This is a genomic window from Aquamicrobium ahrensii (genome assembly GCF_040545755.1).
Classification (GTDB): Bacteria; Pseudomonadota; Alphaproteobacteria; order Rhizobiales; family Rhizobiaceae; genus Mesorhizobium; species Mesorhizobium ahrensii.
Window position 1 is genome coordinate 57672 of the sequence record NZ_JBEPMN010000006.1, and the last position, 112551, is coordinate 170222.

Annotated in this window: 101 protein-coding genes and 3 tRNA genes (1 of these 104 cut by a window edge); 43 read left to right on the forward strand and 61 right to left on the reverse strand. The window is 64.3% G+C overall.

The window, feature by feature from the left end; all coding sequences use genetic code 11:
* The first annotated feature begins 23 nt into the window (after window positions 1-23).
* Window positions 24-1982 (forward strand): acetoacetate--CoA ligase, encoded by a 1959-nt coding sequence (locus ABID44_RS09910; RefSeq protein ID WP_354151551.1) that lies wholly within the window; start codon window positions 24-26, stop codon window positions 1980-1982.
* A 358-nt stretch (window positions 1983-2340) separates the two neighbouring features.
* Here ABID44_RS09910 and ABID44_RS09915 read toward each other — a convergent pair whose 3' ends face one another.
* Window positions 2341-5640: a PAS domain S-box protein gene (locus ABID44_RS09915; RefSeq protein WP_354151552.1), complete on the reverse strand. Its 3300-nt coding sequence runs from the start codon at window positions 5638-5640 to the stop codon at window positions 2341-2343.
* 249 nt (window positions 5641-5889) lie between these two features.
* Between ABID44_RS09915 and ABID44_RS09920 the strand changes: the two genes are divergently transcribed.
* The 3 genes from ABID44_RS09920 to ABID44_RS09930 all read left to right on the forward strand — a co-directional run bounded on the left by ABID44_RS09920 (window position 5890) and on the right by ABID44_RS09930 (window position 7115).
* Complete coding sequence (locus tag ABID44_RS09920) at window positions 5890-6339, forward strand: phasin (protein WP_354151553.1); 450 nt, start codon at window positions 5890-5892, stop codon at window positions 6337-6339.
* Between the two features lie 251 nt (window positions 6340-6590).
* Window positions 6591-6667: transfer RNA gene (locus tag ABID44_RS09925), tRNA-His, on the forward strand.
* Window positions 6668-6830: 163 nt separating this feature from the next.
* A complete protein-coding gene (locus ABID44_RS09930; RefSeq protein ID WP_354151554.1) occupies window positions 6831-7115 on the forward strand; it encodes a hypothetical protein in 285 nt (94 codons plus the stop codon).
* Between the two features lie 56 nt (window positions 7116-7171).
* Here the strand turns inward: ABID44_RS09930 and xseA are convergent, their stop codons facing one another.
* On the reverse strand, window positions 7172-8758 hold the full coding sequence (gene xseA, locus ABID44_RS09935; RefSeq protein WP_354151555.1) for an exodeoxyribonuclease VII large subunit: 1587 nt from the start codon (window positions 8756-8758) through the stop codon (window positions 7172-7174).
* Between the two features lie 63 nt (window positions 8759-8821).
* The gene (locus tag ABID44_RS09940; RefSeq protein ID WP_354151556.1) at window positions 8822-9778 is read right to left on the reverse strand and encodes a LysR substrate-binding domain-containing protein; all 957 of its coding nucleotides are present in this window, start codon (window positions 9776-9778) and stop codon (window positions 8822-8824) included.
* Window positions 9779-9981: 203 nt separating this feature from the next.
* On the opposite strand from ABID44_RS09940, the gene ABID44_RS09945 reads away from it, so the two are divergent.
* Window positions 9982-10260 carry a DUF1127 domain-containing protein gene (locus ABID44_RS09945; protein WP_354151557.1) on the forward strand — a complete coding sequence of 93 codons (279 nt, stop codon included), beginning with the start codon at window positions 9982-9984 and terminating at the stop codon, window positions 10258-10260.
* 140 nt (window positions 10261-10400) lie between these two features.
* On the opposite strand, the gene ABID44_RS09950 is transcribed toward ABID44_RS09945, so the two are convergent.
* Together ABID44_RS09950 and ABID44_RS09955 are read right to left on the reverse strand one after the other, a co-directional pair.
* Entirely contained in the window at window positions 10401-11330 is a 930-nt protein-coding gene (locus ABID44_RS09950; RefSeq protein ID WP_354151558.1) for a DUF937 domain-containing protein, read from the reverse strand.
* Between the two features lie 166 nt (window positions 11331-11496).
* Entirely contained in the window at window positions 11497-12870 is a 1374-nt protein-coding gene (locus ABID44_RS09955) for a glutamate--cysteine ligase (protein WP_354151559.1), read from the reverse strand.
* A 228-nt stretch (window positions 12871-13098) separates the two neighbouring features.
* On the opposite strand from ABID44_RS09955, the gene ABID44_RS09960 reads away from it, so the two are divergent.
* Window positions 13099-15063 (forward strand): AI-2E family transporter, encoded by a 1965-nt coding sequence (locus ABID44_RS09960; protein ID WP_378226861.1) that lies wholly within the window; start codon window positions 13099-13101, stop codon window positions 15061-15063.
* A gap of 2 nt (window positions 15064-15065) precedes the next feature.
* Here the strand turns inward: ABID44_RS09960 and ABID44_RS09965 are convergent, their stop codons facing one another.
* Window positions 15066-15800, reverse strand: coding sequence for a 16S rRNA (uracil(1498)-N(3))-methyltransferase (locus tag ABID44_RS09965; RefSeq protein WP_354151560.1), 735 nt, complete (start codon window positions 15798-15800; stop codon window positions 15066-15068).
* Between the two features lie 31 nt (window positions 15801-15831).
* Window positions 15832-16470, reverse strand: a complete 639-nt coding sequence (locus ABID44_RS09970; protein WP_354151561.1) for a hypothetical protein — start codon at window positions 16468-16470, stop codon at window positions 15832-15834.
* A 96-nt stretch (window positions 16471-16566) separates the two neighbouring features.
* Between ABID44_RS09970 and ABID44_RS09975 the strand changes: the two genes are divergently transcribed.
* Together ABID44_RS09975 and ABID44_RS09980 are read left to right on the forward strand one after the other, a co-directional pair.
* Complete coding sequence (locus tag ABID44_RS09975; protein ID WP_354151562.1) at window positions 16567-17283, forward strand: type 1 glutamine amidotransferase; 717 nt, start codon at window positions 16567-16569, stop codon at window positions 17281-17283.
* A gap of 219 nt (window positions 17284-17502) precedes the next feature.
* Window positions 17503-17634 carry a hypothetical protein gene (locus ABID44_RS09980; protein ID WP_354151680.1) on the forward strand — a complete coding sequence of 44 codons (132 nt, stop codon included), beginning with the start codon at window positions 17503-17505 and terminating at the stop codon, window positions 17632-17634.
* Here the strand turns inward: ABID44_RS09980 and ABID44_RS09985 are convergent.
* The 3 genes from ABID44_RS09985 to ABID44_RS09995 are packed head-to-tail and all read right to left on the reverse strand — an operon-like array spanning window position 17607 to window position 20342.
* Complete coding sequence (locus tag ABID44_RS09985) at window positions 17607-18398, reverse strand: metallophosphoesterase (protein ID WP_354151563.1); 792 nt, start codon at window positions 18396-18398, stop codon at window positions 17607-17609. The two genes, ABID44_RS09980 and ABID44_RS09985, sit on opposite strands and share 28 nt — an antisense overlap.
* Before the next feature lie 4 nt (window positions 18399-18402).
* Window positions 18403-19542 carry an alpha-hydroxy acid oxidase gene (locus tag ABID44_RS09990; RefSeq protein WP_354151564.1) on the reverse strand — a complete coding sequence of 380 codons (1140 nt, stop codon included), beginning with the start codon at window positions 19540-19542 and terminating at the stop codon, window positions 18403-18405.
* Window positions 19543-19559: 17 nt separating this feature from the next.
* Window positions 19560-20342 (reverse strand): FCD domain-containing protein, encoded by a 783-nt coding sequence (locus tag ABID44_RS09995; RefSeq protein WP_354151565.1) that lies wholly within the window; start codon window positions 20340-20342, stop codon window positions 19560-19562.
* A 176-nt stretch (window positions 20343-20518) separates the two neighbouring features.
* Between ABID44_RS09995 and ABID44_RS10000 the strand changes: the two genes are divergently transcribed.
* The 5 genes from ABID44_RS10000 (at window position 20519) to glcF (ending at window position 26479) form a co-directional block, all read left to right on the forward strand.
* Entirely contained in the window at window positions 20519-21859 is a 1341-nt protein-coding gene (locus ABID44_RS10000) for a DUF3422 family protein (RefSeq protein WP_354151566.1), read from the forward strand.
* A gap of 165 nt (window positions 21860-22024) precedes the next feature.
* Entirely contained in the window at window positions 22025-23521 is a 1497-nt protein-coding gene (locus ABID44_RS10005) for an FAD-linked oxidase C-terminal domain-containing protein (RefSeq protein WP_354151567.1), read from the forward strand.
* Between the two features lie 2 nt (window positions 23522-23523).
* Entirely contained in the window at window positions 23524-24759 is a 1236-nt protein-coding gene (locus tag ABID44_RS10010) for an FAD-binding protein (protein WP_354151568.1), read from the forward strand.
* A 2-nt stretch (window positions 24760-24761) separates the two neighbouring features.
* Window positions 24762-25145, forward strand: a complete 384-nt coding sequence (locus ABID44_RS10015) for a DUF4870 family protein (protein ID WP_354151569.1) — start codon at window positions 24762-24764, stop codon at window positions 25143-25145.
* A gap of 17 nt (window positions 25146-25162) precedes the next feature.
* The gene (gene glcF, locus ABID44_RS10020) at window positions 25163-26479 is read left to right on the forward strand and encodes a glycolate oxidase subunit GlcF (protein ID WP_354151570.1); all 1317 of its coding nucleotides are present in this window, start codon (window positions 25163-25165) and stop codon (window positions 26477-26479) included.
* Window positions 26480-26575: 96 nt separating this feature from the next.
* On the opposite strand, the gene ABID44_RS10025 is transcribed toward glcF, so the two are convergent.
* The gene (locus ABID44_RS10025; RefSeq protein WP_354151571.1) at window positions 26576-27361 is read right to left on the reverse strand and encodes a L,D-transpeptidase; all 786 of its coding nucleotides are present in this window, start codon (window positions 27359-27361) and stop codon (window positions 26576-26578) included.
* Window positions 27362-27567: 206 nt separating this feature from the next.
* On the opposite strand from ABID44_RS10025, the gene ABID44_RS10030 reads away from it, so the two are divergent.
* The 4 genes from ABID44_RS10030 (at window position 27568) to hisG (ending at window position 31662) form a co-directional block, all read left to right on the forward strand.
* Complete coding sequence (locus ABID44_RS10030; protein WP_354151572.1) at window positions 27568-28203, forward strand: DNA-3-methyladenine glycosylase I; 636 nt, start codon at window positions 27568-27570, stop codon at window positions 28201-28203.
* Between the two features lie 105 nt (window positions 28204-28308).
* Window positions 28309-29814: a histidine--tRNA ligase gene (gene hisS / locus ABID44_RS10035; protein ID WP_354151573.1), complete on the forward strand. Its 1506-nt coding sequence runs from the start codon at window positions 28309-28311 to the stop codon at window positions 29812-29814.
* Between the two features lie 25 nt (window positions 29815-29839).
* Window positions 29840-30964 carry an ATP phosphoribosyltransferase regulatory subunit gene (locus ABID44_RS10040; RefSeq protein WP_354151574.1) on the forward strand — a complete coding sequence of 375 codons (1125 nt, stop codon included), beginning with the start codon at window positions 29840-29842 and terminating at the stop codon, window positions 30962-30964.
* Complete coding sequence (gene hisG, locus ABID44_RS10045; protein WP_354151575.1) at window positions 30961-31662, forward strand: ATP phosphoribosyltransferase; 702 nt, start codon at window positions 30961-30963, stop codon at window positions 31660-31662. Before ABID44_RS10040 ends, hisG begins: the two co-directional genes overlap by 4 nt.
* Before the next feature lie 4 nt (window positions 31663-31666).
* Here hisG and ABID44_RS10050 read toward each other — a convergent pair whose 3' ends face one another.
* Window positions 31667-32653 carry a sugar-binding transcriptional regulator gene (locus ABID44_RS10050; RefSeq protein WP_354151576.1) on the reverse strand — a complete coding sequence of 329 codons (987 nt, stop codon included), beginning with the start codon at window positions 32651-32653 and terminating at the stop codon, window positions 31667-31669.
* 216 nt (window positions 32654-32869) lie between these two features.
* On the opposite strand from ABID44_RS10050, the gene surE reads away from it, so the two are divergent.
* Entirely contained in the window at window positions 32870-33619 is a 750-nt protein-coding gene (gene surE / locus ABID44_RS10055; protein WP_354151577.1) for a 5'/3'-nucleotidase SurE, read from the forward strand.
* A gap of 60 nt (window positions 33620-33679) precedes the next feature.
* On the opposite strand, the gene ABID44_RS10060 is transcribed toward surE, so the two are convergent.
* Window positions 33680-34525 carry a metallophosphoesterase family protein gene (locus ABID44_RS10060; protein ID WP_354151578.1) on the reverse strand — a complete coding sequence of 282 codons (846 nt, stop codon included), beginning with the start codon at window positions 34523-34525 and terminating at the stop codon, window positions 33680-33682.
* Window positions 34526-34704: 179 nt separating this feature from the next.
* Between ABID44_RS10060 and ABID44_RS10065 the strand changes: the two genes are divergently transcribed.
* From ABID44_RS10065 to ABID44_RS10080, 4 genes are all read left to right on the forward strand, one after another.
* On the forward strand, window positions 34705-35811 hold the full coding sequence (locus ABID44_RS10065; RefSeq protein WP_354151579.1) for an ABC transporter ATP-binding protein: 1107 nt from the start codon (window positions 34705-34707) through the stop codon (window positions 35809-35811).
* 69 nt (window positions 35812-35880) lie between these two features.
* Complete coding sequence (locus ABID44_RS10070) at window positions 35881-37173, forward strand: ABC transporter substrate-binding protein (protein WP_354151580.1); 1293 nt, start codon at window positions 35881-35883, stop codon at window positions 37171-37173.
* Between the two features lie 92 nt (window positions 37174-37265).
* Window positions 37266-38123 (forward strand): carbohydrate ABC transporter permease, encoded by an 858-nt coding sequence (locus tag ABID44_RS10075; RefSeq protein ID WP_354151675.1) that lies wholly within the window; start codon window positions 37266-37268, stop codon window positions 38121-38123.
* Window positions 38120-38962: a carbohydrate ABC transporter permease gene (locus ABID44_RS10080; RefSeq protein ID WP_378226862.1), complete on the forward strand. Its 843-nt coding sequence runs from the start codon at window positions 38120-38122 to the stop codon at window positions 38960-38962. Before ABID44_RS10075 ends, ABID44_RS10080 begins: the two co-directional genes overlap by 4 nt.
* A 161-nt stretch (window positions 38963-39123) precedes the next feature.
* Here ABID44_RS10080 and ABID44_RS10085 read toward each other — a convergent pair whose 3' ends face one another.
* The gene (locus tag ABID44_RS10085; RefSeq protein ID WP_354151581.1) at window positions 39124-39453 is read right to left on the reverse strand and encodes a hypothetical protein; all 330 of its coding nucleotides are present in this window, start codon (window positions 39451-39453) and stop codon (window positions 39124-39126) included.
* 80 nt (window positions 39454-39533) lie between these two features.
* Window positions 39534-40679 carry a GGDEF domain-containing protein gene (locus ABID44_RS10090; RefSeq protein WP_354151582.1) on the reverse strand — a complete coding sequence of 382 codons (1146 nt, stop codon included), beginning with the start codon at window positions 40677-40679 and terminating at the stop codon, window positions 39534-39536.
* A 265-nt stretch (window positions 40680-40944) separates the two neighbouring features.
* Here ABID44_RS10090 and ABID44_RS10095 point away from each other — a divergent pair, with 265 nt between their 5' ends.
* Window positions 40945-43446, forward strand: coding sequence for a DNA translocase FtsK (locus ABID44_RS10095; RefSeq protein WP_435521458.1), 2502 nt, complete (start codon window positions 40945-40947; stop codon window positions 43444-43446).
* A 123-nt stretch (window positions 43447-43569) separates the two neighbouring features.
* Window positions 43570-43761 carry a hypothetical protein gene (locus ABID44_RS10100; RefSeq protein ID WP_354151583.1) on the forward strand — a complete coding sequence of 64 codons (192 nt, stop codon included), beginning with the start codon at window positions 43570-43572 and terminating at the stop codon, window positions 43759-43761.
* A 66-nt stretch (window positions 43762-43827) separates the two neighbouring features.
* On the opposite strand, the gene ABID44_RS10105 is transcribed toward ABID44_RS10100, so the two are convergent.
* The 18 genes from ABID44_RS10105 to ABID44_RS10190 all read right to left on the reverse strand — a co-directional run bounded on the left by ABID44_RS10105 (window position 43828) and on the right by ABID44_RS10190 (window position 59599).
* Entirely contained in the window at window positions 43828-44847 is a 1020-nt protein-coding gene (locus ABID44_RS10105) for a branched-chain amino acid ABC transporter permease (RefSeq protein WP_354151584.1), read from the reverse strand.
* The gene (locus ABID44_RS10110) at window positions 44844-45746 is read right to left on the reverse strand and encodes a branched-chain amino acid ABC transporter permease (protein ID WP_354151585.1); all 903 of its coding nucleotides are present in this window, start codon (window positions 45744-45746) and stop codon (window positions 44844-44846) included. Before ABID44_RS10110 ends, ABID44_RS10105 begins: the two co-directional genes overlap by 4 nt.
* 38 nt (window positions 45747-45784) lie before the next feature.
* Window positions 45785-46501, reverse strand: a complete 717-nt coding sequence (locus tag ABID44_RS10115) for an ABC transporter ATP-binding protein (protein WP_354151678.1) — start codon at window positions 46499-46501, stop codon at window positions 45785-45787.
* A gap of 13 nt (window positions 46502-46514) precedes the next feature.
* A complete protein-coding gene (locus ABID44_RS10120; protein WP_354151586.1) occupies window positions 46515-47699 on the reverse strand; it encodes an ABC transporter substrate-binding protein in 1185 nt (394 codons plus the stop codon).
* Between the two features lie 28 nt (window positions 47700-47727).
* On the reverse strand, window positions 47728-48495 hold the full coding sequence (locus ABID44_RS10125; protein ID WP_354151587.1) for an ABC transporter ATP-binding protein: 768 nt from the start codon (window positions 48493-48495) through the stop codon (window positions 47728-47730).
* The gene (locus ABID44_RS10130) at window positions 48492-49568 is read right to left on the reverse strand and encodes a phosphotransferase enzyme family protein (RefSeq protein ID WP_354151588.1); all 1077 of its coding nucleotides are present in this window, start codon (window positions 49566-49568) and stop codon (window positions 48492-48494) included. The genes ABID44_RS10125 and ABID44_RS10130 overlap by 4 nt, the downstream gene beginning before the upstream one ends.
* A 14-nt stretch (window positions 49569-49582) precedes the next feature.
* Window positions 49583-50362 carry a 3-oxoacyl-ACP reductase FabG gene (gene fabG / locus ABID44_RS10135; RefSeq protein WP_354151589.1) on the reverse strand — a complete coding sequence of 260 codons (780 nt, stop codon included), beginning with the start codon at window positions 50360-50362 and terminating at the stop codon, window positions 49583-49585.
* A gap of 22 nt (window positions 50363-50384) precedes the next feature.
* On the reverse strand, window positions 50385-51179 hold the full coding sequence (locus ABID44_RS10140) for an ABC transporter permease (protein ID WP_354151590.1): 795 nt from the start codon (window positions 51177-51179) through the stop codon (window positions 50385-50387).
* On the reverse strand, window positions 51176-52030 hold the full coding sequence (locus ABID44_RS10145) for an ABC transporter permease (RefSeq protein WP_354151591.1): 855 nt from the start codon (window positions 52028-52030) through the stop codon (window positions 51176-51178). The genes ABID44_RS10140 and ABID44_RS10145 overlap by 4 nt, the downstream gene beginning before the upstream one ends.
* Window positions 52017-53120, reverse strand: a complete 1104-nt coding sequence (locus tag ABID44_RS10150) for an ABC transporter ATP-binding protein (protein ID WP_354151592.1) — start codon at window positions 53118-53120, stop codon at window positions 52017-52019. Before ABID44_RS10150 ends, ABID44_RS10145 begins: the two co-directional genes overlap by 14 nt.
* Window positions 53121-53193: 73 nt before the next feature.
* Window positions 53194-54327 carry an ABC transporter substrate-binding protein gene (locus tag ABID44_RS10155; protein WP_354151593.1) on the reverse strand — a complete coding sequence of 378 codons (1134 nt, stop codon included), beginning with the start codon at window positions 54325-54327 and terminating at the stop codon, window positions 53194-53196.
* Window positions 54328-54419: 92 nt separating this feature from the next.
* On the reverse strand, window positions 54420-55043 hold the full coding sequence (locus ABID44_RS10160) for a microcompartment protein (RefSeq protein WP_354151594.1): 624 nt from the start codon (window positions 55041-55043) through the stop codon (window positions 54420-54422).
* 39 nt (window positions 55044-55082) lie between these two features.
* Complete coding sequence (locus tag ABID44_RS10165; protein WP_354151595.1) at window positions 55083-55364, reverse strand: BMC domain-containing protein; 282 nt, start codon at window positions 55362-55364, stop codon at window positions 55083-55085.
* A gap of 1 nt (window position 55365) precedes the next feature.
* Window positions 55366-55647 (reverse strand): EutN/CcmL family microcompartment protein, encoded by a 282-nt coding sequence (locus tag ABID44_RS10170; RefSeq protein WP_354151596.1) that lies wholly within the window; start codon window positions 55645-55647, stop codon window positions 55366-55368.
* Window positions 55644-56120 (reverse strand): hypothetical protein, encoded by a 477-nt coding sequence (locus tag ABID44_RS10175; protein ID WP_354151597.1) that lies wholly within the window; start codon window positions 56118-56120, stop codon window positions 55644-55646. The genes ABID44_RS10170 and ABID44_RS10175 overlap by 4 nt, the downstream gene beginning before the upstream one ends.
* Window positions 56117-56731, reverse strand: a complete 615-nt coding sequence (locus ABID44_RS10180; protein WP_354151598.1) for a BMC domain-containing protein — start codon at window positions 56729-56731, stop codon at window positions 56117-56119. Before ABID44_RS10180 ends, ABID44_RS10175 begins: the two co-directional genes overlap by 4 nt.
* On the reverse strand, window positions 56728-58299 hold the full coding sequence (locus tag ABID44_RS10185; RefSeq protein ID WP_354151599.1) for an aldehyde dehydrogenase family protein: 1572 nt from the start codon (window positions 58297-58299) through the stop codon (window positions 56728-56730). The genes ABID44_RS10180 and ABID44_RS10185 overlap by 4 nt, the downstream gene beginning before the upstream one ends.
* Window positions 58300-58318: 19 nt before the next feature.
* Window positions 58319-59599 (reverse strand): class-III pyridoxal-phosphate-dependent aminotransferase, encoded by a 1281-nt coding sequence (locus ABID44_RS10190; RefSeq protein ID WP_354151600.1) that lies wholly within the window; start codon window positions 59597-59599, stop codon window positions 58319-58321.
* A gap of 145 nt (window positions 59600-59744) precedes the next feature.
* Between ABID44_RS10190 and ABID44_RS10195 the strand changes: the two genes are divergently transcribed.
* Window positions 59745-60524, forward strand: coding sequence for a DeoR/GlpR family DNA-binding transcription regulator (locus tag ABID44_RS10195; protein ID WP_354151601.1), 780 nt, complete (start codon window positions 59745-59747; stop codon window positions 60522-60524).
* Between the two features lie 517 nt (window positions 60525-61041).
* On the opposite strand, the gene ABID44_RS10200 is transcribed toward ABID44_RS10195, so the two are convergent.
* Together ABID44_RS10200 and ABID44_RS10205 are read right to left on the reverse strand one after the other, a co-directional pair.
* A tRNA-Ala gene (locus ABID44_RS10200) sits at window positions 61042-61117 on the reverse strand.
* Window positions 61118-61280: 163 nt separating this feature from the next.
* Window positions 61281-61670, reverse strand: a complete 390-nt coding sequence (locus ABID44_RS10205) for a TIGR02300 family protein (RefSeq protein ID WP_354151602.1) — start codon at window positions 61668-61670, stop codon at window positions 61281-61283.
* 196 nt (window positions 61671-61866) lie between these two features.
* Between ABID44_RS10205 and aroA the strand changes: the two genes are divergently transcribed.
* The 3 genes from aroA to rpsA all read left to right on the forward strand — a co-directional run bounded on the left by aroA (window position 61867) and on the right by rpsA (window position 65766).
* On the forward strand, window positions 61867-63228 hold the full coding sequence (aroA, locus tag ABID44_RS10210) for a 3-phosphoshikimate 1-carboxyvinyltransferase (RefSeq protein WP_354151603.1): 1362 nt from the start codon (window positions 61867-61869) through the stop codon (window positions 63226-63228).
* Window positions 63225-63878: a (d)CMP kinase gene (cmk, locus tag ABID44_RS10215; RefSeq protein WP_354151604.1), complete on the forward strand. Its 654-nt coding sequence runs from the start codon at window positions 63225-63227 to the stop codon at window positions 63876-63878. The genes aroA and cmk overlap by 4 nt, the downstream gene beginning before the upstream one ends.
* A gap of 190 nt (window positions 63879-64068) precedes the next feature.
* Window positions 64069-65766 carry a 30S ribosomal protein S1 gene (rpsA, locus tag ABID44_RS10220; protein ID WP_354151605.1) on the forward strand — a complete coding sequence of 566 codons (1698 nt, stop codon included), beginning with the start codon at window positions 64069-64071 and terminating at the stop codon, window positions 65764-65766.
* Window positions 65767-65897: 131 nt separating this feature from the next.
* On the opposite strand, the gene ABID44_RS10225 is transcribed toward rpsA, so the two are convergent.
* Window positions 65898-66605, reverse strand: coding sequence for an SDR family NAD(P)-dependent oxidoreductase (locus ABID44_RS10225; protein WP_354151606.1), 708 nt, complete (start codon window positions 66603-66605; stop codon window positions 65898-65900).
* A 223-nt stretch (window positions 66606-66828) separates the two neighbouring features.
* Here ABID44_RS10225 and ABID44_RS10230 point away from each other — a divergent pair, with 223 nt between their 5' ends.
* Entirely contained in the window at window positions 66829-67281 is a 453-nt protein-coding gene (locus ABID44_RS10230) for a DoxX family protein (protein WP_354151607.1), read from the forward strand.
* Window positions 67282-67397: 116 nt separating this feature from the next.
* Window positions 67398-68372, forward strand: coding sequence for a complex I NDUFA9 subunit family protein (locus ABID44_RS10235; protein ID WP_354151608.1), 975 nt, complete (start codon window positions 67398-67400; stop codon window positions 68370-68372).
* Between the two features lie 34 nt (window positions 68373-68406).
* Here the strand turns inward: ABID44_RS10235 and ABID44_RS10240 are convergent, their stop codons facing one another.
* Window positions 68407-69345, reverse strand: coding sequence for an undecaprenyl-diphosphate phosphatase (locus tag ABID44_RS10240; protein WP_354151609.1), 939 nt, complete (start codon window positions 69343-69345; stop codon window positions 68407-68409).
* 142 nt (window positions 69346-69487) lie between these two features.
* On the opposite strand from ABID44_RS10240, the gene ABID44_RS10245 reads away from it, so the two are divergent.
* The 8 genes from ABID44_RS10245 (at window position 69488) to ABID44_RS10280 (ending at window position 78084) form a co-directional block, all read left to right on the forward strand.
* Window positions 69488-70180, forward strand: coding sequence for a glutathione S-transferase family protein (locus ABID44_RS10245; protein WP_354151610.1), 693 nt, complete (start codon window positions 69488-69490; stop codon window positions 70178-70180).
* The gene (queG, locus tag ABID44_RS10250) at window positions 70161-71321 is read left to right on the forward strand and encodes a tRNA epoxyqueuosine(34) reductase QueG (protein ID WP_354151611.1); all 1161 of its coding nucleotides are present in this window, start codon (window positions 70161-70163) and stop codon (window positions 71319-71321) included. The genes ABID44_RS10245 and queG overlap by 20 nt, the downstream gene beginning before the upstream one ends.
* Window positions 71318-72223: an SDR family oxidoreductase gene (locus tag ABID44_RS10255; protein ID WP_354151612.1), complete on the forward strand. Its 906-nt coding sequence runs from the start codon at window positions 71318-71320 to the stop codon at window positions 72221-72223. Before queG ends, ABID44_RS10255 begins: the two co-directional genes overlap by 4 nt.
* A gap of 55 nt (window positions 72224-72278) precedes the next feature.
* Complete coding sequence (mepA, locus tag ABID44_RS10260) at window positions 72279-73340, forward strand: penicillin-insensitive murein endopeptidase (protein WP_354151613.1); 1062 nt, start codon at window positions 72279-72281, stop codon at window positions 73338-73340.
* Window positions 73341-73631: 291 nt separating this feature from the next.
* A complete protein-coding gene (locus ABID44_RS10265) occupies window positions 73632-74657 on the forward strand; it encodes a glucokinase (RefSeq protein ID WP_354151614.1) in 1026 nt (341 codons plus the stop codon).
* Window positions 74658-74775: 118 nt separating this feature from the next.
* Entirely contained in the window at window positions 74776-76617 is a 1842-nt protein-coding gene (locus ABID44_RS10270) for an ABC transporter ATP-binding protein (RefSeq protein ID WP_354151615.1), read from the forward strand.
* Window positions 76614-77423, forward strand: a complete 810-nt coding sequence (dapB, locus tag ABID44_RS10275) for a 4-hydroxy-tetrahydrodipicolinate reductase (protein ID WP_354151616.1) — start codon at window positions 76614-76616, stop codon at window positions 77421-77423. The genes ABID44_RS10270 and dapB overlap by 4 nt, the downstream gene beginning before the upstream one ends.
* 40 nt (window positions 77424-77463) lie before the next feature.
* A complete protein-coding gene (locus ABID44_RS10280) occupies window positions 77464-78084 on the forward strand; it encodes a 2,3-bisphosphoglycerate-dependent phosphoglycerate mutase (protein WP_354151617.1) in 621 nt (206 codons plus the stop codon).
* A 76-nt stretch (window positions 78085-78160) separates the two neighbouring features.
* Here ABID44_RS10280 and ABID44_RS10285 read toward each other — a convergent pair whose 3' ends face one another.
* Window positions 78161-79528, reverse strand: coding sequence for a GGDEF domain-containing protein (locus ABID44_RS10285; RefSeq protein WP_354151618.1), 1368 nt, complete (start codon window positions 79526-79528; stop codon window positions 78161-78163).
* Window positions 79529-79702: 174 nt separating this feature from the next.
* Here ABID44_RS10285 and ABID44_RS10290 point away from each other — a divergent pair, with 174 nt between their 5' ends.
* A complete protein-coding gene (locus ABID44_RS10290) occupies window positions 79703-80152 on the forward strand; it encodes a hypothetical protein (protein ID WP_354151619.1) in 450 nt (149 codons plus the stop codon).
* On the opposite strand, the gene ABID44_RS10295 is transcribed toward ABID44_RS10290, so the two are convergent.
* The 8 genes from ABID44_RS10295 to katA all read right to left on the reverse strand — a co-directional run bounded on the left by ABID44_RS10295 (window position 80104) and on the right by katA (window position 91593).
* Entirely contained in the window at window positions 80104-82731 is a 2628-nt protein-coding gene (locus tag ABID44_RS10295) for an AAA family ATPase (protein ID WP_354151620.1), read from the reverse strand. The two genes, ABID44_RS10290 and ABID44_RS10295, sit on opposite strands and share 49 nt — an antisense overlap.
* Window positions 82728-83852 carry a metallophosphoesterase family protein gene (locus ABID44_RS10300; protein ID WP_354151621.1) on the reverse strand — a complete coding sequence of 375 codons (1125 nt, stop codon included), beginning with the start codon at window positions 83850-83852 and terminating at the stop codon, window positions 82728-82730. Before ABID44_RS10300 ends, ABID44_RS10295 begins: the two co-directional genes overlap by 4 nt.
* A 183-nt stretch (window positions 83853-84035) precedes the next feature.
* A tRNA-Phe gene (locus ABID44_RS10305) sits at window positions 84036-84111 on the reverse strand.
* A gap of 585 nt (window positions 84112-84696) precedes the next feature.
* Window positions 84697-85686, reverse strand: coding sequence for a phosphogluconate dehydrogenase (NAD(+)-dependent, decarboxylating) (gnd, locus tag ABID44_RS10310; RefSeq protein WP_354151622.1), 990 nt, complete (start codon window positions 85684-85686; stop codon window positions 84697-84699).
* 69 nt (window positions 85687-85755) lie between these two features.
* Entirely contained in the window at window positions 85756-88074 is a 2319-nt protein-coding gene (locus tag ABID44_RS10315) for a Tex family protein (RefSeq protein WP_354151623.1), read from the reverse strand.
* Between the two features lie 96 nt (window positions 88075-88170).
* A complete protein-coding gene (locus ABID44_RS10320; protein WP_354151624.1) occupies window positions 88171-88623 on the reverse strand; it encodes a TspO/MBR family protein in 453 nt (150 codons plus the stop codon).
* 59 nt (window positions 88624-88682) lie between these two features.
* Entirely contained in the window at window positions 88683-89963 is a 1281-nt protein-coding gene (locus ABID44_RS10325; protein WP_354151625.1) for an RsmB/NOP family class I SAM-dependent RNA methyltransferase, read from the reverse strand.
* A gap of 148 nt (window positions 89964-90111) precedes the next feature.
* Window positions 90112-91593: a catalase KatA gene (gene katA / locus ABID44_RS10330; RefSeq protein ID WP_354151626.1), complete on the reverse strand. Its 1482-nt coding sequence runs from the start codon at window positions 91591-91593 to the stop codon at window positions 90112-90114.
* Window positions 91594-91796: 203 nt separating this feature from the next.
* Between katA and ABID44_RS10335 the strand changes: the two genes are divergently transcribed.
* Entirely contained in the window at window positions 91797-92708 is a 912-nt protein-coding gene (locus ABID44_RS10335; protein ID WP_354151627.1) for a hydrogen peroxide-inducible genes activator, read from the forward strand.
* 64 nt (window positions 92709-92772) lie between these two features.
* On the opposite strand, the gene ABID44_RS10340 is transcribed toward ABID44_RS10335, so the two are convergent.
* The 3 genes from ABID44_RS10340 to ABID44_RS10350 form a co-directional block, all read right to left on the reverse strand.
* Window positions 92773-93219, reverse strand: coding sequence for a pyridoxamine 5'-phosphate oxidase family protein (locus ABID44_RS10340; protein ID WP_354151628.1), 447 nt, complete (start codon window positions 93217-93219; stop codon window positions 92773-92775).
* A gap of 42 nt (window positions 93220-93261) precedes the next feature.
* Entirely contained in the window at window positions 93262-93711 is a 450-nt protein-coding gene (locus ABID44_RS10345) for a universal stress protein (RefSeq protein WP_354151629.1), read from the reverse strand.
* An 83-nt stretch (window positions 93712-93794) separates the two neighbouring features.
* On the reverse strand, window positions 93795-94244 hold the full coding sequence (locus tag ABID44_RS10350; protein ID WP_354151630.1) for a DUF6314 family protein: 450 nt from the start codon (window positions 94242-94244) through the stop codon (window positions 93795-93797).
* A 151-nt stretch (window positions 94245-94395) separates the two neighbouring features.
* Here ABID44_RS10350 and ABID44_RS10355 point away from each other — a divergent pair, with 151 nt between their 5' ends.
* The gene (locus ABID44_RS10355) at window positions 94396-95463 is read left to right on the forward strand and encodes a YeiH family protein (RefSeq protein ID WP_378226863.1); all 1068 of its coding nucleotides are present in this window, start codon (window positions 94396-94398) and stop codon (window positions 95461-95463) included.
* Between the two features lie 10 nt (window positions 95464-95473).
* On the forward strand, window positions 95474-96349 hold the full coding sequence (locus tag ABID44_RS10360; RefSeq protein WP_354151632.1) for a LysR family transcriptional regulator: 876 nt from the start codon (window positions 95474-95476) through the stop codon (window positions 96347-96349).
* An 18-nt stretch (window positions 96350-96367) separates the two neighbouring features.
* Here ABID44_RS10360 and pmtA read toward each other — a convergent pair whose 3' ends face one another.
* The 3 genes from pmtA to dnaK all read right to left on the reverse strand — a co-directional run bounded on the left by pmtA (window position 96368) and on the right by dnaK (window position 100414).
* The gene (gene pmtA, locus ABID44_RS10365; protein WP_354151633.1) at window positions 96368-96973 is read right to left on the reverse strand and encodes a phospholipid N-methyltransferase PmtA; all 606 of its coding nucleotides are present in this window, start codon (window positions 96971-96973) and stop codon (window positions 96368-96370) included.
* A 112-nt stretch (window positions 96974-97085) separates the two neighbouring features.
* Complete coding sequence (gene dnaJ, locus ABID44_RS10370) at window positions 97086-98216, reverse strand: molecular chaperone DnaJ (RefSeq protein ID WP_354151634.1); 1131 nt, start codon at window positions 98214-98216, stop codon at window positions 97086-97088.
* A 281-nt stretch (window positions 98217-98497) separates the two neighbouring features.
* Window positions 98498-100414, reverse strand: a complete 1917-nt coding sequence (dnaK, locus tag ABID44_RS10375) for a molecular chaperone DnaK (RefSeq protein WP_354151635.1) — start codon at window positions 100412-100414, stop codon at window positions 98498-98500.
* A gap of 348 nt (window positions 100415-100762) precedes the next feature.
* Here dnaK and ABID44_RS10380 point away from each other — a divergent pair, with 348 nt between their 5' ends.
* Complete coding sequence (locus tag ABID44_RS10380; protein ID WP_354151636.1) at window positions 100763-102415, forward strand: lysine--tRNA ligase; 1653 nt, start codon at window positions 100763-100765, stop codon at window positions 102413-102415.
* Here ABID44_RS10380 and ABID44_RS10385 read toward each other — a convergent pair.
* The 9 genes from ABID44_RS10385 to ABID44_RS10425 all read right to left on the reverse strand — a co-directional run.
* Window positions 102378-103250, reverse strand: a complete 873-nt coding sequence (locus tag ABID44_RS10385; protein ID WP_354151637.1) for a thermonuclease family protein — start codon at window positions 103248-103250, stop codon at window positions 102378-102380. The genes ABID44_RS10380 and ABID44_RS10385 overlap by 38 nt on opposite strands.
* A 2-nt stretch (window positions 103251-103252) precedes the next feature.
* A complete protein-coding gene (locus ABID44_RS10390; RefSeq protein WP_354151638.1) occupies window positions 103253-103900 on the reverse strand; it encodes a S24 family peptidase in 648 nt (215 codons plus the stop codon).
* Window positions 103901-103987: 87 nt separating this feature from the next.
* Complete coding sequence (locus tag ABID44_RS10395) at window positions 103988-104533, reverse strand: thioesterase family protein (RefSeq protein ID WP_354151639.1); 546 nt, start codon at window positions 104531-104533, stop codon at window positions 103988-103990.
* Window positions 104534-104633: 100 nt separating this feature from the next.
* Window positions 104634-106853: a 3-hydroxyacyl-CoA dehydrogenase NAD-binding domain-containing protein gene (locus tag ABID44_RS10400; RefSeq protein ID WP_354151640.1), complete on the reverse strand. Its 2220-nt coding sequence runs from the start codon at window positions 106851-106853 to the stop codon at window positions 104634-104636.
* 16 nt (window positions 106854-106869) lie between these two features.
* Window positions 106870-108078: an acetyl-CoA C-acetyltransferase gene (locus ABID44_RS10405; RefSeq protein ID WP_354151641.1), complete on the reverse strand. Its 1209-nt coding sequence runs from the start codon at window positions 108076-108078 to the stop codon at window positions 106870-106872.
* On the reverse strand, window positions 108071-108556 hold the full coding sequence (locus ABID44_RS10410; RefSeq protein ID WP_354151642.1) for an OsmC family protein: 486 nt from the start codon (window positions 108554-108556) through the stop codon (window positions 108071-108073). The genes ABID44_RS10405 and ABID44_RS10410 overlap by 8 nt, the downstream gene beginning before the upstream one ends.
* A gap of 8 nt (window positions 108557-108564) precedes the next feature.
* Window positions 108565-109734 (reverse strand): acyl-CoA dehydrogenase family protein, encoded by a 1170-nt coding sequence (locus ABID44_RS10415; RefSeq protein ID WP_354151643.1) that lies wholly within the window; start codon window positions 109732-109734, stop codon window positions 108565-108567.
* Window positions 109735-109795: 61 nt separating this feature from the next.
* Window positions 109796-111589 (reverse strand): acyl-CoA dehydrogenase C-terminal domain-containing protein, encoded by a 1794-nt coding sequence (locus ABID44_RS10420; RefSeq protein ID WP_354151644.1) that lies wholly within the window; start codon window positions 111587-111589, stop codon window positions 109796-109798.
* Window positions 111590-111849: 260 nt separating this feature from the next.
* Window positions 111850-112551, reverse strand: the 3' portion of a protein-coding gene (locus ABID44_RS10425; RefSeq protein WP_354151645.1) for a putative bifunctional diguanylate cyclase/phosphodiesterase. 648 nt of this gene lie beyond the right edge of the window; only the last 702 of its 1350 coding nucleotides appear in the window; its start codon lies beyond the right edge, outside the window; the stop codon is at window positions 111850-111852.

The window sequence follows — 112551 nt, forward strand, 5'->3', positions numbered from 1 at the left end:
GCAATGCGCACGGGAGGTCGCCGATGAACAGTTCCAACCCGCTTTGGACGCCGTCACCGGCGCGGATTTCGGCTTCGCCGCTGACCGCGTTCCGGGGCGAGGCGGCGCGGCGCGCGGGGCGGGAGCTTGCGTCCTATGGCGAACTGCACGCCTGGTCGGTGGCGGAGCCGGAGGCTTTTTGGAGCCTTGTGTGGGATTTCTGCGGCGTGCTCGGGACCAAGGGCGATGTGGTTCTTGTCGATGGCGACAGGATGCCGGGCGCAGCCTTCTTCCCCGAGGCGAGCCTGAACTACGCCGAGAACCTGCTCGGGCGCGGCGGCAAGGGCGAGGCCATCGTGTTTCGCGGCGAGGACAAGGTGGAGCGGCGGCTGAGCTGGGCCGAACTGGAGGCGCAGGTCTCGCGTCTGCAGCAACTGTTCGCCTCGCTGGGCGTCGGGGCGGGCGACCGCGTGGCGGCGATGATGCCGAACATGCCGGAGACTATCGCCGCCATGCTGGCCACCGCCTCGATCGGCGCAGTGTGGTCGTCCTGCTCTCCCGATTTCGGCGAACAGGGCGTGCTCGACCGCTTTGGCCAGATCGAACCCTCGATCTTCATTGCCCCGGACGGCTACTGGTACAATGGCAAGGCCATCGAGGTGGGCGACAAGGTGGCGGCGGTCGCGGCCAGCCTGCCGGGCGTGAAGAAGGTGCTGGTCGTCGATTATCTGGGCGCCGCTCAGGAGGTCGCCGCGAAGATCCCGTCCGCCATGGCGCTGGACGACGCCATCCGGCCCTTCGCCGCGACGAGGGTGACCTATGAACGTCTGCCCTTCTCGCATCCGCTGTTCATCCTGTTCTCGTCCGGCACCACCGGCGTCCCGAAATGCATTGTCCATTCGGCCGGCGGCACGCTGCTCCAGCACCTGAAGGAGCACCGGCTGCATGCCGGGCTGGAACAAGGCGACCGCTTCTTCTACTTCACCACCTGCGGCTGGATGATGTGGAACTGGCTGGTCACCGGCCTCGCCTCGGGCGCGACGCTGCTGCTTTATGACGGCTCGCCCTTCTATCCAGACGGCAATGCGCTGTTCGACTATGCGGACGCCGAGAAGATGACTTATTTCGGCACCTCCGCGAAATTCATCGATTCGGTGCGCAAGGCGGGCCTGCGCCCCATCGACAGTCACGATCTGGCGAGCGTGCGGACCATTTCGTCCACCGGCTCGCCGCTGTCGCCGCAGGATTTCCGCTTCGTCTATGACGGCATCGGCAAGGACGTGCATCTGGCCTCGATCTCGGGCGGCACCGACATCGTCTCGTGCTTCGTGCTCGGCGTTCCGACCGAACCCGTGTGGGAGGGCGAGATACAGGCCGCCGGCCTCGGCATGGCGATGGATGTGTGGGATGATGATGGCAGGCCGGTCCGTCAGGAAAAGGGCGAACTTGTCTGCACGAAGCCGTTTCCGGCCATGCCGATCGGCTTCTGGAACGATCCCGACGGGGCCAGATACCGCGCCGCCTATTTCGAGCGCTTCGACAACATCTGGTGCCATGGCGACTTCGCCGAATGGACCGCGCATGGCGGCATCGTCATCCATGGCCGCTCGGACACGACGCTCAATCCGGGCGGGGTGCGCATCGGCACGGCCGAAATCTACAACCAGGTCGAACAGATGTCCGAGATCGCCGAGGCTCTGTGCATCGGTCAGGATTTTGACGGCGACGTGCGTGTGGTGCTGTTCGTGCGGCTGACGCCCGGCGTGAAGCTGGACGAGGAACTGGAGAAGAAGATCCGCACCCGCATCCGCACCGGCGCCAGCCCCCGCCATGTGCCGGCCCGCATCGTCGCCGTCGCCGACATCCCGCGCACCAAATCCGGCAAGATCACCGAGCTCGCCGTGCGTGACATCGTGCACGGCCGCGCCGTCAAGAACAGGGAGGCGCTCGCAAACCCCGAAGCGCTCGAACTCTTCAGGGACCTGCCGCAACTGGCAGGTTGAGCGTCCGGCGTTGCGCGAAAGCGGCTTGATACGCAGGAGGGCGACGAAACGGATCGTCAGAATCTCCGTCGCCCTGACGGTTCATGGTCAACAGCGGGTTAATGGTGGAGTTTACCTAAACTTTACATCTGATAGCGATCGGTAAATTTTTTCGGTTGCGGGCAAGGATTTGTTAAGGTCTCCGCCGCGATACTCGCGGGTGAGTTATATGGAGAACTTTCGTTCGACAGGCTCCCGCGTGGAACGCAAAATTCTCCGCCCGTTGTGACAGAATGCAAACTCAGGCGCCTTCGGGCGCCTTTCTTTTTCTGACGGCGGAAGCGGGCTTTTCAATGTGCCCGACAGGACGCACGGCGCTCTATCCGGCGAGCACCCGCACGGACGGGAAGGCGATCTCCACCAGCGTGCCTTCGCCCGGCGTCGAGGTGATGGTGAAGCGGGCCCGGTTGGCCTCGACCATCGCCTTGGTCAGCGGCAGGCCGAGCCCGGTGCCGTCGCTGCGGCCGCGCTTCAGCGCATTGACCTGCTTGAACGGCTTCAGCGCCTGCTCGATTTCCGCCTGCGTCATGCCGATGCCGGTGTCGCGCACCCGCATGACCACGTCGCCAGAGGGTTCGTAGGCGGTGGATACGATCACCTGCCCGCCGGCCTGCGTGTAGCGGATGGCGTTGGAGAGGATATTGAGCGCGATCTGGCGCACGCTGCGCAGATCGGCCACCACGTCGGGAAGCTTCGAGGCGAAACTGGAGCGGATGATGACGCGTTCGCGGTTGGCCTGCGGCTGCATCAGCGCCACGGTTTCGGCCAGCGTGTCGTTGAGCGACACCGCCTCGTAGTCCATCTCCTGCTGTCCGGCCTCGATCTTGGAAATGTCGAGCAGGTCGTTGACCAGATCGAGCACATGGGAGCCGGAGCGGTTGATGTCGCGCAGATAGTCGCGATAGCGGTCGTTGGCGACGGGGCCGAACTTCTCATCCATCATCAGTTCGGAGAAACCGATGATGGCGTTGAGCGGCGTGCGGATCTCATGGCTGATGCGCGCCAGAAAGTCGCTTTTCTGGGAGGAGGCGCGCTCGGCCAGCGCGCGCGCCTGGGTCAGGTCTTCCTCCGCACGCTTCCATTGGGTGATGTCGCGCACCACGGCGCAGAAGCCGCTGTCATTGGGCAGCCGGCCGATGGTCATGAACAGGGGGATGAAGCGCCCCTGCGCCTCGCGGCCAATCACTTCGCGCCCGTCATTGAGCACGCTGGCGACCCCCGGTTCGCTGAGGCCGGCCAGATAGTCGCGCGCCGCGCGTTGGCTTTCGATGGCGAAGAGCGAGGCGAACGGCTTGCCTGTCACATCGTCGCTGTCGAAGCCGAACAGGGCCTCGGCCGGCCGGCTGATGGAGCGGATGGCCCCGTCGCGGCCGATCAGCACGACGCCGTCGGTGGCCGTGTCGATGATGGTGCGCATCTCGCCGATGCGCGCCTTGAGTTCCGCGACATCGGCCTGCGTCGCGCTGCTGGCGGCGGCCGGAATGGCCGGAGCTTCCGGCCTGCCGAGGTCCTCGCCGGAGCGGCGCACCACCAGCAGCAGGGCGGTGCGATCCTGCCAGCGCACCGAGCGCAGGATCGCCTCGACGGGGAATTCGCTGCCGTCGCGCCTGCGCAGGAACAGCGCGTGCCGGGCTTCGTCGGGGCCGCTTTCCCCAGCCTCCGGCTGGTCGGCAAAGGGATCGACGAAGAGAGCGTCGAGCCCGCCGGAAGCGATCAGCTCTTCGAGCGTGTCATAGCCGGTGAGTTCGAGAAACTCGTCATTGGCGTAGTGCAGCACGTCGCCCGAATGAATCAGCAGTGGCACGGGCAGGCGCGCGAGGATGCTGGTGTCGGGCGCGGCCTTCGCGGTCCTGGAAGAGACCGGCGATGCGCCGTCGCCTTGCGCCAGTGATGCGGTTTGCGGCTCGTCTGTTTCGATCGACCCGGCGTGATCGTCCGTATTGAAAGCGACAGTCTCACCGGAGGCAGCCTCGAACTCGTCGCCGTCCAGCCTTGCGTCGCGAAAATCCGCTTCCGCCATGCTGTCGTCATCCGGGTCGGGCGCATAGTCGAGCAGCGAGCCTCGTGCCGGCCGTTCCGGCTCGGTCGCGACGGGTCGGGCAGCGTGCGCGGCCTCGTCCTGCGTTTTCTGAGCGGGCCCGGTCTGCTTGTCCTCACGCTTTTGCGTATCGGTGGAGCTTTCCTTCCTCAGCCGCTCGGCGATCTCGCGGAAGGCGTTGCGCTCGGTCGTGGACAGCCCCCTTTCCCTAGCGGGGGGCTCTGTGACAGGCGGGCGATGCTCGGCAAGCCTTATGATCTTGTCGCTGACGCGGCGTTCCGGTTGCGGCGAGATGCTCAGAGCCGGCACCTCCCCATTGAACGGGTCGGCTGGGGATTGCGCCTGCCGCTGCGGTGTCCCGACGGGCTTTGACCCGTTCGGCGTCAGCGCCAGTCCGATCCGTTCCGGGTCGGGCCGCGCCTCGCCCATGCGGATCACGCCGAAGCCGCGGAACCCCTCGAACTCGCGGTCGCGATTGTAAACAGGCAGCGCGGCCAGATCGACGGGAACGCTCAGCGCGGCGCCGGCCAGGGGCCACATCACGGAGCGTCCGGACCAGGTATCGCGGCGCTCAAGCAGATCGCCGACCTCGCCGGCCGGGTCGAAGGCGAAGGCGGCGGCGACCTCACGGAAGCGGCGGCCGATGACGTCGGCGGCCGGTGCGCCGACAGCCGCGGCGAATTCTTCGGACAGGACGCTGAAGCGGCCCTCCGCATCGGTGCGCCAGACGAAGCGCACCGGCGCCGCTTCCGCCTGCGGGCTGTCTTTCACGCCGGAGGCAGCCGGGGAGGGGGAAACGGGCTCAGCCGGCGCAGGGCCATCGTCATGCGCGAAGTACCAGTGGTCGTGACGGCCGCCGGTTTCGCCGTGATGCGATGCGCCGTGTGGACGGGGCGTCGCGGCGGGTTCGGAAGCCGGTGACCCTTCGTCGATCACCACCAGCAGGTGGCGCACCGGTTCGTCGGTAAGGCGCGCAATGCCGGCCGGGCAGGATCTATTTCCCACCCTGATCAGCCGTTTGACCGTGCGCTCGTTTTCGCCCGCCACGTCCCTGACCAGCGCAGCAAGCGTTTCCCCGGGGATCGCGAGATCCGCAAAGCCGGTCGAGCTTGCCTCCACATTTCCCTCGCCATCTATGAAGGCGAGGAATTGCGCATCTTCGTCAAAACCACCCAGCGCGCGCGGATCGGGCGTCAGCGCCGTTTTATCGCCGGCGGCGACGGGTGCGACGAACAGGATCGCCTTTTCGCGGTCCGGCATGGCCAGCCCGCTGGCGAGAAGGGCGGTGGTCTCGCCGGAAATGCCGGCAGTCAGGCGCACCAGCAACGGGCGGTCGACTCCGATGTCGGGATAGCCGCTCGTCGCGCCGATCTGGCGGCGGGCGACGGGTGGCAGCCGGGCCTCGGCGCCGATCGCCGCATCGACGTCTCCGTAGCCGAACAGCGCCGCCCCCGGACCGTTGGCCCAAAGGACGCGATCGAGATCGGCCGAGAGGATGACCATTGCATCCCCCGCGGCAAAGCGCCGCCGCACCGTGTCGAGCACGGCGACATCGAGGAAGGAATAGGTTTCGGGCGACATGCTCGTAACGAACCCTCAGGGTCGAAAGGTTGCGGTTAACGCTTTGTTAGTAAAAGGCCAGCGCGCCGGCGTCCACAACGTACAGGCTGCAAAGGCCGGAATCCTGCCTGTGTGGTTAATGTCATGCAGCCTGCCATGTTGCATTGCAGCAAAGATATTGCATCGCACAAATTCTGTGCTATATGTTCGGATGATAAATGGGACCCGTTGGCGTTGAGTCAAAGCCCCCCCGTTCCCGAAAGGACCGAAATGACCAAGACCAAGACCGCAGAAACCGTTGAATTCCCGACCTTCGACGCCTCCAGCGCTGCCGATCAGGTGCGTGATTTCGCCGAGAAGGGCATCGAGCAGTCCAAGCAGGCCTATGCCAAGCTGAAGACTGGCGGCGAGGAAGCCCAGAAGGCTTTCGAGTCCACCTATGAGGCCGCCCGCTCGAACGCCAGCGACCTCTCGCTGAAGACGATCGCCGCCATGCGCACCAATGCCGAGGCCGGCTTTGCACACCTTGAAGCGCTGGTCGGCGCCCGCTCGCTGTCGGAAGTGGTGGAACTGCAGACTTCCTTCCTGCGTCAGCGCTTCGAGGACGCCGTGGCCCAGACCAGGGATTTCCAGTCCGTCGCCGCCAAGGCTGCCGAAGAGGTCGCCAAGCCGATCAAGTCGGCGGTCGAAAAGACCTTCAAGGGCCCCAGGGCCGCCTGACTTTACTTCCGGACCTGCGGCTGGCTCCTCCCGCAGGCCGCAGGGATCGTCTCCACAACGGAACAGGCCGGCCCTCCTCCCGCCGGCCTTTTCTGTTTCCGGCGGTCACCATGGGGAAAGAGCCGCTCTCCAGGCATGGCCTGTGATGTTTTCCTGTTCACATGGCTTGAATTAGAGTTCATTAGACCGTATTGACGCATCGCCGGGGCAGACGCCGCTTCGCTGGAAGCATGAGCCTTGGCAGGCCCTGTGCCGTTGTAGCTCAGTTGGTTAGAGCGCCGGATTGTGGATCCGGAGGTCGCTGGTTCGAGCCCAGCCAACGGTACCACCTCCTTTCCCCGTCATTCCTTATGTATCGAGTGGTGGGTATCGGCATGTCCAGCGCTGTCTGACACGCGGCGACGCAGTGTGATGAGCAACCGGCATATTTTTGAGCTACCCAAACCTTTGACTGTAACGGAACCGGATCAGAAGATGCGGGGTACGCAAGAATGAGCGAACAGGCCATCAGGTTTTTGCAGGAATGGATAGGCGAGAAGTGCCAGTCGCCTGTCGTGCCGGCGAAGCTCGACGAGCAGGCCGAAACGCTGGCGCGCGAATGCGCCGAGCAGGCGGCGCGATCCGGCATTCCGCTCGAGGACATTCAGGAGGAGGTCGGCGATATTCAGGAGCTTATCGCGTTCCATCTGGAAGATGCTGCCGAGGCGGAGAAGGACGCCGAAGTGACGCCGGCTGAAAAATCCCGCCGCTCCAACGCCGCCGCAGGAAACGGCTGAGCTTTTCCAGAAGGCCGCAGATGCGGCCATCGACATGACCCCGACACGGGGCTTTGTCAGAAAAGAGAACCCTGTCCGCCGCTGTCTCTGGGTTTCGGCGCAGGGCGGCGGGATGTTTCCGCTGTGGGCTTGCCGTCTCCGGCCACCACCTTTGCGGCCCCGTCTGCGAAACGCAGTTCCAGCCCCTGATTCGGCCTGATATCGGCGGCGCGCCGCACCAGCGCGCCCTGCTCGTCCAGCACCAGCGCATAGCCGCGTTCAAGTATGGCCTGTTCGGAGAGCTTCAGCGTGGCGAGCAGCCGATCGGCCTGCACGAGACGGGCGCGCAGTTTTTCCAGCCGCACGGTCATCGCCTGGTCGCCGCGCCGTGTCAGCACAGCGAGTGTATCGGCCTGCAAGCGCTGACGGCGCAGGATCGGCGCCGGCGTCAGCCGTGCCGCGCTGCGCCGCAGATGTTCGCGCCGCTCCCGCACCACGGCGAAGAACGCGGCCTGCGCGCGGGCCATGTCGCGGCCGATCAGCAGGCGCGCTTCGTTCATGCGCCGGGAAAGGGCTGCCGGCGTCAGCCGGATCGCGACAAGCCGCGCGCGCTTGCGCTCGACGCCCACTTCCAGCGCGCGCTGCAACCGGCTTTCCGCCTCGTCGAAACGGCGGCGCGGCAGCGCCAGCAACTGGTCCGGCGAGGGCAGGGCGCGCGCCGCCGCCCGCACCGCCTGCCGGTCGCGTTCCAGCCGGCGCGACATGCACGCTTGCAGCCGCGAGGCCAGCGCCGCGACCGTCGCTTCCAGTTCAGCCCGCACCGGCACCGCCATTTCGGCGGCTCCGGTCGGCGTCGGAGCCCGCACATCGGCGGCGAGATCGATCAGCGTCCAGTCGGTTTCGTGGCCCACTGCCGAGATCACCGGGATTTTCGATGCGGCCACGGCCCGCGCCAGCGCTTCATCGTTGAAGCCCCACAAATCTTCGAGACTGCCGCCGCCGCGCGCCACGATCAGCACGTCGGGCCGTCTCATCGGCCCGTCGGGAGGCAGTTCGTTGAAGCCGGCCACGGCCGCCGCCGCTTCCGCGCCGGAGGTCTCGCCCTGCACGCGCACCGGCCACACGATCACATGCAGCGGGAAGCGGTCGCGGATGCGGTGGAGAATGTCGCGGATCACCGCGCCGGTCGGCGAGGTGATGACGCCGATGACCGACGGCATGTAGGGCAGGCGGCGCTTGGCGGAGGGATCGAACAGGCCTTCGGCGGCCAGCCTGCGCTTGCGTTCCTCCAAAAGCGCCATCAGCGCGCCGGCTCCGGCCGGTTCCAGATTGTCGATGACGATCTGGTATTTGGACGAGCCCGGATAGGTGGTGAGCTTGCCGCTGGCCACCACTTCCATGCCCTCTTCGGGACGGAATTTGAGGCGCGACATGGTGCCCTTCCAGATCACCGCTTCCAGCCGGGCGCGGTCGTCCTTCAGGGCGAAATAGGCATGGCCGGAGGAATGGGGGCCGCGGTAGCCGGAAATCTCGCCGCGCACCCGCACATTGCCGAACACGTCCTCGACCGTGCGCTTCAGCGCGCCGGAAATCTCGCTGACGGTGAACTCGGCGGCGTTGCTGCGGGAAGCGTCGCCGCGTGATTCGGGGGCGGTCTCGTTCATGGGAAGATAGGGCCGTTTCAGGCGCGTCGGGTCAAGGCATGGCCTGCGTTGTCCGCCGTTTCCTCACCAGCCGGGCAGCATGTTGGCCGCAACGCCGCGCCGCGCGCGGTTGAGCGCCTGCGCGGAAAAGCCGACACCCCCGGCGTCTTCAAGCGCCGGCACGGATATGTTGTCGAGGCTTTCGGCGATGTGGCGGGCGAGCGCGTCGACAATCTCGGGCTGATCGGTCTGGCCGCGCATCAGGCCGATGCGGCAGTCGGGCAGGATCCCGAAACCGTCGGCCTCGCCAAGCACCCGCATGCCGGGCCGAAGCGCGCATTCCGGCAGAACCGATATGGCGAGGCCGGAGAGGACAGCGGCGGCGATGACGGTGGCCGAGAAGCTGGTGAACAGGATGCGATATTCGCGGCTCATGCCGTCGAGCACGTCGCAGGCGGCCCGCCGCCACACGCAGTTGGGCCGGCCGAAGGCCATGGGCAGAATTTCCTGCTCATGGACGGCGTGGTTGGCGGAGCTGACCCACAAAAGAGGCTCGCGCCGCACCACTTCCGACTGGCCGCGCGCATCGTTATGCGTGACCAGCGCGATGTCGAGCTGGCCGCGCTTGATCTGGTCGACCAGGCCCGGCGTCGGCTCGCACACGACCGTCAGTTCGACGCGGGGATTGGACCGCGAAAATCGCGCCATGATCTCGGGCAGGAAGCGGTCGGCATAGTCGTCGGGCGTGCCGATGCGGATCGTGCCCTCCAGCCGCTGGTCATCGAACGCGGCCAGTGTCTCGCGGTTCAGGTAGAGCAGCCGGCGCGCATAGGAAAGCAGCCGCTCGCCCTCTTCGCTCAGGCGGTTGGAGCGTCCTTCCTTCTCGAACAGGGGCTTTCCGATGCGCTCTTCCAGCCGCCGCATCTGCATGGAGACGGCCGATTGCGTACGATGCACCTCCTCTGCGGCGCGCGTGAAGCTGCCGGTGTCGGCAATGGTGATGAAAGTCTGCAACTGGTCGAGATCGAGAGGCGGCTTCATGGTGAATCCATCAGCGATGTTGATCGTAAATATTAAAAACATTCGTTGGATTAATCAATCGCCAGATGGCAGATAAGGGACGCTCTCAGGAAGCCCCAGGATCACCGCGCCCCCAAGGGCGCAGATGAACGTGCATTCGGCTGCCTTCGCGCCGTCTCCCACGGCGCGTCGGGTTGTCGCGTGCAATTGCCGGAGACTGTGAAATGACCGCTTGTGATTGTGCCGCCCCCGTTTCGCGCATTTCCGTACGCCCGTCCGCATTGGCGCGCCTTGGTCTTGACGTTCGTCGTCTCCTGACGCTGTGGAGGAACCGCCGCGCCTTCAATCGCCTTTGCGAGATGACCGAAGCCGAACTGGCCGACATTGGCGTCAGCCGCAGCGACCTTCATGACGCTCTCGAGGTTCGGTTCGCAGGCGATCCGACGGCGCGCCTGCGGGCCATCGCCGACGCCCGCGCCACGATCGTGGCCGGACCGCTCTGAAACCTTTCGGCAGCTCCCAGCAAAAGTGCGATGCGGTTAGCGCAAAGCCGAAATGCTCTTGGCAGGCATAACCCTTCCGGCCCCCTCCGGCTTGCCTGCATTTGCCCGGTCCGATCTGGACCGGGCTTTTTCATGCGGGCTTACCGGTTTCGGTCCATGCCCCGCAGAAACTGGTCGAAAACGGATTCCATGCCCTTCTGGTAGTCATCGCGCTGCCGGCTGCCGGTCTCGAACATCTGGCCAAACAGGTCGTCATAAGGGTTTTTCGCCTTGCCGCCCGGGTTTGCCTGCCGTTGTTGCGGTGGGGTCTGGCTCCGGGGCTGCGGATCGGATTCGGGCGTTCCCTGAGCGCCGCCGCCCAGCATGTCGGTCAGGATTTTTCCCCAGGGCGTGTCGCCCCAGGGATTTCCGGCCGGATTCCGGGCCGGGTTCTGCGTCTGCTGCCGGGTTTGCGGAGACGCCTGCCCGCCGCCGAACATGTCCTGCAAGATCTTGCCGAACGGGTTGTCGCCCAACGGATTTCCGGCTCCGCCATCTTGCGGGGCCTGCCTTTGCCGGGGCGCGGCCTGTCCCGCGCCGGACTGTTTCATCATCTCTTCGATGATTTGTCCCAACGGATTGTCGCCGAAGCCGCCGGCAGCCTGAATCTGCCCGGTCGATTGCTTGAAGAGGCCCCCCATGATCATCGAGGCGATGACCGGCAGCATTTGCTGCAGCAGTTGCTGGCCGAGGCCGGTGGCCTGCGCCGCCTGTGCCGCAACGGCGCGTGACAGGTCCTTGGAGCCGAACAGATGGCCGAGGATGCCATTGCCTTCCTCGACCCCCTGCGGGGAAAAGGCGCGGCTGGCGTCCTCGAAATATTTCGCGTGCTGGCCGCTGGCCAGCGCACTGAGGAAGCCGCCGACGCCGTAGGGATCGGCGGTGTTGCGCTTCAGTCCCTGCGAGAAGGCCGGCAGCAGCGCCTCGACCGCCGCCTGCGCCTGTTGCTGCGACAGGTTGAACTGCTTCGCCAGCGCCTCCATGCCCTGGCCGTTCTGGGCCCTGGCCAGCATTTCGAACAGGTTCTGCATCCTACGTCCTCCGGCAATGCGTGGAGGCGAGACTACAGCATCGGCCCGAAAATCGGAATCGATTTTCGGGAAGCACGATGCGCGCATTCAAGGTGTTGGATCATCCTTTGTGTCCGGAAGGACGCATGGCGATCCGGAAATTTTCGTTCTGCTGGGGAAGGGGGAATCAGTAGGCGTATTCGAGGAACACCGGTTCGATCGAACCTCCCCAGCGGGTGTGGTATGCCGAGATCATTTCCTCGGCGGTGGTGGTGCCGCGGCTGACCACCTCGTCCAGCGTTTGCAGGAAAGAGGTTTCGTCGTAGCCGTCGCGGTTCAGGCGGGCGCGATTCTTCAGCCCCTGCCGGGCGATCGTCAGCACCTCGCGTCCGACTTCGCGCAAGGTTGTGTTGCGGAACGGTGCGCTGATGCCCTGTGCGGGAACGGCGTCGCGCATCGCCACAACCTCTTCATAGGTCCAGTTCGAGGTCAGCGTCTCTGCTGCGGCCAGCGCCTCCTCATCATAGAGCAGGCCCACCCAGAAGGCCGGCAGCGCGCAGATGCGCCGCCAGGGGCCGCCGTCGGCGCCGCGCATTTCGAGGAAGCGCTTCAGGCGCACGTCGGGGAACAGCGTGGACAAATGGTTGGCCCAGTCGCCCATGGTCGGCAGCCCGTCCGGCAGGTCGTTGCGGGCGGCGCCGCCCATGAACTGGCGGAAGGTCATATGCGTCATGTCGTGATACCGGCCTTCGCGAATGACGAAGTACATCGGCACGTCGAGCGCCCATTCGACATAGTCGGCGAAGCCGAAATCGGGCGCGAAGCAGAAGCGCGGCACGCCGGAGCGCTGGTTGTCGGTGTCGCGCCATATCTCGCCGCGCCAGCTTTGCAGCCCGTTGGGCCTGCCGTCGGTAAACGGGGAGTTGGCGAACAGCGCCGTCGCCAGCGGCTGCAGCTTCAGCGAGACCTGCATCTTGCGGCGCATGTCGGGCTCGCTCTCGAAGTCGAGATTCACCTGAATGGTGCAGGTGCGATACATCATGTCGAGGCCCTGCGCGCCGACCTTGGGCATGTAGCGCGTCATGATCTCGTAGCGCGACTTCGGCATCTTCGGCGTCTCGGCCAGCGTCCATTTCGGACTGCCGCCAAGGCCGAGGAAACGGATGCCGAGCGGCTCCGCGATCTCGCGCAGCTGCGCCAGATGCGCATTGCCCTCGCGGCAGGTCTGGTGGATGGTTTCCACCGGCGCGCCCGACAGCTCGAACTGGCCGCCCGGCTCCAGGCTGATCGCCCCCTGTCCGGTCGGCTCGACGAGGCCGATGATGCGGCCCGCATCGATGATCGGATCCCAGCCGAGTTTCTCCTGCATGCCTTCCAGCAGGGTGCGGATGCCGCGCTCGCCGCCATAGGGCACCGGCGCATGGCCGTCCACATAGAAGGGGAACTTCTCGTGCTCGGTGCCTATGCGCCATTTCTCGCGCGGTTTGTTGCCGGCGGCGAGATAGTCCACCAGCTCGTCAAGGCCTTCTACAGGGCTGAAATCGGTCGTGTCGCGCGCCATGAAAACCTCATTGCCGTGGCACCTCGGGAGAGTCGCGCGGCTAGTTGGACGATATGACCGCACCCGATCAAGCGAAAACTGTAGAACCAGCCTTCAACGAAACTTCATGCTGCGTGAAGCCGGTTGCGAAACATGAACGTTTCGCTGGCGTCCGAGGGAACCTTGTGCGGCCCTGCGGCATTTTCCGCTCAAACCGCATTGCGCGCATCAGGAAGGCGAGGGGATGCCATGTCAGCAGCGAATGACGCGCCGAAGCGCCGGGCCGCGGCGGCTGTGGCCGGCGAGGGCGCACATGCGCGCCCGTTCATGCCCACCGCCGTCACCATGGTGGGCGTCACCGCCATCCTGTATCTGGGTCGCGACGTATTCCTGCCGCTCGCCATCGCCTTCCTTCTGACCTTCGCGCTGGCGCCGATGGTGTCCGCGTTGCGCAAGCGCTCCATTCCCAAGGCGCCGGCCGTTATCGTGACCGTGACGGTCGCCTTCATGGCCATCGGCCTGTTCTCCTTCGTCGTCGGCACACAGGTCAGCAATCTGGCGCAGAACATTCCCGCCTACCAGGCCAACATACTGGAGAAAGTCCGCTCATTGCGGGATGTGGGGGCAAATGGCGGCGTCATCGAGCGGCTGAGCAACGCGGTCGAACGTGTCGGGGCCGAGCTTCAGCGCGGAACCAGCATTCCGGAACAGGCCGCGCCACAGGAACCGCAGCGCGAGCCGCTGCCGGTGGAAATCGTCGCGCGCCAGCATCCGATCGAGACGCTGAAGAACGTCATCGTGCCGCTGGCCGCTCCCTTCGCCACCGCCGGCTTGATCATCGTCGTCGTTATCTTCATGCTGCTGGAGCGGGAGGATCTGCGCGACCGCTTCATCCGTCTTGTCGGCTACAGCGACCTGCATCGCACCACCGAAGCATTGCAGGACGCCGGCAAGCGCGTCGGGCGATATCTGCTGATGCAACTGGTGGTGAACACCACCTACGCCATTCCCATCGCCCTCGGCCTGTGGCTGATCGGCATTCCCAACGCCGTGCTGTGGGGGCTTCTGGCGCTGGTGCTGCGCTTCGTGCCCTATATAGGTCCGGCCATCGCCATGCTGATGCCCATACTTCTGGCGCTGGCCGTCGCGCCCGGCTGGTCGATGGTGCTGTGGACGGCGGGGCTTTTCCTCGTCATGGAGCTCATCTCCAACAACATCATGGAACCGTGGCTCTATGGCACGCGCACCGGCCTGTCGTCGCTCGCCATCATCGTGGCGGCGATCTTCTGGACCTGGCTGTGGGGACCGCTCGGGCTGGTGATTTCGACGCCGCTCACCGTGTGCCTCGTGGTGCTCGGACGGCATGTGCCGCAATTCGCCTTTCTGGACGTCATGCTTGGCAACGAGCCGGTCCTGGAGCCCCACGCACGGCTTTACCAGCGGCTTCTGGCCGGCGATCCCGACGAGGCGACCGACAACGCCGAAGAGTTTCTGGAAGAGCAATATCTCGTCGACTATTACGACCACATCGGCATTCCCGCACTGCTGATCGGCGAAAGCGACCGCCAGCGCGGCGTCATGAGCGGGGAGCAGCGCCGTCTTCTGGCTGCAAGCGCGCTCACGCTGGTCGAGAATCTGGAGGACATCGCGCAGGAGGAGGAAGAGGAGGACGACAACGAGGAGGAAACGGACAAGGAGGATACCTCTTCAGAAGATGAAGACGCGATCGAGACGCCGGATCTGCCCGATGGCGAGGGGCGCTCCCTGCTGTGTCTTGGCGGACGCGGCGAACTGGACGATGCCGCCGCCGCCATGCTGGCGCAGGTGCTGGAAGTGCAGGGCGCGGAGGTCGTCACTGGCGCGCATGCCGCGCTGGAGGGTCGCGCCGTCTCGTCCCTGCCATTGGCCGGGGTCGACACCGTTATCGTCGTTTTCCTCAACGCCGGCTCGCAGGCGCATGCCCGCCATGCCGTGCGCCGCCTGAAACGGGCGAAACCCGGCCTGCGCGTCGGCATCTTCCTGCCGCAGGCGCAGGGTGATGAAGCTGCGATCAGGGCGGATGCGATCAGCGCCGATTTCGTCGCCGGCTCCGTCGCGGAAGCGGCGACCCTGGGTCTCGACGACAAGCCCGCCGTGAAGCTGAAGGCTGCGCCGGCGCATCTTTCACGCAAGCGGGTGAGGCCGAAAAAACAGGCGGCGGCAGCGACAGCCTGAAGCTACCAGTCGCCGATCGTGGTCTGAATGACGGCAAGGGCGGCGACCGCCGCCGTGTCGGCGCGCAATATGCGGGGCCCGAGCGGAATGGCGGTGACGAAAGGCAAGGCCCGCAGCATATGTCGTTCCTCGTCGGAGAAGCCACCTTCCGGGCCGACAAGCAGGGCGAGCTTGCGTTCGGCGATGGCGCCCAGCGCAGCCATGGGATTGTTGGTGGCGGCGTCCTCGTCGCAGAAAATCAGCCGCCGGCCGCTTTCCCAGTCGGACAGCAGGCGCTCCAGCCGCACCGTTTCGCGCAGGTCGGGAACGGCCAGGACGCCGCATTGCTCGGCCGCCTCGATCACATTGGCGCGCAGCCGGTCGAGACCGGGCTTCGGCACCTGCGTGTGCTGGGTGACGACTGGCTGCAGAACGCCGGCCCCCATTTCCACCGCCTTCTGCACGAGATAATCGAGCCGTTCCCGCTTCAGGGGGGCGAAGCAATAGATAAGGCCGGCCGCCGCGGGCTGCGGACGCTGGAGGCCGCCGACGCAAAGCCGAACCGCTTTCTTGCGGATCGCGGAGACGGTCGCCGACCATTCGCCGTCGCGGCCATTGAACAGGAGAAGCTCGGCGCCTTCGCCAAGCCGCAGCACATGGGCCAGGTAATGGCTTTGTTGGGGATCGGCCTCGATCTCGCCGCCGGCCGCGAGGTCGCCGGATACGAATAGTCTTTGCAGTCGGTAATTGGCGCGCATGGCAGACTGATGCGGCAGTCGCGCGCATGCGTCAAGCGCTGGCGGAAGCATGCCAGAATGGCTGGTACCCGGCGCGCAGGACAACAAGGGTAGTCGGCGGCGTGATCAGAAAACAGGGCTCGCCGCCTCTGAAACGCACCGGAATATAGCCGGCGAACGACCATTTGAACCAGACGCCCTCGCGGCGCGTGAAACAGTCGCCGCCGACGCCGAGCACGACGCCGTCCGGCAAGGCGTCCATGTCCGCCCCGGAGAGGATTGGAGGGCGGCCGCCGCTGGCCAGCCTCTCGCCGTGCAGGTGCGCATCGAGCTGGAAGGCGCGAGGCGTGGCGATCCGGAACGCCTCGCCGAAGCGACTGAGAAAAGCCTTCGCGCGCTCGCGCCGGCAGAAGAAACAGGGCCGGTGCCCCGCGGCAAGCGCCGTCACCTCGTCAAGGAAGAACAATTCGGTCCAGCCCGCCCTGCCGCCCGGTCCGTTGCAGCCCATGGGCTCACGGCGGCGGTCGGCGAAATCACATTCGCAGATGATCCATGCCTTTGTCGTCCACCGCCGCGAAAGCAGCGTCCGGGTGTCAGGGTCATGGATGATGCCGCGATTGCCGGTGAACAGCCCGCGTTCCGGCGCCGCATGGATGACGCCGAACGGATCGACCCGGTTTTGCAGTGGCATGACGCTTTTCCCAAACTTGGGGCCAGCCCCCCGCTTGGCCGGCTTGCATGCCTCATGGTATCGCTTGCCGCGCCTTTGTCACGGGTGGGAAATTTCATGCGGGTACTTGTTGTCGAAAACTATGAGAACACGGGTCTCGGCCAGATGGGTGTCGCTATCGACGAGGCCGGCGGCGAGGTTGACATGCGCCGCCCCTGGCTGGGCGATGCGTTGCCCGAAAATGCCGATGGACACGATGCGCTCGTGGTTCTGGGCGGCGTTCAGAATGCCCTTGCCGACGACCACAGCCCTTATTTCCCCGCGCTGCTCGATCTGATCCGCGATTTCGAGGGTAAGGATCGGGCCATTGCCGGTATCTGCCTGGGCAGCCAGCTTCTCGCCCGCGCCTTCGGCGGCGAGAACCATATTGGCGGCGCGAAGGAATTCGGCTGGCAGCATGTCGGGCTGACGCCGGCGGCGGCCGGAGATGCGGTGCTGGGCGCAGTCGCGAAAAGCTTCCCCATCTTCCAGTGGCATGACGACACCTTCACCCTGCCGGAGCGCGCGGTTCGTCTGGCAAGCAACGAGGTTGCGGAGAATCAGGCTTTCCGCATCGGCCGCGCTGCCTATGGCTTCCAGTTCCATTTCGAGGCCGATACGGGGATGGTGCGGCGATGGGGCGAATTTTTCGCTCCGACGATCGAAAAGCGTCATCCCGGCTGGTCGCAGGTTCTGGAGCACGAAGCCGCGAGCAAAGGCGCCATCGCCGATGAGGTGGGACTTTCCATCGCCCGCAACTGGGTGGCGACGATCGGGGCGCGCCAACCGGCGTGACAATTTTGGCACGTCGGCGCGAAACCGCTGTGGACGACCGTTTTGCCTCTTGGCCGACGCCCCGCCTGCTTCTAGAACGCCCACTGCAAAGGCGCGGCACCGGCCGGAGAACGGGTTTTTCCGCCGGCTGTTCGAACCCTTCGGGCGCTTGAGCGTTTCAATGCAATGGTAATCAACTTCGTGCAGGATGACCGGCAGATGCATTCCGGGATGACGTCAGTGAAAGCAGCCCTTCTGACCTTTGCCATGCTCTCCGCCATTGCAGTCGGTGGTCTCGGCATCTATGCGGCCGACGCCGCGAGCGGCCACAACGCCGTCGACGGCTACGGCGTCACCGCAGCGATCGACTGAGTCACCCCCTCTCTGGTAACCGTCAGCAGTCTTTTGTCTGCGCCGTCGATCCTGATGGCGCTGAGCCTGCCTGTGCGAAAAGCGCCGGTGTCGAGATTGATCCGGTTCGGCCTGATTTCGGCCGCCGCCACCGGCGTATGGCCGTGCACGATCACCTTCGGGTAGAGCCCGGTGTGATTGTGGAATTCGCGGCGTATCCACACCAGATCGTCCACCGACTGCCGTTCCAGCGCGACGCCCGGCCGTACCCCTGCATGGCAGAAGAAGAAATCGCCGCAGGCAAACGATGTGGACAGCGTTTGCAGCAGATCGATATGCGCCGGCGGCATCGCCGCCATGAGGGCTGCGTGAAACGCGCCCAAGGCCTGCTCATCTTCCACGCAAAAGCCCGGGCCGCTCCACTGGACGCCATAGGACGCGGCGGTTTCGATGCCGCCATTGGTCATGAACAGCCCATAGCGTTCGGGGCGGGCGAGGAATTCCAGCAATCCCAGATCGTGGTTGCCGGCGAGCGTCACATGATGTGAATCGCGCGCCCTCGCTTGCGCGAGCAGCTCGAGCACGTCGCGCGAATCCGGACCACGGTCGGTGTAGTCGCCCAGATGCACGATGCGCCAGTCGCCGGGCGCATCCGACTTCAGCTCCTCCGCAACATGGCGGTGAAAGATTTCGAGCAGGTCGCGGCGGCCATGAATATCGCCGACCGCATAGAGACGCAGGTCCGGCGGCGTGCGGGCATGAATGAAATCGACGCCGCCGGCCATCGCGTCATTTCCGGTAGAGCATGTCCTTGCCGACGTCGCGAATGTCGCGCCTGCCGCACAGGGCCATGGTCGTGTCCAGTTCTTTTGCGATGATGTTCAGCGCCTTCGTCACGCCCTGCCTGCCTCCAGCGCCCAGCCCGTAGAGGAAGGGCCGGCCGATGAACACGCCTTTCGCGCCAAGACAAAGCGCCTTGAGCACATCCTGGCCCGAGCGGATGCCGCCATCCATGAACACCTCGGTGCGGTCGCCCACCGCATCGGCGATCTCTTCCAGAACCGATATGGAGGAAGGCGCGCCGTCGAGCTGGCGTCCGCCATGGTTGGAGACGATGATGGCGTCGGCCCCGGTCTTCGCCGCCAGTTCCGCGTCCTCGCGGTCCAGTATGCCCTTGAGGATCAGCTTGCCGCCCCAGCGCTGCCTGACCCATTCCACGTCGTCCCACGACAGCTGGGGGTCGAACTGGTCGGCTGTCCACGACGACAGCGACGACAGGTCGGCGACGCCTTTGACGTGGCCCGCTATATTGCGGAAGGTGCGGCGCTTCGTGCCCAGCATGCCCATGCACCAGGCTGGGCGGGTCGCCATCTGCCAGATGTGCTTCGGCGTGAATTTCGGCGGCGCGGAAAGGCCGTTGCGCAGATCCTTGTGGCGCTGCCCGAGGACCTGCAAGTCGAGCGTGAGCACGAGGGCGGAACATTTCGCCGCCTTTGCGCGCTCGATCAGGCTTTCCACGAAGCCGCGGTCGCGCATCACGTAGAGCTGGAACCAGAACGGTTTCTTCGTCACGGAAGCCACGTCCTCGATGGAGCAGATGCTCATGGTCGAGAGCGTGAAGGGAACGCCGAATTCCTCTGCCGCCTGCGCCGCCAGCATCTCGCCGTCGGGATGCTGCATGCCGGTCATCCCCGTGGGAGCCAGCGCCACGGGCATCGCCACCTCCTCGCCCAGCATGGTGGATTTCAGCGAACGATTCGTCATGTCCACCAGAACGCGCTGGCGCAGCCTGATCTTCGCGAAATCCTCCTCGTTCGCGCGGTAGGTTCCTTCAGTCCACGACCCGGAATCTGCATAGTCGAAAAACATCTTGGGCACGCGCCGCCGCGCCATGCGCTTGAGGTCGTCGATCGTCAGCGGTTCTGTCATCTTGTCAGTCCGGTCTTTCAGTTGGCGCCCTGATCCGAGCGTTGTTGTCTTCTCAGCCGCGATACGCGCCGCCAGTCGCCTGCGCGCTCCGCCTGCGCGGTGATCTGCTCGACATAGGCGATATGGTCCATGGCGGCCTTGCGCGCGGCTGCGGGGTCCTTGGCCGCGATGGCGGCATGGATTGCGCGGTGCTGTTCGAGCAAGGCCTCGCGCGCGCCCGGCAGGGTGAAGACCAGCAGCCGATTCTGGAACACGTCTTCCGACAGGAGCCGGTAGCAGGAGCGCAACGTGTGCAACAGTATGATGTTGTGGGCGCATTCGCCGATGGCGTGATGAAACTCGACGTCGACTTCCGCCTCCGCCTCGAAATCCGCGTCCCGGTGGGCGGCGTCCATGCGCGCCATGATCGCGTCGAGCACGGCGAGATCATCCGCCGTCGCGCGCCGCGCCGCATATTCGGCCGCCACGCCTTCCATCTCGCGGCGGTATTCCAGATAGTCGGAACCCGCCTTGCGGTGGCTGGAAATCAGCTCGATCACCGGTTTGGAAAAGACCTGCCCGATCACATCGGCGGCGAAGGTGCCGCCGCCATGGCGCGTGACGAGCAGCCCGCGCGCCTCCAGATCCTTCAGCGCATCCCGCAGGATCGGCCGCGAAACCTCGAACCGGCGCGCCAGCTCACGCTCGCCGGGCAGCTTGTCTCCGGTGCGCAGCACACCTTCGAGAATCAGGCTCTCGATCTGCTGCACCACCTCGTCGGCCGTGCGCGAATGTTCGATCCGGGTGAAGATTTCGGTCAATTCAGCGCCTGTCGAAGAAGCAACAACCGCGAAACATAGCGGCAACCGCCGAAACTGGTCAAATAGTTTATCCAGTTAGGCTGCACGCAAGTGCATCATGGCTGCGAACTCGCCATTTGCGCGGGGCGGAGAACGGTTTTAAACCTGCTTGTCTGAACCAGTTTGGGGATATCCGCATGCGGGAAGGTCCGAGCATGCCCGAGGCCGTGCCTGAGTTCGAGCCGCGCCCGACGGGCAGCGTCATGGGCTTTCCTGCGCATGAGGGGCGGCCGGGGGCGCTCGGCGAGGTGCATTCAAGGCCCTATCCGCTTGTCGCCACCCCGCGCGTTCTGGTGCAGCTGTCCTTCATGACCGAGGGCGGCTCCGTCGTCGATCAGGCGGTGCTGTCGGAACTGTCGCGCCGGCTGGGCATCGCCGCGCCCGACCGGCAGGCCCGCCACCATGCGATGAAGTGGGGCAAGGGTACGCTGCGTTGGGAGCGGCACACCGAATTCTCCACCTACCTTTGGGAAGGCCCGCTTTCCGAAAGCGGCCGCCGGCGGGAGGATTCGCCCTTCGGCAACGGATTCTCGCCGCCCGGCGCCGTCATTTCCGGCATCCGACTTGAAATCCGCAATTGGACGCCGGACAGCGAGAAGCTGATCGAGGGCTTCGACCCGACCAGCCTGTGTTATTCGCTGGTGGAGGGGGGCAATGCGGCCGTCATCACCGATTTCCGGCAGGATGGCGATGGATTGACCCGCATCCTGATCCTCGATCGCGGCCTTACCTCCGCCCGCGCCGGCGCGTTGTCGTACCGGCTGATCGACATCGAGACCTATCGCACGCTGGCCATGCTTGGCCTGCCGCTGGCGCTTTCACTTTCGGGGCGGGTGCGCCGCATAGAGGACAAGCTCGCCGTCATCACCGGCGAGATGCGGGTGCCCGAAACGCGCGACAACCAGAAGCTTCTGGCCAACCTCACCGAACTGGCGGCGGAGCTGGAGGCGGACGCCGCGTCCAGCCTCTATCGCTTCGGGGCCAGCCGCGCCTATGACGGCATCGTCACCGAACGCCTTGATGCGCTCGATGAGGCGGTGGTGCCGGGCTATGAGACCTGCGCCAGTTTCCTGCAGCGCCGTATGGCTCCGGCCATGCGCACCTGCCGGTCCGTCGAGGAGCGGCAGGCCAACCTGTCGCGCAAGCTGACCCGCGCCACGACGCTGTTGCGCACCTGGGTGGATGTGGAAGTCGAGAGGCAGAACCGCGATCTGCTTGCCTCGATGAACAACCGCGCCCGGCTCCAGCTTCGTCTGCAACAGACGGTAGAGGGCCTGTCGGTGGCGGCGGTCTCTTACTATGTGGTCGGCCTGATCGGTTATCTGGCGAAGGGCGTTTCCGGCTGGTTCGGCCACGCCATCGCGCCCGAGGTGGTGACGGCCGCTTCCGTGCCCGTGGCGATCCTGCTCGTGTGGTGGGCGGTGCGGCGCGTGCGGAAGCTGCATTCGGAGCCGGCGAAGCACGCCGGCGCCGATTAGGATTGCTTCCGTTTCGGCGACATACGCTGCCGCCAGCCGCATCAGCGTCACATTGACGCTGGCCGCGCCTCGTCAACTCGCCGCTTGCTGGCGGATATTGCCCGATTTACAGGCATGGATGCTAACTGGTAAATGGAGTTTACCAGTTTGGAGGAGATGTGCGGCATGTCCGGCCTTGTCATGCCCGAGCCCGATGGGGCGACGCTTGCCCGCCGCGCCGAAATCGTCGCCGATCTGCGCGCCATCGTGCCGGGCGAGGGCGTGGTCGATACGATCAACGAGATGCGCGCCTTTGAAAGCGACGGTCTGACCGCCTATCGCCAGCTGCCGCTGGTGGTGGTGCTGCCCGAGACGACCGCGCAGGTTTCGCGCGTTCTGACATATTGCAACGACCGCAACATCCGCGTGGTGCCGCGCGGTTCGGGCACTTCGCTGTCGGGCGGGGCGCTTCCGCTGGAGGATGCGGTTCTGCTGGTTCTGAGCCGCTTCAGCCGCATTCTGGAAGTCGACTATCCCAACCGCGCCGTGGTCGCCCAGCCGGGCGTCACCAATCTCGGCATCACCCATGCGGTCGAATCGGAGGGCTTTTATTATGCGCCCGATCCCTCCTCGCAGATCGCCTGTTCCATCGGCGGCAATGTCGCTGAAAATTCCGGCGGCGTGCATTGCCTGAAATACGGCCTCACCGCCAACAACCTGCTTGGGCTGGAAATGGTGCTGATGAACGGCGAGGTGGTGCGGCTCGGCGGCAGGCATCTCGATGCCGAAGGCTATGATCTGCTCGGCGTCATGACCGGATCGGAGGGGTTGCTGGGCGTCGTCACCGAGGTCACGGTGCGTATTTTGCGCAAGCCGGAAACCGCGCGGGCGCTGCTCATCGGCTTCCCCACCAGCGAGCAGGGCGGCCAGTGCGTGGCCGACATCATCGGCGCCGGCGTCATCCCCGGGGGCATGGAGATGATGGACCTGCCGGCGATCCGCGCAGCGGAGGATTTCGTCCACGCCGGCTATCCACTGGATTGCGAAGCGCTGCTGATCGTCGAGCTCGACGGCCCGGCGGTCGAGGTCGACCACCTCATCGGCTTGGTCGAGAAGATCGCCATAGGCAACGGCTCCACCTCCTGCCGCATCTCGCAGAGCGAGGAGGAGCGGCTGACCTTCTGGGCAGGCCGCAAGGCGGCGTTCCCCGCCGTGGGGCGCATCTCGCCCGACTATTACTGCATGGACGGCACCATTCCGCGCAAGGAACTGCCCCGCGTCCTGGCCGGCATGCGCGAGCTTTCCGAACAGTATGGCCTGCGCGTCGCCAATGTTTTCCACGCCGGCGACGGCAATCTGCACCCGCTGATCCTCTACGACGCCAATGTGCCGGGCGAACTGGACAAGGCCGAGGCGTTCGGAGCCGACATATTGCGGCTGTGCGTGAAGGTCGGTGGGGTGCTGACCGGCGAGCATGGGGTGGGCGTGGAAAAGCGCGACCTGATGCCGGAAATGTTCTCGCAAGCGGATCTCGACCAGCAGATGCGGGTCAAATGCGCCTTCGATCCGGGCCACCTGCTCAATCCGGGCAAGGTTTTTCCGCAGCTGCGCCGCTGCGCCGAGCTTGGCCGCATGCATATCCATCGCGGCCAGATGCCGTTCCCGGACATTCCGAGGTTTTGAGGATGACCACTTTCACACCTGACGCGGGCGCGGAAATTCTGGAAATCGTGCAATGGGCGGTGTCTGAAGAGCAACCGCTGGAAATCGTCGGTCATGGTTCCAAGCGCGCCATTGGCGGCGCGGTCGGGGCCGGGCATATGCTCGACCTGTCGGACCTGTCCGGCATCACGCTTTATGAGCCGGAAGAGCTTGTGCTGTCTGCGAAAGCCGGTACGCCGCTGGTCCAGATCGAGGCGGCGGTGGCGGCGCGCGGGCAGGAGCTTGCGTTCGAGCCGCTGGATTATGGTCCGCTGCTGGGACAGGAGCCGGGGCGGGGCACCATCGGGGGCGTGCTTGCGGCCAATCTGAGCGGGCCGAGGCGGCTGAAGGCGGGCGCTGCGCGCGACCACATCCTCGGCGTCCATGCCGTTTCCGGACGTGGCGAAGCGTTCAAATCCGGCGGACGCGTCGTCAAGAACGTCACCGGTTACGATCTTTCCAAGCTGATGGCCAATAGCTGGGGCACGCTGGGCGTGGCAACCGACGTCACCTTCAAGGTGCTGCCGGCGGCGGAAAGTGAAACGACGCTGGTGGTCGGCGGCCTGCTCGACGACAGCGCGGTGGCGGCCATGTCGCTGGCGCTCGGCTCCAGCGCCGAAGTGTCCGGGGCCGCGCATCTGCCCTATCCGGCCGTGACCCGTGTCGCCGGCGGGACGCTCGGCAGCGATCCGGCGACCCTGTTGCGTGTGGAAGGTTTCGGGCCGTCCGTCGCCTATCGCGTCCGGCTGCTGAAGGGGCTTCTGGCGAAAGCCGGGCCAATGCAGGAAATCGAGGCGGAGGCCTCGCGCGCGCTGTGGCGGGAAGTGCGCGATTGCGTTCCTTTCGCGGCCGCGCCGCATATGCCGGTATGGCGTGTGTCCATGCCGCCGGCTGATGGCCACAACATGGTGATGGCCTTGCGCATGCAGGCGGCGGTCGAGGCTTTTTACGACTGGCAGGGCGGGCTGATCTGGCTCGCCATGGCGGCCGGCGATCCGGAAGCCGAACTGGTGCGGTCGCTAGTGAGGAAATGCGGCGGCGGCCATGCCACGCTGGTGCGCGCGACGCCCGAACAGCGCGCCGCGATCCCGGTATTCGAGCCGCAGCCGCCGGCGCTCGCCGCCCTGTCGGCACGGCTGAAGGCCGAGTTCGATCCGAAAAACATTCTCAATCCGGGGCGCATGGCGTCAGCACCGGCACGGACGATGGAGGGAGCATAGATATGAGCGACACCAATACAGGGCCGCAGCCGCGCCAGACCGACCGCTGGCTGGAACCGGGGCCCACCAACGCGCTGGTGATCTATATCCTGTATCTGCTGGGGCTGGTGATCGGCATCAGCGGACTGGCCGGGCTGGTGATCGCCTACATCAACCGCGGCAAGGCGGACGCCTATGTCGAGAGCCATTACACCTTCCTGATCCGCACCTTCTGGATCGGGCTGCTTTATGCGCTGGTGTCGGTCGTCCTGATGATCGTCGGGATCGGCTTCCTGCTGATGCTGGCGGTCGCCGTCTGGTTCATCGCCCGCTGCGTCGTCGGCATGCAGGCCTTGCAGCGCGGCCAGCCGGTCCGGGACCCGCAAAGCTGGCTGCTCGGCAACTGACGAAGGACGGAAAGCCCGTGCAAACCCATTTCACTCCCGAACAGCTCGCCGATCCGCAGGTGGCGGAATCGGAGAAGATCCTGCGCAAATGCGTGCATTGCGGTTTCTGCACGGCCACTTGTCCCACCTATGTGACGCTCGGCAACGAACTCGACAGCCCGCGCGGCCGCATCTACCTGATAAAGGACATGCTGGAGGGGGGCAGGGCCGCCGATCGCGAGATCGTCACCCATATCGATCGCTGTCTCTCCTGCCTGTCGTGCATGACGACCTGCCCGTCCGGCGTGAACTACATGCATCTGGTCGATCATGCGCGCGCCCATATCGAACAGACCTACAGGCGTCCGCTGGCGGACAGGATGATCCGCGCCGTTCTCGCCGCCGTTCTGCCCTATCCGACGCGGTTTCGCGCGGCGCTGAAACTGGCGAAGCTGGGCAAGCCCTTCGCCGGCCTGTTTGAGCGCAGCGCGGCGCTGAAGCCGCTGGCGGCGATGCTGAAACTGGCCCCGGCCAGCGTTCCGCGTGCCTCATCGACCGCCGTGCCGGGCGTGCATCGGGGCACAGGCGTAAAGCGCGGGCGCGTCGCCATCCTCACCGGCTGCGCCCAGCCGGTGCTCGATCCCGGCATCAACGATGCCGCCATCTCGCTTCTCAACCGGCTGGGCGTCGAGGTCGTGGCGCCGCCGGGCGAGGGCTGCTGCGGGGCGCTGGTGCACCATATGGGCCGCGAAAACGAAGCGCTGGATTTCGCGCGCCGCAATGTCGATGCGTGGATGCGCCAGATCGACGAAGGCGGGCTCGACGCCATCGTCATCACCGCCTCCGGCTGCGGCACGACGATCAAGGATTACGGCTACATGCTACGGCTCGACCCGGCTTACGCCGACAAGGCGGCGCGGGTCTCGGCGCTGGCGAAGGACGTGACCGAATATCTCGATATGCTCGACCTGCCGGAACCTGCCGTGAAACCGGGCACGGTGGTCGCCTATCACTCGGCCTGCTCCATGCAGCACGGCCAGAAGATCACGCGCCAGCCGAAGGCGCTGCTGGCGAAGGCGGGTTTCGTGGTGAAGGAGCCGCGCGAGGGACATCTGTGCTGCGGCTCGGCCGGCACCTACAACATTCTCCAGCCGGAGATTTCGACGCAATTGCGCGACCGCAAGGTGAAGAACATCACAGCCACAGGCGCTGCGCTCGTCGCCACCGGCAATATCGGCTGCATCACCCAGATCGCTTCCGCCGCGAAACTGCCGGTGGTGCACACCGTCGAACTGCTCGACTGGGCTTATGGCGGTGCAAGGCCGAAAAGCGTACCTGAAGCTACGCTGCAATGAAAAACAGAAAAGGCAGCGCGGCTTCTCGCCGGCTGCCCTTTCTGCGACTGGCCACGTCCCCCGACACGGCCCGTCCCCCGTTGTTGGGAAATGCTTCTACATGACAACGACCGTCGCGCCAACCGGCACGCGGCCATAAAGGTCGACCACGTCTTCGTTGCGCATCCGGATGCAGCCGGACGAGACGGCCGCCCCGATGGTCCATGGCTGGTTGGTGCCGTGGATGCGATAGAGCGTCGAACCCAGATAGAGCGCGCGCGCGCCGAGCGGATTTTCGACGCCGCCGGCCACGAAACTCGGCAGATGGCGGCCCTTGGCCTTCTCACGCCTGATCATTTCGGCAGGCGGACGCCAGTCCGGCCATTCGGCCTTGCGGGTCACCTTGTGGGTGCCGGCCCATTCGAAGCCCGGCTTGCCGGTGCCGACGCCATAGCGGCGCGCCTTGCCGTTCTTTTCCACCAGATAGAGGAAGTTGTCGCGCGTATCGATGATGACGGTGCCCGGCTTGTGCTTGCCGTCATAGTTGACGACCTGCGGCAGGTAGATCGGATTGATCTGCGGGCGCACGGTGCGCTTCTGCACGGTTCTCGGCGCGGACGCCCGCTGCACCCGCGCAGGCTGCGTTTGCACGCCGCGCTGGCGCTGCTGAGTCTGGCCCGTCGCGCGCGGGGCGGGCTGCGTGCGTTGGACGCGCCGCTGCTCCGGCGCTGCGCGCCTTGCGCTGCCGGGGGCCTGACCGAGTTGCAGAAGCCATGGCGCGGCAAGGTCCGGGCTGACCCGCACCGGCGGGCGCTCGATATAGCGATCGTTGGCCAGCGCCGGCGAGAAGCTCATGGAGAGCGCGCCGGCGATGCAGGCAAACAGAAGAAGGGATCGTTTCATGTGACGCACTCTCGCAACACGTTCGGCGGCCGGAAACACCTTCCGGTCATGGCGCGATCCTGCTCGCCAAGGACAACCGAAAGGTGAATCGCCGATGCGTCGGACGCGGTTTTGTCAGTAAAGCTTCCGGTATGGTTATCCGGCGGTTCAGGAATCTGGTAAAGGGCCGGTAAAGCACCCGAACCCCGCATCAACGGACGTGTCGCATGAGTGAAAGAGACGGCATCATCACCGGTCCCGACGGCGTGAATCGCTGCTTCTGGCATGGCAACCTGCCGGACTACATCCATTATCACGACCATGAATGGGGCCGCCCGGTGGCGGACGACCGCCGCCTGTTCGAGAAGATCTGCCTGGAGGGCTTCCAGTCCGGCCTGTCCTGGCTGACCATTCTGCGCAAGCGCGAGAATTTTCGCGAGGCCTTCGCCGGCTTCGATTTCGGGCGGGTGGCCGAGTTCACCGAGGCCGATGTCGAGCGCCTGCTGGGCAATACGGGCATCGTGCGCCATCGCGGCAAGATCGTCTCCACCATCAACAACGCCCGCCGCGCCCGCGAACTGGCGGATGAGACGGGATCGCTGGCGGCCTTCTTCTGGAAGTTCGAGCCCGCCCCGCAAGAGCGGCCGGCGGTGGTGGATCTTGCCCATCTGCGTGCCAACCCGACGACCGCCGTTTCGACCCGCCTTTCAAAGGAGATGAAAAAGCGCGGCTGGAGTTTCGTCGGTCCCACCACGGTCTATGCCTTCATGCAGGCCATGGGCATGGTCAACGATCATATAGAAGGCTGCGCCTGCCGCGCCGAGGTCGAGGCCGAGCGCGCCCGCTTCCGGAGACCCGGCTGAAAGCAACCCGCCCTTGCCGCTGGATGCGGCATCGGTTAGGACAGCGCGCGGCGCGGCGAAAGCCCGCCGCACGATTTTTCATGCCCGAACCGCAGAGTACCCATCATGGCCGAACGACCGGAAAAGATGAAAGCGCGCCTGCCGCGCGGCCTTGTCGACCGCAGCCCCGAGGACATCAGGGCCGTCGACAGGATGGTGGCGAAGATTCGCGAGGTCTACGAACTCTACGGCTTCGAGCCCGCCGACCAGCCGCTGATTGAATACACCGATGCGCTGGGAAAATTCCTGCCGGATCAGGACCGGCCGAACGAGGGCGTCTTCTCCTTCCAGGACGATGACGAGCAATGGCTGTCGCTGCGTTATGACCTGACCGCGCCGATGGCCCGGTTCGTGGCCGAGAACTACGAGCGGCTGCCGAAGCCCTTCCGCTCCTATCGTTCGGGCTGGGTGTTCCGCAACGAGAAGCCGGGTCCGGGGCGCTTCCGCCAGTTCATGCAGTTCGACGCCGATACGGTCGGTACGCCGGGCGTAGCTGCGGACGCCGAAATGGCGATGATGATGGCCGATGTGATGGAGGCGCTGGGTATAGTGCGTGGCGACTACGTCATCCGCGTCAACAACCGCAAGGTGCTGGACGGCGTGCTGGAGGCCATCGGCCTCGGCGGCGAGGCTAACGCCGGCCGCCGCCTGACCGTGCTGCGCGCCGTCGACAAGCTCGACAAGGTGGGCGAGGACGGCGTGCGCGATCTGCTCGGCAAGGGTCGCCTCGATGAGAGCGGCGATTTCACCAAGGGTGCGGGGCTGGATGAAGCGCAGGCGGATCGCGTGCTGCTTCTGACCTCCTCCACCGGCGACGATCTTGCCGGCGCGCTGGCCGCTATGGGTGACGCCGTCGCCGGCTCGGCGCGCGGCGAGGAAGGCGTGCGGGAACTGGCCGACATAGGCGCCATGGTTGCCGCAGCCGGCTATGATGACGGCCGCGTCAAGATCGATCCGTCCGTGGTGCGCGGGCTCGAATATTACACCGGCCCCGTTTACGAGGCCGAGCTGCTGGCCGAAATTCCCAACGAGGACGGCAAGATCGTGCGCTTCGGCTCGGTCGGCGGCGGCGGCCGCTATGATGGGCTGGTGTCGCGCTTCCGTGGCGAGCCGGTGCCGGCCACGGGCTTCTCCATCGGCGTTTCGCGCCTGATGACGGCGCTGAAGAACCTCGGCAAGCTCGACATGTCGGATGTCGTCCAGCCGGTGGTGGTGCTGGTCATGGACAAGGACATGGAAAGCCTTGGCCGCTACCAGAAGATGGTGGCGGACCTGCGCAAGGCCGGTATCCGCGCAGAGATGTATCTCGGCGGCGCGGGCATGAAGGCGCAGCTCAAATATGCCGACCGGCGCGGTTGCCCGGTGGCGGTCATCCAGGGCGGCGACGAGCGCGCCAATGGCGAGGTCCAGATCAAGGATCTGATCGAAGGCGCGCGCATGTCGGCTGAAATCTCCGACAATGCCGAATGGCGCGCCGCGCGGCCCGCGCAGGTCACCGTCGCGGAAACCGATCTGGTCGCCGAGGTGGAGAAGATTCTCCACGCACAGGCAGCCGACAGGGCCGGGCGATGAGCGTGGCCATTATTGAGGAACGGCGATGACTTCGCGCTCCCCCTCCGTCGCGGGTGATGTGAAGGCGCTGTTTGCGGCCAAGAACGTCGATCTGGTCGAGGTCGGCGTGTTGCAGCCGGCGGACCCGTTTCTCGACATTGCCGGCGAGGATCTGCGCCGGCGCATCTTTCTCACCGAGAGCGAGACCGGGCAGGCGCTTTGCCTGCGGCCGGAATTCACCATTCCCGTCTGCCTCGACCACATCGCCAGCCAGTCCGGCACGCCGCGCCGCTACGGCTATCTGGGCGAGGTGTTCCGCCAGCGCCGCGACGGGTCGAACGAATTCTTCCAGGCCGGCATCGAGGATCTCGGCGAAACCGATACGGCTGCGGCCGATGCGCGGCTGGTGGCCGATGCGCATGAACTGCTGGCGCAGGCCGTTCCTGGCGCTTCGCTCAAGGTGACGGTCGGCGACCAGTCTGTGTTCGAGGCGGTGCTGGCCGCGCTTGGCCTGCCGCGCGGCTGGCGTATGCGGCTGGCCCGCGCCTTCGGTTCGCACGCCATGCTGGAGGCGGCCCTTGCCGACCTCGCAAACCCGCCGCGCAACGGCCAGCTTGCCGGGCCTGTGGCGTTACTGGCCGTCGATGGCGACGCCGAAGGGCTGGCCGACCAGATCGCCAGGGGCATGCAGCAGGCAGGCCTGCCGCTTTCCGCTGGCCGCACGCCGGCCGAGATCGCCCGCCGGCTGATCGAGAAGGTGCAATTGCGCAGCGTGCGCCTGTCGGACGACGCCTTCGCCGCGCTCAAGGATTTTCTCGCCATCGACACGCCGCTCGCCGGGGCGACGGCTGCGTTGCGCGAATTTTCCGCCGATGCCGGGCTGGAGCTTGGCGCGGCGCTGGACCTTTTCGCGGCGCGCGCCGAGGCCATCGCCGGTCGCGGTCTGGCCTCCGAAGCGGTGCGCTACGACGCGGCTTTCGGCCGCCCGCTCGATTATTATACCGGGCTGGTGTTCGAGATCGGCGTGGAAAACGGTGATGATCGCCCGCTCGCCGGCGGCGGCCGCTACGACCGGCTGCTGACGCTGCTCGGCGCGCGCCAGCCTATCCCCGGCGTCGGCTTCTCCGTGTGGCTCGACCGGGTGGAATCGCTGAGGGAGGTGCTGGCATGAGCGTAACCTTGGCCATTCCCTCCAAGGGGCGGTTGAAGGAAAAGACGCTGGAAGTGCTGGCGCGGGCCGGGCTCGCCGTCAGCCTGCCGGAGGACGACCGCCGCTATCATGCCCATGTCGAAGGGCGTGAGGACATTGAGGTCGTGTTCATGTCGGCCTCCGAGATTTCGGGCGAGATCGGCAGCGGTGGCATCGACCTGGGCGTCACCGGCGAGGATCTGGTGCGCGAGAATCTGGCGGACTGGGAGAGCCGCGCCGAGATCGTCGCCCGCCTCGGCTTCGGTCACGCCGATGTGGTCGTGGCCGTGCCGGACATGTGGCTCGATGTCGACACCATGGCCGATCTCGACGATGTGGCCGCCGATTTCCGTCAGCGCCATGGCAGGCGGCTGCGCATCGCCACCAAATACTGGCGGCTGACGCAGCAGTTCTTTTCCGGCAAACATGGCATTCAGGTCTATCGCATCGTCGAAAGCCTCGGCGCCACCGAGGGCGCTCCGGCGGCGGGATCGGCCGATGTCATCGTCGACATCACCTCGACTGGCTCCACCTTGCGCGCCAATCATCTCAAGGTTCTGGGCGACGGGGTGATCCTGCGCTCGCAGGCCTGTCTGGTGGCGTCGCGCAAGGAGCGCCCGGCGGAGGACGATAAGCTCATCCGCCAGATCGCCGATGCTGTGGCGGCGGCCCTGAGCTAAACAGCTAGCCGAGCGGGGGTAGCTCAAGAAGGGCTTGCGCCGCCACTTCGTCGGTGATGAGCACCTTGGCGTTGGTGGCGGCGATGCCGGCGCGGATCGCGTGGATCTTGCGCGCGCCGCCCGAGGAGATGATGACCTTCGGCACCTTGCGGATGTCAGCCGGATTGATGGACATGGCGCGCCGATTGACCGGATGATCGATCACCTCGCCTTCGGCGTCGACGAAGCGGCCGAGCACGTCGCCGACGCCGCCCGCGTCCTTGAGGCTCTGACCCTCTTCCCATGACAGGATGCCGCGCCGGAAGATCGAGGCCTGCTTGCTGATGTCGCTGACGGAAAGCAGCGCCATGTCCACCTCGCACGCCCGCTGCCGGAGTTGCCTGAGGTCCTGAAGCTCCCACAGCGCGGCAGCGAGTTCCTCATGCGGCACGAAGATCGGGGCGGTGATCTGGAACAGCTCGGTCTTGTAGAATTCCGCCAGCCGCCACGCCACGGCCGAGGGATTGTGGGCGGCCGCGTGGGTGAGGCCACCCAGAAGCGACACCACCGTCATGTTGTCGACCTCGCGCCAGCTCAGCGAGTTCATGCAGGCCGCCAGCGTCGCGCCCCAGCCGACCCCGATCGTCAGCCCGTCGCTGACGCGCTCGGAGATGTAACGTCCGGTGGCGTGGCCGACCACGGCGGCGATGCTCGTCTCCGACTGATCCTGGGCCGGCGCGACGATCGCCTCGAACAGCCCGAAATGCCGCTCCAGCGCCCGCTGCAGCTTGAGCAGGGGCTCGGCCTGCGCGTTGATGGAAATCTGCACCGTGCCGTCCTCGCGCGTGGCGGCGAGCAGCCGCAGCGCCTTGATGCGGCTTATGCCCAGATGCTGGGCCACCTGCTCCTGCGTCAGTCCCTCGATGAAATAGAGCCATGCCGCGCGCAGCTTCAGCTCGTCCTGATCGGACTGAAACTTCGTCTTCTTCTGGCGAGTGGCGGTGCGGGCCATGGTCTTCTCCTCCTCGGAGGGCAGATAGCCGAATTCAACGCAAAGTGGAATCCGCTCGTAACACATAGGTGCACGATTTATGTGGTCTCGTTCGTTCCAATATTGAACAATTATTCCCAGTTTGCAATAAATGTTCTATTGCAGTGCGGAAAGCGCTGCGGATGCGGTGGGTATTGCGGCCGTGCACGGCCGTGGCTGGAACAGGGACAGGATTTCATGCGCATTTTGATTTCGAACGACGATGGGATCGAGGCTCCCGGCATCAGGGCTCTGGAAGAGGCCGCTCTGCGCCTGAGCGATGATGTCTGGGTCATTGCGCCGGACGGCAACCGCAGCGGTTTCGGCCATTGCATCAGCCTGCGCAGCGGCTTTTCCGTCAGCCGCGTGGCCGACCGGCGCTTTGCGTGCAGCGGCACGCCGGCCGACTGCGTGCTGGCCGGCCTGAACTGGGTGTTCCGTGACGGCGGCCGGCCCGATCTGGTGCTTTCCGGCATCAACGAGGGGCGCAACGTGGCTGAGGATGTGTCCTATTCGGGCACCATGGCGGTGGCGCGCGAGGCGGCGCTGAACGGCATTCCCGGCATCGCCTTCTCCGCGCCGCGTGACAGCGAAACTTTTTCCAACGCCGGTTTCGACTGGCTGTCGGCGCGCATCCGCGCCTTCTGGGAAACGCGCGGTGAATGGGCCAGTGAAGGTCACTGGCTGAACGTGAACCTGCCGCGCCGGGTGCCCGCCCCCATGCGCGCCGCCCGCATCGGTCGCGACAAGGTGGCGACGCGCGTCATCATCCACGAGGAAGATGCGGTTTCGGCGCGCATCGAGCCGCTGGCCGACCGCAACTACTTCACCACCGGGGAAGACGAGAACGGCCTGATCGACAGCGGTTACGCCGCCGTCACCTGCCTCAACTGGTTCGGCAACGCGCAAGTGCCCGCAGGCGCGCTGCACGAACTGGAAACCGCCTGAAAGGGGTTTTGAAGAAAAGCCTCCGCTCCTGCCCGGGTCGGGAACGGAGGCCTCCTGACGTCAGTATTTCGGGTAGACCGTCTCGATCACGTCGTCGAGATAGTTGTTGGTGAAGCTGTCCAGCGTGCGCACCGTGGTTTCGACACGGCCGTCGGGGTGGAAGCTGTGCTCCAGATAGCCGACGAGACGCGTGCCGCCCATTTCCGGCACCAGCTCCTCGCGGGTGGTGAAGGCGATCGAGGAGCACCATTCCAGCCGGATCTGGCCATAGGCGCGCGAGCGTTGCTGATGCAGATGGCCGCTGCCGATGAACTTGAGCGAGGGGTGGTTGATGAGCCTGCGCAGCCGCTCCGTGCCGCTCGGGTCCACGGTCCAGTAGGTGAGTTCGGTCACCTCCGGCGCGTCGATGAACAGAGGCTGGTGGCTGAACACCGCCAGATGAAGGTCGCCAAGAGTGTCGAGCTGCTCTTCCAGCCAGGCGAATTGCTCCTGCTCTTCCGGCAGGCCGGAGCCGATCAGCATGGAGTTGACGCCGATGATGCGCCAGCCGTCGCGATCGAAGGACCAGCGATCCCTCTCGTAGTAGCGCTTGTAGCGGGCGAGGCGGCCGGCATTGATCCGGCTGCCCTTCTCCTCTTCCGGCCTGGACAGGTTCGGATTGTCGCCGATGTCGTGGTTGCCGGGAATATAGAGGATGTCCTTTCCCGCGCGGGCGAGGAAGTCGCGGCAGAAGGTGTAGTCCTCCTCGAAACGGATGCCGTCCAGCGTGATGTCGCCGGTGTGCACGATGTAGTCGTGATCGGAAGCCTTGAGCGGCGCGATCATCTCCTCGTTGTTCTGGCGAAAATGCTCGGTGCGCGGCGACAGGTGGGTGTCGGATATGTGCAGGATGCGGAACGGACTCATCGGGTTCTCCATGGAAGGCATTGCGCCGCTGCGCTTTTTGCATATTTTGCAGATTTGTACAAATGTATTGACCTTGATAGAATAGTTCAATATTTTCGATTTCAGAGATTGCGACGCAGGCACGCTTTGTGCGCCAGACCGTCAGCGTCCGTTGCCGCATCCCACGGAGGAGAACCGGAATGTCGGGGATCGAAATCGCCAGCCTCAACAAGAGCTGGGCCACCTTCAATGCGGTGCAGGATGTTTCCTTCACGGTCGAGGCGGGCACGCTGACGGTGCTTCTGGGGCCCTCCGGCTGCGGCAAGTCGACGACGCTGCGCCTCATCGCCGGTCTTGAAAGCGCCAGTTCCGGCGCGATCCGCATCGGTGGCCGCGACGTCACCAACGAGCCGCCGGCGCGGCGCGACCTCGCTATGGTTTTCCAGTCCTATGCGCTGTTCCCGCATCTGAGCGTTGCGGAGAACATCGTTTTCGGTCTGAAGGTGCGCAAGGTGCCCGCGGCCGAACGTTCCCGCCGCTTGCAGCGCGCCGTGGATATTCTCGGCCTTTCCCATCTTCTCGATCGCAAGCCTTCGCAATTGTCGGGTGGCCAGCAGCAGCGCGTGGCCCTCGGTCGCGCCATCGTCGCCGAGGCCCCGGTCTGCCTGATGGACGAGCCGCTTTCCAATCTCGACGCCCAGCTTCGCCACGAGATGCGTAAGGAAATCCGCTCCATCCAGAAGTCGCTCGGCATGACCATGGTCTATGTCACCCATGACCAGATTGAGGCGATGAGCCTTGCCGATCAGGTTATCCTCATGCGCAATGGCAGGATCGAGCAGAAGGCGACGCCTGCCGAGCTCTACCTGCGTCCGGCGACCGCCTTCGCCGCCCGCTTCATCGGCACGCCGCCAATGAATCTGGTCGAACTGGCGGACGGACCGGACGGTGCTGTCGTCAAGGGAGCGAACGGTCCGGCTTTGGTCGAGGGCGAAGGTTCGGGCCTGCTGCTTGGCCTGCGCCCAGAGGAAATCCGCATCGAATCGACCGGCATCATGTCGGCCATCGTGCAGTCGATCGACTATCATGGCGCTGACAGCATCCTGGAATGTCTGGTCGGCGACCAGCTCCTGCAGGTGCGTGTCGATGGTGTGCGCCGGTACGCGGTCGGCGATTCCGTCGGCCTAGACTGGAAGTCCGAGGCCATGCACGTCTTCGACAAGGAAACGAGTGAGCGTGTCGAACGCAAGGCGCTGGTGTCCGCCTCTGGTGCGGGCGAGGCGTTGGCTCTGCGGGCCGTCAAGTAACCCGGCGAAGCCGTCTGTTCCTGGCGGCCCGCCGTATCGAAACTCGATTTTTTCACGGGAGGAAATACAATGAAATCATGGACTTCATGGATCAAGGGCGCGCTGGCCAGCGTGGCCATGTTAAGCGCCGGCGCTGCGCAGGCGGCGCCTGTCGAAATCAGTTTCTACTATCCCGTCGCCATCGGCGGGCCGGTGGCGAGCATCGTCGAGGACCTGATCGCCCGCTTCGAGGCGCAATATCCCGACATCAAGGTGAAGCCGGTCTATTCGGGCACCTATCCCGAGACGATCAGCAAGGCGCTCACCGCCTACCGCGCCGGCCAGCCGCCGGAAGTCGCGGTCATGCTGTCGACCGACATGTACACGCTGATCGACGAGGACGCGATCGTCGCCTTCGACGACTTCGTCAAGACCGACGAGGACAAGGCGTGGCTGGACGGATTCTTTCCGGTGTTCATGGTCAACAGCGAGCATGACGGCAAGACGTGGGGCGTTCCGTTCCAGCGCGGCACCACGCTGTTTTTCTGGAACAAGGACGCGTTCAGCGAAGTTGGTCTCGACCCGGAAAAAGGGCCGCAGAACTGGGAAGAGGTGGTCGAATTCGCCACGAAGCTGACCAAACGCGAAGCCGACGGCAATGTCAGCCGCTGGGGCATGCAGGTGCCGTCCTCGCTGACCTCATACTGGCTGCTGCAGGGCTATGTCGCCCAGAACGACGGCAAGATCGCCGACGAAACCGGCGCGCAGACCTATTTCGACTCGCCTGAAGTCGTGGAGTCGCTGCAATACTGGGTCGATCTCGCCTACAAGCACAAGGTGATGAAGCCGGGCGTCATCGAATGGGCGACCAACCCGAAGGACTTCTTCGAGGGCCGCGCCGCAATGATCACCACCACCAGCGGCAATCTCACCAACATCAAGACCAACGCGCCATTCCCCTTCGGCGTGCAGATCCTGCCCGAGCACAAGAAGCGCGGCGCGCCGACCAGCGGCGGCAACGCCTATATCTTCAACGGCGTGTCGCAAGATAAGCAGGAGGCCGCCTTCCAGTTCGTCAAGTGGCTGTCCTCGCCCGAGCAGGCCGCCGAATGGAGCATCAAGACCGGCTACATCGCCGCGCGCGAGGATGCCTGGGCAACCGACGCCATGAAGGCCTATGTCGCCGAGTTCCCCGGCGCGCTCGTGCCGCATGAACAGATCCCGTACATGGTGCCGGAGCTGTCCACGCATGAGAACCAGCGCATCTCGCGCGTCATCGATGACGCCATCGAGGCGTCCCTGACGGCCAGGAAGGAGCCCGGACAGGCGCTTTCCGACGCCCAGAAGGAAGCGGACCGCATCCTGGAAGACTATCGCGACTGATTTTCTGTCGGGCCACGGGGCGCGATGTGTCCCGTGGCCTGCGCCTGTCGAAATAAGCCGAGAAAGGTTGGCCGGTGAAGAAGACGAACAACATGGTGGCGCCCTGGCTGCTGCTTCTGCCGGCCACGGTGCTGCTTGCCGCCTTTACGCACATTCCGGCGGTGATGACCTTCATCAACAGCTTCTATCGCACGCCGCGCGGCAACCGGCCGGCGCGGTTCGTCGGCCTGGACCAATACAGCAACATGCTGAGCGATCCGGTTTTCATGGCGGCGCTGAAGAACAATGCGATCTATGCGCTGGGCACGGTGCCAGCGGCGATCGCGCTGTCGATGCTGATGGCGGTGATCGTCAATTCCGCCATTCGCGGCCGTGCGCTGCTGCGCATGTCCTTTTTCCTGCCGACCGTTCTGCCGATGATCGCCGTCGCCAACATCTGGCTGTTCTTCTACACGCCGGGCTATGGCCTCATCGACCAGTTCCTCGGCCTGTTCGGCTTTCATGAGCGCAACTGGCTGGGCGATCCCGACACGGTGCTCGGCAGCCTGATGGTGCTGGCGATCTGGAAGGAAGCCGGCTTCTTCATGATCTTCTATCTGGCCGCCCTGCAGCAGATCAGCCCGACGCTGTCGGAGGCGGCGGCCCTTGAAGGCGCGAGCCGCTGGTATTTCTTCCGGCGCGTGACCTTCCCCCTTCTGATGCCGACCACGCTGTTCGTGATGATCAACGCCATCATCAACTCGTTCCGGCTGATCGACCATGTCATCGTCATGACCCGGGGCGGACCGGACAACGCCAGCACGCTGTTGCTCTACTACGTCTACAACGTCGCGTTCCGCTTCTGGGATGCGGCCTACGCCTCGGCGCTGACTGTCGTCCTGCTCGCCGCGCTTGCCCTGCTGGCCTTCGTCCAGTTCGGTGTCCTCGATCGCAAGGTGCACTACAAATGAGCGCCATGACCCTGTCCCACCACACCCGTGAAGCCTCGTTCTGGAGGGTTCTGGAAATCGGGGCCTGCTACCTGCTGGGGCTCCTGTGGATCCTGCCGCTGTTCTACGCCGTGTGGATGGCGGTGCATCCGCCGGCCTACGAGGTGCGCTTCGAGCTGTTCGCGCCGGTAACGTTGCAGAACTTCGTCGACGCCTGGAACGCAGCGCCCTTCGCGCGCTACTTCCTGAACACCTTCGCGCTGATCACCACCATCCTGGTGTGCCAGTTCGTGGTCTGCACCCTGGCCGCCTATGCCTTCGCCCGCTACGAATTCCGAGGCAAGACGGTTGTGTTCATGCTGGTGCTGATCCAGCTCATGATCATGCCGGAAGTGCTGATGGTGGAGAACTACCGCACCATCTCCAAGCTCGGGCTAGTCGATACGGTGGTGGCCATGGGCCTGCCCTACATGGCGTCCGCCTTCGGCATTTTCCTGTTGCGCCAGACCTTTCTCACCGTGCCGAAGGAACTGGACGACGCCGCGCGCGTGGAGGGCGCGGGGCCGCTGGCGGTCCTGCTCAAGGTCTATGTGCCGCTCGCCCGTCCGATCTATGTCGCCTATGGTCTGGTCTCGGTCAGCTACCACTGGAACAATCTCCTGTGGCCGCTGGTGATCACCAATTCGGTGACCACGCGCCCGCTCACCGTCGGCCTTCAGGTGTTCGCCTCGCCGGATCAAGGCGTGCAGTGGAGCGTGATCTCGGCCGCGACGCTGATGACCTCCGCGCCGCTGCTGATCGGCTTCCTGCTGTTCCAGCGCCAGTTCGTGCAGAGCTTCATGCGCGCCGGCATCAAGTAGAGCATGTCGCCCGAAAGTGGGAACCGGTTTCGGGCCAACGACATGCGTAAAAACAAGAGCTTAAAGCGTAGGGAGCGAATCTGAAAGATCGCGGCGCGCTTCAAGCCGGAACGCTTCCGGCTGTCCCGGCAAATGCAGCCGGGCAGCCTTTCCCGTCGCTGTCATCTGCCTTGGATCACGCGGATGAAGCGGGGGCTCTTGGTGCGGAAATCCTCATAGGTGATGCGGCCGCTGGCGATGCCGTTGAAGGCGCGCGTGCAATAGGTGCGCGCGACATTGCTGCGCGGGCTGACATTCATGATCTTCGCCATCTGCGCCTTGCGGGCAGGCGTGGCGCGCGATGCCCCGCGATAGCATTCGTTGATTGCGTCCCGCTTCATCGCCGGGCTGCCGCGCACGATCTCCTGCGCCTGCCTGTAGCTGGATTCCGTTACGCAGCCGCTGAGTAGGGCGGCGGCGGCGATTGCCATGAGCACTCCCGAAATGCGCATATGCTTCTCCCTGTGTGGTCAACGCCCGGAAAACTGAGGCATGCAGTCCGAACTGTCAAAGGCCGCCGTCCGGCAACGTTTCAGGCGACGACCTGCAATTCGGTCATCACCCGGTCGCGGCCGTTGTTCTTGGCGCGGTAGAGAGCGGCGTCGGCGCGCAGGAACACGCTCTCGAAACCCTCGTCCGAGGCGAGTGTGATGGCGATTCCCGCGCTGGCGGTGCAGATGACCGGGCCGGCTCCGGTCTGCACCGGCTGCGCCTTGAAAGAGGACCTGATGCGCTCCGCCATGGAGATGGAGGCCGGAACGCTGGCCTGCCGGATCACCATGACAAATTCCTCGCCGCCCATGCGCGCCGCCAGATCCGCCTGGCGCAGGTTGTTGCGCAGCTCAAGCGCGAACTGGCACAGGATGCGGTCGCCGGTATGGTGGCCGTATCGGTCGTTGATGGATTTGAAGCTGTCCAGATCGAAGACGATCACGGCGTCGGTGGGCTGAAGCTTGTCGAGCGCCAGGCTGTCGAGCAATGCGCGCCTGTTCAGGATGCCGGTCAACGGGTCGGTTCGGGCTTCGATGCGATGGCGGCGCGCGACTCTCGACTGGTTGAGCCCGATAGACAGCGCGCCGATGCCGGTTATGCCGGCAATCGCCATGATCGCGTTGAGATTCTCCGCCCAGTTGTCGGGCCGGGCTTCCAGTGTCCAGCTATGCGCATGGAGCAACACGAAACCGCAAAGCAGGAAGGAGACCGCCGTCAGCAGATAGAGGATCGTGATGGCGACAATCGACACCGGCGCTTCCCGCCGTGCGTTCCAGTAAAGCCGCGCCGTCATCACGATGAGAGCCGCCGCCACAAGATTGTAGACGGCGATGCCGACGCCGTTCAGTCCCGTCGCGATGAGGATGACGATGGGAAGCGAAAGACCCGTGGCCAGCATGATGGTCGGTCGCCATTGGACCGGCTTGCCGACGAACAGCCGGGCGGCGATGTACACCGCCACGAAACCCGCCGTCTGCAACAGGAACCCGAAGGCGGTGATCGACTCGATATGGAGAGGTATGGTCGAATAGATCACAACGCCGCCGCCAAGCAGCATCATGCCCAGCATCCAGCCGATCAGGAACCGATCCATCCGGTTCTGCAGCCATACGCTCAGCATCGTCAGGGCCAGAGCGGTCGCGCAGATGCCGGCCGCGAAGAAAAGCGTGTCCGAATCCATCCCCATTCTGGTCACGCCCCTTGTCGTGATTCCGATTCCTTGCCCTAGCATATAGGCGGCATGGGATACGAAAGCGACTACGAGCAAGGTGAACGGAACGTTACGCATGCTTTCGGCGTCGGCTGGAGATAGTGGCCGATGGGGATATTCGTCGCATTCGATCCAATCTGGAAGGACCTGTTAACCGTCGCTTCCTATTGCTTGGGGAGCAGTCAATCGGCGAGTCTTGAGTATGTCATCCATGCGTCTTTCCCGGGCCAATTTTTCGGACATGGTTTCGCAGGGCGAGAGCCCGCAGCCGGGTCTGGAGGGGCCGCGCATGGTCGGCCTGCAAAGCACTGGCGCGAGCTACGTCCAGCCGAAAGCCAATGGCGACGTGTTCCCGACCTTCGGCGCTCCGGAAGGCGAGTTCGCCCGCCCCACCTACCAGAACTATTTCTTCCTCGCTCCCAATGTGCGTTTCACCCGCACGCCGGATCGCGAGATCAGGAAGCTGCGCGATGATGACGAGCGCGAAGAATCGGCTGACGAAACCGCCGCTGCCGATGACGGGTCGACCAATTCCATTCCTGTTGCGACGGTCCCCGCCACAGTCAGCAAGCCCGCACCCGCCGAAACGCCCCGTGCTTCGGCGCGGCAGGCCGTCGCGGCCGGACGCTGCATCGAGCCCATCCGCACCATCGAGCCGAAGCCGGTCGCCCCGGCGGTTCGGCCGGTGGCGACCTCCGGAGGGCATGCCGGGGTAGCCGGACGCTGGGCCTATATTTCGGATCATGCCTTCTTCGAGTTCGCGGCTGAAAACACCGTCGATATGCCCACGGCAGCTACTCCCATGGCTCCTGTCGCTGCTCCCGCGCCGGCGTCGTCGGCGCCTTTCACGCCCGTTGTCCGCACCCGGCCCGCGCCCATGGCCAAGGCGCACATCGCCCCTTCCGCGCTTCAGAACGCCGACATCACCACGCTTTATCGCGTTATCGAATGCGCGGTGACCGGCAAGGCGTTTGACGTGCAGCCACAGGAAGCCGAACCGACGCCGGTACGGCAGACGCCCGCCGCTGTCGTTGAAGCTGCCGCCGTTCCGGCCAAAGTAAAGGTTGAGCAACCGCGAGAAGAGGACGGGGCCGTTCAGGTGGAGGCGGAAGCGACGCCCGCCCGCGCTGCGCGCTCGGTCGAGATCACCATGCCTGCGCCGCGTGCGCCAGCGCTGCCGCGAGCGGGACGCGTGGCGCAGGTTGCGGCCGGCGGCGCCTATGAATTCCCGTCCGAGGAACTGCTTCAGGAAGCGCCTGAGGGGCAGGGCTATTACATGTCGCAGGAGCGGCTGGAGCAAAATGCGGATCTGCTGGAAAGCGTTCTGGAGGATTTCGGCGTCAAGGGCGAGATCATCCATGTTCGCCCCGGTCCGGTCGTCACCCTCTACGAGTTCGAGCCCGCGCCAGGTGTGAAGTCATCGCGCGTCATCAATCTGGCGGAGGATATCGCGCGCTCCATGTCGGCCATCTCGGCGCGTGTGGCCGTGGTGCCCGGCCGCAACGTCATCGGCGTCGAACTGCCCAACGAAACGCGCGAGACGGTCTATTTCCGCGAGATGATCGAATCGCAGGACTTCCGCAAGAGCAGCGCCAAACTGGCGGTATGCCTCGGCAAGACGATCGGCGGCGAACCCGTCATCGCCGAGCTTGCCAAGATGCCGCATCTGCTGGTGGCCGGCACCACCGGCTCGGGCAAGTCGGTCGCCATCAACACCATGATCCTGTCGCTTCTGTACCGGCTGAAGCCGGAGGAGTGCCGCCTGATCATGGTCGACCCCAAGATGCTCGAACTGTCGGTCTATGACGGCATCCCGCATCTGCTGACCCCTGTCGTGACTGACCCGAAGAAGGCGGTGACCGCGCTGAAATGGGCGGTGCGCGAGATGGAGGATCGCTATCGCAAGATGGCGAAGCTCGGCGTGCGCAATATCGACGGCTACAACCAGCGCGCCGCCGCAGCCCGCGACAAGGGCGAGGTCGTGGTCATGCAGGTGCAGACCGGCTTCGAGAAGGGCACCGGCGAGCCGGTCTTCGAGGAGCAGGAGATCGATCTTGCGCCGATGCCCTATATCGTCGTCATCGTCGACGAGATGGCCGACCTGATGATGGTCGCCGGCAAGGAAATCGAAGGGGCCATCCAGCGCCTCGCCCAGATGGCGCGCGCCGCCGGCATCCATCTGATCATGGCCACGCAGCGGCCTTCGGTGGACGTCATCACCGGCACCATCAAGGCCAATTTCCCGACCCGCATCTCCTTCCAGGTCACCTCGAAAATCGACAGCCGCACCATCCTGGGCGAGCAGGGCGCGGAACAGCTTCTCGGGCAGGGCGACATGCTGCACATGGCCGGCGGCGGTCGCATCGCCCGCGTGCATGGCCCGTTCGTCTCGGATGACGAGGTCGAGCAGGTTGTCGCGCATCTCAAGACGCAAGGTCGCCCCGAATATCTGGAGACGGTCACCGCTGACGAGGATGAGGAAGAGCCGGAGGTCGATGACGGCGCAGTCTTCGACAAGGGCGCCATCGCGTCCGAGGATGGTGACAGCCTCTACGACGAGGCGGTGAAGGTGGTGATGCGCGACAAGAAGTGCTCGACCTCCTACATCCAGCGCCGCCTCGGCGTCGGCTACAACCGCGCCGCCTCGCTGGTCGAGCGCATGGAGAAGGAAGGGCTGGTCGGCGCGCCGAACCATGTCGGCAAGCGCGAGATCCTGATGGGCCGGGCGGACCGCGCCGAATAGCGACGGTCGCCGCGCCGTGTGGCGGCGGCCGTTTTCCTCGTATTTGACTCAAACTCGCATGCTGCTTTTTGCTCTCTGTTCGCATGCCCGTGCGATGAAGGGCCTGGCGGGCATTGATGGAGAATGAGTTTGATACGAGACCTGTCGGCGGCCCGCGTGCATCTTGAACGCGCCTATTACTATCTCGGGGGAAATGAGGAGGCGTGCTGCAAGGCGCGTGAAGCGCTCGACCTGCTGATCGAAATGGTGGCGACGGCCGAACATGCCCGGCCCGTCGGCGACGTCATCCAATTTCCCCGGCAGTCGCGAAACTGAGAGGAGGCCGCCGCCGCTGTGCGATCTCCCGAGTCGCCCGGAGGGCGGATGGCTGGGACCTGTCGATTAACCCGATTTTCTCTGCAGGGTTTCGTCAATCTCGTCGCTCCCCACCATGCCCTTGGGGCGCAAGGCCATCGACAAGACAATGATAAGCCCCAGGAAAAAACCGGTCAGCCCGAGGAACTCGGGCAGCTTGACGCCGAAGATTACCGGGCTGCTCTCAAAATACCGCATGATCTCAAATCCGGCGGTTACGATAATGACGCCGATCACGGCTCCGGAAATGCTGTTCATTCCTCCCAGAATCAACATGGCGAGCGTTAGCAGCGTCGTGTCGAAATAGAAGCTTTTCGGACTTATGGAACCGATCAGATAGACGTACAGCACCCCGCCCGCCGCAACGACCCCGGCGCTCAACACCCATGCCACCAGACGCAGCAGGCGAACATTGACGCCCATGCTTTCAGCGGCGACGAGGCTTTCACCGCTCGCCCGCAATTGCAATCCGGGCGGAGAATCGCGAAACCAGCGGCCGAAGAAGATCACCGCGATCGCCACGATCAGCACCAGCCATGTGTTGAGCGTCATGGGCACGCCATAGAGCGCACGCATGCCGCGCGTAAGCTCCACCCAGTTGGCGAGTATGGTGTGGACGATGACGAGAAGCGCGAGCGTGAGAATCGTGGCCGAGATTCCCGATTCGCGCACGATGACGAAACCGACGATCAAAGCGACCAGCATGGCCAGCAGAATGGCCAGAATCGCCCCTTCCACGGGTCCGAGCTGGAAAGTCGCCAGGCCGAATGGTGCGTTGGGGATAATCGTCTTCTTGATGGCGACAGGGATGGTGAGGATGGCCGCTGCATATCCGGCTATACCCATGAAGCTGATATGTCCGAGGTTCACGATATTCGAATTGCCCATGAATATCTGAAGGCCCACGACCAGAATCAGGTTTATGAGGAACAGGTTGAGGATGCGCTCCTGCGCGCCGCTGCCGAATGTGACGACCAGGATGGCGATGATGATGGGGAGAAGCGCGGTAAGCGCGGCGCCCTTGATGAAACCCGGTATCCTGATCATTCGTCCTTGTCCCCGAACTGATGTTTGACGCCAAGCAATCCCTGTGGTCGCCACACGAGGATGACGGAGACCAGCGCGAATACGAAGGCGTCCCTGTAGCCGGCGATGCTGCTGGGCAGTGCGATCTGGAAGAAGACTTCAAGCGCGCCGAGTATGAACCCGCCCAGCACCGCCCCGCCAAGAGAACCGAAGCCGCCCAGAACGGCTGCGACGAACGCTTTCAGAACGGGGCCGAAGCCCATGAACGGATCGACCACGCCACGCCTTGCGATGATGAAGATGGCCGCCAGGCCGGCGAGGAAGCCGGAAATCGCGAAAGCCGCCATGATCACCTTGTTGGCGTTGATGCCGACCATGCGAACCATGTCGAAATCCCGCGCGGCGGCCCGCATGGCGAGGCCGATATTGGTGCGGCGCAGGATAAAGACCAGCAGCAGCAACGCCAGCGCCGTCAGGGTTGTCTCGACGATCTGGATAAGCTGGATGCGCGCAATGCCGATGTCGACATGCTGGCCCAGCCATTGCGGCGTCGGCACCGCCTTGGAGCGGGTGGCGACCAGGGTGATGAAGAAGTTGCGGATCACGATGCTGACGCCGAACGCCGTCAACAGGCCGGTCGCCGCCGGTGCATAGCGGACCGGCCGGAACGCCACCCGCTCCAGTGCGATCGAGATGCCGATCGCGGCGAGGATGCCGACAGGCACGAGCACCAGCCCGTGATCGACGCCGGTGAGCGAAAAGAACGCGAACATGGCGTAGCCGGCGACCGCGATCACTTCACCATAAGCGAAGTTCACCAGCCTCATCACACTGAAGACGATCGCGAGGCCCAGGGCCAGAAGCGCATAATTGCCGCCGATGCTGAACGCATTCAGCACTTGTTGCGCAAGATACTCCATACTCGGTTTCCTTCAGCGGGCTTTTCGCGACAGGGTTTTCATTGCGCCTCTGCAAGGCCCATATAGTGGCTCATGAGATCTTCCGATTCCCGGAGCCTGCTGGCCTCCCCCTCGAAGCGAAGCCGTCCCGAATGCATCAGATAGGCGCGGTCGGCCACGGCCAGCGCCTCGTTGGCGTTCTGTTCAACCAGCAGGATGGTCAGCCGCGCGGCCTTCAATTCCGCGATCAGGTCGAATATCCGCTCCACGATCACCGGAGCCAGCCCAAGCGAGGGCTCGTCCAGCATGACGATCTTCGGCCCGGCCATCAGGCAGCGTGAAATCGCGAGCTGCTGCTGTTCTCCTCCCGATAGCGTTCCCGCTTTCTGGTGGAACCGTTCCTTGAGGATCGGGAACATCTCCAGATACCGGTGCTGGTTCCGCTCCCGGATCGCCTTGTCCGGCTGGGAGCTTGCGCCCAGCCGGAGATTCTCGGCCACTGTCAGGTTTGCAAAGATTCGCCGGCCCTCCGGCGAAATCCCGATCCCCATTCGCACCTTTTCCTCCGGCGAGGCCAAGGTGACGTCCCTGCCCAGGAAGCGAACGGTCCCCGACGTGATGGGAACGACGCCCATGATGGCGGAGATGAGCGAGGTCTTGCCTGCGCCGTTGGGGCCAAGGAGGGCGACCACCTCGCCCTCCCTGACATCTAGGCTGACAGACTGGACCGCCTTGACTGCGCCATACTCGACACGGACGGAATCCAATTCCAGCATGGCTTCTGGTTCGTCATTCGGCCGCATTCTCTGGCTTCCAGTCGGAGTCGGCTTCCGGGACCCAGTTCGGCATGATTCTGTCGACAAGCTCGAACTGGCCGTTGTTGCCCTTGACGATGACGACATCCTTCAACGGCACGCCGCCACGATCCTTGAAGGTGATGGAGTCGGCCGTGACGCCTTTCATGTTCTCGATATTGCCGATGGCTTCGTTGATCGCGGCCGGATCGTCGCTGCCGGCGGTCTCGATGGCGTGGCGCACGATTTCCACCGCTTCACCGCCCAGCCCGAAGAACACGTTCTCGATCTTGAAGCCGCGCGCGGCGCAGTCGTCATAGAACGCCTTCAGCGCGCTGCCTTCGGAAGGGAAGCCGTGCGAGCCGAGATTCATCAGCGAACCGCCGGGACCGGCCGCCGACAGCATTGCGGGATCGTCGAACGTGTCGGTGCCGAAAACGGGAATATCGAGCCCTGCCGCCATGGCCTGCCGCATGAAGGTGCCGCCGTCGGGCATCACGAAGGCCGAGAAGATCATGTCCGGTCGCGGGTTCATCGCTGCGATCTGGGTGATCTGCGGGGAATAGTCGCTGGTCCCGAGGTTCCAGTTCAATTCGCCGACCACCTTGCCTCCCAGATGCTCGAAAGTTTCGCCGAAATAGCGCGGGGTGGCGATGGAGTAACTGCCTACATCATGGGAGATCATGAGGAGGGCGGTCTTGTAACCCTGCTTGACGGCGAATTCCGCAGCCGAGGCCGCTGAAGCGTTGTCGCCATAGGCGGTGAGATAGGCGACGCCCGGAACCGCGGCGGGCCACTGCACCTGGGTCGAGCCGACCGAGATGACGGGGATGGAAAGCGGCATGGCGATAACGCCCATGGGAATCAGGCCATCGTCGGTGGGCGGACCGAGCAATACCCTGGCGCCGGCGTCGATCAGTTCCTGCGCCGCGGTTCCGGCGAGCGCGGCGTCGCTTTTCATGTCTCTCGTCAGAAGCTTGAGCTTACGTCCGCCCAGAACGCCGCCTTTCTCGTTGACGATGTCGACCATGCATTGGACGCCGGTCACGCTGTCATAAGGCGCGAGCTCGCCTGTCGCGGCGGCGACGTGGCCGATGACCACCTCATCGTCGGCCATGGCCGCGGCGGGCAGAACGCAGGCCAGAGCCATGCTGAAGAGCAGATGTCGGTTTGATTTCATGTCTCGGTCCTTCTCTAACGGTTACGGGTCACGCCGGGGATGGAGGGCCGTTCACGGCCTGTATCGCCTGCCGCCGGGCTTTTCGCCCCAGATAGATTTCCGCCACTCTGGGATCGTCGCGCAGCACGCTGGGAGGGCCGGAAGCGACCAGCCGTCCCATGTCGAGCACATAGATTCGTTCGCAAACGGTGGTGATGAAGGAGAGGTCGTGATCGATGACGACCACGCCGCAGCCCATCCAGTCGCGGATTTCCATGATCGCGGCGATGAGTTCCTTCGTCTCGCTCTCGATCATGCCGGCCGTGGGCTCGTCCAGCAAAAGGAACTCGGGGGCGAGCGCCAGCGCTCGCGCAATCTCGACCCGGCGTTGCGTTCCGTAGGCGAGCTCGCTGGCCTTGTGCTCGGCGAAATGTGCGATGCCGAGCTGGTGCATGAGCCGCTCGATCGTCAGCTGTCCCAGTCGCTGCCGCCTGTGCCGCCGGGCAGTCGTATAGGCGACCTCGATGTTTTGCCGAACTGTCAGGTTCGGGCACAGGCGGATGTTCTGGAAGGTGCGCGCTACGCCGGACCGCGCGATCTGGCGGGGACCGATATTGTGGACTGCCTGATCGCCAAGCGTGATCGTGCCCGCATCGACCGTGAGCAAGGACGAGATCATGTTGAGCAGCGTGGTCTTTCCGGCGCCGTTCGGTCCGATCAGGCCGACGATCTCGCCAGAGGCGCACTCCAGCGTGACGTCGTTCACCGCGGTCACGCCCTGGAAGTGCTTTGAAACGCCGGAAACGGCCAGCTTCATCGCTTGTCTCCTGCGGTCGCATCGACCGTTGCGCGTATTTCGCCCGCAGCTTTCGGGCTCGCTGCGCCTGCCGAAAAATGGGCGAGATAATTCTTCGCCAGTTTTGCGGTGTTCGCGGCGAAATGAGGCGCCAGGGCCTGCGGCTCGGGAGCGTCGATATGGCTGCCGATCCATGCCAGCAGCGCCATGCGGCGAAGCATTACGAACGTGTCGATTTCGTGCTCTTCCTCCGCAGACAGGGCGCGCACGCTGCGGTATCCCCGCACCCAGGCTTCGCGCAGGGCCGGCACCTGGGGGTGGTCCTCGATGAAGCTGACGCCGGTGGCGAAGTCGTAGAGGAACCAGCCGAGCCCGCAATCGTCGAAGTCGATCAGCGTTGTGGAATCGCCGTCGATCAGCAGGTTGGCCAGCCGCATGTCGGCATGGATCAGGCCGTAGCGGTCCGGCCTCTTGCCGAAGGCGGCCAGCCGGCGGCAGATCAGCGTCTCCGCTTTTTCCAGGATTTCACGGATCTCCGGCGTCACATTCGGCGCGTCCCGCCAGTCCCCCCAGTTTGCCTTCGGGCCGAACACCGCCTCGGCATCCCAGACAAGACGTTCCAGCGGTTCCGGTTTTCGCCAGCCTTGGGAATGCAGATGCGTATGCGCCGCGATGGCGCCGAGCTGTTCGAACGGCGCGGTGAGGTCCTCGTTTTCGTCGGGCTGACGCCCGGGGGAAAAAGTGAACATCACCATGAAGCGTGTTTCGGGAAGGCCCTCGACATGCCCCTCCTGAACCAGCTCGCCATTCACCCCCGGGATAGGGGGTGGGGTCTGCACCATCTGGTCCGCGGCCAGGGCCTGCGACCATGCAAGCTCCTGTCCGATGCCGCGACGGCTATGATAGTCCGGCCGGTGAATGCGCAGCACCGAACAGAAGCCGTCCGCTTCAACCAGATAGGTCGCGTTCTCTGACACGTTGATCAGGCGCGCCTTCGCTCCTTCCGGCACTCCCCAAAGCGGCAGGGATTCATTCGCAAGCCGCTCGAGGTGCTCCAGCAGTTCCTGAAACGGCATGGCCGCCGCATCATTCATGTCTTTCCTCCCGCTCAGATGGATTCCAGCGCTTCCAGCGATTCCGGCAGGATTTGCCCGCCATCCACGATGATCTGCTGGCCGGTGATGTAGGCGGCCTCGTCCGAAGCGAAGAACAGCGCGGCGTTGCCGATATCCTCGACGTCGCCAAGACGCTTGAGCGGGATCGAATTGGCCATGGTTTGCAGATAATCCTCGCCCAGACCCTCCAGCCCTTCCGTGCGGATATTGCCCGGCATCACTGCATTGATGGTCGTGTTGTAACGGGCGAGCTCCATCGCAGCGGTCTTGATGAAGCCAAGCTGGCCGGCCTTCGAGGCGCCGTAATGCGACCAGCCCGGATAGCCCGTCACCGGACCGGTGATCGAGGAGGTGACGATAACGCGTCCCTTGCCCCGCTTCTCGAAGTGCGGGATCGCGGCCTTCACGCAAAAGAAGGTGGAGCGCAGGTTGGTCGCCATGACATGGTCCCAGTCATCGGCGGACATGTCGACCATTTTCACCTGCGGAAAAATGCCGGCATTGGCGCACATGACGTCCAGACCGCCCTGGGCCTCGGCCGCCTCGTCCACCATGCGCTGCACGGCGTTCATGTCAGTCACGTCGCATGCCGCGCCACGGGCGGTCGCGCCCGCCGCATTCATTTCGGCCACCACCCCGTCGATTTCCGCCTGGTTGCGCGCGACAATGGTGAGCTTGACGCCGGCGCGGGCGAAGACACGGGCGATGCCGCGACCGATTCCCTTCGAGCCGCCGGTAACGATGACGCTGCGGCCTTTCAATGAATTCAGCATTTATTGTTCCTCCCTTTATTCTTTATGTTCGGCGGCGCAGCCACCACATCACCGCCAGTCCCATCAGGACCAGAACCATTGAACTCGCCACCGACAGCATCCCGAGCGCGGGGATCTGCGGCGTGAAACCTGACACCATTCGCGAGTAGAGCCATTTCGGCAGGGTCGCATCGACGCCGGAAGTGAACAGCGACAGCGGGAAATTGCCCCAGGACAGGAGGAAGGCGAACAGCCCGGCCGACACGATCCCCGGCATCAGCAGGGGCAGCGTTATCTCGCGCATGATGGTGAATGTCGTGGCTCCCATGTCGCGCGCCGCATCCTCCAGCGAAGGGTCGAAGCCGTAGGCGCGGATGGCGATGATCAAGGTGGTGATCGGCGTGATCCACACCAGATGCGCGACGACCGCCGTTTTCCAGCTCGGCGTGATGCCGAGCGCCGAGAACCAGATCAGAAGCGCCAGCCCCAGAACCGTCTGCGGAAAGAAGATCGGGAGCAGGATGAGCTTCTGGTAGAGCCCGCGGTATTTCCACTGGAAGCGGGCGAAGGCCAATGCGCCGAAGAAGCCGATCACCACCGAGATGAGAGCGACCAGCACCGCGATCTTCAGCGAGGTCAGCACCAGGTTATGCACGTTCGGGCTGGTGATCGAAGAGGTCAGCCATTCGCTTGTATAGCGCTTGACCGGAAAGCTCAGGTAGCGTGCCCTGGACACCGACGCGAAGGCGACTGCGATAAGCGGCAGATAGAGCACGATGAGGATCAACAGCCCATAGACGTAGAGCGCGATCCGGTTGGGGCGGGAAACGGTCGTCATTTGCGCCGCCCCATCATCGTGTCCAGATCGATGCGGCTCAGCGGAACCAGCGCGATCACGGCCGAAATGACGATCAGCATCAGCGAGAGCGCCGAGCCCAGCGGCCAGTTCTGCGCATAGGTGAACGCGCTTTCCACGTCGTCGGTCAGCACCACCACCGACCGCCCGCCCAGCAGCTTCGCCTCCGCCACGGCTCCTGCCGAAAGGACGAAGGTCAACAGGCTGCCGACCAGGATTCCGGGCGCGGCGAGCGGCATCTCGATCTCGAACATGATTCGCGTCGGGCTTGCGCCAAGGTCCAGCGCCGCCAGGCGCGCGTCCTCGGGCACCAGCGCAATTCCCTGGGCGAGCGGAAACAGCATGAAGGGAAAATACACATAGGCCATGCCGAACACGATCACCGGCCAGTTATAGAGCGGGCTTTCGAATGTGACGCCGAACCAGTGGCGCAGATAGCCTTCCAGCAAGCCTCCCTTCATCAGGGAGAGGAACCAGCCAAACAGCCGGATATTCTCGGAAACGAACAGCAGCAGCACCACGAGAACGGTGATCACCAGCGTGAATCGCCCGAAAACCTTGGCCATGCCGTAGGCCAGCGGCCAGCAGACGATGAACAGGATGGCCGTGGTCAGGAAAGCCAGCCCCAGCGAGCGCAACAGCGATTTGTAGTATCCCTGCTCCCAGATCACCGCGAAGGACGAGAAGTCGGGCAGGTGAGCCAGCTCGAACACCTTCTGCGGCATGATGGAGAAACCGGCCACGACGATAAGAGGCATGATGAAACTGAGAAGCAGCAACACCACGATCGGAAGCCCGGTCAGGAAGCCGAGCCTTTGCTCAAGCTTTTCCATGCCCCGCCTCCTGTGAATTCGGCTCCGGGATAGGGTGGATCGCATCGCGGTCCCAGCCCAGCGTGACAGGGACGCCGATCGATACGTCGTGACGAATCTCGAACGGGCGCTCCACGGTGAGTTGCACGCCGTTCGCAACTTCGACCGAATACTGGATGCGCGATCCAAGCGCATATTCGGCGACGAGCGTGCCCGTGATGCGAAAGTCAGCCGTTTCCTCCGCCTGAAGAAAACGAATAAGCTCCGGACGCACCATCAGCGCCCCATGCCAGCCCGGCGCCAGCGCAAGGGAGCCGGGCACGGCCTCGATCTCCGCTTCGTTCCAGATGGCTTGGCCGGCGTCGTCGATGGTCACGCCGAACAGGTTCACTTCGCCCATGAAGTTGGCGACGAACCGGCTGATCGGGCGGGAGTAGATCTCTTCGGCGCTGGCGATCTGCTCGAAACGGCCCTCGCGCATGATGGCGATGCGGTCGGACATCACCATGGCTTCTTCAAGTGAATGGGTGATGTAGACGAAGGTCTTGCCCGTTCGCGCGTGCAAGTCCTTCAGTTCCTTTTCCAGCGTCTTGCGTAGCCGGTAGTCGAGCGCGGAGAGGGGCTCGTCGAAGACGATGATCTGCGGATCGAAGGCCAGCGCACGGGCAAGCGCGACTCGCTGGCGCTCGCCGCCGGACAACTGGCCGATCATCTTGCCGTAGTAATTTTCCGGAAGCCGCAGCAGCCGCAGCAGTTCGAGAGCCCGCGTGCGGCGCGCTTCAGGCGCGACTTTGCGCAGCTTCAGCGGGAACTCGATATTCCTTCCGACGCTCATGTGCGGGAACAGGGCCAGAGACTGGAAGACCATGCAGGTCGGGCGCTTGTTGGCAGGCATCTGGTCGATGCGTTCGCCATTGAGTCTGATCGTTCCCTCCGTCACGTCGTCGATGCCGACGAGAAGTCGGATCAAGGTGGACTTTCCGCTTCCCGAAGGACCGACGATGGTGAAGAACTCTCCCTCCGCGATGTCGAGACTGATCCGATCCAGCGCAGTGAACCGCCCGAAACGTTTGGTGACGTCCTCAATCTGCAGGAAAGCCCGGCCCGTCATATTTCCATTTCCGTAGGTTATGCAGATGGCCGGCGGGAACATGGTTCCCACCGGGTCATTGCGTTCGGCGTCTTCAGCCGCGACGGGCCTTGATATAGACCGCCAGAAGTTCGTCGTAGGAAGGCACTTCGTCGAACTCCATGCAGCGCGACAACTCCTCCGACAGCGTGTCGACCTGCATCGCGCTCAGCTGGTCTTCGTCGAACAGCGCCATCACTTCCGGATTACCCATCTGGGTGATCGGATTGAGCGTCCCGCCACCCGAGGCGACCAGGGCTGCGATCTCCGGCTCCTGGATAAATTCCAGGAAGTCCTCGGCGAGATCGGACAGTTCGGGATTGTTCACCGCCGAGGTGATCTCCACCCAGACGATGCCTCCCTTGCCGTCAACCGGGCCGGTTCGTGGCGTGATGGCCCGAACCTGCGACTGCCCGTCATAACGGGCGCCCGAGCAACTGAAGACGCCACCGGTGAAGTAACAGTCGATCTCACCGTTGATCAGTGCGGTGTTCATGGCCACCAGATCATCGGTCATCATCTTGGCGTTGCCCATGATCTGTTGCGAAACCTCGGTATATTTGGCGAGATTTTCTTCGCTTGCCGGCTTGAACGGGTCGAAGCCGGCGGTCAGGCACAGATGCATGACGTTCCAATTGTCCCAGGTAAGAACGCCGTAGCGCCCTTTCATCGCCTCATCGAGGAACAGGTTCCAACCCTGATCCTCGGCGAGGTCCTGACTGATCTTGTCGGTGTTGACGACAAAGCAGAATGAGCCGTAGCGCTGGGGCATGCCCATCAACTCGCCGGAATCGGAGAAGGACATCGGATAGGGCGGATTGGCGAACCCCGGAGTCATCTTCTCGAAATAGGGAAGAAAGCGTTCCTTGTTCAGCGGCTTGATGAGGTTTTCCTTGTGGAGCACACCGCGCGCCCATGCCTGATTGACGTTGATCAGGTCCCACTGGGCGAGTCCCCCTGCACGCAGGCGGTTGATCATCTCTGGGTCGGAGGTTCCGCTTTCCGCGCGTATGGTCGCCCCGGAGTGACGTTCCCGGAACGGGTTAAGCACATCATCCGAGTTATAGCCTTCCCAGCACAGGATATTGAGCTGGTTGTTACGGGCGGCAAAGCTCCGGCCCGATCCCATGAGGGTCGTGGCGCCAGCGAAACTGGCGGCGCCGACCGAGAATTGGCGTCTGGTGATCATGTCTTCCTCCCTGTGGTGTTTGCGTGGGCGATTGGTTCGCCTCTTCCGCTTGTTGGGATGTCCCGGACGAGCTTCCAGGACCTCCGGTACTCCTAGCGACCTTTAATCTCCCCCAGCATGGCGGTGATTGTATCGCGTGCCAGTTGCATGTCCTTCAGGCTTCCGGAGATGAAGAGCCGGCCGGTCGCCCCCATCATCTGCACATCGTTGATGACACAGTTCGGAGCCACCTTTTCGGCTTCGTTGGCGGCCACGCAGGCGAAAAGTGCGGGCGCCATCTCATAGATCAGCAGCGCCACTCCCGGCACCAGAATGGAGGCGTCTCGCGACCGGTTGAGTATGATCGCATGCTGGTCGGAAAGGTCTTCGATGATGTCGTGGTACAAGATCTGGGGCTTGAGCTGAGCCTCAGGTTTGGCGTCGATCCCCTTGAGGATCGCTTCGCCTGCGGCCTTCAGGTCTTCCATCCGGTCCGAATGCAGTTCGAGCAAACCGAACTGCCGTTCGGTGTAGAGAATGCCCGGCTCCATGTCAGGCGCGGACTTCAGCGCGAGGTCGGTTATGCGGTGGATGGCCAGCGCCGGAGCGACCTCGATGATCAGCGAGTGCTGACCCGCGAAAGGCGGATACCCCCTCGCCCGAGTGGGCGAGGAAAGATACGCCGCGAACTGGGGCTGAAGATCCTCGATGGGAAGATAGACGCGAAGCTCTGTCATGCCTCAGTCCTTGTGTGTCGGATATGCCGGCGGGCCGGATCAGCCCTTGAGCGCCTCGAAATGCTTGGCCAGATCGGCGTGCGGGCGCGGTATCACATGAACAGCCGTGACCTCGCCCACCTGTGCGGCGGCCTCCGCGCCGGCCTCGGTCGCCGCCTTCACGGCCCCGACATCGCCGCGCACCACAACCGAGACCAGGCCGCCGCCAACTTCGTTGCGGGCGACGATCTCGACATTGGCGGCCTTGACCATGGCGTCGGCAGCAGAGAGTGCCGGCACATAGCCTTTTGTTTCGATCATTCCGATTGCAAGATTAGCCATTTCAGGAACTCCTTTCCTTGCGTTTCTCCACCGGCGCGCCGGCAGTTGCTTCGTCGATGGAACCAATGATGAGCGCGTCGATCGGCGCCTGCTTGTCCTCGAACCAGGTGGCCGCGGTCGAGCCCTGGACGATCAGTACGGCCTCGCCTTCGGCACAGCCCAAAGGGTCGAAGGCGATGAGCTTTGCGCCGGTGTCCGTTTCAACCTCAAGCAGGGCGCCGGTTGGCAATGAGCCGATGTGGCGCGTGGACCAAAGTCTGCCGCTGACGCGTCCCCTAATCATACCAGTGTCCTTTCGATCCTGAGGCGGCGACGGCGTACTTCATCGCTTGCAAGCGGGGTAAGCCGCGCTGTTTTCATGATGCGTAGTCTTGTCTCGCCTTGGGCAATGGTCGCGATGTCACGTTCGGTGACGAGGCCCTTGCGCAGTTCGGGCGTCGGGGCGGGCATGGTGGCGACGAGAGTCGTCGACTGGGCCGAAGGCGGAACATGCGTGACCTCGGGCGAGGCGCCGCGTGAACCCGATATAGGAGTGGCTGCCGGCGCAACCGGCGCAAACCGGATCCGCCCGGCCTCCAGGGCGGCAAGAAAGCCCGGCTCCTGCGCGCGTCCGGCAACCTTCAGCGCAAAGTCGGTCAGTTCGGCCTCGCTGCTTACAAGGACGCGCTCGACCTGCGGCTGCGCCAGCGCCTCCGCGCGCAGCAGGCCGATCTCCTCGGAGAGGAGTTCGCGGATGAGGGCGCGAAGATCGCTCATCCCGTCGCCCCCGCTTCGCGCAGCGCGCGCTCGGCCGCATCGCGGGCGTTGCGGACATCGGCCTCGGTTCCGGCCAGATAGAGCCGCCCGTTCGCGCCGATCATTCGCATGTCGATGACTTTTATGTCGGCCTCCTTTTCCGCCTCGTTGCAGGCGAGGATGGCATAGGCCGCAGGCTGGCATTCGAGCAGGTAAACGCTCTCGCCGCCCAGAACCATGGAGCCGGTCTTGTTGCGGTTCATCAGGAATGCATGCTGGTCGTCGACCCGTGTGACCATTTTCGAAGCCATGATCTTCGGCTTCTCGGCGTCGTCACGACTCTTGCCCATAGCGGCCAGCGCGGCGTCGGCGCCGGCATGGACCTCGGCGGCGGAATAGGCGTGGAATTGCAATGTGCCGAACTGGCGTTCCACAACCAGAAAGCCGGCGCGGACCTCGGCGCTTTTCACCACCGTATCTGTGAGGGCCTCGACATCGAGGCCGGGCGCGATCTCGATGATCTGGGCCGCCATCCGGGCGCGGGGCAGCGTGCCACGCATCCAGGTCGAGGTGTAAGCCAGGGTCTGCGGTTGCAACTGATCGATGAAGATGAAGGCGCGAAGATCGGTCACGGCTGGCCCCTGGTCAGTTCACGGAGTTCCTGGAGGATGAGCTGACGCAGCATGTCGCGATCCATCCCTCCGGGCTCGCTTGCGCCGGACGGAGGAACTGCGGCGAGCACGGGCCGCGATGACGCGGGCGCGCGTGGGGCGCTGTCCGGGCCTTCGAAAGTCATCTGCACATTGGTGAAGTCGCCCATGGGGACCGCGCTGTCCGAATTCCATGCCAGCCGCGTCCAGTGCACGAGGTGCTGCGGCCCGATGTTCTCGCCTACCGAGGAGCGGCCGAAATAGCCGGTGCCAATGGTGAAAGAGGGCGCCAGATGGGTGGAGAAACCGGCTGCGCCCTGGGAACAGGGTGCGTTCACCACCACGCGATAGACCGGAAGGGCGGCGGCGTAATCCATCGCCTTTTGCGGGTCTTCGCCATGGAAGGAGGCGGAATGACCCGCTCCATGCATCCTTAGCAGCATCCGCGCCACGGCGGTCGCGCGTTCGAAGCTGGCGACCATTGTCCAGGAGAGGACGGGGGCGAGCTTTTCCTTGCTCAACGGCTCGTCTATGCCGACCGTCTCGATCGGCGCAACAAGAACCCGGCTCGATGATGCAACACGGAAGCCTGCCTGGGTCGCGATCCATACGGCGGATTTGCCTACCGACGCGGTGTTGAGGCGGCCCTCTGGAAACAGCCATTCACGCAGTTTCACAACTTCGCCTTCGCTGCATATATGCGCCCCGTTGGCGCGCAGCGCCCGCTCAAGCCGGCTGCGGTCCCGTTCCAGTGAGATCAGAACGCTTTCGTTGGTGCAAAGCACGGAGTTGTCGAAAGACTTGCTGTCGATGATGCGCCGCGCTGCGGCGGTCTGGTCGGTGTCGGGATCGACATAGACCGGGATGTTGGACGGGCCAACCCCGATGGCGGGATTGCCCGAGGAATAGGCTGCGCGCACCATCGGATTGCCGCCGGTGGCCAGGATGACCTGTATCTTCGGAGAAGACATCAGCGCCTGAACGAGCGGCACCGAAGGGGCTTCGATGCACTGGATCAGCCCGGCCGGCGCGCCGGCCTGCTCGGCAGCCGCCGCAAGTCTTGCAGCGGCGTCGCAGCAGCATTCACGCGCCAACGGGTGAGGGCTGAACAGGATGGCGTTGCGCGACAACACGGCAAGGATCGTCTTGTAGAAGATGGTCGAAACCGGATTGGTAGCCGGCGTCAGGGCCAGGATCATGCCCGCCGGGCGGGGAAGCTCGACTATCTTGCGCCCTGTATCCACGCGCGGGTTCACGAGATCCATGTCTTCGTAGAAATCCACCAGCGCGTGCGAGGAAAGTTCGTTCTTCAGCCGCTTGTGTTCAACCACGCCCATGCCCGTCTCGCGCACCGCCCATTCGGCATAGTGCTGCGCCGACTGGTAGGCGGCCTCGGCCACCGCGCGAACGATCCGCATCACTGCGGCGCGGTCATATTTTGCATAGGCGCGGCCGGCCCAGGTGCCGCGGTCGATCTTCATCTGCGCCGTGGATTCCGCCCGATCCGGCATGACCAGACGCGGGGCGTCATCATGATTGAGCGTCGGCATTCCTCAAGCCCTCCAGCGTTCAGGCGGCGCGGCGCATGGTGCGCAACAGCGCCCGCGCGCGCGGCATGGCCGCTTCCATCCGGTCGATGATTTCCTGGCAGGTCGCCGCATCGAGCAATACGCCAGGTTTGAACTGCAACACCCGCTTGTCGAGCGAGGAGAAAATCGCCCAGACTCCGTGCTCGTAAAGTGCGCGGGATATGGCGACCGCCCCTTCGGGATGATCGAACTCCAGGCCGAGGATCACGCCCCGTTGCCGCACGCCGACAAAAATGTCGGAATGAGCGGCCATCATTTCCGCAAGGCTGCGCTGGAAGAACTCCGCGACGAACTGGACGTTGGAGACCACCTCGGGCCGTTGCAGAATATCGATCACTTGATGGCCGACGACGCAGCCCAGCTCCGACCCGCCGGACGTCGAGATATGCGCGGCGCCGTCCTCATGCAGCCAACCGCCGCATTTTTCGGTGACGACACAGGCTGAAATCGGGTAGATGCCCCCGCCCAGCCCCTTTCCGGTCACGAACATGTCGGGCTCCAGATCGTAGGATTGCCAACCCCACATGGCGCCCGTGCGCAGCAGGCCCGTCTGGACCTCGTCGGCGATGTAAAGCGTGCCGTAGCGGCGGCACAGATCCAGACAGGCCTTCAGATAACCGTCGTGCGGCATCGGAAAGCCATAGGTCGCCGGAATGGTCTCGATGATGAAGGCGGCCACATCCCGTCCGCGCAACGCCCGGTCGAGCGCGTCGATGTCGTTGAACGGAACCTGGATGAATTCCTCGGGCCGGTCGGCCAGGAAGATCTTCGAGAAGCGATCGTCGCCCGTCGCCACCGACAAGCCGGAATGGCCGTGATAGCCCTTGACGATCGAGACGATCTTCTTGCGCTGCGTGACGTAGCGGGCGGTTTTCAGCGCAATCTCCACCGCTTCGGCCCCGCCCGACCCGAAAATGGCGTATTTCATACCGGGCGCTGTCTTCACCAGCTTCTCGGCGAAGGCCGCGCGGGCCACGGAAGGGAACCAGTGGTTTCCCATGTCGAAATAGTCGAGAGCGGACTTCAGCACCGAAACCAGTTCGGGATTGCGATGTCCGAAATTATAGGTTCCGCCGTTGAGATGCAGGTCGATCAGGCGTCGGCCCGACATATCGTAGAGGAAATAGCCCTCGCGGCGGTCGATCACCAGATCGATCCCGGCGTCCTGCCAGAACCTGGTCTTTCCGGGATTCCAGTACTCGATGGCCTTCTCCAGAAGGTCGGCCTTCGAATCAAAGCTGAAGTATCCGTAATTGAACACCAGCGCTCCTCCATTTGTTGGAATGCTCGCACGGGTTTGTCCGTTTGGCAACATTAAATGTTGTTACTCGCAGATATGGAAACCTTGTTTCGCGCGTCGCTTTCTGCAAATGCTGACGCGATGAAGCCGGCCGTGGGAAATTATCGTGAAGATTCGTAAGGACGATCGCCAGGCTCACATTCTTTCGGCGCTGGAAAACAATCCTGCGTTGCGTGTGAATCAATTAGCGAAGGAATTCGGCGTCACGACCGAGACGATCCGGCGGGACCTTGCTGCGCTGGCTCAGCTTGGGAGCATCAACCGGACCTATGGCGGAGCGGTCAGGACCGGAAACCAGTTCGAGCCCGCCCTGACCGATCGGCTCAAGCTGCTGGTCCGGGAGCGTCGCATGATCGCCCGTCACGCGGTTGATCTCCATGCGAATGGCGATGCGTTGCTGCTGGGGGGCGGCGCGACCATGTTGCAGTTCGCACGTGTTCTGTGTGGCATCCAACATCGCATGGTCGTAATCACCCCGGCTCTGTCGATCGCCCAGGAGCTTGCCGTCAATCCGCGAATAGAAGTCATGCTGCTTCCCGGCGTTCTCGACGCGCAGGAGCATATGGTCACAGGCCCCGAGACGCTGCGCGCGATCGAAAAGTTTCATGCCCCGATCGCGATCATCGGCGCGTCCGGCATGAATGCCGAGGGCGTGAGTGAAGCGATGCCGAGCGTGGGCGAAATCTACATGGCCATGCTGGCCAATGCCGACCGGGGCGTGATTCTCGCCGACCACAGCAAATTCGACAAGCGCGCCCTGATCCTGCTGTCCGAGTGGAACCGGAAACTGTCGCTGATCACCGATCGCGCTCCGGGCGGCGCTCTGTCGGCGGCCATGGAAAGGGGAGGAGCCGAGATCGTGCTGGCGCCTCCCGGCCGGGAGTGACTGCGGCTGCGTTCCGGAAAATCGGTGAACAGCCGGTTCCGGTCTATATCGGTTGCAGGAAGACCGGGGAAGTCGAACGCTTGTCCGTATGACGAAGCACGGCAAGATCCATGGTGAGACCATACGTCCTTGCGGACGCAAAACGATGCTCCAAAACGTTCATTTGGTATAGGGATCCGGAAGCCGATTCCACGTTCCGGCCGCTGCGCCGGAGTGTTGCCAGAGTGTTTTCGCTGCCGGATAGGATCGTCTGGTGTCGCCGCGCATATCGAGGCGATCCTCACCGGCCGCGCGCCTGCTGATTTGAGCGTGCGCCGCCATGTGCGGAATCCGCGCCGCCAGGCGTTTGAAAACACGACGCCAAATCCACGCGAGTGAAAAAATGCAGAAAACAGGGAAGTAATTGGTGGAGGTGAGCGGAGCATCCGCGAACCGGAACAAGGCCGCGACCGCGGCCCGGGCTTTCGCCCGCCCCATCGGAGCGTGAGCGAAGCAAACTGCCGTGAGATATGGAAAATGGTGGAGCCAAGCGGGATCGAACCGCTGACCTCCTGCATGCCATGCAGGCGCTCTCCCAGCTGAGCTATGGCCCCATACCCGACTCGTCGGGCACCGTTTCCGGCTAGGTCATCAGGGCGAGGTATCCTCACCCGATGTGGGCGGCTTCTAGCGCCGCCCGTCGTCAATAGCAAGCCTCTTTAGCCTGCTTTTTTCATGCCGCGCATAAAAAATCGCGGCATGTGGACAGGGCCCTGATCAGAGCTCGTCGTCTTCGTCGTCGCCGACGCCGATCATGTCGGAAACGTCGTCGTCACCCTCTTCCTCGTCGGCAAGGAAGGTGTCGTCGTCATCATCGCCCAGATCGACGTCATCATCGTCGTCGCCGAGGTCGGGGAGATCGTCATCCTTCGATTCGCCGTCCGCTTCTTCCAGCGGAACGAGCTCCGGGCCTTCCTCGTCGGCCTCGAGCTCCTTCTCGGCCACTTCATCCTCTTCCTCGAGGATCGAGGTCTTGCCGTCCTCAAAATAGGAACGCGGATAAGTCTTGCCCGTATAGGGCGAGACAATCGGATCCTTGTTCAGATCATAGAATTTCTGGCCCGTTTCCGGGTCGATTCGTTTGGTGCCAAGTTCGGGTTTTGCCACGACAAGCCTCGTCGAAAAAAGTTTGGTCCCCTTAACGGCTCATTGTAAGCCTGTCAAAGCCAAATGCCGCCAAGAGAAAACCGGAGTTTCCCGCAACTTGCCGAAGGGGATGACCATCGCCCCGGCTCGTGATACGAGACCGCCGCGCTCCCTTTGAAATTGCCCGCTAACCGGGATCTTCGCAAGAGGAATAGTCATGTCGCACTCCGCCGCTCCGCAACCGGCCACCGCACGCAGCTCTTCCGCCCTCCGTGGCGAGGCGCGGGTGCCCGGCGACAAGTCGATTTCGCACCGTTCCTTCATGTTTGGCGGACTGGCCTCCGGCGAGACCCGCATCACCGGCCTGCTGGAAGGCGAGGACGTGCTGCGCACCGGCGAGGCGATGAAGGCGATGGGCGCCCATATCGAGAAGAAGGGCGACGAATGGATCATTCGCGGCGTCGGCAACGGCGCGCTGCTGCAGCCGCAGGCGCCGCTCGACTTCGGCAACGCCGGCACCGGCTCGCGCCTCACCATGGGTCTTGTCGGCAGCTACGACATGGAGACCACCTTCATCGGCGACGCCTCCCTGCAATCGCGCCCCATGGGACGCGTGCTCGATCCGTTGCGCCAGATGGGTGTGCAGGTTCTGTCCGCATCCCCCGGCGACCGCATGCCGCTGACCCTGCGCGGGCCCAAACATGCGGCTCCGATCACCTATCGCGTGCCGATGGCCTCGGCGCAGGTGAAATCCGCCGTGCTGCTGGCGGCGCTCAACACGCCTGGCGTCACCACCGTCATCGAGCCGGTGATGACCCGTGACCACACCGAAAGGATGCTCAAGGGCTTTGGCGCGAACATTAACGTCGAAACCGACGAGCGCGGCGTGCGTCACATCTTCATCGAAGGGCAGGGCAAGCTGACCGGCCAGACGATTCGTGTGCCCGGCGATCCGTCTTCGGCGGCCTTCCCGCTTGTCGCGGCGCTGATCGTTCCGGGCTCCGACATCGTTATCCGCAACGTGCTGATGAACCCGACCCGCACCGGCCTCATTCTTACGCTTCAGGAAATGGGCGCGGATATCGAGGTGCAGAACCCTCGCACCGAAGGCGGCGAGGATGTCGCGGATCTGCGCGTACGTCATTCGCATCTGAAGGGAGTGACGGTGCCTGCCGGGCGCGCGCCGTCGATGATCGATGAATATCCGGTGCTTGCCGTCGCCGCCGCTTTCGCCGAGGGCGAGACGCTGATGCTGGGGCTGGAAGAACTGCGCGTAAAGGAAAGCGACCGGCTGGCCGCCGTCGCGGCCGGTCTGCGCCAGAATAACGTGGACTGCACCGAAGGGGAGACCACGCTCGCCGTGCGCGGCGTTCCGGACGGCAAGGGCCTGGGCGGTGGTGCAGCGGTGGAGACCCATCTCGATCACCGCATCGCCATGAGCTTCCTGGTCATGGGGCTTGCTGCGGAAAAGCCGGTCACCATCGACGACAAGGCGATGATCGCCACCAGCTTCCCCGAATTCATGGACCTGATGACGGGTCTTGGCGCACGCATCGAAACAGTGGAGCCGGCGGCATGACAGCCGGCGCGCTGACCATCGCAATTGATGGGCCCGCCGCCTCCGGCAAGGGCACGCTGGCGCGGCGGCTGGCCGATTATTACCATCTGCCTCACCTCGACACCGGCCTCACCTACCGGGCGGTCGCGCACATGCTGCTGGCCAAGGGCTGGCCGCTGGGCGACGCGCCGCACGCCATCGAGGCCGCGCGCCTTGTCGATCTCGGCGCGCTCGACCGTTCGGTGCTTTCCGCCCATGCCGTGGGGGAGGCCGCCTCCAGGGTGGCCGTCATCCCGCAGGTGCGGCGCATTCTGGTCGACAAGCAGCGCGCCTTCGCCGCGCAGGCCGGCGGAGCGGTTCTGGACGGCCGCGACATCGGCACGGTCGTGTGCCCCGATGCGGCGGTGAAGCTCTATGTCACGGCAAGCGCCGAGGTGCGGGCGCGTCGCCGGCTGGCCGAGATCGAGGCCAAAGACGGCGCTGGTGATTTCGCCACCATTCTTGCCGATATCGTGCGCCGCGACGAGCGCGACATGGGCCGCGCCGACTCGCCCTTGCGGCCTGCTGCCGATGCGCACTTGCTCGACACCAGCGAAATGGATATAGAAACCGCGTTTATTGCCGCCAGAACCATCGTTGATGGTATAGTGGCGGCGGAAAGCGAAGCCTGACCGGAACTTCATCGGCGTTGTCGCCTGCGAAATTCCGTTCGGCGTCAGACCAAACCGCCTGCCGGCGCTCCATGCGCCGTAATTCGACCGCCCCAGGCGGTCCGGGACCCGAGGGTCCGGAATGTCGGTCAGGCAACCGCAACGCGAACCCACGGCGCTGCCTCTTAAAAGAGGCGTTTCAGGAGAACATATGTCAGTTTCAAACCCTACTCGCGACGATTTCGCGAGCCTGCTCGAAGAATCCTTTGCCGATGGTCATGCCGGTGAAGGCCAGGTCGTTCGCGGCACCGTTACCGCCATCGAAAAGGACATGGCCATCATCGACGTCGGCCTGAAGGTCGAGGGCCGCGTTCCGCTGAAGGAATTCGGCGCGAAATCCAAGGACGGCACGCTGAAGGTTGGCGACACCGTCGAGGTCTATGTCGAGCGCATCGAGAACGCGCTGGGCGAGGCCATGCTGTCGCGCGAGAAGGCTCGCCGCGAGGAAAGCTGGGTCCGCCTCGAGGAGAAGTTCTCGAAGGGCGAGCGCGTCGAAGGCGTCATCTTCAACCAGGTCAAGGGCGGCTTCACTGTCGATCTCGACGGCGCCGTGGCCTTCCTGCCGCGTTCGCAGGTCGACATCCGTCCGATCCGCGACGTCACCCCGCTCATGCACAACCCGCAGCCCTTCGAAATCCTCAAGATGGACAAGCGCCGCGGCAACATCGTCGTTTCGCGCCGCACCGTGCTTGAAGAGAGCCGTGCCGAGCAGCGCTCCGAGATCGTCCAGAATCTCGAAGAGGGCCAGGTGGTCGAGGGCGTGGTCAAGAACATCACCGACTACGGTGCGTTCGTCGACCTCGGCGGCATCGACGGCCTGCTGCACGTCACCGACATGGCGTGGCGCCGCGTGAACCATCCGACCGAGATCCTCAACATCGGCCAGACGGTCAAGGTGCAGATCATCCGCATCAACCAGGAGACGCACCGCATCTCGCTGGGCATGAAGCAGCTCGAGAGCGATCCGTGGTCCGACATCGGCACCAAGTTCCCGATCGGCAAGAAGATCACCGGCACCGTCACCAACATCACCGACTACGGCGCGTTCGTCGAGCTGGAGCCCGGCATCGAGGGCCTCATCCACGTGTCGGAAATGTCGTGGACGAAGAAGAACGTGCACCCCGGCAAGATCCTGTCGACCTCGCAGCAGGTGGACGTGGTGGTGCTCGAGGTCGATCCGGCCAAGCGCCGCATCTCGCTCGGCCTCAAGCAGACGCTTGAAAACCCGTGGGAGGCCTTCGCCCGCAGCCATCCGGTTGGCTCCGAAGTCGAGGGCGAGGTCAAGAACAAGACCGAGTTCGGCCTGTTCATCGGCCTCGAAGGCGATGTCGACGGCATGGTTCACCTCTCCGACCTCGACTGGAGCCGTCCGGGCGAGCAGGTCATCGAGGAGTACAACCGTGGCGACATGGTCAAGGCTCAGGTGCTCGACGTCGACATCGACAAGGAGCGCATCTCGCTCGGCATCAAGCAGCTTTCGCGTGACGCGGCCGGCGACGCCGCCGCCAGCGGAGAGCTGCGCAAGAATGCCGTCGTGACCTGCGAGGTCACCGGCGTGAAGGATGGCGGTCTGGACGTTCGCCTGGTCGAAAGCGGGCTCGAGAGCTTCATCAAGCGCAACGACCTGTCGCGCGACCGTGACGAGCAGCGCCCCGAGCGCTTCACCGTCGGCCAGAAGGTCGATGCCCGCGTCATCGTCTACGACAAGAAGAACCGCAAGGTTCAGGTGTCGATCAAGGCGCTGGAAATCGCCGAGGAGAAGGAAGCCGTCGCACAGTACGGTTCGACCGACGCCGGCGCTTCGCTGGGCGACATTCTCGGCGCCGCGCTGAAGAAGCAGGGCAGCTGATCAGCCTCTGCCGTTCGGTCGCGCTGTTATCCACGGCGTGACCGAAAGGAACAAAAAACCCGCCGGAGCGATCCGGCGGGTTTTTCTTTGGTGGTGTCTGGCCGAATGCCGACGGTCCGGTCAGGGCCCGATCAGGACTGACCGTACAGCGGGATGAGCGCGCCGCTCATGGCTTCGTTGGCCGGCGCGACGAGATAGGAAATGGTGGCCGCAACAGTGGCGAGGCTGACCCATTTTCCGAAATCCGCATCGGGCATCGCCGCCCTGTTGGCGGGCGTGTCGAGGATCGACGGGGCGATGGCGTTGACGAGAATGTTGCGCGCCTTGACCTCCTCGGCCAGCGACACCGTCATGGCGGCCACGGCCGCCTTGCTGGTGGTGTAGGCGACCATGCCCGAACCCCGCCGGGGGTTGAGGCCCGGCTTGGCGGCGACGTTGACGATGCGGCCGCCCCTTCCGCCGGCCATCATGCTGCGCACCGCCGCCCGGCAGCAGAAGAAGCTGGTATGGACATTGGTTTCCAGAAGCTCTTCGAACGACGCGGGTTCGGTCTTTTCGATCGGCGCGGCGCCAAAGCCTCCGGCAAGATGGATGGAGGCCCACAATTCCGGAACCTCGGCATAGAAGGCGTCGGCGGTCTTGGCGTCAGCCAGGTAAATATTGTGGCTTAGCCTGACATTGGGATTTTCGGCGTGCGGAAAGTTCGCAGGCGGTTCCGCATGGGTGTTGGGCACATGGCAGATCGCGCCCTGCGCTGTCAGCATGCCAACGACGACGCTGCCCAGAGCGCCGGTTCCGCCGGTTACGACGATATGCCTGCCGTTTATCGATTCGTTCATCTGCGTCCGATCTCTCCTCACCCCGAGTATATGCTTGAAGCCTGGACTTTTTTGCAGTTGCGCTCAAATGCTATTTCGATGAAGCAGCCTTGCCTTTTCGCATGGCGGATATGGAAACGCACTGTCACCATCATGAACCTTGCGTTTTGGCTCAACTTTATTTCATTTGACCGTGAAGATGGCTTTGGGGCGTTAGGAGCGCTCCGCAACAGGAAGAAGATTGATGTCCACAACCACCCAAACCGCGCGTCAGCGCCTCATCATACCGGCCCTCGGCGGCGTCTATGCAGCGCTGCACGGAGGTTCGGAAACCTTGCTCCGTGTCGTCACCGGCGGCATCCTTGCGATCCACGGTTCATCCAAGATCGTCAACCCCTTCGGCGCGGCCGAAATGGTCGAAGGCCTTGGCTTCTATCCGGGGGGCCTTTGGTCGCTGCTTCTGTCCTGCACCGAATTTTTCGGCGGTATTTTCCTCGCCCTCGGCTTCCTCACCCGTCCCGCGGCCTTCGCCGGCCTGATCGTGCTTCTGGTGACGGTCTGGTTCCACTGGATCACGCTGGGCCAGGGCTTCTCGGGCGCGGAGAAGTCGATCCTTTGGTCGGCGATGCTGTTCTTCTTCGTCATCCGCGGCGCAAACAGCCATTCGGTCGACGCCCGCATCGGCAAGGCGTTCTGATTTGGCGCGATCGGTGGGAGCGACCACCGATCGCACTTTGCCTCGGCCAAGAAACGGACTATGAAGCGGCTTCAGCCAAGCCCCGGTCCGGCCGGGGCGCATAGCCGGAGCCCGTCATGACAGAAATCCTGCAAACTCCCAAGCTCGTGGTCGTCTTCGGCGGGTCCGGTTTCGTGGGACGCTACGTTGTGCGCGCGCTGGCCACGCGCGGCTATCTGATCCGCGTCGCCTGCCGTCGCCCGGCCCTCGCGGGACATCTCCAGCCGCTCGGCAATGTCGGGCAGATTCAGGCTGTGCAGGCCAATCTGCGTTTTCGAAAGTCTATCGATCGGGCGGTGATCGGCGCCGATCACGTCATCAACCTCGTCGGTATTCTGTCCGAGGGCGGCCGCCAGAAGTTCGGCTCGGTGCATGAGTTCGGCGCTCGCGCCGTCGCCGAAGCCGCCCGCGCGGTGGGAGCCCGTCTCACCCATGTCTCGGCGCTTGGCGCGGATATGCAGTCGCCTTCCGCTTACGCCCGCACCAAGGCGCGTGGCGAGAAGGCGGTTCTGGAAACGGTTCCGGAGGCGACGATCTTCCGCCCGTCGATCATTTTCGGCCCCGAGGACAGCTTCTTCAACCGCTTCGCCGGCATGTCGCGCTATGCGCCGGCCCTGCCGCTGATCGGCGGCGGCGAAACGAAGTTCCAGCCCGTCTATGTGGGCGATGTGGCCGAGGTTGTGGCGCGTTCGGTTGACGGCGCGGTCGCTGGCGGGCGGGCCTACGAGCTCGGCGGGCCGGTCGTGGCCAGCTTCCGCCAGTGCCTTGAGGAGATGCTGGCGGTAATCCAGCGCAAGCGGCTTCTGCTGCCGCTACCGTGGTGGGTGTCGAAGCTTGCAGCGACGTTCCTCGGCCTTTTGCCCAAGCCGCTGCTGACCACGGATCAGGTGGCGCAGTTGCGCTCGGACAATGTGGTCTCAAAGGAAGCGGAAGCCGAGGGGCGCACTCTGGCTGGCCTTGGCGTCGAGGCGCAGTCGATGGCCACCATTCTGCCAAGCTATCTCTGGCGCTTCCGCGCCGCCGGCCAGTTCCAGCGTCGCCAGACTGCCTGAACTCCGGCCTGATGAACGGGCTGGCGGGATGCCGTCAGCCTGCGATGTAGAGCGCGGCGAGGCCGACCGTTCCCACCACCAGCCGCCACCAGCCGAACAGCTTGTAGCCGTGACGGCTTACATAGCCGAGCAGGCCGCGGACGACCACGACAGCGGCCACGAAGGCGGCGACGAAGCCGACGCCGATAATGTGAAGGTCGGAGGCTGAAAGCGCGCTCCAGTTCTTCAACAGGTCGAGTGTGAAGGCGCCGAGCATCGTCGGCATGGCGAGGAAGAAGGAAAATTCGGCCGCCGCCCGCTTGTCCGCGCCCATGAGAAGTCCGCCAACGATCGTCGCGCCGGAGCGCGAGGTGCCGGGGATCATGGCCAGGCACTGGAAGAATCCGATCTTGAGGTAAAGCGACAGGGGGAACTGGCCCACCTCATGGTACTTCGGCTTGAGGTCGAGCCTGTCGATCCACAACAGAACGATCCCGCCGAGGATCAGCATGATGCAGATCAGCTTCGGCGTCTCGAACAGCACGGACTTGATGAAGCCGTGCGCCAGGACGCCGATGACGGCGGCGGGCAGGAAGCCGATCGCAAGACCCACCAGCATGCGCACCGCCGGATCGTCGGATAGCTGCGGCGGCAGGAACAGGTTCGGACGTCGCCGACGCACGATGGCGGCCACGAATTCGAAGGCGCAACCGCCCATCCAGATCAGGCAGGCGATCACCCCCACGATCACCTCGCCAATGACATGCAGCCTGTCCGAGCGTTTCATGAAATCCCAGAAGCGGCTGGCGTAGACCGACAGGATGGCGAGAATCGCGCCGAGCTGGATCAGCACCTCGAAGGCCTTGCCGGTTGATTCGAAGCCCAGAAAATGGCCGGCCAGGAGGATGTGGCCGGTGGAGGAAACCGGGATGAATTCGGTCAGCCCTTCCAGCAACCCCAGCAGCAGGGCCTCGATGATCGTCTGGTTTTCCATATTTTCCTGGATATTCCCGGTTGCTTGTCAGGACGGTGTTCTGATCCTATAGGACGCAATGCTTGACAGTTCGTTGGTGGGCTGCCGAGGCTGATTGGCGCGGCCGGAAACGTGCTGGCGCGCTTTTTTGATCCAAGGGACCATGCTGACGCTTTTTCATCATCCGATGTCCGCTGCCTGTCGTTTCGTCCGAATCGCTTTCGGCGAATATGGAGAGGAATTGGCGTTAATTGAGGAGAACCCTTGGTCGCGCCGCAAGGAGTTCCTGGCGCTCAATCCGGCCGGCACGCTGCCGATCCTGCTCGCCGAAGGCGATGTGCCGATCGTGGGCGCCACCGTTATCGCCGAATATCTCGACGAGACGCGCGGCGTGCTCAAGCGCGACCGGCGTCTGTTTGCGGAAAATCCCATGGACCGCGCCGAGATAAGGCGTCTGGTCGACTGGTATCTGGGAAAGACCGAGAGCGAGGTCACGCGCCATCTGGTGCGCGAGCGCGCGCTGAAGCCGCTGATGCCGGATGCGGCTGGCGGCGGTTCACCCGATTCCACCGCCATTCGGGCTGCGCGCGCCAACATCAGGCAACATCTGAAATACACCAACTGGCTGGCCGGCACCCGCCACTGGCTGGCCGGATCGCGCCTCACCTATGCCGACCTTGCCGCCGCCGCCGCCTTCTCGGTGCTCGATTATCTGGGCGAGATCGACTGGCGCGACAACGCCGCGGCGCGCGACTGGTATATGCGGGTGAAGTCGCGCCCCTCCTTCCGCCCGCTGCTGGCCGACAGGGTGCGCGGCCTGGCGCCGGTGTCGCATTATGCGGACCTCGACTTCTGATCCCGGCAAACTTCGCGCGCTGATCGACAGGGAAGCCCTGCGCGCCGGTTTCGACCTGTGCGCGGTGACGTCTCCCGATTCGATCCCGAAAGCGCCGGAGCGGCTTGCGCAATTCGTGGACGACGGTTTCCATGGCTCCATGGAGTGGATCGCCGAGACGCTGGAACGGCGCGCCAGCCCAAGCGTCCTGTGGCCGGATGTGCGTTCCATCGTCGTGCTGGCGATGAATTACGGCCCGGACCACGATCCGCGCAGCATCCTTTCCCTGCGTGACCGCGCCGCCATCTCCGTCTACGCGCGCAACCGTGATTATCACGACGTCATGAAGGGGCGGCTCAAGGAGATCGCCGGCAAGATCGTCGCGCGCGCCGGCGGCGACGTGAAGGTGTTCGTCGATACGGCTCCGGTGATGGAAAAGCCGCTGGCCGAGGCGGCCGGGCTCGGCTGGCAGGGCAAGCACACCAATCTCGTCAGCCGCTCGCACGGTTCGTGGCTGTTCCTCGGCTCGATCTTCACCACGGCCGAACTGGAGCCGGATACGCGTGACATCGACCGTTGCGGCTCCTGCCGCGCCTGTCTGGATGCGTGTCCCACGCAAGCCTTTCCGGCACCCTACAGGCTCGACGCGCGCCGTTGCATCTCCTATCTGACCATCGAGAACAAGGGCCCCATCCCGCCGGAGTTCCGTGCGGCGATGGGCAACCGCATCTATGGTTGCGACGACTGTCTTGCCGCCTGCCCGTGGAACAAGTTCGCCCGCACGGCCTCCGAGGCGAAGCTTGCCGCGCGCGCCGATCTGCGCGAACCAAGGCTGGCCGATCTGCTGAAGCTTGACGATCCCGCATTCCGGATCCTGTTTTCCGGTTCGCCGGTCAAGCGCATCGGCCGCGACCGCTTCATGCGCAATGTGCTGATCGCAGCAGGCAATTCCGGGGAGATGGGTCTGGTCGGTGCGGTGCGTGAGCTGACGCGCGACCCTTCGCCTCTGGTGCGGGGCGCAGCCGTCTGGGCCTTGTCGCGTCTTGTGCCGCAGTATGAGTTTTCACTGCTTGCGCAACCCGCCTTGCGTGATGAAACCGACGCGGACGTGCGGGCGGAATGGATGCATGGAATGGGCTTGGCTGAAAAGGTTCGGGCATGAGCACGCAGGAAATCTTCGTCTTCGGCGCGGGCTATTCGGCCCGTGCCTTCGCCGGCCTGCGTTCGAAAGACGCGCCAATATCCGGCACCACGCGGTCGGTCGAAAAATTCGACCTGTTGCGCAAGGCCGGCGTTGCGCCGCTTCTGTTCGACGGCGTGCTGACGGCGGAAATCAGGGAGGCGCTCGCCGGCGTCACCCATCTCGTCGTCTCGGTGGCCCCCGGCGAGGCCGGCGATCCGGTGCTGAACGCCGCGCGCGCGGTCATCGCAGATGAAATGCCGGCCTTGCGCTGGATCGGCTATCTCTCCACGGTCGGTGTCTATGGCGATCACGGCGGCGCGTGGGTGGACGAGGTGACGCCCTGCCGCCCCGTGTCGCGCCGCTCCGTGCTTCGGGTCGAGGCCGAGCGGCGATGGCTGGAGCTTGGTCGCGCCCTGGATTGTCCGGTGGCTGTTTTGCGCCTTGCCGGCATCTACGGACCCGGCCGCAACGCCTTCGTCAATCTGCGGGACGGAACGGCCAGACGGCTGGTCAAGCCGGGGCAGGTGTTCAATCGCGTCCATGTCGCCGACATCGCCGGTGCGCTGGCGCATCTGGCCGAACGGGAAAAGGGCGGCATCTTCAACGTCACCGACGATGAGCCCGCACCGCCGCAGGATGTGGTTGCCTGCGCAGCCGAACTGATGGGGGTGGAGCCGCCGCCGGAAATCCCGTTTGAAGAAGCGCAGCTGACGCCGATGGCCCGCTCCTTCTATGGCGAGAACAAGCGCGTTTCCAACGCTGCGCTGAAGGCTGCCGGCTACCACTTGCGGCTTTCGGACTACCGCGCCGCGCTTCGCGCCCTGTGGGATGACGGCGACTGGGCCGAGGGAGAGCCCAGAGCCAGGATGGGCCTGCCTTGATCGTGGCGCAGTTGGCGACATTATGTGATTCGGGTTTTCCCGACTGGAGGCTGGAATGCGAGCATTGTGGGCGAAGATGACGAAAGGCGCGGTCGCGGTCGCCGCGCTCTCCATTCTCGCAACGGCGGCTCCGCAGCAGGCGGACGCGCAGGAATTGGCCAAGACGCTGTTCGGCTCTCACAAGCTGCCTGCCGCCACCCAGCCGCAATCGATCGGCTTCTATTCCAAGGGCTGCTTTTCGGGCGGCGTCGCCATCGCCACCGATGGCCCGACATGGCAGGCGATGCGCCTGTCGCGCAATCGCCGCTGGGGTCATCCGGCCATGATTTCGCTGATCGGGAAGTTGTCCCATGACGCGGTGCAGGACGGCTGGCCGGGCCTGCTGCTGGGCGACATCTCGCAGCCGCGCGGCGGACCCATGCTTACCGGACATGCCTCGCACCAGATCGGGCTCGACGCCGACATCTGGTTCACGCCCATGCCCGACCGCCGGCTGACGCCTCAGGAGCGCGAGAACATGTCGGCGGTCTCGCTCATCGACCCCAAGACCCGCAGGGTGGTCGAGAAGCGCTGGACGCCGGCTCACGCGCGCCTGCTCAAGCGCGCCGCCAGTTACAGCGAGGTGGAACGAATCCTCGTCCACCCCGGCATCAAGAAGAAGCTGTGCGACACGGTGACGGGCGACCGCTCATGGCTGCGCAAGGTCCGCCCGTTCTGGGGGCATGACTATCATTTCCACGTCCGCATCGGCTGCCAGCCCGGCTCGCCGGATTGCAAGCGTCAGGAAGCCGTGCCGGCAGGCGAAGGCTGCGACAAGTCGCTGGCATGGTGGTTCACCGAGGAGCCGTGGCGGCCGAATCCCAACCCCGATGCGCCGAAAGCGCGCGACGTGATGAAAATGTCGTCGCTGCCGAAGGCCTGCCGGGCCGTGCTCGAAGCGCCCGATCCGGTGTCGATCGCCGCTGTCACCTATCCGTCCGGCAATGCGGCGATGATCACCCGCGCCGATCCGATCGCGGCAATCGCCGCATCGGGCGGTTTGCCGGCCGGCGCGAGCGCTTTTGCGTCCACCCCCGAGTTCGGCGCGCCGTTGCCTTTCCCCCGTCCTGGCGATTGACCCGCGGGATGCCGGGGCGTCGATCCGCTTTCAATCGTTTTAATCGCGGGTGAAAATTCATTTTCCTTTTGCCCGCCATGCGCTAGAGCAATTCCAGCAAAAGTGTGAAGCGGCTTTGCGTTTGGAATTGCGTAAAAATAAAAAGTTGGAGCGTTTTCGCGATTCGCAAAGGAGCGGAAATGCGCTGGGGCATTTTGCGGCTGGGCGGAATCGTCCCGCACCGCATAATGGCGGCAGGAACAAACAGATCGGGCGTCGGACCGAAAAGACGATTGCTTGTCGGGGACCAGAATGACGGGTTCGGATGGTGGAGAGGTACGGTTCAGGTTTCCGGTTCTGATCGGCGACATTGGCGGCACCAACGCCCGTTTTTCGATCATCCGGGATGAGGCCTCCGAAGCGGGTGAGCCGCGTATCGTCCGGACGGCCGATTTCGCCAGTGTCGACGAGGCGATCCGCTCCGCCGTGCTCGATGGCGCAGCGCAACCGCCGCGCTCGGCCATTCTGGCGGTTGCCGCCCCTGTGGAAGGCGACGAGATACCGCTTACCAATTGTCCGTGGATCATCAGGCCGAAGCGGATGCTTGCCGATCTTGGTCTCGGCGACGTGCTTCTGCTCAACGATTTCGAGGCGCAGGCTCTGGCTGTCGCCGCGCTGGGCATGGAGCATATGGAACAGATCGGCGGCGGGAGGCCGGCGCCTGACGCCGCCCGGGTGGTGCTCGGTCCGGGAACAGGATTGGGCGTGGCGGGACTGGTCCACGCCTTTGGCGGATGGGTTCCCGTGCCCGGCGAGGGCGGACATATCGACCTCGGGGCGCGTACGCCGCGCGACCATGATGTGTTCCCGCATCTGGTGACGCTCGACGGGCGCGTTTCCGGCGAGGATATCCTGTGCGGGCGGGGCCTCACCAATCTCTATCGCGCGATCGCTCTTGCCGATGGTCGGGAGCCGGCCCTGACCGAACCCTCCGACATCACCGCCGCCGGGCTGGCCGGAAGCGATGCGACCGCCGTCGAGACTCTCGGGACCTTCACCACCCTGCTTGGCCGGGTCGCGGGCGACGTGGCGCTGATCTTCAAGGCGCGCGGTGGCGTCTATCTGAGCGGCGGCATCGCCCAGAAGATCGTGCCGGCGCTGAAGGCCGGCAATTTCCGTGCGGCCTTTGAGGACAAGGCCCCCCACCATGCGCTGATGGGCTCCATTCCCGTCTATGTGGTGGGCCATCCGCTGGCCGCGCTTGCGGGGCTCGCCGCCTATGCACGAACCCCATCCGGCTTCGGCGTGGGGACGTCCGGGCGGCGCTGGCAGGCGTGAGCTTTCCGGCCGGCAATTTCAGCGACGGCCATAGGCAAACGTGCGCAAAGGCTCTAAGAGGGTGCCCGACGCACCCCGGCGTCTTCAACATCAGGTCAATGCAGCGACGGATCGAGTTTTGAGCGTCGGCACAAAAAGCAGCAAGCCAGAGCCCGGTGAAATCATCGCCGTGCTGAAGCGCATCTTCGCCGAGAATGGCCGCGAATATATCGGCTATTACGCCTTCACCATAGCCTGCCTGCTCATCTCGGCCGCCACCGCCGGGCTCGCCGCGTGGATCATGCAGCCGCTGGTCGACGACATTTTCGTTGGCCAGCGCTACGACCGCGCCCCGCTGATCTGCGGCGGCATCATCGCCATCTTCCTGATCCGCGGCATGGCCACCTACGGCTATTCGGTCACGCTGGCGAAGATCGGCAACAATGTCGTGGCGCGCTACCAGAAGCGCGTTTTCCAGCATCTGATGCGGCTCGGCATGGACTTCTTCAGCGACACGCGCTCCGGCAGGCTGGCGGCGCGGATCAACGAGAACGTCGCCGGCGTCCGCGATCTGATGGGCATGACGCTGCGCTCCGTCGCCGGCGATCTGGTCGCCCTTGTCGGCCTGATCGGCGTCATGGTCTGGCAGCAGCCCTTCCTCGCCGCCTCGATCATTATCGTCGGCCCGCCGCTGGTGTGGGCGGTCAATTACATCATGCGCCGGGTACGCTCGGTGACGCGCGAATCCGTCACCGTCAATTCGCATCTGATCGGGGCCATGCAGGAGGCGGTCCAGGGCATCGCCGTGGTTAAGGCCTTCACCATGGAGGATCAGCTTTCGGCGCGCATCGGCGAGTTGGTCGACCATGCCGAAGGCCGCTACAACAAGATCGCGCGGGTGTCGGAGCGTCTGGGTCCGATCACCGAAAGCCTCGCCGGCTTCGCCGTAGCCGGCGTTATCGGTTACGCCTCCTACAAGGCGGCGACGACCAACCACCCGCCCGGCGACGTGATGGCCTTTATCACCGCCTTGCTGCTGGCCTACGACCCGGCCCGCCGGCTGGCGCGCACGCAGGTCAATGTCGAGCGCGCGCTGGTCAATGCGCGCATGATCTACGAAATCCTCGATCTGGAACCGCGGCAGGGCGATGTGCCGGATGCGCAAGCGCTTGCCGTGTCGCAGGGCGAAGTGCGTTTCGAGAACGTGTCCTTCGCCTATGCGCCCGGCCAACCGGTTCTGAACGAGGTGAGCTTCGTCGCCGCGCCCGGCAAGACCACGGCCATCGTCGGCGCCTCGGGCGCTGGCAAGTCCACGCTGGTGGCGTTGTTGCAGCGTTTCCACGATGTGGATGGAGGCGCCATCACGATTGACGGGCAGGACGTGTCGAAGGTGACCAAGCGTTCGCTGCGCCAGTCGATCGCCTATGTCTCGCAACAGCCCTATCTGTTCGAGGGCTCGATCCGCGACAACATCCGCTATGGCCGCCCCGAGGCGAGCGACCGGGAAATCGAGCTGGCTGCAAGGCTGGCGGCGGCGGACGAGTTCATCCGCCAGCAACCCGGGGGCTACGACACGCAGGTCGGCGAGAACGGCGCATCGCTGTCGGGCGGGCAGCGCCAGCGCGTTTCGATCGCGCGCGCCATGGTGCGCGATGCGCCGGTCCTGCTGCTCGACGAGGCGACCTCGGCGCTCGACAACGAGTCGGAAGCGCGCGTGCAACAGGCGCTGAACGAAGCGATGCGCGGCCGCACCACCATCGTCATCGCGCACAGGCTTTCCACCGTCGTTAATGCCGACAACATCGTCGTGCTGGAACAGGGCAGGGTGGTCGAACAGGGCACCCATGCGCAACTGATGGCCGATCCGAACAGCGTCTATGCGCGCTTTTATCGCTTCCAGGGCGACAATGGTCTGGGGCTGACGGCGGACGCGGCGGCGGACAGCGCCGATATATCCGAAGTTTCCGGGAGAAACACATGAGCGATATGGGTCTTGTCGTCGTCGGCGCAGGCGGGCGCATGGGGCTGGAGCTGGTGCGCGCCGTTCACGAGACTTCTGGCGCGCGTTTTGTCGGGGCGGTTGAACGAAAGGGCTCGCCCGCAATCGGCAGGGACATAGGCGAATTGGCGGGCCTCGGGCCATCGGGCGTGATCGTCAGCGATGATCCGCTGGCCGCCTTCGCCCGGGCCGACGGCGTGCTCGATTTCACCGCCCCCGCCGCAAGCGTGGAATTTGCCGGTTACGCCGCTCAGGCGCGCATCGTCCATGTGCTTGGCACTACCGGCCTGGCGGCGGACGACAACGCCCGCATCGAGGCGGCGGCGCGCCATGCCACCGTCGTCAGGTCCGGCAATATGAGCCTTGGCATCAATCTGCTGGCGCTGCTGGTCGAGCAGGCGGCGCGCGCGCTTGGCCCCGGGGATTTCGATATCGAGGTGCTTGAAATGCATCACCGCAACAAGGTCGACGCGCCCTCCGGCACGGCCCTGCTTCTGGGCGAAGCGGCGGCGGCCGGGCGCGGCGTTCCCCTTTCCGGCAACGATGTGCGGGTGCGTGACGGCCACACCGGCGCGCGCGAGGCGGGCAGCATCGGCTTCGCCACGCTGCGCGGCGGTTCGGTTCCCGGCGATCATTCCGTGATCCTCGCCGGCAATGGCGAGGTAATCACCTTGTCCCATCACGCCCAGGACCGGGCGATCTTCGCGCGCGGCGCGGTCAAGGCGGCCCTGTGGGCGCGCGGCCGCAAGCCCGGCCTCTATTCGATGCGCGACGTGCTCGGCCTCTGAGCCGGGCCGTTTCACTGGAACGTAACTGTAAGGAGCAAACATGTCCGGAACCCTCGTGCTCGTGCGCCACGGCCAGAGCGAATGGAACCTGAAGAACCTGTTCACCGGCTGGCGTGACGTGGACCTGACCGAACAGGGCCATGACGAGGCGCGCGCGGCCGGACAGAAGCTGAAGGAGCGCGGCCTGAAGTTCGACGTCGCCTTCACCTCCGATCTCCAGCGCGCGCAGAAAACCTGCAAGCACATCCTCGACGCGGTCGGCCAGAGCGATCTGGAGACCATCCGCGATCAGGCGCTCAACGAACGCGACTATGGCGACCTCGCTGGCCTGAACAAGGACGACGCCCGGCAGAAATGGGGTGAGGATCAGGTGCATGTCTGGCGACGGTCCTATGACGTGCCGCCGCCCGGCGGCGAAAGCCTGAGGGACACCGGCGCGCGCGTCTGGCCTTACTACATGCACGACATGCAGCCGCATGTGCTGCGCGGCGAGACGGTGCTGGTGGCGGCCCACGGCAATTCGCTGCGCGCCCTGATCATGGCGCTGGACGGCCTGTCGGGCGAGGAAGTGGTGAAGGTGGAGCTGGGCACCGGCGTGCCGGTCATCTACCGTCTCAACGCCGATTCCACCGTCGCTTCCAAGGAAATTCTCGAAGGCTGATTTTCAGGCGTCGATGGAGGCATCTTCCTGCGCGATCCTGATGGGCGGATCGCGCAGCGGTTTATTATCGGGGTTGTCACCCGTAATTGTTGACGAGCGCTTCCGGAGCCGCTGCTCCGGAACTCCCGTCCGGCGCCATGCATACGCGGTTCCGGCCCTCCTGCTTCGCCCGGTAAAGAGCCTTGTCGGCGGCGTTGATCATGTATTGATAATCGGGATGCCCCTCGAAACTCGCCACGCCGATCGAGGCGGTGATGTCAACCCTGCGGGTTTCCGAGACCACCGGTCTCTGTGCGGCGATCCCCTGACGAATGCGCTCGGCGATGATGTGCGCTTCCGTCCGGTCCGTTTCGACGAGAGCGATAAGGAATTCCTCGCCGCCATAGCGGAAGACATAGTCGCTGCTGCCGACGGCGCCGAGCAGGTGTTCGGCGACACAGCCCAGCACCGCATCTCCGGCCGAATGGCCGTAGGTGTCGTTGATCGTCTTGAAGTGATCGACATCCACCATGAGAAGCGCGAATGGGGAACCGGCGCTTTTCGCCAGCGATATCTCCCGGCCGAGAATGGACGGAAGGAAGCGCCGGTTGAGCGTGCGGGTGAGCGGGTCTCGACCGTTTTCGAGGTTCGCCGCCGTCTGGAACAGGTCGTTGAGCAGATATTTGATCTCATCGACCCGCCGCTGGAGATCGGATATCGCCGCAGGCCCCCTGTCGGAGATCGCCGGAATCGTCTGCTGGTCGATCTGTCGGATCAGATCCTCGATGCCGCCGAGGATCGTGGAGCCCTGAAACAGAACGGCTGCGCGGTGCCTCACCCAAAGACCGAAAGGCGATGAAGAGAGCATATTGCCCGGCTTTTCCGACTTTTCGCCGAGCAGGCTGAACAGCACCGACTGGCTCCATTCCATCAGGGCCGCGCGCTGGGTTTCCCGTTCCAGATTGATGTCCTGTCCGAGCGAGAAAAGCCGGAACGCCTCGTCGGTCTGGGCGCGGCTTCTGGTGTCGGAGACATAGGCCTCCGTCATGTAGCGCATGGCGAAGTCTATGCTCTCGCCCAGCAGGATGATCGTCTCGGCCGTTGTGGCGGCGTCCAGCCCCAGCGCGGAAACCCGCCGAGCGATCTCGGTCTTGAGAAGGGTCATGCCCTCCATCACGATATCGTTCGGCACCCTCAGTCGGGCATGCACCTCGCCGATCTTGATCTGGCGTTGCTCGAACCCGGAGGTGTCCGACCGCATATCCTTGCCGACCAGATCGAGCAGCCATTGGCGAAGCGAATAGCGCAGACGCTGATTGACGACCGAATGGCTGAGATAGGCCGAGGCTTCCTCATGGACGAGAAAAGTCGAATAGAATGCGTCGACGAGCTGGTCGACATTCTCGCTGACGATGGCGGCAAGGCGCTCGAGGGCCGCCGAGATCGTCTGGTCCGACGACGCCATCCAAAAGGACAAGCCCGGCCTTTCGATGCTTGGCAATTTTATGCTCCATGGGTTGGTGAGATGATCCCGTAGCCGCCGCACGCGAATCCATCAAGCCTTCTTGCCGGGTTCTCTGGCCCCGCTGAACCATATGTGAATGTTTCGGCGTGCGGCTCGTGTCCGGACGGGGAGCGCATGCAAACACGCCTTTCCGCAAAAAGGACAGGCCAACGCCTGATTCCGATCCGCCAGCAAAAAAAGCCCACGCCGGAGCGTGGGCCTTATTTGGTGCTGTTCCAGCTTGTTAACGACTGGACCGCGTTTTCTGAACAACCGAATGTTGCAGATGTCGGGCGCATTGGCAACATTCGGTGGAGGGGGAAGGCTATGCGGACATTGGCATTGATCTTGGCGCAACGGCGGACAGCCGGTTGTCTTCTTTCCGACCAGCTTAGCAGTTCAGGAAACGCGGTCCAGCCGCAACCGATCCGCCTGATGATCGATAACCGTCCAAAGCTTGGAGGGTCGGGTTGCGCGGGCCTGTTCTCGACGCTTCTTTCGTCGCAGGGCGAGCAGCATAGGGTGTCCGCCGCATTTCAGGGTTGCCAGTCCGTCATCAGAAGGATGTTCCCGCCAAGCTTCTGAAATGCGCGCTGGCGACAGGAAAAGACGATGATCTGCTGGTCGCGGGCCTGTCGGTGGAGCGCGTCGAACATCTTTTCGATGCGGTCGTCGTCCGAATAGACCAGAGCGTCGTCAAGGATCACCGGGGCCGGTCGCCCGTCACGGGCGAGCAGCCGCGCGAAGGCCAGCCGCGTCAGCACGGAAAGCTGCTCGCGCATGCCGCCGCTCAGACGATCGACCTCTTCCTCCTGACCGTTTCGGAGGATCGTCTGCGGCAGGAGCGTCCTGTCGTCAAAGGTGATGGAGACATCGTCGAAGAGCAGGCCGATCAGAGGCCGCAACTCGCTCATAACCGGCTTGAGATAGAGATCGCTCGCCTGTGATCGTGCGGTTTCAAGCGCGGATGAAAGCCGCTGCAGGGTTCTGACCTCCCTTTCGAAGGCAGCGGCACGCCTGCTCGCCGCTGAAAGGGAATCAACAGTTTCGCGCCATTTTTCCTCGACGGCCTCGTCGGCATAGGCGCGGATGCGGCCATTCAGTTCGGCGAGCGTCTCGCGCAGCGTGCCGGCCTCCTTCTCAGCGGCTGCCTCCACAGAACGGGCGCGTTTCAGCGCGGCCTCGACCGATTCCAGATCGGCGGTTGCATCGCGCAGGTTCTGCAGCGCCGTCTCTTCCGTTTGAACTTTCTGCTCAAGCTGGTCCAGTTGCTCCGACAATTCCCGCTGGCGGTCCGCACGGTCATCTTCAGGTCCCAGAATCGCCTCGACCTGGGCCATTTCGGCGCGCAGCGTCGCGAGGTCCGTCCCGGCGGTCATGAATGCTTCGTCTGCGGCGCGCTGGAGCGGTTCCGTTTCCCGCAAAGCCTGACGCGCGGCCTTGCGGCGATCGTCGGCGCTGGCATAGGCGGCTTTGAACTGTTCCGGTTCACCCTTGATTTCGCTGGCTTCCGAAACGGGCGGCGGCTCCTGTGCGGTCACCTCTTCGCGCAGCCTGGCCAGCCCGTCCGGCGCGAGAGCGGACAAGCGGCTGCGCAGCCCTTGCATCTCGATGGCGATTTTCTGCCCCTGCGCCTGCCGTTCTCTTGCCGCCGCGATGCCGCTGACGCCCAGCATCTCGAGCAGCGCCCGACGCTTCTGCCCGGCCTGTTGCAGCCGGCCGTCGTTGCGGACGGGGCGGTTCGACCGCAGCGTTATGACGCCGACGCCGGGAACGGCAAGTTGCGCCTGCTCGTCATAGCGGCGTTCCTCCGCGTGGCTGAGCGGCGTGCCGTCCATCTTCACGGGGTAGACGCTTCCGGGCTCATAGACAACCGTGATGGAAGGGCGGGCTGCGTCTTCGAGCGCGTGCAATCTTGCAATCTCGATTTCAAGAGCCTGAAGATCGTCGACGCCCTTGGGATCGATCTTCAGCGCGGCATATCTGGCCTCCTCCTGCTCCAGCGCAAGACGGGCGTTCTCGGCTTCCTTCAACCGTCCTGTCAGCGCTGCATGGCGCTCCGACGCGTCCCGTGCCTTCAGCGCCGCATCCATCCGGGCGAGCAGGTCGCGGGCTTCCTGCTCTTGCTGGTCGGCGACATCGGCGTCCGCCCGGGCCTGAGCCACTGCATCTGCGGTCACCCGCCGCTTTTCCGAAGCCTCGGCATGCCGACGTTCCGCTTCCCCCAGTGTGGTGCGCAGAAGCTCCGCCTTCTGCAGCGCCTCCCGCATCGCCTTGAAGTCGCGCGCGATCGCATCGCGGCGCTCGCGGGTGAATTTCAAACCGGCTTCCGCGGCTTTCAGCGTCTCGGTCTGCGCTCTGGCCTGGTCGAACGCGGCCTGCGCTTTCTCGACCGCCTGCTGGCGTTCCTGCCGGTCTTCCGGGCGGTCCAACTCAGCCAGACGCCGCGCGGTGGATGCGCGCGTGTCGAGCGCTTCCCGCAGGGCCGCAACCTCCGCCGCAAGCCTCCGCTCTTCGGTCGCCAGCCTGTCGCGGGTTTCGATTGCGGCGGCATAGCGACCGCCTGTTCTGGGCCGGCCGGTGGCGGTGACCAGTTCGGAAAGCGCTTGCGCAGCGGCGGACATGATATCGGCCATGCGCCGCCCGCCGGTGACGGCTTCCACCTCGCCCTGAACGGACTCCAGCAGGGTCTTGCGAACCTCCTTTTCGCTGTCCTCTTCCGAGCGGCTGCGCTTTTCGATACCGGTGACGCCCTGCCGCACCCACAAAAGCCCGGCCGGGCCTGCGCTGCCGCCCCGGATGAGGTTGGCGATGAAATTCTCAGCCTCGTCCGCCTGCGCCACCAGACGCCCGCTCGGCAGGTCGGATACGCGCGCGCAGCGGCCGCCATAATATTGCTTGGTGATGCGGAAGGAGCCTTCCGCGGTCGCGATGTCGGCCTCCACCAGCGGATTGCCGCCGCTGTAGGGGCGCAGGCTCCTGACGTCGCCGGATGTGCTGGAATGCGGCTGGAAGAACAGCGCGTGAAGCGCTTCAAAGCTCGTGGACTTGCCGAATTCGTTGGCCGCGCAAAGCACGTTGACGCCGTCGCCGATTCCTTCGATCGCAACGCCGCGCCCGGCGAAACGCTTCACATTGAACAGTCGCAGCGCCGAAATCTTCATGCCGACACCGTCTGCGCAAGGGAATAAAGGCGCGTCAGCGCAGCCTGCGCGATGTCGCGCTCGGCGGAAGGGCGGTTTTCGTCCGCGGCCTCCGCCAGCAGGGCGTTCGCGGCTTCACGCAGCGCGCCCGCCCGGTCGATCCGGTCGAGGTCCTCGACTTCGCACTCCGTTTCCAGACCGGTGTCGTCCAGGTCCATGAAGGCAAAATCCGGCGCGGCGCTTTCGATCGCATGGCTCAGCGCCGTGCGGCCGGAAAGGCGGCTGCGCCCGGAAGCCGCCACGCGCAGGAGCGATTGCCGTCGCTTTCTCATCTCCGGCAGCAAGGCTTCCAGCGCGCGGGCCGGATCGTCGCCCTCCAGCAGATGCAGCTCCAGCGTGCGCCAGGAAAAGCTTGCTGTGGGAAGCGGCGTCACGTCGGGCAGGGCGCCAGGGCCGGCAATATGCACCAGCAGCGCTTCACCCGGCCGGTCGTGCTTGAAACGGTCGGGTTCGGGCGTGCCGCTGTAACGAGTGCGCGCATCGATCCCGACCGCGCCGTGCCAGTCGCCAAGGGCGAGATAGTCGAGACCGGCCCGCCGCGCCCGGTCGGGCGCGATCACCTCGGAAGCCGCCGCCTCTTCGGAAAAACTCTGGATCGCGCCGTGGGCAAGCCCGACGCGGATTGTCCCTTCAGGCGAAGCTTCCCCGTCCATCCATTCGGTCAGATCCCGGCCAGGGCGGCGCGTGGTGCATGGCCCCGGCAGCAGAACGGCGTTGGACGACAGTTCGAGGGAGCGGGCCTCGAGAACCAGCACGACATTTTCAGGTGCTTCGGCTTTCAGCGTCGCCCAGAGCTGGGAGGCCTGCAACGAGTCGTGATTGCCGGGCAGGATCACCCAGCGGATGGGCGCATGATGCGCCATTTCGGCAAGCGCCTGCCGGCGGATGTCCGGCGCCGGCGTCTCGGTGTCGAAAGTGTCGCCCGCGAGCAGGATGGTGGACGCGCCGTGCTCGCGCGCATGTTCGCCGAGCCGCGCCAGCACGGCATGGCGCGCTTCGCGCAGCCTGCCCGGCAGGTCGCCGGAGAAATTGCCGAAACGCTTTCCCAGATGCAGGTCGCTCGAATGAATGAAACGCAGCATGTTGAACCGGCTTTATTCCCATATTCCCGACTGCCCGGTCGATCGACGCAGGCTTTGGTGCGGCGACCGGAAAAGTCGCCATTCCCGATGTCAGCCAGAGTCGCGCCAAAAAGGCAACGAAAGCGCCTCGCACGGCGAGAAGCCCTGGGGAAAGGTCAGGCAAATTCAACGAAAAAAAGGAAGTGGTGCCCAGGGGCGGAATCGAACCACCGACACTGCGATTTTCAGTCGCATGCTCTACCAACTGAGCTACCTGGGCCTGTCTCGAAGAGGCCGGACGATTCCCCGACCACAACAGGACGCCGGAACGCCTGCGAGAGCGCGTGGGTTATAGCACGAGATTTTCGCCTGTCCAGCCGCCTTGAGCTGTTTGTCGTCGCTTTTCTGCGCACATCAGGCCCGGTTTGCACCTTGCAGATGCGCGATAACGGCAAATTACTGAAATAAAAGAGAAAATAGCTGCGGCCTGAGGGCGCGCGCCCTTGAAAAGCCGCGATCGCACCCTAGCTTTAAACCATGTGCATGGAAACTTTCACACGAATGTCGAGGCTCGCCGGCAAAGCACGGCATGCGGCCCGGGGCGAAGCGACTGAATCCTGACGGCCGCGCCCTTTTTCGCTCCGGGACAAGCCTGAAGGCGGCTCATTTCCTGCGATGCCGCGGCGTCGCTCAGAAGGAGCGTTTCCATGATCGCCAATCCACATGACAATGCCTGCCGGGGCTGCAAGCGCGACCTGCCGCGCGCGGCTTCGCGCTGCCCATGGTGTTTTACGCCGGTGCTGCCCTTTGCCGCGCCGCGGCCGCCCGTTCATGTGCCGCCGATGAGGTGGTGAGGCGTTCGCGCCTATTCCTTTTTCTCGAAATGGCCGCCGAACGCCAGCCGCATGGCTGAAAGAAGCCTGTCTGCATAGCTCGCATGGCCTTGCGAGGAAAAGCGGCTGTAGAGGGCCGACGACAGCACCGGCGTCGGCACACCGGTGTCGATGGCCGCTTTCACCGTCCAGCGGCCTTCGCCGGAATCCGAGACGCGTCCGCCGAACTGCGACAGGGCGGGATCGTCGGCGAGTGCGTCGGCCGTGAGATCGAGCAGCCAGGAACTGATGACGCTGCCGTGCCGCCAAACCTCCGCGACCTGCCCGACGTCGATGTCGAACTGGTAGTATTGCGGCTCGGAAAGCGGGCTGGTCTCGGCGTCGGCGCTGCGTTCCTGCTTGCCGGCATTGGCCGCCTTCAGGATGTTGAAGCCTTCCGCATAGGCCGCCATCATGCCGTATTCGATGCCGTTATGAACCATCTTGACGAAATGGCCGGCTCCGCTCGGGCCGCAATGCAGATAGCCGCGCGCGGCGGTTCCGGGGGCGTTCTCGTCCCCGCCGGGTGCCAGCGTCGCGAAGATGGAATCGAGCTGGCGCACGGCCTCGTCCGGCCCGCCGATCATCAGGCAGTAGCCCCGCTCCAGTCCGTGCACGCCGCCGCTGGTGCCGACATCGACGAAATTGACGCCCCGGGCCGACAGCCGCGCGCCGAGATCCACCGCGTCGCGATAGTTGGAATTGCCGCCGTCGATGATGGTGTCGCCGGGTTCCATCAGTGCGGCAAGCTGCTCGACCACGCCGCCGGTTATGGCCGCCGGCAGCATGAGCCAGATGTGCCGGGGTGTGGCGAGTTTGGCGACCAGCTCTTCCATGGATGAAGCGCCGGTCGCGCCTTCGCCTGCAAGGGTCGCGACGCTTTTCGGGTCGATATCGTGCACGACGCACTCATGGCCGGCGCGCATGAGCCTGCGCACCATGTTGCCGCCCATCCTGCCCAGGCCCATCATTCCGATCTGCATGACCAACGTCCTTCGGTGATGCCGCCGGCGAAACCGTGCCGGGGCCAGATTTGACTCCCGAACCCTTGCTTATTTGCGTCGCAGCGCCTCGGCAAGGGCCGCGCCCAATGCGCCCTGTTGGGGCGCGCTTTGCGGAGGCCGGTTCTCCTGCGGCTTTTTGACGGGGCGCGAGTAGCGCTGGCCCGCGTCGTCGGGCTGACGCCGCTCCTGCTGCTGCCCGCCACCATCCTTGCGCATGGAAAGCCCGATGCGCTTGCGCTTCACGTCCACCTCGACCACGCGCACCTTGACCACGTCGCCGGCCTTCACCACCTCATGCGCATCCTTCACGAAGCGGTCGGCAAGCTGCGAGACATGCACCAGCCCGTCCTGATGCACGCCGATGTCGACAAACGCGCCGAAGGCCGCGACATTGGTGACCGTGCCTTCCAGAAGCATGCCGGGCTTGAGGTCCTTGATGTCGTCCACGCCCTCTGCGAAGGTCGCGGTGCGGAAGCTCGGGCGCGGGTCGCGACCGGGCTTTTCAAGTTCGGAAATGATGTCGCGCACGGTCGGCAGGCCAAACCGCTCGTCGGTGAAGACACGCGGATCGAGCGCCTTCAGCGCCGCGCTGTCGCCCATCAAGGCGCGCACGTCGCGGCCGCAGGCGGATACGATCTTCTTGGCGACGTCGTAGGCCTCCGGATGAACGGCCGAGGCGTCGAGCGGTTCGACCCCATCCGGGATGCGCAGGAAGCCGGCGCATTGCTCGAAGGCGCGCGGGCCGAGGCGTGAAACCTTGAGCAGTTCCCGCCGCCTGGCGAAAGGACCGTTGACGTTGCGGTGAAGCACGATGGCTTCCGCCAGGGACGCGCCAAGGCCCGACACCCGCGCCAGCAGCGGAGCGGAAGCTGTGTTGAGATCGACGCCGACGGCGTTCACGGCATCCTCCACCACAGCGTCCAGAGCCCTCGCCAGCCGGAACTGGTCGACATCGTGCTGATACTGGCCCACGCCGATGGATTTCGGCTCGATCTTGACCAGTTCCGCCAGCGGATCCTGCAACCGGCGGGCGATGGAGACAGCGCCGCGCAGCGACACGTCGAGATCCGGGAATTCGGCCGCCGCCGCGGACGAAGCCGAGTAGACGGACGCGCCGGCCTCCGAGACGATGACCTTGGTGGGCCTGGGCGCGGGTATGTCGGCCAGCATGTCGGCCACCATCTTTTCCGTTTCGCGGCTTGCCGTGCCGTTGCCGATGGCGATCAGCTCCACGCCATGCATGCGGACCAGCGCCGACAGCTCGGCCTGCGCGCCGCGCAGGTCGTTGCGCGGCTGGAACGGATAGACCGTGCTGGTGGCGATGAGCTTGCCGGTGCCATCGACAACCGCGACCTTGACCCCGGTGCGGATGCCGGGGTCGAGGCCCATGGTCGGGCGAGAGCCGGCAGGGGCGGCAAGCAGCAGGTCCTTCATGTTGCGGCCGAAGACGTGGATCGCCGCCTCCTCGGCGCGCTCGCGCAGATCGCGCATCAGGTCGAGCGACAGATGCAGCGACAGTTTCACCCGCCATGTCCAGCCGGCCACTTCGGCAAGCCAGACATCGCCCGGAAGGGTGCGGCCGATGGCGTAGGCGTCGCAGATCATGCGCACGGTCGGGCGCACCGGCGAGGTGTCGTCGACGTCGACCTCGATGTCGAGGGCGAGCACTTCCTCGTTGCGGCCGCGCAGCATGGCCAGCGCCCGGTGGCTGGGCACGCCTGCCCAGCGCTCGGCATGGTCGAAATAGTCGGAGAACTTCGCGCCTTCCTCCTGTTTGCCGTCCACCACGCGCGCGCGAAGCACCGCGCGTTCGTGCATGTAGCCACGCAGCCGGCCGACGAGATCGGCGTTCTCCGAGAATTGCTCGGCGATGATGTCGCGCGCGCCTTCGAGCGCCGCCTTCACGTCCGGCACGTCGTCGGTGACGTATGCCGCCGCCAGATCGGCAGGCACGGCGGCGCGGTCGGAAAGGATCGCTTCCGCCAGCGGCCCGAGCCCCCGCTCGCGGGCGATCTCCGCCTTTGTGCGGCGCTTGGGCTTGTAGGGCAGGTAAATGTCCTCAAGCTCGGCCTTGGTGGCGGCCGAGCTGATCTTGCCTTCCAGATCGGGCGTCAGCTTTCCCTGCTCGCGGATGGAGGACAGGATGGTGTCGCGGCGCGCATCCATCTCACGCAGATAGGTGAGCCGTTCGGAAAGCGTGCGCAACTGCGTGTCGTCCAGCCCGCCGGTGGCTTCCTTGCGGTAGCGGGCGACGAAAGGCACCGTGGCCCCGTCGTCCAGCAGCGTGATCGCGGCGGCCGCCTGATCGGGCCGTGCGTTGATCTCGGCGGAAATGATCGCTGCGATGCGCTTGATGTCGGTCTTCATGCCTGTCCCGGAATCGTTGATGGGCCGCGAACATAGAGCATGTGCGGCAAAAGTGGGAACCGCTTTCGGGACAAAGGCATCCGTATAAACGACGGGTCAGTTGAGATAGAGGATGGAGGCGTTGAGCAACGTGGCGAAACCGGTCCACAGCGCGTAGGGCGCGAACATCAGGGCCGATATCCTGTCATTGGCGCGGACGATCTCGATGAACCACACGATCACGGCCACAAGCAGGATGATGACAATCAGCGCCGCCGCCGTGGCGTGTGCGGCGAAGAACAGGGGCGACCATGCGAAATTGAGCGCCATCTGGATGAACCAGAGCTTCATCTCCGCGCCGGACGGATTGCGCCGCCATGTGCGCCAGCCGACGATGGCGATCAGGATATAAAGGAGCGTCCATACGGGGGCGAACAGCCAGTTCGGAGGATTGAAAGGCGGTTTGGCGAGCCCCGCATACCAGTCGCCGGGCGGCGTCGCGACGCCGATCGCCATGCCCACGCCCACAACGATCAGCAGAAAGACGCCAAGCGATACGTATCTGTTCAAGATCGGCCTCCGTCATGCCGTCGATGCCTGCGCTTCAACTGGGGCGCGAACCGGGCAGGTCAAGTACGGCGAAGCGCGCAGAAGTAAAATCCGTCGGTTCCGGTGCGTCCCGGCGACAAGGAAACGCCCATGCCGATGCCGGCCCGCCCTTCCTGGCCGGGAAAATGATGTTTCCACAGCGCCGCGTGGTCTTGCGGGGTGAAACCCGGCACACGTTCCAGGAAGGCTTCCGCCTGTTCGCCATTCTCCTCAGCGAAGACCGAGCAGGTGACATAGGCGAGCAATCCGCCGGGCTTCACGTAGCGAGCGGCCATGTCGAGGATTTCGGCCTGCTCGGCGATGCGGGCGTCGAGCTGCTGGCGGGTGAGCCGCCATTTGGTGTCGGGACGCCGCCGCCATGTGCCCGAGCCGGTGCACGGCGCATCGACCAGCACGATGTCCATACGGTCTTCCAGCGGGCCAAGTTCGCTCGCCCCGGCGGCAATTTGTATGTTGCGGCTGCCCGCGCGCTTTATGCGCTCCACGATCGGCGCGAGGCGCGGTTTCAGCGCATCATGCGCGAAGATCTGGCCCTGGTTGCGCATGGCTGCCGACAGCGCCAGCGACTTGCCGCCCGCGCCGGCGCAATAATCCAGCACCTGCATGCCGGGGCGCGCGCCGGCAAGTTCGGACACGATCTGCGAACCCTCGTCCTGCACCTCGAAGCGGCCTTCGGCGAAGGCCTCGCCGGCCTGCACATTTGGATGGCGTCCGCTGCCCTCGATGGGCGCGATGCGAACGCCGTGCGGCGCGATGCCGGTCGCGTCGGCGCCGGTGGCCGAAAGCGCCGCCAGAAGCGTGTCGCGTTCGCATTTCAGGAGATTTGCGCGCAGGTCCAGCGGCGGACGGCGGGCGAGCGCCGCCGCCTCATCCGCCCAGTTCTCCCCGAAGGCGGATCGCAGAAGCGGCGCGCTCCAGTCGGGGCAGTCGGCGCGCACCTCGTCGGGCATGTCGGCCGCGAGCCTTTCGCGCAGGATCCGCAGTTCGTCCTCTTCCAGCGGCGGGGGAGCGAACTTGTCGCCATCGAGCATGGCGTTGATGGCGTCCGGCGTCTCGCCCCATTCCAGCAACAGCGCGCCGAAGGCGAGCGCCCTGGGGCTGTCGCCGTCGAACAGCCATCCAGCCGAGCGCCTGCGCCGCAGCGCGTCATAGACGATGTTGCCGATGGCCGCGCGGTCGCCGCCGCCGGCGAAACGGTGGGCGCCGCCCCAGTCGCGCAGAGCCTCGGCGGCCGGCCTTTGCCGTCCGTCGATATCCGCCAGCACCTCCATGGCTGCGGCCAGCCTTCCGCCCATGCGCATGTATTTTATCCGGTTTCAGGTTCAGGTCGGGTCTAAGCCTCCGGTTGCGGCTAGACAACCCCGGCAGTTCAAAAGAACATGGCCGCAAAGGAAAAGAGCCGCAGGGAAGGGCTCCCCGCGGCTCTTGAATGGGCTTGGGTTGCGGCCTTTACTCCGCGGCGCTCAGCGTGTCGGCCTCGTAGCCATGAGCGTCCTTCAGCGCCTTGCGCACCCCGGCCGCATAGTCCGGGTGCACCTTGTGGAAATGGGCGAGCTGGCGCTCCACGATATGGCCGGGAACTCCGCCCATGGCGGCCGCGATGTTCCTGAACAGACGGCCTTTCTGACCTTCGTCGAACAGGTTGAACAGCGCGGTGACCTGCACATAGTCGTCATTGCCGACGCGGTGATCGTAGCGCGACATGTCGCCCTCGATCTTCAGCGGCGGCTCGCTGGCCGATTTGTCCTCGAACGGGCCGCCGAAGGAGTTCGGCTCATAATAGGCGTCGGGATTGCCGGTGCGCAGACCGCCATACGTGTTCATCTGGCCGTCGCGATGGTAGTGATGCACCGGGCATTTCGGCTGGTTGACCGGAATGTTCTCGTAATGCGTGCCCAGCCGGTAGCGGTGGGCGTCCGCATAGGAGAAGATGCGGGCCTGCAGCATCTTGTCCGGCGAATAGGAAATGCCGGGCACGATGTTGGAGGGCGAGAAGGCCGCCTGCTCGATCTCCGCGAAATAGTTGTCCGGGTTGCGGTTCAGCTCCATCACGCCGACGTCGATCGGTGGGAACTCGCCGTGAGGCCAGACCTTGGTGATGTCGAACGGATTGTATGAGGTCTTTTCGGCCTGCTCTTCCGTCATGATCTGCACCTGCAGCTTCCAGCGCGGATACTCGCCCTTCTCGATCTTGCCGAACAGCGCTTCCTGATAGCCCTCGCGGGTGCGGCCGATGATCTGCTCGGCTTCGTCGTTGGTGTGGTGCCTGTGGCCCTGCTGGGTCTTGAAGTGGAACTTCACCCAGAAGCGCTCGCCGGCCGCGTTGATGAGCGAGTAGGTGTGCGAGCCGTAGCCATTCATGAAAGTGGGGTCCACGGGCAGGCCACGGTCCGACATCAGGATCGTCACCTGATGCAGGCTTTCCGGCGACAGCGACCAGAAGTCCCACATGGCGGTGGCGGAACGCAGGTTGGTGCGCGGGTGGCGCTTCTGCGTGTGGATGAAATCCGGGAACTTGTAAGCGTCGCGTACGAAGAACACCGGCGTGTTGTTGCCGACCAGATCCCAGTTGCCTTCGGACGTGTAGAACTTCAGCGCGAAACCGCGCACGTCGCGCTCATGATCGGCCGCGCCCATCTCGCCGGCCACGGTGGAGAAGCGCGCCAGCATTGGCGTCACCGCGCCCGGCTGAAGGGCGCTGGCCTTGGTGTATCTGGAGATGTCGCCGGTGATGGTGAGCGTGCCGAAGGCGCCCCAGCCCTTGGCGTGCACGGCGCGCTCGGGGATGCGTTCGCGATTCTGGTGGGCCAGCTTCTCGATAAGCTGGTAGTCCTGGAGCATGACGCCGCCACGCTCGCCGGCGGTCATCGAATTCTGGTTGTCCGGCACCGGTGCGCCGGCGGTGGTGGTCAGCGTGGGTCGATCAGACATGGAGCCTCCTGTTTCGATCTGGCCTGCAAGAAGGATTGGCGGAGACGCCGGCTGTCGCCGGAATTCCTCCGCTGAAGCTGCGGCGCATCTTTGGGAAGACAGGGCCTGCAAGCATTTTAGAATTCTTCTAGAAACAGTTATCCCATGTGATGACGATAGTTTCCAATTGTATTTCCAACTTTTGACGATAAGATTTCCTTATCATGCTAACTCTTCGCCAGATGCGTTATTTCGAGGCGCTCGCCACGGCCCTCCATTTCGGCCGCGCGGCCGAACTGGTCCATGTCAGCCAGCCCGCCCTGTCCGCGCAGATCAGGGAGATGGAGGCTCATCTGGGCGTCACGCTGGTCGAGCGGAATCGCGGCAACATCCTCCTCACCCGCAAGGGCGAGGAGGTGCTGGAGCACGTGCGGGAGGTGCTGGCCGGCGTGGAGCGGCTGGAACATGCGGCGCGACGCGGCGACGGCCTTCTGGAAGGCCCGGTGCGCTTCGGCATCATCCCCACGGTCGCGCCCTATCTGGTGCCGGGGCTTGTGCCATACCTGCGCGCCACCTATCCCGCCATTGAGGTGGAACTGAAGGAGGCCGTCACCGACAGGCTGATCGCCGATCTCTCCGAAGGCAGGCTGGACGTGGTGATCGCCGCCCTGCCGATCGATCAGGAAGGCATCGCCACGCGGCCGGTGTTCCGCGACCGCTTTTTCATGGCTACTGCGACCAACGACCAGCATGTGCTGATGTCGCCGCTGAGCGAAACGCAGGTGGACGCCGGGCGGCTGCTGTTGCTGGAGGAGGGGCATTGCCTGCGCGATCAGGCGCTGGCCGTTTGCGGCATGGCTGGCAAGCGCAGCCTCGTCAATTTCGGCGCCACCTCCATGGCGACGCTGTTGCAGATGGTGTCGCACGGCATGGGCATGACGCTGATCCCGGAGATCGCCGTGCCGGCCGAGACATCCCGCAACGACATCCGTATCGTGCCGTTCGCCGAGCCGCAGCCTTCACGCCAGATCGGCCTCGCCTGGCGGCGCAACGGCGCGGGTGAGGACGAGATCGAGGCGCTCGCGCAGGCGGTCGCGGCGACCGCGCCGCTGGGCCGGGAACGGCAGGCGTCCTGACGAAAAAGGCTTGCCTTGCCATATAGTCGTCCCGAAACCGGTCTCGCCTTCGGGGCGACGGGCTCTACTCCTGCCCGGCCACGCAGCGCCGGCCGGTCATGGTCTCGATCATGATGCGATAGAAAACATGTTGTGTCGGGCTCTCGTCCGCCGGCTTGAGCCCGCCGGGCTCCCACCAGTTGGCGTGCTGGCTGAGCAGCGACCAGGCACGGTCGCGCGCATGTTTCCAGCCGATCCGGTCGGGCAACTCCTCGAAGCGCCCGTTCACGACGACGCTGCGCCATGTGCCGTGCTCGCCAAGCACGTCGGTTTGCAGGCTGACGAGCGGATTGGTTCGCATCCACTCGATTTTCTGTCCGGTCAGCGAGAAACTGTAGAGATAGTTTCCTTCGATCGCGAAGGTGACCGGAACGACGTAAGGCTGTCCATCCCGGCAGCAGGCGAGATGCCCGAGGCGCTGAGACGCAAGCAGTTCGAGGCATTCGGACCGCGTCATTTCGGTGATGATCATGCCGTCTTCTCCATCGTCCCCGTCATAGTCCGCCCTTGCGCGTCAGCGCACAACCAGAACCGGCGCCTTCGCCTTCGCCACCACTTCCGCCGTCTGGCTGCCGAGCATGACCCGGTTCATGCCTGTGCGCCCATGCGAAGACATGACGATGAGGCTGCAACCATATTCGCTGGCGGCCTCGCAGATTGCGCCCGCCACCAGGCGCCACGGAATATGGACGATTTCGATCGGGATGCCGAGCGCTTCCGCCTTGCGGCGAATGGGTTCGAGGATGCGCTGGGCGATGCGCGCCTGCGCTTCGTCGAACGCCCTGATCTCCGTCTCGCTCGGCGACCACAGATCTGAGGCGAAGGCGAACTGGCCGCCAAGCGGCTCTGTCACCGTTATCGCGGTGACCCTGCTGCCATGTTTCTTCGCCAGTTCCAGACCATGATCGACGCCGGCCTGCGCTGCTTCCGAACCGTCGCTGGAAACGAGAATATGGTCGTACATCGCCATCCGCCCCCGGGACATTTCCCTATTGCCGGCAGCGAACCACCGCAGCCGGCCGCCTGCAAGCCGCATCTTGTCGCGGGTCAGGCAGCGCCTGGAATCCGCTCGTACCGGGTGAGGCTGGCGTAGCGCTTGCGTGGTCCCGACACCCGCCAGAATTCGATCCAGCAGTCGCGGCTGCGGAAGAGAAACCGGCCGTTATAGAGATCGTCGCCGCAATGATGGAGCACCCGCTGGTCGGGCGCAAGGCCGAGCCGCACGAAGTCCGAGCCGCCGGCGAACCGCACGTCGACGCCTGCGTCGTCCATCGCCAGCAGGTAAAGGCGTTTCGCCTCCATCGCTTCGCGGCTGCTGCGCATCTCGCCGGTTTCCGTGATCGACTTGGCCTCGATCAGAGCCTGTCCGACAAAGCCGATTTTCTCCTGGCCGCGATGGTCCACCAGTCGCCGCCGCACGTGCCATAGCCCGATGAAATCGGCTGGCCGCATGGAGCCATGCATGACCGTTGTTGCGCTGTGATCGTCTGTCGTCATTGTTTGCGGAAGCATGATCCCCACACAATGAATGTCCGTGGACCTCCCCGCAAGAGCCGAATATGGCGCGCAAGCGCGGATGGAGGCCGCAATCGTTCGGAGAAATCGAACGTTACGACATAAATAATGCGTTGGATTGCACAGATCGGAAATGGCATTCCCGATCCGACCTGAATTGGAGAATGCCGTGTCTGCGAGTGAAAGCTTTTTGTCCGCGCCTGTCGCCACCAAGGCGGGCGTCAGTCGCGCCGGTGGCGTCTGGCCCGGACTGGTGCTTGTCGGCGTCATCACCGGCGCAGGCTATTCGCTGCGTGAAATGCCGGGCCTCGTGATCTTCAGCCCGATGATTCTGGCGGTGATCATCGGCATGTTGTTCGCCAACACGGTCGGTGTCGCCGCCAGCGCCAAGGACGGCATCCGCTTCAGCCAGAAGACGCTGCTGCGACTGGCGATCGTCCTGCTGGGTTTCCAGTTGACCGTCGATCAGACCGCATCGATCGGCATCAGCGGCTTCGGCCTCGTCGCCCTGACGCTCGCCGCGACTTTCCTTTTCACCATTGGCGTCGCGCGCCTGCTCGGCGTCGAGCGGCGGCTTGCTCAGCTGATCGCCGCGGGTACCTCGATCTGCGGCGCATCGGCGATCGTGGCGGCCAACACCGTCACCAATGCGCGCGACGAGGACGTGGCCTATGCGGTGGCGTCGATCACCCTGTTCGGCACCGTGGCCATGCTGGCTTATCCGCTGCTTGGCGCGTTTGCCGGCCTCGACCAGAACGCCTTTGGCCTGTGGGCCGGCGCTTCGATCCATGAGGTGGCGCAGGTCATCGGCGCGGCCTTCCAGTACGGCCCGCAGGCGGGGGAGGCAGGCACCGTGGCCAAGCTCACCCGCGTCGCGCTTCTGGCGCCGATGGTGTTCGCCATGGGCTTCGCCGCCCGCCGCGGCGGTGGCGAGGCGGGCGCTCGTGCGCCGATGCCCTGGTTCGTGCTGGGCTTCATCGCGGTGGTGCTGTGGAACAGCTTTGTCGGCATCCCCGACGCGCTGCGCCCGCATGTCGCCTTCATCACCACCCTGATGCTGACCATGGGCCTTGCCGCCATGGGCCTGAACGCCAATGTGTCGGAGATCAGGTCGCGGGGCCTGCGGCCGCTTCTGCTTGCGCTTTCCGCTTTTGTGTTTATCGCTGTCTTCAGTCTGGTGTTGGTGAAGTTTCTGGTCTGAGAACAGGGCGATGACGCTTGAGCAGTTGCGCATCTTCGTTGCCGTCGCCGAGCGCGAGCACGTCACGCGGGCCGCCGCCGATCTCAACCTCACCCAGTCTGCGACGAGCGCGGCGGTGTCCGCGCTCGAAGCGCGTTATGCGACAAGGCTTTTCGACCGGGTCGGGCGACGCATTGCGCTCACCGATGCCGGTCGCACCTTTCTTGCCGAGGCGAAAGCTGTGCTGGCGCGGGCCGCCAGCGCCGAACTGGTGCTGGCCGATCTGGCGGGACTGAAGGTCGGTTCGCTCAGGCTCGCCGCCAGCCAGACTGTCGGCAACTACTGGCTGCCGGGCGTCATCCACAAATTCCGTTCCGCCTATCCCGGTCTTGCGGTGGAACTCACCATGGGCAACACCGAGACGGTGGCGGCGATGGTGCGCAAGGGGGAGGCCAATCTGGGCTTCGTCGAAGGCGAAGTCGATGTCCATGCTCTGAACGTCATGCCCGTGGCCGACGACGACATGGCGCTGATCGTGGCGCCTTCGCATCCGTGGGCCGCCGCAAAAGATGGCGATTCCCTGGATCTGAGGGCCTCGCCATGGGTCATGCGCGAGCATGGTTCCGGCACGCGCTCCATACTGGAGGCGATGCTGACGGCGCGCGGCCACAGCCTGTCCGATGTCGGGATCAGCCTGGTGCTGCCGACGAACGAGGCTGTGCGGGTCGCCGTCGAGGCAGGTGCAGGGGCCACGGTCGTGTCGAGGCTGGTGGTCGCCAACGCCCTCAAGGCGGGCCGTCTTGCGGCCGTGGACTATCCGGTTCCGCGCCGCAAGTTCTTCATGCTCCGCCACAGCGAGCATCACGAGACGGCGGCCGAACGTGAGTTCGTCCGGCTGGTCACCTGAGGCTGAAACGCTGAAAAGTCAGTGCGTGCGGCGGCGGTAGATCCACAGCCTCGCCGGCGGGATATTGCGCAGGATGAAGTCGAAATGCTCGACCGTGTAGTCGCCGCGGCCCGGCGGGATCGGTGACATCGGGCCATAGGTGATCTGCACCACGGGGCGGCCTTCCGGCATGCGCGACAAAAGGCCGTCGAGATATTCGACGCGGCGGGGAACCGGGAAATTGAGCAGCGGAACGCCCGAGATGACCGAATCGAAGGTGAGGTCCGCCGCCTTGTCGAGCGTTATGTCGAGGTTGAAGGCGTCGCCTTCGATGACGTTCACGCCCGGAAAATTGCTGCGCAGATGGCGGGCGAAATCGGACGAATACTCGACCGCATAGAGATTTTCCGGCTTCACGCCGTGGCGCAGGATCGCCTTCGTGATGACGCCGGTGCCGGGGCCGAGTTCGAGGACCGGCAGTCCGGAGCTGAGATCGATGACCGAAGCCATGCGCCGCGCGGTGACCGAGCTGGTCGGCACGATGGCGCCCACGGCCTTCGGCTTGTCTATCCAGCCCTTGAAGAATTTGAGTTCGTCGTCGAATTTGGCCGCCAGCGTCCTGCGCAGTCCGGTTCCCTTAGCCATGCAAATCTCCTGCGCTCCCCTCGGAGGTACTTAGCATCTGACTGGCCCGGTTCAAGAAAAATCCGGGCCAATGTGCTGATAGCGCCAGGAAAAGGCGGCGACGGGAAAGCCTCTATTTTTCGGCGAAGGAATCGAAGAAGTCTTTCATGCGGCTGAAGAAACCGCTCGATTGCGGCGAGTTTTCCTTCGACGAGATCTGCTCGAACTCTTCCAGCAGCTCGCGCTGACGTTTTGTCAGGCTCTGGGGCGTTTCGACGGCCGTCTGGATATAGAGATCGCCCACCTGCGGCTGGCGCAAAACCGGCATGCCCTTGCCCTTGAGGCGGAACTGGCGACCGTTCTGGGTGCCCTCCGGCACCTTCACGCGGGTCTGGCTGCCGTCAAGCGTCGTCACCTCGAAGGAGCCGCCAAGAGCCGCCGTCGTCATGGAGATCGGAGCCTTGCAATAAAGGTCGGCCCCGTCGCGCTGGAAGAACTCGTGCGGCTTCACCGACAGGAAGATGTAGAGGTCGCCGGACGGACCGCCGCGCAACCCGGCCTCGCCCTCGCCGGCCAGCCGGATGCGGGTTCCGTCCTCAATGCCCGCGGGGATGTTGACCGACAGCGAGCGCTCTTCGGTGGTACGGCCCTGGCCTGCGCACTTGCCGCAAGGATCCTTGATGGTCTGGCCGCGACCCTGACACTGCGGACAGGTGCGTTCGATGGAGAAGAAGCCCTGAGAAGCGCGCACCTTGCCGTGACCGCCGCACATGGTGCAGGTGACCGGCTGGGTGCCCGGCTTTGCGCCCGTGCCGGAGCATTCGTCACAGGACACCGAGGCAGGCACATGGATTTGCGCGGTCCTGCCGGTAAAGGCTTCCTCCAACGAAATCTCCATGTTGTAGCGCAGGTCCGCGCCGCGTTCGCGCCCGCCGGAAGAGCGACGGCGGCCGCTGCCCATCATCTCGCCGAAGATGTCGTCGAAAATGTCGGCGAAACCGCCCGCCGCAAAGCCGTGGGCGGCGCCGTTCATGCCGCCATTCTCGAAGGCGGCATGGCCGAAGCGGTCGTAGGCCGCCCGCTTCTGCGGGTCCTTGAGGCATTCATAGGCCTCGTTGATTTCCTTGAACTTGTGCTCGCAGGCGTCGTCGCCCGGATTGCGATCCGGATGGAACTGCATGGCGAGCTTGCGGAACGCGCTCTTGAGTTCCTTTTCGTCCGCACCGCGGCTCACGCCGAGCGTTTCGTAGAAATCAACCTTCATTTAAAGCCTGTCCTGGTTCTTCTGCCCGATGGCTCCAAATCGGCCGAAATGGCCATTCCCGTCGGTCGATGCGCCTGAACGGGCGCTATTCCCCGGCATGTTCTGCGCATCGCCCTGCGCCCGTTGCGCATGGTTCCTGCGTTCTGCCCTTCTTGTGCGGCCTTCGATTTAAGCACTGCACGGACCGGATGCCAGAGCTGGCAAGGGTCAGGCCGCATTTTTCAGGCCGAAGGTTGCAGAAAAGCCCGGCTGGACCGGGCTTTCCCTTGCTGCAACAGGGATCAGGCCGACTTTTTCTTGTCGTCGTCCTCGTCGATCTCCTCGAAGTCGGCGTCGACCACATCGCCGTCCTTGGCTGCGTCCGCCTTGGCGTCGGCTTCGGCTGCTTCCTGCTGCGAGGCCTCATACATGGCCTGGCCGAGCTTCATGGAAACCTCGGCGAGCGTCTGGGTCTTGGCCTCGATGTCGGCAGGGTCGTCGCCCTCGGCGGCTGTCTTCAACGCCGCGATGGCGTCGGAGATGGCCGTGCGGTCGGCTTCCGAAACCTTGTCGCCATAATCCTTCAGCGACTTCTCGCTGGAATGGACCAGCGATTCGGCCTGGTTGCGGGCCTCGACCAGCGCCTTGCGCTGCTTGTCGGCCTCGGCATTGGCCTCGGCGTCCTTCACCATCTTCTCGATGTCGGCGTCGGAGAGACCGCCCGAAGCCTGGATGCGGATCTGGTGCTCCTTGCCGGTGCCCTTGTCCTTGGCCGAGACGTTGACGATGCCGTTGGCGTCGATGTCGAAGGTGACCTCGATCTGTGGCACGCCGCGCGGTGCGGGCGGAATGCCGACCAGATCGAACTGGCCGAGCATCTTGTTGTCCGCGGCCATCTCGCGCTCGCCCTGGAAGACCCGGATCGTCACCGCGTTCTGGTTGTCTTCCGCCGTCGAGAAGGTCTGGCTCTTCTTGGTCGGGATGGTGGTGTTGCGCTCGATGAGGCGCGTGAACACGCCGCCCAGCGTCTCGATGCCCAGCGACAGCGGGGTCACGTCGAGCAGCAGCACGTCCTTGACGTCGCCCTGCAGCACGCCGGCCTGAATGGCCGCACCCATGGCGACCACCTCGTCGGGGTTGACGCCCTTGTGCGGTTCCTTGCCGAAGAACTGCTTCACCACTTCCTGAATCTTGGGCATGCGGGTCATGCCGCCGACCAGAACCACCTCGTCGATCTCGCCGGCCTTGAGCCCGGCATCCTTGAGCGCGGCCTTGCACGGCTCGATCGTGCGCTGGACGAAATCGTCCACCAGCGATTCGAACTTGGCGCGGGTCAGCTTCAGCGTCAGGTGCTTGGGGCCGGTCGCGTCGGCGGTGATGAAGGGCAGGTTGATCTCGGTCTGCGTGGTGGACGACAGCTCGATCTTGGCCTTCTCGGCAGCTTCCTTCAGGCGCTGAAGAGCCAGCTTGTCGTTGCGCAGGTCGATGCCCTGCTCTTTCTTGAATTCGTCGGCCAGGTACTCGACCAGGCGCATGTCGAAGTCCTCGCCGCCGAGGAAGGTGTCGCCGTTGGTCGACTTCACCTCGAACACGCCGTCGCCGATTTCCAGAACGGAAATGTCGAAGGTGCCGCCGCCAAGGTCATAGACGGCGATGGTCTTGCCGTCGCGCTTGTCGAGGCCATAGGCGAGGGCGGCGGCGGTCGGCTCGTTGATGATGCGCAGAACCTCCAGGCCGGCGATGCGGCCGGCGTCCTTGGTGGCCTGACGCTGGGCGTCGTTGAAGTAGGCCGGCACGGTGATGACCGCCTTCTCGACCTTCTCGCCGAGATAGGCTTCCGCCGTTTCCTTCATCTTCTGCAGGATCATGGCCGAGATCTGCGAAGGCGACTGCTTCTTGTCGCTGGCTTCGACCCAGGCGTCGCCATTGTCGCCCTTGACGATCTTGTAGGGGACGAGCCCCTTGTCCTTTTCGGTGACCGGATCGTCATAGCGGCGGCCGATCAGGCGCTTGACCGCGAAGACGGTGTTCTCGGGATTGGTGACCGCCTGACGCTTGGCCGGCTGGCCGACGAGGCGCTCGCCGTCTGCCGTAAAGGCGACGATCGAGGGCGTGGTGCGCGCGCCTTCCGCGTTTTCGATCACCCTTGCGTCCTTGCCGTCCATCACGGCGACGCAGGAATTGGTGGTTCCAAGGTCGATGCCGATTACTTTAGCCATTGATTCAGTCTCTCCATCAAGCAGGCTTTCAAGGACCCTGTCAGGCGTTCCGGCGAAAGCCCCTGTTCACAAGAATTTCCGAACGCGCCAGCTTGCGATCAAAGGCCCGTCCGGATCTGCGGCGTATATAAGAACAGGCTTCGCAGGGTGCAAGCGTTCCCGCACGTTCGCGGGCGTGTCTTTGGCGCTGCGTGGGGAAACTGCGCAAAATGCGCGGCGAATCGTCCATTCGGGCCTCATATGCCGTCAAAAAGCGGCGTTCGGCTCGAAAAATTTGACCTCGGGGCTGAGCGCGCATAGAGCATCCCGGCCGGCACCGAGGCCGGCTTCACCAACGGGACCAACAACATGGCCGGAAACGACATCCTCGACTTCAACCCGGAACTTCTCGCCGCTGCGGCGCAGAACAAGGCCTGGCCGTTCGAGGAAGCCAAAAAAATCGTCGCCCGCTATGCGAAAACCGGATTCCCGGAAACGATCCTGTTCGAGACCGGATACGGCCCCTCGGGCCTGCCGCACATCGGCACGTTTGGCGAGGTGGCCCGCACCACCATGGTGCGCCACGCCTTCCGCATCCTCACCGGGGACAAGGTGAAGACGCGGCTTCTGGTGTTCTCCGACGACATGGACGGCATGCGCAAGATTCCGGACAACGTGCCGGACCGCGCCTTCCTCGAGCCCTATCTGCACAAGCCGCTGACCTCGGTGCCCAATCCGTTTGGCGGCGACTATGAGAGCTTTGGCCATCACAACAATGCGATGCTGCGCCGTTTCCTCGACACCTTCGGTTTCGACTACGAATTCGCCAGCGCGACCGACTATTACAGGGAAGGCCGCTTCGATGCGGTTCTCCTGCGCGCCGCCGAGCGCTTCGACGACATCATGGCGGTGATGCTGCCGACGCTTGGCGAGGAGCGCCAGGCCACCTACAGCCCCTTCCTGCCGATCTCGCCGAAAACCGGGCGCGTCCTCTACGTGCCGATGAAGCATGTCGACGCCAGGGCCGGGACCGTGACCTTCGACGACGAGGACGGCGCGGAGACCACGCTGCCGGTCACCGGCGGGGCGGTGAAGCTGCAATGGAAGCCGGATTTCGGCATGCGCTGGGCGGCGCTGAACGTCGATTTCGAAATGTTCGGCAAGGATCATCAGACCAATGCCGTGATCTACGACCGCATCTGCGAAATCCTCGGCGGGCGCGCACCGGAACATTTCGTCTACGAATTGTTCCTCGACGAAACCGGCCAGAAAATCTCCAAGTCCAAGGGCAACGGGCTGACCATTGACGAATGGCTGACTTATGCCCCGACCGAGAGCCTGGCGCTCTACATGTTCCAGAAGCCGCGCGTGGCCAAGAAGCTCTATTTCGACGTGATTCCGCGCGCCGTGGACGAGTATTACCAGTTCCTCTCGGCCTATCCGAAGCAGGACTGGAAGAACCGTCTCGGCAATCCGGTCTGGCACATCCACAGCGGCAATCCGCCGGCGATCGACCTGCCGGTGCCGTTTGCGCTGCTGCTCAATCTGGTCAGCGTTTCCAATGCGCAAAACAAGGACGTGCTGTGGGGCTTCATCTCGCGCTATGCGCCGGGCGCGACGCCGCAGACGCATCCCGAGCTGGACAGGCTGACCGGCTATGCGATCCGCTATTTCGACGATTTCGTGAAGCCGTCGAAGGTCTATCGCGCGCCGGACGAGGTGGAGCGCGATGCGCTGGCGAAGCTGTCGCAGGCGCTGGGCGATCTGCCGGAAGGAGCCGGCGGCGAGGCGATTCAGAATGCGGCGCTCAATGTGGCGCGCGCCATCGAGCGTTATCAGGACCATGCGAAAAAGAGCCCGGAGGGCGGCCCCGGCGTGTCCGTCGCCTTCTTCCAGATGATCTATCAGGTGCTGATCGGTCAGGAGCGCGGGCCGCGTTTCGGCTCTTTCGCCGCCCTTTATGGCGTCGCTGAGACGCGCGAGCTTATCGGGAAGGCTCTGGAAGGCCGTCTGGCGGCGTAAGCGGCGCGGATTCGGAAGGGTCGGTCAGCTCGATGATGCTGTCCGGCGCCGCCGGGCTTTGCACGCCGCCCGAAGGCGGTGGCGGCGGCAGGCCGGAAAGATCCGGCGCGTGGCCATATACGCCTTTTCTGCCTTTCTCTGCTTTTTCGCCGGCCTGCGCATAGGGACTGTCGGCCGGCGCGCGCGCCCAGCCATTCGCCACCAGCCACTCGCCGATATCCTGCTTGCCCAGCCGGCAGCGGGCGGTGAAATCGCCGCTGTCCGCCTCGCCTGGTATGTCGCAGATCACCGCGCGGCCCCGCAGGAAGGCCCGGAAGGCGGTCATCGCACGGGCGCCGCACGGCCATTGCCTGCCCTGATCGGCGCAGCTTTCCTCCGGTCCCACGAGTTCGACGCCGGCGATGGTCACGGTTCGCCCCTGCGCCCTGATGCGCCCCGCGCCGGTGGCGAGCGGGCGAAACAGCGTCGTGCCTTTCCATTCGACATCGGGCCTGGGCGGAGGTGGGACGGCGAGCGAAAGATCGCTCAACGGTTCGCGCGCCGGCAGGCGCTCCAGCTCGGTGGGGTCCAGTTGCGGCGGGGCGATCACCTCCGGTTCGATCGGCCGCGAGGAGGGGAGGGAAGGCTGCCGCTCCGGCGGCGTTTCGGCCGCATCGGGTGCGATCTCCGGCTCCGGTTCGGGCACGTCTTCTATGTCCATATCGAAGACGATGCCGCTTTCGGACTGCGGCTTCATGCTGTCATTTCGTGGATTGAGCGCCTTGCCGCCCGCAACGACCAGCGCGCCCATCGCCAGCAGGCAGAACACGGCGAACCCCGCATGCAGCGGCCTCATCCCTACTGACTCGCCCATACGATGCGCGCCATCCACTCCAGCTCCTGGACCGGGAATTCGCGATCCGGGTGCTCTGGATTGAGCGAGACGAGCGAGATCGTTCTGGCTGTCCGGCGGCTGAGCACCTTGGCCATGACCTCGCCGGAGGTGGTCCTGACAACCACGCGGTCGCCCTTGCGCAGGCTGGCTCCCGGCTCGACGATCAGCACGTCGCCGTCGCGATAGAGCGGCAGCATGGAATCGCCCTGCACCTTGAGCGCATAGGCGGGACCGCCGGCGGGCGCTGGCAGTTCGATCAGATCCCAGCCATGGCCAACCGGAAAGCCGGAATCGTCGAAGAAGCCGCCTGCGCCGGCCTGCGCGAAACCCACCAGCGGCACTGTGGACCTCTGCATCGGCAGGGCGTCGGAAATGGCTTTCCTGCCGTCGATCAGCGATATGAATTCGTCCAGCGACGAGCCGGTCGCCTCGATGATCTTGGCCAGTGATTCGGTCGAAGGCCAGCGTGGCCGCCCGTCGGAGGACAGGCGCTTGGACTTGTTGAAGGCGGTCGAATCGAGACCGGCGCGCCGGGCAAGGCCCGACACCGAAAGGGAATGGCGCTCGGCAAGCGCGTCTATGGCGGCCCATACGCGTTCATGCGAGAGCATGCGCCCTGAAACTCCTGAACAGGAAAAAATACCTGTCGATTTTTATCCTCAGGTCCCCGGCTTGTCCACCCGCGAGGGTGCGTCCCGTCAGCTTCGCCCCCGCGCGGCGGAGCGCATTGCGACATGCGACGCCAGGAAGGCCTTCTCGTCCTCATCGAGAGGGCGGGGCCGGGCGTCGCCGCCAAGGGCGCAAACCACCTCGTCCATTTGGAGGAAACGCCGTCCCGGCCTGTCGTAGACGCCGGCGGTGGTCATGACTGTCGCCGCAGTCTCGCCGCTTTCCAGCACGAAACGGTGACGCCCCAGCGCCTGCGTGCCCTGCCATGTCTCGATGGCGGAATAGACATGGAACCGCTGCCAGAGGCGGATCTCGCGCACAAAAACGGTTTGCAGGCCGCCGAGCATTGGCGCCCATTTGCGCTGGCGTATCATTTTGCCGAGACCGGAGCGCATGAACAGGTCGATACGGCCGACATCGGCCAGCATCATGTAGCGTGCGTTGTTGAGATGCAGGTTGAGGTCGATGTCCGTCGGCAGGCAGCGGAAGACAAGCCGGCTTTCCGTGCCGACCTGATAGTCGCCACGGCTTTTCGCTGTGGCCATCGTCCGCGCCAGACGCGCCCAGACATACATTGCGTTTCACCTTCCCGTATGTTTCCGCGCTCGCATGATATCGGGCGAAGCGCCTCTCGCTCCGCCCGGAACCGGCTTCAATGGAAGTCGTCCAGCGACGTCAGGCCGCCTTCTTCGCTTCGGAATCCTGATAAGGGTTGAAGCGCCGGTAGAAAGTTTCGCCCTTGTCGGCCATGTCGAGAAGCAGCTTCGGCGGCTTGAACTCGGCCCCGTATTTCTTTTGCAGCTTTTTGGCATTTTTGACGAAATTCGCCACGCCGACGCCGTCGATATAGGAAAGCACGCCGCCCGTGTAGGGCGCGAAACCGAAGGCGAGGATCGAGCCGACATCCGCCTCGCGCGGGTCGGTGACGATCTTTTCCTCCATCACCCGCGCCGCTTCGAGCGCAATGACGACGAGGAAGCGCTGTTTCAGCTCTTCATAGTCGATGTCGTCGGGATTCCGCTGCGGGTAGAGGTCCTTCAGCCCCGGCCACAGATGCTTCTTCGCCGGTTTTTCCGGATAATCGTAGAAGCCCTTGCCGTTCTTGCGGCCGAGCCGGCCATGCTTGTCGACCATGGTGTCGATCAGCGCCATCTGCCGGGGGTCGACTGCTTTCTCGCCCAGATCGCGCATGGTCTGCTTCATGATCTTCTGGGCGAGGTCGATGGCCGTCTCGTCGTTCAGCGACAGCGGCCCGACCGGCATGCCGGCGGCCTTGGCGGCGTTCTCGATCATCGCGACGGGAACGCCCTCGATCAGCATCTTGTAGGCCTCGGCGATATAGCGCAGCACGCAGCGGTTGACGAAGAAGCCGCGCGTGTCGTTGACCACGATCGGCGTCTTCTTGATCGCCCGCACATAGTCGATGGCCACGGCCAGCGCCTTGTCGCCTGTCTTCTTGCCGAGAATGATCTCGACCAGCATCATCCTGTCCACGGGCGAGAAGAAGTGGATGCCGACGAAGTTCTTCGGGCGCGCCGAGTTCTTCGCAAGCGCGGTTATGGGAATGGTCGAGGTGTTGGAGGCGAAGATGGCCGCCGACTTCAGCACCGCTTCCGCCTGTTCGGTCGCGGCCTTCTTGACGCCCGAATCCTCGAACACGGCTTCGACCACAAGATCGCAACCGTTGAGGTCGGCATAGTCGGCGCTCGGCGTGATCAGCGCGAGAAGCTTCTCCTTGTCGGCCTGTGTCGCGCGGCCCTTTTTGATCGCGCCGTCCAGCAGGCTCTCCGAATGAGCCTTGCCCTTTTCGGCGGCAGCCTGATCGCGGTCGAGCAGCACCACGGGGATGCCGGCCTTGGCCGTGACATAGGCGATACCCGCGCCCATGAAGCCCGCGCCGATGACGCCGATCTTCTTGAACTTCGTTTCCGGCACGCCTTCAGGACGACGCGCACCCTTGTTCAACTCCTGAAGCGAGATGAACAGCGAGCGGATCATGGCCGCCGCTTCCGGGCTTTGCATGATCTGCGTGAAATAGCGCTGTTCGATGCGAAGCGCTGTATCGAACGGGACCAGCAGGCCCTCATAGACGCATTTGAGGATCGCGGCGGCGGCCGGATAGTTGCCATAGGTCTCGCGGCGCAGGATGGCGATGGCTGGCGGCCACAGATTGGCTCCCGCCGCAGAATAGATCGGCCCGCCGGGCAGCTTGAAGCCCTTCTGGTCCCATGGCTGAACGGCGGAAAGGCCGTTCTTTATAAGACCCTTGGCGGTCTCGACCAGCTTGGCCGGTTCGGCGACCTCGGTGATCAGGCCCATCGACTTTGCCTTCTTCGGGGTCAGCGTCTGGCCGCTGGTCAGCATCTGCAAGGCCTGCTGCTGGTCGGTCAGGCGCGGCACGCGCTGGGTGCCGCCCGCGCCGGGAAAGATGCCGATCTTCACTTCGGGCAGGGCCATTTTCACCTTGTCGCTGTCGGCTGCGACGCGGGCATGGCACGCAAGCGAAAGCTCGAAAGCGCCGCCCATGCAGGTGCCGTTGATGGCCGACACCCACGGCTTTCCGCAGGTTTCCAGCTTGCGGAACAGGCCGGTCATATAGCCGGCGGTCTCGAACAGCTTCTGCGTGGCCTTCTGCGGATCGGTGGCCTTTTCCTCGGCGAAGACCGAGAGCATCTTTTGCAGCATGGTGATGTCCGCGCCGCCCGAGAATGTGTCCTTGCCGGAGGTTATGACCGCACCCTTGATCGCGGCGTCGCCGGTCACGCGGTCCACGATGCTGTCCAGCTCGCGCATCGCCTCTTCGGTGAAGACGTTCATCGAGCGCTCGGGCATGTCCCAAGTGACGAGCGCAATGCCGTCCGCGTCGGTTTCGACGGTGAAATTCTTGTAGGTCATTTGTCCTGCCCTCCGATCAGACGCGTTCGATGATGGTGGCGGTGCCCATGCCTGCACCGATGCACAGCGTCACCAGCGCGGTGTTGAGGTCGCGCCGCTCCAGTTCGTCCAGCACCGTGCCGAGGATCATCGCGCCGGTGGCCCCCAACGGATGGCCCATGGCGATGGCCCCGCCGGCGACGTTGATCTTGTCGTGCGGAATGTCGAAGGCCTGGCAATAGCGCAGCACCACGCTGGCGAAGGCCTCGTTGAGCTCGAACAGATCGATGTCCGAGATTTTCATCTTCGCGCGCTTGAGCAGCTTTTCGGTCACGTCGACCGGGCCGGTCAGCATCAGCACCGGCTCGGAGCCGATATTGGCGAAGGCGCGGATGCGGGCGCGGGGCTTCAGGCCCATCGCCTTGCCGGCCTTTTTCGAGCCTAGCAGCACGGCTGCCGCGCCGTCCACGATGCCGGAGGAATTGCCGGCATGGTGGACGTGGTTGACCGCCTCGATCTCCGGGTGCTTCTGCACGGCCACGGCGTCGAAGCCGCCCATTTCGCCCGGCATGACGAAGGACGGGTTGAGGGAAGCCAGCGCCTGCATGTCGGTGTCGGGGCGCATATGCTCGTCGCGGTCGAGGATGGTCAGGCCGTTCTGGTCCGTGACCGGAATGACCGAGTTTTTGAACCAGCCCTTTTCCCACGAATGGGCGGCGCGCTTCTGGCTTTCCACCGCATAGGCGTCCACGTCGTCGCGGGAGAAGCCGTATTTGGTGGCGATGAGGTCGGCCGAAATGCCCTGCGGCACGAACCAGCCGGGGAAGCCGACCGACGGGTCCATGAACCATGCGCCGCCGGCCGCGCCCATGCCGATGCGGCTCATCGATTCGACCCCGCCGGCGATGACGAGGTCGTCCGCGCCCTGGGCGATCTTGGCCGCACCGAGATTGATGGCGTCGAGGCCGGAGGCGCAAAAGCGCGAAATCTGCATGCCGGGGGCTCGTGTGTCATAGCCGGCCTCGAAGGCGGCGGCGCGCGGGATCACCGCGCCGGCTTCTCCGACCGGATCGACGCAGCCGAAGATGATGTCGTCGACAAGGCCGGTGTCCAGCTCGTTGCGGTCGCGGATCGCTTCCAGCGTCCTTGCGGCGAGGCGAACCGCGGGCACCTCGTGCAGCGAACCGTCCTTCTTGCCGCGCCCGCGCGGTGTGCGCACCGCGTCATAGACATAGGCTTCAGCCATGATGTGCTTCCTTCCCTGAATGTTCGAAAACCGGCTCGACGTGAACGTCGGTCCTGACGGAATTGGCGATGAAGCAGACCTCATGCGCCTTGTGATGCAGGTCGTCGAGCGTGGCGCGGTCGGCGTCGCAGTCGATGCGGGGCCGCAGCGTGACCGTCGTCAGCGCGACACGCCCGTCCTCGCGCTTTTCCAGAACGCCTTCCGCCGCATCGTGATAGGCGAGCACGGTGACGCCGGCGCGACGCGCCAGGTCGAGGAAGGACATCATGTGGCAGGAGGAAAGCGCCGCCACCATCAGCTCTTCCGGATCGACCGCCGTGGGATCGGCATAGGGGCGGGGCACGACGCTGGGCGAAGCCGACGCCCGCACTGCAAGGCCGTTGTCGAAGCGGATTTCATGCACCCGCGAATAGCGTCCGGCCCGGAAGTTTTCCTCCGGATTGGCCGTCCACTCGATTTCCGCGACATAGGTCGACATGGGATTCCTCACAGGCTTCGTGCGATCAGCAGTTTCATGATCTCGTTGGCGCCGCCATAGATGCGCTGCACCCGGGCGTCGCGCCACATGCGCGCGATCGGATATTCGTTCATGTAGCCATAGCCGCCATGCAGTTGCAGGCATTCGTCCATGACCCTGCCCTGAAGCTCGGAAAGCCAGTATTTGGCCATGGAGGCCGTGGCCGGATCGAGCCCGCCTGCCAGATGGCGCGTCACGCAGTCATTGTAGAAGACGCGGCCGATGGTGATTTCGGTCTTCAGTTCGGCCAGTTTGAACTGGGTGTTCTGGAAGGAAAGGATCGGCTGGCCGAACGCCTTGCGCTCCCTGACATAGTCGATGGTCAGCGCCAGCGCCCGCTCGGCCATGGCGATCGCCGTGGTGCCGATCATCAGCCGCTCCTGCGGCAGTTGCTGCATGAGCTGAATGAATCCCTGGCCCTCTTCCCCGCCCAGCAGATTGGAGGTCGGAACGCGCAGGTCGTTGAAGAACAGCTCCGAGGTGTCGTTGGCCTTGAGCCCGATCTTGTCGAGGTTGCGGCCGCGCTCGAAGCCTTCCGCGCCATCGGTCTCGACAACGATCAGCGAGGTGCCCTTCGCGCCCTTTTCCGGGTCGGTCTTGACGACGACTATGATCAGATTGGCGAGCTGGCCGTTGGTGATGAAGGTTTTTGAGCCGTTGACGCGGTAGTGGTCGCCATCCTTGTCGGCGCGGCTGCGCACGCCTTGCAGGTCGGAGCCCGCGCCGGGCTCGGTCATGGCGATGGCGCCGATCAGTTCGCCGCTCGCCAGCTTAGGCAGCCATTTCTTCTTCTGCTCCTGCGAGCCGTAGTGGAGGATGTAGGGGGCGACGATGGCGTTGTGCAGGCCGATGCCGAAGCCGTCGACGCCGACATGGCCGATCGCTTCGATGATGGCGCTCTCATGGGCGAAATTGCCGCCCGCGCCGCCATACTCTTCCGGCATGGAAGGACACAGTAGGCCCGCCGCGCCCGCCTTTTCCCAGGCGGAACGATCGACGATCTCGTTCTTTTCGTAGGCGTCGTAGTTTGGCGCGATCTCTTCCGACATGAAGCGGTGCGCCATGTCGTAGAGCATGGCGACGTCTTCCCCGGCCCAGCCGGGCTTCGGCACGGACAGAATTTCGGCGGGACTGGTCATGCTTTTCCTCCAGCGTCCCCCTCATATGGAAATCGAAGGGAGATCATCCAATCCTGAAATCCTAGAACGCCTCCGCCGGCAGCGCCATCATGGTGTCGGAGCCGGTGGAGATGCGGGCGAGATGCGCCGCGGTCTCCGGCATGACGCGCTCCATGAAGTAGCGGGCGATGACGATCTTGTGCTCGTGGAAGGCGGCGTCTTCCGCGACTGTGGCCAGCTTCTCCTGCGAGGCCCTGGCCATGCGGCCCCACATGTAGCCCAGCACGACGAGGCCGAAGAGATGCAGATAGTCGGTCGAGGCCGCGCCCGCATTGTCGGGCTTGGCGACGGCGTTCTGCATCAGCCACATGGTCGCGGCTTGCAGGTCGTTGAGGCCCTTCTTGATGGCCTTGGTGAAGGGCGCGAGGTTCTCGTCGGCGCGGTTTTCCTCGCAGAACTCGCCCACTTCCGTGAAGAAGGCCTGCACGGCGCGGCCGCCATTCAGCGCCAGCTTGCGGCCGACGAGGTCGAGCGCCTGGATGCCGTTGGCGCCTTCATAGATCATGGCGATGCGGGCGTCGCGCACGAACTGGCTCATGCCATGCTCTTCGATATAGCCGTGCCCGCCGAACACCTGCTGAGCCATCACCGTGTGCTCGAAACCCTTGTCGGTGAGCACACCCTTGACCACCGGGGTCATCAGGCCAAGCATGTCGTCGGCTGCTTGCCGCTCCTTCTCGTCCTGGGAACGATGGGCGATGTCGGAATTCAGCGCCGTCCACAAAAGCAGAGCGCGGCCGGCTTCGTTGAAGGCGCGCATGGTCATCAGCGCGCGGCGGATATCGGGGTGGACGATGATCGGATCAGCCTTGCCCTGCGGGTTCTTCGCACCCGACAGCGAGCGGCCCTGAAGCCGCTCACGGGCATAGGCGGCGGCGTTCTGGTACGCGATCTCCGACATCGCCAGTCCCTGAAGGCCGACGCCGAGGCGGGCCTCGTTCATCATCACGAACATGGCCTTCAGGCCGCCATTCTCCTCGCCGATCAGATAGCCTTCGGCCTCGTCATAGTTCATGACGCAGGTGGCGTTGCCGTGGATGCCCATCTTCTCTTCAAGCGAGCCGCAGGACACGCCGTTGTCCGCGCCGGCATCGCCGTTGGCGTCGAGGCGGAACTTCGGCACGATGAATAGCGAAATGCCCTTCACACCGTCCGGCGCGCCCTCGATGCGGGCCAGAACCAGATGGATGATGTTGTCGCTCATGTCGTGGTCGCCGGCCGAGATGAAGAGCTTCTGGCCGGAGATGCGATAGGCGCCGTCGCCGTTCGGGACCGCCCTGGTGCGCAGCAGGCCGAGATCCGTGCCGCAATGCGGCTCGGTCAGGTTCATGGTGCCGGTCCATGCGCCATCGACCATCTTCGGCAGGAAGGTCTGCTTCTGCTCCTCGCTGCCGTGGACGAGGATGGCGGCGATCGCGCCCTGGGTGAGGCCCGGATACATCATCAGCGCCATGTTGGCGGACGACAGATATTCGCCGACGGCGGCATGAAGCGTATAGGGCAGGCCCTGTCCGCCATATTCGGCCGGGATGGCCAGCCCCATCCAGCCGCCCTCGCGATATTGCTGATAGGCCTCCCGGAAGCCTTTCGGCGTCGTCACCGAGCTGTCGTCATGGCGCTTGCAGCCTTCGAGGTCGCCGACGCGGTTGAGCGGCAGCATGACGTTTTCCGCCAGCTTCGCGCCCTCGGCCAATATTGCTTCCAGCATGTCCGGCGAGGCGTCGGCGAAGCCGGGCACGTTGGCATGGTTCGCGTAACCCAGAACGTCGTTGAGAAGATAAAGCGTGTTCTGGACCGGTGACTGGTAGATGGGCATGCAGTTCCTCCACCCGTGGGAATGATGCGGGCGCGCGCAGCGCACTGAATCCGATAATGGCGCAGACATAGCAAAGATTGACGTTTGCGTAAACGTCAATATCGCGAGGCGGGGAGCGAATCTGCATGCCGCGACGGAAGAGGTGGCGGATCAAAGCGCTGGATATGTTGCGGCGGTGTGGCGGATTTCCATGAAAATCCCGACAACAAGCATTCGTCAGAATACAGGAGGATTCGGAAAATGGCCGTCGGCGGCGCTGCTCAGCTCACGGCTGTCTGCGGCAAGCTTCGCATCAGGCTGTGAAGCAGGGCCAGCGTGGAGGCGGCGTCGACCGGCTTTCCGAACAGGAAGCCCTGTCCGGCCTGACAGCCGAATTCGAGCAGGAGTTCTGCCTGCTTCTCCTCTTCGATGCCCTCGGCGACGACATGGATGCCGAGCCCCTCGCACATCGACAATATGGCGCGGATGATGTGTTGCGACGGCCGGTCCTCCAGCATGGAGGAGACGAAAGCGCGGTCGATCTTGAGCTTGTCGAACGGAAATTCGCGCAGGCGGCTGAGCGAGGACTGTCCGGTGCCGAAATCGTCGAGCGCGACGCGGATGCCGTGGCGGCGCAGGTCGTCGATGATCTTGGCGACCGAGGCGGAATCGCTCATCAGCCCGGTTTCGGTGATCTCGACCTCCAGCCGGTGCGGATCGAGCCCGGTGCGCTCCAGCATGGCCAGGATGTGATGGCCGGTGTTCTGGTCAACGAGCTGCGACGGCGAAAGGTTGAAGGACAGGAACAGGTCCTGCGGCCAGGCCCGCGCCGCTTCGGCCGCCTTGCGAAGCACGAGCTGCGAGAGCGGTCCGATTATGCCGCGCTCTTCGGCGATCGGGATGAAAATGGCCGGCGAGACGTGCCCGAGATCGGGGTCGGTCCACCTCGCCAGCGTTTCGAAGCCGATGATGCGTCGTGTCGG

Excerpts from the sequence above, each read along its gene's own strand:
- ABID44_RS09975 (WP_354151562.1), top strand. The coding sequence starts at position 16,567 with ATGCGGGTACTTGTTGTCGAAAACTATGAGAACACGGGTCTCGGCCAG.
- ABID44_RS10070 (WP_354151580.1), top strand. The coding sequence starts at position 35,881 with ATGAAATCATGGACTTCATGGATCAAGGGCGCGCTGGCCAGCGTGGCC.
- ABID44_RS10185 (WP_354151599.1), bottom strand. The coding sequence starts at position 58,299 with ATGCCGACGCTCAATCATGATGACGCCCCGCGTCTGGTCATGCCGGAT.
- ABID44_RS09945 (WP_354151557.1), top strand. The coding sequence starts at position 9,982 with ATGACCGCTTGTGATTGTGCCGCCCCCGTTTCGCGCATTTCCGTACGC.
- ABID44_RS10280 (WP_354151617.1), top strand. The coding sequence starts at position 77,464 with ATGTCCGGAACCCTCGTGCTCGTGCGCCACGGCCAGAGCGAATGGAAC.
- ABID44_RS10120 (WP_354151586.1), bottom strand. The coding sequence starts at position 47,699 with ATGAAATCAAACCGACATCTGCTCTTCAGCATGGCTCTGGCCTGCGTT.
- ABID44_RS10005 (WP_354151567.1), top strand. The coding sequence starts at position 22,025 with ATGTCCGGCCTTGTCATGCCCGAGCCCGATGGGGCGACGCTTGCCCGC.
- ABID44_RS10295 (WP_354151620.1), bottom strand. The coding sequence starts at position 82,731 with ATGAAGATTTCGGCGCTGCGACTGTTCAATGTGAAGCGTTTCGCCGGG.
- ABID44_RS10420 (WP_354151644.1), bottom strand. The coding sequence starts at position 111,589 with ATGCCCATCTACCAGTCACCGGTCCAGAACACGCTTTATCTTCTCAAC.
- ABID44_RS09930 (WP_354151554.1), top strand. The coding sequence starts at position 6,831 with ATGAGCGAACAGGCCATCAGGTTTTTGCAGGAATGGATAGGCGAGAAG.
- hisG (WP_354151575.1), top strand. The coding sequence starts at position 30,961 with ATGAGCGTAACCTTGGCCATTCCCTCCAAGGGGCGGTTGAAGGAAAAG.
- ABID44_RS10265 (WP_354151614.1), top strand. The coding sequence starts at position 73,632 with ATGACGGGTTCGGATGGTGGAGAGGTACGGTTCAGGTTTCCGGTTCTG.
- ABID44_RS10015 (WP_354151569.1), top strand. The coding sequence starts at position 24,762 with ATGAGCGACACCAATACAGGGCCGCAGCCGCGCCAGACCGACCGCTGG.
- ABID44_RS10340 (WP_354151628.1), bottom strand. The coding sequence starts at position 93,219 with ATGATCATCACCGAAATGACGCGGTCCGAATGCCTCGAACTGCTTGCG.
- ABID44_RS10405 (WP_354151641.1), bottom strand. The coding sequence starts at position 108,078 with ATGGCTGAAGCCTATGTCTATGACGCGGTGCGCACACCGCGCGGGCGC.
- ABID44_RS10110 (WP_354151585.1), bottom strand. The coding sequence starts at position 45,746 with ATGGAGTATCTTGCGCAACAAGTGCTGAATGCGTTCAGCATCGGCGGC.
- ABID44_RS10010 (WP_354151568.1), top strand. The coding sequence starts at position 23,524 with ATGACCACTTTCACACCTGACGCGGGCGCGGAAATTCTGGAAATCGTG.
- ABID44_RS10355 (WP_378226863.1), top strand. The coding sequence starts at position 94,396 with ATGGCATTCCCGATCCGACCTGAATTGGAGAATGCCGTGTCTGCGAGT.
- ABID44_RS10150 (WP_354151592.1), bottom strand. The coding sequence starts at position 53,120 with ATGACGGGCCGGGCTTTCCTGCAGATTGAGGACGTCACCAAACGTTTC.
- xseA (WP_354151555.1), bottom strand. The coding sequence starts at position 8,758 with ATGAACGAGACCGCCCCCGAATCACGCGGCGACGCTTCCCGCAGCAAC.
- ABID44_RS09915 (WP_354151552.1), bottom strand. The coding sequence starts at position 5,640 with ATGTCGCCCGAAACCTATTCCTTCCTCGATGTCGCCGTGCTCGACACG.
- ABID44_RS10415 (WP_354151643.1), bottom strand. The coding sequence starts at position 109,734 with ATGACCAGTCCCGCCGAAATTCTGTCCGTGCCGAAGCCCGGCTGGGCC.
- ABID44_RS10360 (WP_354151632.1), top strand. The coding sequence starts at position 95,474 with ATGACGCTTGAGCAGTTGCGCATCTTCGTTGCCGTCGCCGAGCGCGAG.
- katA (WP_354151626.1), bottom strand. The coding sequence starts at position 91,593 with ATGTCTGATCGACCCACGCTGACCACCACCGCCGGCGCACCGGTGCCG.
- ABID44_RS10400 (WP_354151640.1), bottom strand. The coding sequence starts at position 106,853 with ATGACCTACAAGAATTTCACCGTCGAAACCGACGCGGACGGCATTGCG.
- ABID44_RS10225 (WP_354151606.1), bottom strand. The coding sequence starts at position 66,605 with ATGAACGAATCGATAAACGGCAGGCATATCGTCGTAACCGGCGGAACC.
- ABID44_RS10335 (WP_354151627.1), top strand. The coding sequence starts at position 91,797 with ATGCTAACTCTTCGCCAGATGCGTTATTTCGAGGCGCTCGCCACGGCC.
- ABID44_RS10155 (WP_354151593.1), bottom strand. The coding sequence starts at position 54,327 with ATGATCACCAGACGCCAATTCTCGGTCGGCGCCGCCAGTTTCGCTGGC.
- aroA (WP_354151603.1), top strand. The coding sequence starts at position 61,867 with ATGTCGCACTCCGCCGCTCCGCAACCGGCCACCGCACGCAGCTCTTCC.
- fabG (WP_354151589.1), bottom strand. The coding sequence starts at position 50,362 with ATGCTGAATTCATTGAAAGGCCGCAGCGTCATCGTTACCGGCGGCTCG.
- ABID44_RS10390 (WP_354151638.1), bottom strand. The coding sequence starts at position 103,900 with ATGCTCTCGCATGAACGCGTATGGGCCGCCATAGACGCGCTTGCCGAG.
- ABID44_RS10160 (WP_354151594.1), bottom strand. The coding sequence starts at position 55,043 with ATGACAGAGCTTCGCGTCTATCTTCCCATCGAGGATCTTCAGCCCCAG.
- ABID44_RS10170 (WP_354151596.1), bottom strand. The coding sequence starts at position 55,647 with ATGATTAGGGGACGCGTCAGCGGCAGACTTTGGTCCACGCGCCACATC.
- ABID44_RS10325 (WP_354151625.1), bottom strand. The coding sequence starts at position 89,963 with ATGCGCATGGGCGGAAGGCTGGCCGCAGCCATGGAGGTGCTGGCGGAT.
- ABID44_RS10240 (WP_354151609.1), bottom strand. The coding sequence starts at position 69,345 with ATGGAAAACCAGACGATCATCGAGGCCCTGCTGCTGGGGTTGCTGGAA.
- ABID44_RS10235 (WP_354151608.1), top strand. The coding sequence starts at position 67,398 with ATGACAGAAATCCTGCAAACTCCCAAGCTCGTGGTCGTCTTCGGCGGG.
- ABID44_RS10025 (WP_354151571.1), bottom strand. The coding sequence starts at position 27,361 with ATGAAACGATCCCTTCTTCTGTTTGCCTGCATCGCCGGCGCGCTCTCC.
- ABID44_RS10315 (WP_354151623.1), bottom strand. The coding sequence starts at position 88,074 with ATGAAGACCGACATCAAGCGCATCGCAGCGATCATTTCCGCCGAGATC.
- ABID44_RS10130 (WP_354151588.1), bottom strand. The coding sequence starts at position 49,568 with ATGAATGATGCGGCGGCCATGCCGTTTCAGGAACTGCTGGAGCACCTC.
- dnaJ (WP_354151634.1), bottom strand. The coding sequence starts at position 98,216 with ATGAAGGTTGATTTCTACGAAACGCTCGGCGTGAGCCGCGGTGCGGAC.
- ABID44_RS10075 (WP_354151675.1), top strand. The coding sequence starts at position 37,266 with ATGGTGGCGCCCTGGCTGCTGCTTCTGCCGGCCACGGTGCTGCTTGCC.
- ABID44_RS09955 (WP_354151559.1), bottom strand. The coding sequence starts at position 12,870 with ATGGCGCGCGACACGACCGATTTCAGCCCTGTAGAAGGCCTTGACGAG.
- ABID44_RS10175 (WP_354151597.1), bottom strand. The coding sequence starts at position 56,120 with ATGAGCGATCTTCGCGCCCTCATCCGCGAACTCCTCTCCGAGGAGATC.
- ABID44_RS10000 (WP_354151566.1), top strand. The coding sequence starts at position 20,519 with ATGCGGGAAGGTCCGAGCATGCCCGAGGCCGTGCCTGAGTTCGAGCCG.
- ABID44_RS09910 (WP_354151551.1), top strand. The coding sequence starts at position 24 with ATGAACAGTTCCAACCCGCTTTGGACGCCGTCACCGGCGCGGATTTCG.
- ABID44_RS10140 (WP_354151590.1), bottom strand. The coding sequence starts at position 51,179 with ATGACGACCGTTTCCCGCCCCAACCGGATCGCGCTCTACGTCTATGGG.
- queG (WP_354151611.1), top strand. The coding sequence starts at position 70,161 with ATGCGGACCTCGACTTCTGATCCCGGCAAACTTCGCGCGCTGATCGAC.
- ABID44_RS10060 (WP_354151578.1), bottom strand. The coding sequence starts at position 34,525 with ATGAGTCCGTTCCGCATCCTGCACATATCCGACACCCACCTGTCGCCG.
- ABID44_RS10030 (WP_354151572.1), top strand. The coding sequence starts at position 27,568 with ATGAGTGAAAGAGACGGCATCATCACCGGTCCCGACGGCGTGAATCGC.
- ABID44_RS10100 (WP_354151583.1), top strand. The coding sequence starts at position 43,570 with ATGAGTTTGATACGAGACCTGTCGGCGGCCCGCGTGCATCTTGAACGC.
- ABID44_RS10040 (WP_354151574.1), top strand. The coding sequence starts at position 29,840 with ATGACTTCGCGCTCCCCCTCCGTCGCGGGTGATGTGAAGGCGCTGTTT.
- ABID44_RS10095 (WP_435521458.1), top strand. The coding sequence starts at position 40,945 with ATGGTTTCGCAGGGCGAGAGCCCGCAGCCGGGTCTGGAGGGGCCGCGC.
- ABID44_RS10255 (WP_354151612.1), top strand. The coding sequence starts at position 71,318 with ATGAGCACGCAGGAAATCTTCGTCTTCGGCGCGGGCTATTCGGCCCGT.
- ABID44_RS09970 (WP_354151561.1), bottom strand. The coding sequence starts at position 16,470 with ATGCCACTGCAAAACCGGGTCGATCCGTTCGGCGTCATCCATGCGGCG.
- surE (WP_354151577.1), top strand. The coding sequence starts at position 32,870 with ATGCGCATTTTGATTTCGAACGACGATGGGATCGAGGCTCCCGGCATC.
- rpsA (WP_354151605.1), top strand. The coding sequence starts at position 64,069 with ATGTCAGTTTCAAACCCTACTCGCGACGATTTCGCGAGCCTGCTCGAA.
- ABID44_RS10125 (WP_354151587.1), bottom strand. The coding sequence starts at position 48,495 with ATGAAGCTGGCCGTTTCCGGCGTTTCAAAGCACTTCCAGGGCGTGACC.
- ABID44_RS09950 (WP_354151558.1), bottom strand. The coding sequence starts at position 11,330 with ATGCAGAACCTGTTCGAAATGCTGGCCAGGGCCCAGAACGGCCAGGGC.
- hisS (WP_354151573.1), top strand. The coding sequence starts at position 28,309 with ATGGCCGAACGACCGGAAAAGATGAAAGCGCGCCTGCCGCGCGGCCTT.
- ABID44_RS10395 (WP_354151639.1), bottom strand. The coding sequence starts at position 104,533 with ATGTATGTCTGGGCGCGTCTGGCGCGGACGATGGCCACAGCGAAAAGC.
- ABID44_RS09940 (WP_354151556.1), bottom strand. The coding sequence starts at position 9,778 with ATGAAGCCGCCTCTCGATCTCGACCAGTTGCAGACTTTCATCACCATT.
- ABID44_RS10300 (WP_354151621.1), bottom strand. The coding sequence starts at position 83,852 with ATGCTGCGTTTCATTCATTCGAGCGACCTGCATCTGGGAAAGCGTTTC.
- mepA (WP_354151613.1), top strand. The coding sequence starts at position 72,279 with ATGCGAGCATTGTGGGCGAAGATGACGAAAGGCGCGGTCGCGGTCGCC.
- ABID44_RS10285 (WP_354151618.1), bottom strand. The coding sequence starts at position 79,528 with ATGGCGTCGTCGGACCAGACGATCTCGGCGGCCCTCGAGCGCCTTGCC.
- ABID44_RS10385 (WP_354151637.1), bottom strand. The coding sequence starts at position 103,250 with ATGAGGCCGCTGCATGCGGGGTTCGCCGTGTTCTGCCTGCTGGCGATG.
- ABID44_RS10050 (WP_354151576.1), bottom strand. The coding sequence starts at position 32,653 with ATGGCCCGCACCGCCACTCGCCAGAAGAAGACGAAGTTTCAGTCCGAT.
- ABID44_RS10090 (WP_354151582.1), bottom strand. The coding sequence starts at position 40,679 with ATGGGGATGGATTCGGACACGCTTTTCTTCGCGGCCGGCATCTGCGCG.
- dapB (WP_354151616.1), top strand. The coding sequence starts at position 76,614 with ATGAGCGATATGGGTCTTGTCGTCGTCGGCGCAGGCGGGCGCATGGGG.
- ABID44_RS10410 (WP_354151642.1), bottom strand. The coding sequence starts at position 108,556 with ATGTCGACCTATGTCGCGGAAATCGAGTGGACGGCCAATCCGGAGGAA.
- ABID44_RS10085 (WP_354151581.1), bottom strand. The coding sequence starts at position 39,453 with ATGCGCATTTCGGGAGTGCTCATGGCAATCGCCGCCGCCGCCCTACTC.
- ABID44_RS10165 (WP_354151595.1), bottom strand. The coding sequence starts at position 55,364 with ATGGCTAATCTTGCAATCGGAATGATCGAAACAAAAGGCTATGTGCCG.
- ABID44_RS09990 (WP_354151564.1), bottom strand. The coding sequence starts at position 19,542 with ATGACAGAACCGCTGACGATCGACGACCTCAAGCGCATGGCGCGGCGG.
- ABID44_RS10115 (WP_354151678.1), bottom strand. The coding sequence starts at position 46,501 with ATGCTGGAATTGGATTCCGTCCGTGTCGAGTATGGCGCAGTCAAGGCG.
- ABID44_RS09985 (WP_354151563.1), bottom strand. The coding sequence starts at position 18,398 with ATGGCCGGCGGCGTCGATTTCATTCATGCCCGCACGCCGCCGGACCTG.
- ABID44_RS10230 (WP_354151607.1), top strand. The coding sequence starts at position 66,829 with ATGTCCACAACCACCCAAACCGCGCGTCAGCGCCTCATCATACCGGCC.
- ABID44_RS10080 (WP_378226862.1), top strand. The coding sequence starts at position 38,120 with ATGAGCGCCATGACCCTGTCCCACCACACCCGTGAAGCCTCGTTCTGG.
- ABID44_RS10380 (WP_354151636.1), top strand. The coding sequence starts at position 100,763 with ATGGCCGGAAACGACATCCTCGACTTCAACCCGGAACTTCTCGCCGCT.
- ABID44_RS09960 (WP_378226861.1), top strand. The coding sequence starts at position 13,099 with ATGTCAGCAGCGAATGACGCGCCGAAGCGCCGGGCCGCGGCGGCTGTG.
- dnaK (WP_354151635.1), bottom strand. The coding sequence starts at position 100,414 with ATGGCTAAAGTAATCGGCATCGACCTTGGAACCACCAATTCCTGCGTC.
- ABID44_RS10345 (WP_354151629.1), bottom strand. The coding sequence starts at position 93,711 with ATGTACGACCATATTCTCGTTTCCAGCGACGGTTCGGAAGCAGCGCAG.
- gnd (WP_354151622.1), bottom strand. The coding sequence starts at position 85,686 with ATGCAGATCGGAATGATGGGCCTGGGCAGGATGGGCGGCAACATGGTG.
- ABID44_RS10290 (WP_354151619.1), top strand. The coding sequence starts at position 79,703 with ATGCAAACACGCCTTTCCGCAAAAAGGACAGGCCAACGCCTGATTCCG.
- pmtA (WP_354151633.1), bottom strand. The coding sequence starts at position 96,973 with ATGGCTAAGGGAACCGGACTGCGCAGGACGCTGGCGGCCAAATTCGAC.
- ABID44_RS10350 (WP_354151630.1), bottom strand. The coding sequence starts at position 94,244 with ATGACGACAGACGATCACAGCGCAACAACGGTCATGCATGGCTCCATG.
- ABID44_RS09920 (WP_354151553.1), top strand. The coding sequence starts at position 5,890 with ATGACCAAGACCAAGACCGCAGAAACCGTTGAATTCCCGACCTTCGAC.
- ABID44_RS10065 (WP_354151579.1), top strand. The coding sequence starts at position 34,705 with ATGTCGGGGATCGAAATCGCCAGCCTCAACAAGAGCTGGGCCACCTTC.
- ABID44_RS10145 (WP_354151591.1), bottom strand. The coding sequence starts at position 52,030 with ATGGAAAAGCTTGAGCAAAGGCTCGGCTTCCTGACCGGGCTTCCGATC.
- ABID44_RS09965 (WP_354151560.1), bottom strand. The coding sequence starts at position 15,800 with ATGCGCGCCAATTACCGACTGCAAAGACTATTCGTATCCGGCGACCTC.
- ABID44_RS10245 (WP_354151610.1), top strand. The coding sequence starts at position 69,488 with ATGCTGACGCTTTTTCATCATCCGATGTCCGCTGCCTGTCGTTTCGTC.
- cmk (WP_354151604.1), top strand. The coding sequence starts at position 63,225 with ATGACAGCCGGCGCGCTGACCATCGCAATTGATGGGCCCGCCGCCTCC.
- ABID44_RS10105 (WP_354151584.1), bottom strand. The coding sequence starts at position 44,847 with ATGATCAGGATACCGGGTTTCATCAAGGGCGCCGCGCTTACCGCGCTT.